Annotated in this window: 94 protein-coding genes and 2 pseudogenes (1 of these 96 only partly in view); 36 read left to right on the forward strand and 60 right to left on the reverse strand. The window is 43.4% G+C overall.

The window, feature by feature from the left end:
• From L3V23_RS06885 to L3V23_RS06900, 4 genes are all read right to left on the reverse strand, one after another.
• Positions 1 to 379, reverse strand: partial view of a nuclear transport factor 2 family protein gene (locus L3V23_RS06885; protein WP_102954178.1) — the 5' portion only. It extends 2 nt beyond the left edge of the window; the window shows 379 of its 381 coding nt (coding positions 1-379); its start codon is at positions 377 to 379; the stop codon is cut by the window's left edge — 1 of its three bases falls inside, at position 1.
• A 366-nt stretch (positions 380 to 745) separates the two neighbouring features.
• Positions 746 to 1,411, reverse strand: a complete 666-nt coding sequence (locus tag L3V23_RS06890) for a hypothetical protein (protein WP_219725626.1) — start codon at positions 1,409 to 1,411, stop codon at positions 746 to 748.
• A gap of 465 nt (positions 1,412 to 1,876) precedes the next feature.
• Positions 1,877 to 3,070 carry an acetate/propionate family kinase gene (locus L3V23_RS06895; RefSeq protein WP_102962173.1) on the reverse strand — a complete coding sequence of 398 codons (1,194 nt, stop codon included), beginning with the start codon at positions 3,068 to 3,070 and terminating at the stop codon, positions 1,877 to 1,879.
• Positions 3,071 to 3,396: 326 nt separating this feature from the next.
• Positions 3,397 to 5,388, reverse strand: coding sequence for a TonB-dependent siderophore receptor (locus tag L3V23_RS06900; protein ID WP_237292118.1), 1,992 nt, complete (start codon positions 5,386 to 5,388; stop codon positions 3,397 to 3,399).
• Positions 5,389 to 5,515: 127 nt separating this feature from the next.
• Here L3V23_RS06900 and L3V23_RS06905 point away from each other — a divergent pair, with 127 nt between their 5' ends.
• Entirely contained in the window at positions 5,516 to 6,499 is a 984-nt protein-coding gene (locus L3V23_RS06905) for an AraC family transcriptional regulator (RefSeq protein WP_237292119.1), read from the forward strand.
• A 13-nt stretch (positions 6,500 to 6,512) separates the two neighbouring features.
• Here L3V23_RS06905 and vctC read toward each other — a convergent pair whose 3' ends face one another.
• From vctC to L3V23_RS06950, 9 genes are all read right to left on the reverse strand, one after another.
• Positions 6,513 to 7,271 carry an iron chelate ABC transporter ATP-binding protein VctC gene (vctC, locus tag L3V23_RS06910; RefSeq protein ID WP_042479834.1) on the reverse strand — a complete coding sequence of 253 codons (759 nt, stop codon included), beginning with the start codon at positions 7,269 to 7,271 and terminating at the stop codon, positions 6,513 to 6,515.
• Between the two features lie 2 nt (positions 7,272 to 7,273).
• Positions 7,274 to 8,224 carry an iron chelate uptake ABC transporter permease subunit VctG gene (gene vctG / locus L3V23_RS06915; RefSeq protein WP_237292120.1) on the reverse strand — a complete coding sequence of 317 codons (951 nt, stop codon included), beginning with the start codon at positions 8,222 to 8,224 and terminating at the stop codon, positions 7,274 to 7,276.
• Positions 8,214 to 9,152, reverse strand: coding sequence for an iron chelate uptake ABC transporter permease subunit VctD (vctD, locus tag L3V23_RS06920; protein WP_237292121.1), 939 nt, complete (start codon positions 9,150 to 9,152; stop codon positions 8,214 to 8,216). The genes vctG and vctD overlap by 11 nt, the downstream gene beginning before the upstream one ends.
• A 90-nt stretch (positions 9,153 to 9,242) precedes the next feature.
• Positions 9,243 to 10,151, reverse strand: coding sequence for a siderophore ABC transporter substrate-binding protein (locus L3V23_RS06925; protein ID WP_102965702.1), 909 nt, complete (start codon positions 10,149 to 10,151; stop codon positions 9,243 to 9,245).
• 199 nt (positions 10,152 to 10,350) lie between these two features.
• A complete protein-coding gene (locus tag L3V23_RS06930; protein ID WP_237292122.1) occupies positions 10,351 to 11,109 on the reverse strand; it encodes a class II glutamine amidotransferase in 759 nt (252 codons plus the stop codon).
• Between the two features lie 170 nt (positions 11,110 to 11,279).
• The gene (locus L3V23_RS06935; protein ID WP_237292123.1) at positions 11,280 to 13,280 is read right to left on the reverse strand and encodes a methyl-accepting chemotaxis protein; all 2,001 of its coding nucleotides are present in this window, start codon (positions 13,278 to 13,280) and stop codon (positions 11,280 to 11,282) included.
• A 151-nt stretch (positions 13,281 to 13,431) separates the two neighbouring features.
• On the reverse strand, positions 13,432 to 13,695 hold the full coding sequence (locus L3V23_RS06940) for a hypothetical protein (protein WP_237292124.1): 264 nt from the start codon (positions 13,693 to 13,695) through the stop codon (positions 13,432 to 13,434).
• 246 nt (positions 13,696 to 13,941) lie between these two features.
• Entirely contained in the window at positions 13,942 to 14,286 is a 345-nt protein-coding gene (locus L3V23_RS06945) for a HopJ type III effector protein (protein ID WP_042479821.1), read from the reverse strand.
• A 110-nt stretch (positions 14,287 to 14,396) separates the two neighbouring features.
• Positions 14,397 to 15,377, reverse strand: a complete 981-nt coding sequence (locus L3V23_RS06950; RefSeq protein WP_042479819.1) for a sugar ABC transporter ATPase — start codon at positions 15,375 to 15,377, stop codon at positions 14,397 to 14,399.
• A gap of 160 nt (positions 15,378 to 15,537) precedes the next feature.
• Between L3V23_RS06950 and L3V23_RS06955 the strand changes: the two genes are divergently transcribed.
• Entirely contained in the window at positions 15,538 to 17,472 is a 1,935-nt protein-coding gene (locus L3V23_RS06955) for an ATP-binding protein (RefSeq protein WP_102965698.1), read from the forward strand.
• On the opposite strand, the gene L3V23_RS06960 is transcribed toward L3V23_RS06955, so the two are convergent.
• A complete protein-coding gene (locus L3V23_RS06960) occupies positions 17,469 to 19,007 on the reverse strand; it encodes a DUF3369 domain-containing protein (protein ID WP_102965697.1) in 1,539 nt (512 codons plus the stop codon). The genes L3V23_RS06955 and L3V23_RS06960 overlap by 4 nt on opposite strands.
• A 212-nt stretch (positions 19,008 to 19,219) precedes the next feature.
• On the opposite strand from L3V23_RS06960, the gene L3V23_RS06965 reads away from it, so the two are divergent.
• Positions 19,220 to 21,217, forward strand: a complete 1,998-nt coding sequence (locus L3V23_RS06965; RefSeq protein WP_102965696.1) for a methyl-accepting chemotaxis protein — start codon at positions 19,220 to 19,222, stop codon at positions 21,215 to 21,217.
• A gap of 97 nt (positions 21,218 to 21,314) precedes the next feature.
• On the opposite strand, the gene L3V23_RS06970 is transcribed toward L3V23_RS06965, so the two are convergent.
• Positions 21,315 to 21,737 (reverse strand): hypothetical protein, encoded by a 423-nt coding sequence (locus tag L3V23_RS06970; RefSeq protein ID WP_146029327.1) that lies wholly within the window; start codon positions 21,735 to 21,737, stop codon positions 21,315 to 21,317.
• 105 nt (positions 21,738 to 21,842) lie between these two features.
• The gene (locus L3V23_RS06975) at positions 21,843 to 22,355 is read right to left on the reverse strand and encodes a nicotinate-nicotinamide nucleotide adenylyltransferase (RefSeq protein ID WP_102953453.1); all 513 of its coding nucleotides are present in this window, start codon (positions 22,353 to 22,355) and stop codon (positions 21,843 to 21,845) included.
• Between the two features lie 105 nt (positions 22,356 to 22,460).
• Between L3V23_RS06975 and nadE the strand changes: the two genes are divergently transcribed.
• From nadE to L3V23_RS07010, 7 genes are all read left to right on the forward strand, one after another.
• On the forward strand, positions 22,461 to 23,291 hold the full coding sequence (nadE, locus tag L3V23_RS06980; protein ID WP_102965695.1) for an ammonia-dependent NAD(+) synthetase: 831 nt from the start codon (positions 22,461 to 22,463) through the stop codon (positions 23,289 to 23,291).
• A gap of 251 nt (positions 23,292 to 23,542) precedes the next feature.
• Entirely contained in the window at positions 23,543 to 24,871 is a 1,329-nt protein-coding gene (locus tag L3V23_RS06985; protein ID WP_042479802.1) for an anaerobic C4-dicarboxylate transporter, read from the forward strand.
• 226 nt (positions 24,872 to 25,097) lie between these two features.
• Positions 25,098 to 26,675 carry an EAL domain-containing protein gene (locus tag L3V23_RS06990; RefSeq protein ID WP_237292125.1) on the forward strand — a complete coding sequence of 526 codons (1,578 nt, stop codon included), beginning with the start codon at positions 25,098 to 25,100 and terminating at the stop codon, positions 26,673 to 26,675.
• A gap of 279 nt (positions 26,676 to 26,954) precedes the next feature.
• Positions 26,955 to 28,100, forward strand: a complete 1,146-nt coding sequence (locus L3V23_RS06995; RefSeq protein ID WP_237292126.1) for an ABC transporter substrate-binding protein — start codon at positions 26,955 to 26,957, stop codon at positions 28,098 to 28,100.
• Positions 28,101 to 28,109: 9 nt separating this feature from the next.
• On the forward strand, positions 28,110 to 29,819 hold the full coding sequence (locus L3V23_RS07000; protein ID WP_237292127.1) for an ABC transporter permease: 1,710 nt from the start codon (positions 28,110 to 28,112) through the stop codon (positions 29,817 to 29,819).
• Positions 29,785 to 30,435: an ATP-binding cassette domain-containing protein gene (locus tag L3V23_RS07005; protein WP_237292128.1), complete on the forward strand. Its 651-nt coding sequence runs from the start codon at positions 29,785 to 29,787 to the stop codon at positions 30,433 to 30,435. The genes L3V23_RS07000 and L3V23_RS07005 overlap by 35 nt, the downstream gene beginning before the upstream one ends.
• Entirely contained in the window at positions 30,425 to 31,039 is a 615-nt protein-coding gene (locus L3V23_RS07010; protein WP_102953447.1) for a CDP-alcohol phosphatidyltransferase family protein, read from the forward strand. Before L3V23_RS07005 ends, L3V23_RS07010 begins: the two co-directional genes overlap by 11 nt.
• Positions 31,040 to 31,136: 97 nt before the next feature.
• Here the strand turns inward: L3V23_RS07010 and L3V23_RS07015 are convergent, their stop codons facing one another.
• Genes L3V23_RS07015 through L3V23_RS07025 form a run of 3 tightly spaced genes read right to left on the reverse strand, consistent with a single transcriptional unit; the run spans position 31,137 to position 33,689 of the window.
• A complete protein-coding gene (locus L3V23_RS07015; RefSeq protein ID WP_102953446.1) occupies positions 31,137 to 31,265 on the reverse strand; it encodes a DUF2474 domain-containing protein in 129 nt (42 codons plus the stop codon).
• A 21-nt stretch (positions 31,266 to 31,286) separates the two neighbouring features.
• The gene (gene cydB / locus L3V23_RS07020) at positions 31,287 to 32,294 is read right to left on the reverse strand and encodes a cytochrome d ubiquinol oxidase subunit II (RefSeq protein WP_237292129.1); all 1,008 of its coding nucleotides are present in this window, start codon (positions 32,292 to 32,294) and stop codon (positions 31,287 to 31,289) included.
• A 30-nt stretch (positions 32,295 to 32,324) separates the two neighbouring features.
• Positions 32,325 to 33,689 (reverse strand): cytochrome ubiquinol oxidase subunit I, encoded by a 1,365-nt coding sequence (locus tag L3V23_RS07025; RefSeq protein ID WP_102965689.1) that lies wholly within the window; start codon positions 33,687 to 33,689, stop codon positions 32,325 to 32,327.
• 154 nt (positions 33,690 to 33,843) lie between these two features.
• Here L3V23_RS07025 and L3V23_RS07030 point away from each other — a divergent pair, with 154 nt between their 5' ends.
• From L3V23_RS07030 to L3V23_RS07040, 3 genes are all read left to right on the forward strand, one after another.
• Positions 33,844 to 35,253 carry a PLP-dependent aminotransferase family protein gene (locus L3V23_RS07030; protein WP_102965688.1) on the forward strand — a complete coding sequence of 470 codons (1,410 nt, stop codon included), beginning with the start codon at positions 33,844 to 33,846 and terminating at the stop codon, positions 35,251 to 35,253.
• A 349-nt stretch (positions 35,254 to 35,602) separates the two neighbouring features.
• A complete protein-coding gene (locus L3V23_RS07035; protein WP_237292130.1) occupies positions 35,603 to 37,513 on the forward strand; it encodes a glycoside hydrolase family 3 N-terminal domain-containing protein in 1,911 nt (636 codons plus the stop codon).
• A 532-nt stretch (positions 37,514 to 38,045) separates the two neighbouring features.
• Positions 38,046 to 39,935, forward strand: a complete 1,890-nt coding sequence (locus L3V23_RS07040; RefSeq protein ID WP_102965687.1) for a methyl-accepting chemotaxis protein — start codon at positions 38,046 to 38,048, stop codon at positions 39,933 to 39,935.
• 118 nt (positions 39,936 to 40,053) lie between these two features.
• On the opposite strand, the gene L3V23_RS07045 is transcribed toward L3V23_RS07040, so the two are convergent.
• Both L3V23_RS07045 and L3V23_RS07050 read right to left on the reverse strand, forming a co-directional pair.
• On the reverse strand, positions 40,054 to 40,869 hold the full coding sequence (locus tag L3V23_RS07045) for a family 16 glycosylhydrolase (protein WP_102965686.1): 816 nt from the start codon (positions 40,867 to 40,869) through the stop codon (positions 40,054 to 40,056).
• A 96-nt stretch (positions 40,870 to 40,965) separates the two neighbouring features.
• Positions 40,966 to 42,216 (reverse strand): putative glycoside hydrolase, encoded by a 1,251-nt coding sequence (locus L3V23_RS07050; RefSeq protein WP_102965685.1) that lies wholly within the window; start codon positions 42,214 to 42,216, stop codon positions 40,966 to 40,968.
• A 790-nt stretch (positions 42,217 to 43,006) separates the two neighbouring features.
• On the opposite strand from L3V23_RS07050, the gene L3V23_RS07055 reads away from it, so the two are divergent.
• On the forward strand, positions 43,007 to 44,008 hold the full coding sequence (locus L3V23_RS07055) for a substrate-binding domain-containing protein (RefSeq protein ID WP_102965684.1): 1,002 nt from the start codon (positions 43,007 to 43,009) through the stop codon (positions 44,006 to 44,008).
• Between the two features lie 99 nt (positions 44,009 to 44,107).
• On the opposite strand, the gene L3V23_RS07060 is transcribed toward L3V23_RS07055, so the two are convergent.
• Positions 44,108 to 45,118, reverse strand: a complete 1,011-nt coding sequence (locus tag L3V23_RS07060; RefSeq protein ID WP_102965683.1) for a substrate-binding domain-containing protein — start codon at positions 45,116 to 45,118, stop codon at positions 44,108 to 44,110.
• 530 nt (positions 45,119 to 45,648) lie between these two features.
• Here L3V23_RS07060 and L3V23_RS07065 point away from each other — a divergent pair.
• Positions 45,649 to 46,416 (forward strand): prolyl oligopeptidase family serine peptidase, encoded by a 768-nt coding sequence (locus L3V23_RS07065; RefSeq protein ID WP_102965682.1) that lies wholly within the window; start codon positions 45,649 to 45,651, stop codon positions 46,414 to 46,416.
• A 166-nt stretch (positions 46,417 to 46,582) separates the two neighbouring features.
• Here L3V23_RS07065 and L3V23_RS07070 read toward each other — a convergent pair whose 3' ends face one another.
• Entirely contained in the window at positions 46,583 to 47,974 is a 1,392-nt protein-coding gene (locus L3V23_RS07070; RefSeq protein WP_237292131.1) for an MATE family efflux transporter, read from the reverse strand.
• A 134-nt stretch (positions 47,975 to 48,108) separates the two neighbouring features.
• On the opposite strand from L3V23_RS07070, the gene L3V23_RS07075 reads away from it, so the two are divergent.
• Positions 48,109 to 48,993 (forward strand): LysR family transcriptional regulator, encoded by an 885-nt coding sequence (locus L3V23_RS07075; RefSeq protein ID WP_102953435.1) that lies wholly within the window; start codon positions 48,109 to 48,111, stop codon positions 48,991 to 48,993.
• A 136-nt stretch (positions 48,994 to 49,129) separates the two neighbouring features.
• Here L3V23_RS07075 and L3V23_RS07080 read toward each other — a convergent pair.
• The 4 genes and pseudogenes from L3V23_RS07080 to L3V23_RS07090 form a co-directional block, all read right to left on the reverse strand.
• Positions 49,130 to 50,149 (reverse strand): annotated as a pseudogene (locus L3V23_RS07080) (carbohydrate porin); the annotation flags it as partial.
• 29 nt (positions 50,150 to 50,178) lie between these two features.
• Positions 50,179 to 50,679, reverse strand: coding sequence for a carbohydrate porin (locus L3V23_RS21320; RefSeq protein WP_102965679.1), 501 nt, complete (start codon positions 50,677 to 50,679; stop codon positions 50,179 to 50,181).
• A 79-nt stretch (positions 50,680 to 50,758) separates the two neighbouring features.
• Positions 50,759 to 52,165, reverse strand: coding sequence for a 6-phospho-beta-glucosidase (gene ascB, locus L3V23_RS07085; RefSeq protein WP_102953433.1), 1,407 nt, complete (start codon positions 52,163 to 52,165; stop codon positions 50,759 to 50,761).
• A gap of 36 nt (positions 52,166 to 52,201) precedes the next feature.
• Entirely contained in the window at positions 52,202 to 53,620 is a 1,419-nt protein-coding gene (locus L3V23_RS07090; protein WP_237292132.1) for a PTS transporter subunit EIIC, read from the reverse strand.
• Positions 53,621 to 54,289: 669 nt separating this feature from the next.
• Here L3V23_RS07090 and L3V23_RS07095 point away from each other — a divergent pair.
• Positions 54,290 to 55,144 carry a PRD domain-containing protein gene (locus tag L3V23_RS07095; protein ID WP_102953431.1) on the forward strand — a complete coding sequence of 285 codons (855 nt, stop codon included), beginning with the start codon at positions 54,290 to 54,292 and terminating at the stop codon, positions 55,142 to 55,144.
• Between the two features lie 5 nt (positions 55,145 to 55,149).
• Complete coding sequence (locus tag L3V23_RS07100; RefSeq protein ID WP_237292133.1) at positions 55,150 to 57,075, forward strand: beta-glucoside-specific PTS transporter subunit IIABC; 1,926 nt, start codon at positions 55,150 to 55,152, stop codon at positions 57,073 to 57,075.
• 52 nt (positions 57,076 to 57,127) lie between these two features.
• Here L3V23_RS07100 and L3V23_RS07105 read toward each other — a convergent pair whose 3' ends face one another.
• The 4 genes from L3V23_RS07105 to L3V23_RS07120 all read right to left on the reverse strand — a co-directional run bounded on the left by L3V23_RS07105 (position 57,128) and on the right by L3V23_RS07120 (position 60,765).
• Positions 57,128 to 57,646, reverse strand: a complete 519-nt coding sequence (locus L3V23_RS07105; RefSeq protein WP_052404531.1) for a c-type cytochrome — start codon at positions 57,644 to 57,646, stop codon at positions 57,128 to 57,130.
• Between the two features lie 203 nt (positions 57,647 to 57,849).
• Positions 57,850 to 58,542 (reverse strand): hypothetical protein, encoded by a 693-nt coding sequence (locus tag L3V23_RS07110; RefSeq protein ID WP_237292134.1) that lies wholly within the window; start codon positions 58,540 to 58,542, stop codon positions 57,850 to 57,852.
• Positions 58,543 to 58,669: 127 nt separating this feature from the next.
• Complete coding sequence (locus tag L3V23_RS07115; RefSeq protein ID WP_102965673.1) at positions 58,670 to 58,954, reverse strand: hypothetical protein; 285 nt, start codon at positions 58,952 to 58,954, stop codon at positions 58,670 to 58,672.
• Between the two features lie 257 nt (positions 58,955 to 59,211).
• Positions 59,212 to 60,765 (reverse strand): diguanylate cyclase, encoded by a 1,554-nt coding sequence (locus L3V23_RS07120; protein WP_237292135.1) that lies wholly within the window; start codon positions 60,763 to 60,765, stop codon positions 59,212 to 59,214.
• Positions 60,766 to 61,245: 480 nt separating this feature from the next.
• Here L3V23_RS07120 and L3V23_RS07125 point away from each other — a divergent pair, with 480 nt between their 5' ends.
• The 4 genes from L3V23_RS07125 to L3V23_RS07140 all read left to right on the forward strand — a co-directional run bounded on the left by L3V23_RS07125 (position 61,246) and on the right by L3V23_RS07140 (position 66,317).
• Positions 61,246 to 62,304 carry an HlyD family secretion protein gene (locus tag L3V23_RS07125; RefSeq protein ID WP_102965671.1) on the forward strand — a complete coding sequence of 353 codons (1,059 nt, stop codon included), beginning with the start codon at positions 61,246 to 61,248 and terminating at the stop codon, positions 62,302 to 62,304.
• On the forward strand, positions 62,294 to 63,295 hold the full coding sequence (locus tag L3V23_RS07130; protein WP_102965670.1) for a DUF2955 domain-containing protein: 1,002 nt from the start codon (positions 62,294 to 62,296) through the stop codon (positions 63,293 to 63,295). Before L3V23_RS07125 ends, L3V23_RS07130 begins: the two co-directional genes overlap by 11 nt.
• Positions 63,296 to 63,374: 79 nt before the next feature.
• Positions 63,375 to 65,144, forward strand: a complete 1,770-nt coding sequence (locus L3V23_RS07135) for a phospholipase D-like domain-containing protein (protein WP_102953424.1) — start codon at positions 63,375 to 63,377, stop codon at positions 65,142 to 65,144.
• 60 nt (positions 65,145 to 65,204) lie between these two features.
• Positions 65,205 to 66,317 carry an AI-2E family transporter gene (locus L3V23_RS07140; RefSeq protein WP_102965669.1) on the forward strand — a complete coding sequence of 371 codons (1,113 nt, stop codon included), beginning with the start codon at positions 65,205 to 65,207 and terminating at the stop codon, positions 66,315 to 66,317.
• A 246-nt stretch (positions 66,318 to 66,563) separates the two neighbouring features.
• Here L3V23_RS07140 and L3V23_RS07145 read toward each other — a convergent pair whose 3' ends face one another.
• Positions 66,564 to 67,109, reverse strand: coding sequence for a peroxidase-related enzyme (locus L3V23_RS07145; protein ID WP_042479742.1), 546 nt, complete (start codon positions 67,107 to 67,109; stop codon positions 66,564 to 66,566).
• Between the two features lie 124 nt (positions 67,110 to 67,233).
• On the opposite strand from L3V23_RS07145, the gene L3V23_RS07150 reads away from it, so the two are divergent.
• Positions 67,234 to 68,133, forward strand: a complete 900-nt coding sequence (locus L3V23_RS07150; protein ID WP_102965668.1) for a LysR family transcriptional regulator — start codon at positions 67,234 to 67,236, stop codon at positions 68,131 to 68,133.
• Between the two features lie 25 nt (positions 68,134 to 68,158).
• On the opposite strand, the gene L3V23_RS07155 is transcribed toward L3V23_RS07150, so the two are convergent.
• From L3V23_RS07155 to L3V23_RS07170, 4 genes are all read right to left on the reverse strand, one after another.
• Positions 68,159 to 68,701, reverse strand: coding sequence for a histidine phosphatase family protein (locus L3V23_RS07155; RefSeq protein WP_042479738.1), 543 nt, complete (start codon positions 68,699 to 68,701; stop codon positions 68,159 to 68,161).
• A 431-nt stretch (positions 68,702 to 69,132) separates the two neighbouring features.
• Entirely contained in the window at positions 69,133 to 70,164 is a 1,032-nt protein-coding gene (gene tdh / locus L3V23_RS07160) for an L-threonine 3-dehydrogenase (RefSeq protein WP_102953367.1), read from the reverse strand.
• A 45-nt stretch (positions 70,165 to 70,209) separates the two neighbouring features.
• Positions 70,210 to 71,403 (reverse strand): glycine C-acetyltransferase, encoded by a 1,194-nt coding sequence (locus L3V23_RS07165; RefSeq protein ID WP_102965667.1) that lies wholly within the window; start codon positions 71,401 to 71,403, stop codon positions 70,210 to 70,212.
• Between the two features lie 277 nt (positions 71,404 to 71,680).
• On the reverse strand, positions 71,681 to 73,201 hold the full coding sequence (locus tag L3V23_RS07170; RefSeq protein WP_102965666.1) for an aldehyde dehydrogenase family protein: 1,521 nt from the start codon (positions 73,199 to 73,201) through the stop codon (positions 71,681 to 71,683).
• 249 nt (positions 73,202 to 73,450) lie between these two features.
• On the opposite strand from L3V23_RS07170, the gene L3V23_RS07175 reads away from it, so the two are divergent.
• A complete protein-coding gene (locus L3V23_RS07175) occupies positions 73,451 to 75,202 on the forward strand; it encodes a sigma-54-dependent Fis family transcriptional regulator (protein ID WP_102965665.1) in 1,752 nt (583 codons plus the stop codon).
• A 32-nt stretch (positions 75,203 to 75,234) separates the two neighbouring features.
• Here the strand turns inward: L3V23_RS07175 and L3V23_RS07180 are convergent, their stop codons facing one another.
• Positions 75,235 to 78,114 carry an HD domain-containing phosphohydrolase gene (locus tag L3V23_RS07180; protein WP_180980292.1) on the reverse strand — a complete coding sequence of 960 codons (2,880 nt, stop codon included), beginning with the start codon at positions 78,112 to 78,114 and terminating at the stop codon, positions 75,235 to 75,237.
• A 144-nt stretch (positions 78,115 to 78,258) separates the two neighbouring features.
• Between L3V23_RS07180 and L3V23_RS07185 the strand changes: the two genes are divergently transcribed.
• Both L3V23_RS07185 and L3V23_RS07190 read left to right on the forward strand, forming a co-directional pair.
• Positions 78,259 to 79,182 (forward strand): LysR family transcriptional regulator, encoded by a 924-nt coding sequence (locus L3V23_RS07185; protein WP_102965663.1) that lies wholly within the window; start codon positions 78,259 to 78,261, stop codon positions 79,180 to 79,182.
• A gap of 17 nt (positions 79,183 to 79,199) precedes the next feature.
• A complete protein-coding gene (locus L3V23_RS07190) occupies positions 79,200 to 79,586 on the forward strand; it encodes a VOC family protein (protein ID WP_102962218.1) in 387 nt (128 codons plus the stop codon).
• A 103-nt stretch (positions 79,587 to 79,689) separates the two neighbouring features.
• On the opposite strand, the gene L3V23_RS07195 is transcribed toward L3V23_RS07190, so the two are convergent.
• From L3V23_RS07195 to ectA, 4 genes are all read right to left on the reverse strand, one after another.
• Positions 79,690 to 81,126 carry an aspartate kinase gene (locus L3V23_RS07195; RefSeq protein WP_102965662.1) on the reverse strand — a complete coding sequence of 479 codons (1,437 nt, stop codon included), beginning with the start codon at positions 81,124 to 81,126 and terminating at the stop codon, positions 79,690 to 79,692.
• A gap of 98 nt (positions 81,127 to 81,224) precedes the next feature.
• Positions 81,225 to 81,611 (reverse strand): ectoine synthase, encoded by a 387-nt coding sequence (locus L3V23_RS07200; protein ID WP_042479723.1) that lies wholly within the window; start codon positions 81,609 to 81,611, stop codon positions 81,225 to 81,227.
• Between the two features lie 9 nt (positions 81,612 to 81,620).
• Positions 81,621 to 82,886 carry a diaminobutyrate--2-oxoglutarate transaminase gene (gene ectB / locus L3V23_RS07205; protein ID WP_102965661.1) on the reverse strand — a complete coding sequence of 422 codons (1,266 nt, stop codon included), beginning with the start codon at positions 82,884 to 82,886 and terminating at the stop codon, positions 81,621 to 81,623.
• A gap of 59 nt (positions 82,887 to 82,945) precedes the next feature.
• Entirely contained in the window at positions 82,946 to 83,497 is a 552-nt protein-coding gene (ectA, locus tag L3V23_RS07210; protein WP_042479932.1) for a diaminobutyrate acetyltransferase, read from the reverse strand.
• 647 nt (positions 83,498 to 84,144) lie between these two features.
• Between ectA and L3V23_RS07215 the strand changes: the two are divergent.
• Positions 84,145 to 85,728, forward strand: a pseudogene (locus tag L3V23_RS07215) (AMP-binding protein); the annotation flags it as partial.
• 43 nt (positions 85,729 to 85,771) lie between these two features.
• On the opposite strand, the gene L3V23_RS07220 reads toward L3V23_RS07215, so the two are convergent.
• The 8 genes from L3V23_RS07220 to L3V23_RS07255 form a co-directional block, all read right to left on the reverse strand.
• A complete protein-coding gene (locus L3V23_RS07220; RefSeq protein WP_102965868.1) occupies positions 85,772 to 87,187 on the reverse strand; it encodes an ATP-binding protein in 1,416 nt (471 codons plus the stop codon).
• Positions 87,177 to 87,833 carry a response regulator gene (locus L3V23_RS07225; protein ID WP_042479721.1) on the reverse strand — a complete coding sequence of 219 codons (657 nt, stop codon included), beginning with the start codon at positions 87,831 to 87,833 and terminating at the stop codon, positions 87,177 to 87,179. Before L3V23_RS07225 ends, L3V23_RS07220 begins: the two co-directional genes overlap by 11 nt.
• Before the next feature lie 2 nt (positions 87,834 to 87,835).
• Positions 87,836 to 88,471, reverse strand: coding sequence for a hypothetical protein (locus L3V23_RS07230; protein ID WP_102953358.1), 636 nt, complete (start codon positions 88,469 to 88,471; stop codon positions 87,836 to 87,838).
• A 14-nt stretch (positions 88,472 to 88,485) separates the two neighbouring features.
• Positions 88,486 to 89,295: an SDR family oxidoreductase gene (locus L3V23_RS07235; RefSeq protein ID WP_102953357.1), complete on the reverse strand. Its 810-nt coding sequence runs from the start codon at positions 89,293 to 89,295 to the stop codon at positions 88,486 to 88,488.
• A gap of 9 nt (positions 89,296 to 89,304) precedes the next feature.
• Positions 89,305 to 89,988, reverse strand: a complete 684-nt coding sequence (locus tag L3V23_RS07240) for an iron-containing redox enzyme family protein (RefSeq protein ID WP_042479718.1) — start codon at positions 89,986 to 89,988, stop codon at positions 89,305 to 89,307.
• Between the two features lie 49 nt (positions 89,989 to 90,037).
• Positions 90,038 to 91,525 carry an AMP-binding protein gene (locus L3V23_RS07245; RefSeq protein WP_237292150.1) on the reverse strand — a complete coding sequence of 496 codons (1,488 nt, stop codon included), beginning with the start codon at positions 91,523 to 91,525 and terminating at the stop codon, positions 90,038 to 90,040.
• Positions 91,526 to 91,527: 2 nt separating this feature from the next.
• Positions 91,528 to 92,199, reverse strand: a complete 672-nt coding sequence (locus tag L3V23_RS07250) for a thermostable hemolysin (protein ID WP_102965659.1) — start codon at positions 92,197 to 92,199, stop codon at positions 91,528 to 91,530.
• 244 nt (positions 92,200 to 92,443) lie between these two features.
• On the reverse strand, positions 92,444 to 93,775 hold the full coding sequence (locus L3V23_RS07255; protein ID WP_102965658.1) for a DEAD/DEAH box helicase: 1,332 nt from the start codon (positions 93,773 to 93,775) through the stop codon (positions 92,444 to 92,446).
• A gap of 340 nt (positions 93,776 to 94,115) precedes the next feature.
• On the opposite strand from L3V23_RS07255, the gene L3V23_RS07260 reads away from it, so the two are divergent.
• Positions 94,116 to 94,385, forward strand: a complete 270-nt coding sequence (locus L3V23_RS07260) for an Lpp/OprI family alanine-zipper lipoprotein (protein ID WP_042479712.1) — start codon at positions 94,116 to 94,118, stop codon at positions 94,383 to 94,385.
• A 154-nt stretch (positions 94,386 to 94,539) separates the two neighbouring features.
• Here L3V23_RS07260 and L3V23_RS07265 read toward each other — a convergent pair whose 3' ends face one another.
• The 6 genes from L3V23_RS07265 to L3V23_RS07290 all read right to left on the reverse strand — a co-directional run bounded on the left by L3V23_RS07265 (position 94,540) and on the right by L3V23_RS07290 (position 101,598).
• Positions 94,540 to 95,625 (reverse strand): AarF/UbiB family protein, encoded by a 1,086-nt coding sequence (locus L3V23_RS07265; RefSeq protein ID WP_102965657.1) that lies wholly within the window; start codon positions 95,623 to 95,625, stop codon positions 94,540 to 94,542.
• Between the two features lie 195 nt (positions 95,626 to 95,820).
• A complete protein-coding gene (gene fecE, locus L3V23_RS07270) occupies positions 95,821 to 96,588 on the reverse strand; it encodes a Fe(3+) dicitrate ABC transporter ATP-binding protein FecE (protein ID WP_237292137.1) in 768 nt (255 codons plus the stop codon).
• Between the two features lie 3 nt (positions 96,589 to 96,591).
• Positions 96,592 to 97,554 carry a Fe(3+) dicitrate ABC transporter permease subunit FecD gene (gene fecD, locus L3V23_RS07275; protein WP_102967453.1) on the reverse strand — a complete coding sequence of 321 codons (963 nt, stop codon included), beginning with the start codon at positions 97,552 to 97,554 and terminating at the stop codon, positions 96,592 to 96,594.
• A complete protein-coding gene (locus tag L3V23_RS07280; protein WP_237292138.1) occupies positions 97,551 to 98,522 on the reverse strand; it encodes an iron chelate uptake ABC transporter family permease subunit in 972 nt (323 codons plus the stop codon). Before L3V23_RS07280 ends, fecD begins: the two co-directional genes overlap by 4 nt.
• A 20-nt stretch (positions 98,523 to 98,542) precedes the next feature.
• Positions 98,543 to 99,442 (reverse strand): Fe(3+) dicitrate ABC transporter substrate-binding protein, encoded by a 900-nt coding sequence (locus tag L3V23_RS07285; protein WP_237292139.1) that lies wholly within the window; start codon positions 99,440 to 99,442, stop codon positions 98,543 to 98,545.
• Positions 99,443 to 99,498: 56 nt separating this feature from the next.
• Positions 99,499 to 101,598 (reverse strand): TonB-dependent receptor, encoded by a 2,100-nt coding sequence (locus L3V23_RS07290; protein ID WP_237292140.1) that lies wholly within the window; start codon positions 101,596 to 101,598, stop codon positions 99,499 to 99,501.
• 230 nt (positions 101,599 to 101,828) lie between these two features.
• On the opposite strand from L3V23_RS07290, the gene L3V23_RS07295 reads away from it, so the two are divergent.
• Entirely contained in the window at positions 101,829 to 102,467 is a 639-nt protein-coding gene (locus tag L3V23_RS07295; RefSeq protein WP_237292141.1) for a triacylglycerol lipase, read from the forward strand.
• 53 nt (positions 102,468 to 102,520) lie between these two features.
• Here the strand turns inward: L3V23_RS07295 and L3V23_RS07300 are convergent, their stop codons facing one another.
• Complete coding sequence (locus L3V23_RS07300) at positions 102,521 to 104,146, reverse strand: methyl-accepting chemotaxis protein (RefSeq protein WP_180980291.1); 1,626 nt, start codon at positions 104,144 to 104,146, stop codon at positions 102,521 to 102,523.
• Between the two features lie 163 nt (positions 104,147 to 104,309).
• Positions 104,310 to 105,113, reverse strand: coding sequence for a class III extradiol ring-cleavage dioxygenase (locus tag L3V23_RS07305; RefSeq protein ID WP_102962232.1), 804 nt, complete (start codon positions 105,111 to 105,113; stop codon positions 104,310 to 104,312).
• A gap of 189 nt (positions 105,114 to 105,302) precedes the next feature.
• On the opposite strand from L3V23_RS07305, the gene L3V23_RS07310 reads away from it, so the two are divergent.
• Positions 105,303 to 106,202, forward strand: coding sequence for a LysR family transcriptional regulator (locus L3V23_RS07310; RefSeq protein ID WP_102965649.1), 900 nt, complete (start codon positions 105,303 to 105,305; stop codon positions 106,200 to 106,202).
• Between the two features lie 29 nt (positions 106,203 to 106,231).
• Here L3V23_RS07310 and L3V23_RS07315 read toward each other — a convergent pair whose 3' ends face one another.
• Both L3V23_RS07315 and L3V23_RS07320 read right to left on the reverse strand, forming a co-directional pair.
• Positions 106,232 to 106,513, reverse strand: a complete 282-nt coding sequence (locus L3V23_RS07315; protein WP_042479696.1) for a DUF134 domain-containing protein — start codon at positions 106,511 to 106,513, stop codon at positions 106,232 to 106,234.
• A 55-nt stretch (positions 106,514 to 106,568) separates the two neighbouring features.
• Entirely contained in the window at positions 106,569 to 107,480 is a 912-nt protein-coding gene (locus L3V23_RS07320) for a LysR substrate-binding domain-containing protein (protein ID WP_102965648.1), read from the reverse strand.
• A gap of 183 nt (positions 107,481 to 107,663) precedes the next feature.
• On the opposite strand from L3V23_RS07320, the gene hisC reads away from it, so the two are divergent.
• Both hisC and L3V23_RS07330 read left to right on the forward strand, forming a co-directional pair.
• Complete coding sequence (hisC, locus tag L3V23_RS07325; protein WP_102965647.1) at positions 107,664 to 108,737, forward strand: histidinol-phosphate transaminase; 1,074 nt, start codon at positions 107,664 to 107,666, stop codon at positions 108,735 to 108,737.
• 24 nt (positions 108,738 to 108,761) lie between these two features.
• Positions 108,762 to 109,535, forward strand: a complete 774-nt coding sequence (locus L3V23_RS07330) for an ABC transporter substrate-binding protein (RefSeq protein ID WP_102965646.1) — start codon at positions 108,762 to 108,764, stop codon at positions 109,533 to 109,535.
• Positions 109,536 to 109,626: 91 nt separating this feature from the next.
• On the opposite strand, the gene L3V23_RS07335 is transcribed toward L3V23_RS07330, so the two are convergent.
• Entirely contained in the window at positions 109,627 to 110,835 is a 1,209-nt protein-coding gene (locus L3V23_RS07335; RefSeq protein ID WP_102965645.1) for a cation:proton antiporter, read from the reverse strand.
• A gap of 238 nt (positions 110,836 to 111,073) precedes the next feature.
• On the opposite strand from L3V23_RS07335, the gene slyA reads away from it, so the two are divergent.
• The 4 genes from slyA (at position 111,074) to L3V23_RS07355 (ending at position 115,229) form a co-directional block, all read left to right on the forward strand.
• Positions 111,074 to 111,547: a transcriptional regulator SlyA gene (gene slyA, locus L3V23_RS07340; protein WP_042479689.1), complete on the forward strand. Its 474-nt coding sequence runs from the start codon at positions 111,074 to 111,076 to the stop codon at positions 111,545 to 111,547.
• A 17-nt stretch (positions 111,548 to 111,564) separates the two neighbouring features.
• The gene (locus L3V23_RS07345) at positions 111,565 to 112,623 is read left to right on the forward strand and encodes an HlyD family secretion protein (RefSeq protein WP_102965644.1); all 1,059 of its coding nucleotides are present in this window, start codon (positions 111,565 to 111,567) and stop codon (positions 112,621 to 112,623) included.
• Positions 112,624 to 112,635: 12 nt separating this feature from the next.
• Positions 112,636 to 113,679 (forward strand): DUF2955 domain-containing protein, encoded by a 1,044-nt coding sequence (locus L3V23_RS07350; protein ID WP_102965643.1) that lies wholly within the window; start codon positions 112,636 to 112,638, stop codon positions 113,677 to 113,679.
• A gap of 1,382 nt (positions 113,680 to 115,061) precedes the next feature.
• Entirely contained in the window at positions 115,062 to 115,229 is a 168-nt protein-coding gene (locus tag L3V23_RS07355) for a hypothetical protein (RefSeq protein ID WP_180980290.1), read from the forward strand.
• Positions 115,230 to 115,343 lie beyond the last annotated feature (114 nt).

Here is a 115,343-nt window from a genome sequence, read left to right on the forward strand (position 1 = left end):
AAACAGTAATTACACTCGAATGGGCCGCTATTACTTCCCAGTGATTACCTTCAATATTTTGCCAAACTCGAGTGAACCGAAATGTCCCGTTTGCAGGATTACCATCATAATTGCCGCAGATTGTTACCTTAGCAAACACAACTGCCGTATCCGTTTGTAATTTGATCTGCTGCTCATCGACCGAAATATCAGATATGTGCAGTAAACCTGATTTATGCGCATCTAAATCGTCTTTTTTGCCGAGAACCTGACCTAAATGATTAGTAAAAATTAAATTAGATGACAACAACTTGTCCAAGGCAACTGTGTCGGATTCAAGCATTGCTTTACACAATAATTCTTCAGCTTCGAGAATTTGGATTTCCCTGCTATTTTCCACCGTAGCTCCTTTTTACTGTTTAACAGTGTCTATTCTGCAGACGTTGTCTTTATAATATTTTCTGAAAATACAGACGCCTGCCATGTAACACACTGCCCTCACAGATTTCTTTCATTCTGAATCCGAAAAATTGCAGTTCATGTCTGTATAACTCCAAATGTACAACTAGATTCATAATCTGCTATTAAAAAAAGTAGGTCAAGAACTAGCGATAGAAAGTCGTCAATGCTCTCTGTCTAGCTTGGGATGGAGAAAACGTGTGTTTGCCATGATCGGTCTGATACATCTGGACAGAAGCGCCTTAGACCTCAGGCTCTAAGGCGCTTCTGTCGGACTAGGAAAGTATGTTGAAGGCTTAGACTTTTGTTAGGCTATTACTATTTCTAAATTTGGGATTAAGTCAGAGATAATGGTACGTTCGCTAGTTGTTGATTCAAAGAATATTTGGTTCTTATTGCCTACAGCTATACCAAACATGTCTTTCAAGTTAGCGCCTATACTGTTGGCAATTGATATAGATTTGAACTTTCCGATATTGAACTTGCCGCCCAAGCACTTTGCAAACTCTTCGCTTAAACGCTGTTCCCAACCGCAGGTGTCAAAGTGATACTTGACTATAAATACAGTGGGGAAAACCTGCTTTTCTTCAACAGTAATAGTAGTATGCGCACCGCATTGTTCCCCTATCCTGTAGCAGAGCTTTCCAGAAGTTAGTATATCTATGGATTCATCTAAAGACTTGGTAGTTTTAAACGCGATACCGCTAAAACCTTTGAAGGTCGTATCATCAATACCAAATCTAACTCTAAAATTGATAAACTCAATATTTATGGAGCCAAAGTTTACGCCAACACTTGTGTATTCTTCTTTCTCAGTCAAAGGCCACGCAAATGGCAAGCCTAATTTCTCAGATACGTCATTAGCAACCTCAAACGGGTCATCCACTTCAACCATAAGATGATCTATTCTGAACATCATCTGCTCTGAATGGAATAAGTCTCGTTGCTCTGCGATTTTGCGATGTGTTTTCATATTTTACTCCAGTTTATTCTGAGTGAAATACAAAGCCTAGATACAAAAAAACCTCTGGCGATGACTCACTCAGAGGTTTTTTATCGACGCAAATAACTACCCCCTGAGAAACCTCATGGTCGTAGTGGTGGTTTTTGAGTTTAGGTAAAATCTGTTCATAGAGAAAATTTCTAACACTCTCTAGGCCTCCTTGCAAGATAAATTAAGATTAGGAAAAATTTGATGGTCTATGGATTTGAGCAATTTAAAAATCTATCGATAAATTCTAGTAGGAGGAAGCTCGCTCTTTTAGCGTCAATAAGTTTAACTCTAAAACATTTAACATTGCTAACTTAGGGGCATTGCAGAAGTCAGTGAAGTTGGTAATTGGTGTGTCGCCATACGCGGCTTAGCGAGGGTCTATCCAACATAAAGAACAAAAAAGCGAGCACTGAGCTCGCTTTTAACAATATGGTTTGATTGTTACTACAGCAATTCAACCGACTGTTGAGCAATAACAAATTCTTCGTTGGTCGGAACCACCATCGCTACTGCATTTAGCAGTTCAGACTTACCGATGACACCTGCGTTACCAAAACGAGCCGCTTCATTGCCCTTCGCGTCTTCAACAAAGCCTAGTAGTTTAAGATTGCTTAAGATCTCGCGACGAATATCCAGTGAGTTCTCACCGATACCACCTGTGAAGATGATTGCATCTAAGCTGTCTAATGGGATCAGGTATGAACCGATGTACTTAGCTACGCGGTAAGTGAACACTTCAAATGCGAGTTTCGCACCTTCATGGCCCTTCGCCATTGCTTCTAAAATGCCACGAGCGTCAGAAGTTAAACCAGACACACCTAAGAAACCTGATTTCTTGTTCAGCGTGTTGAAGACTTCTTCTTGAGTCCAGCCTTTCTTCAACAGGAACTCGATAATGCCTGGGTCAAGGTCGCCTGAGCGCGTACCCATCATTAGGCCAGCTAGTGGGGTGAAGCCCATTGATGTATCGACTGATTTACCATTACGAATCGCACACACAGATGCACCGTTACCAAGGTGAACCGTGATGAAGTTTGATTCATCAATCGATTTATCCAGCATTTTTGCTGCTTCACGGCTTACAAAGTAATGGCTAGTGCCGTGGAAGCCGTATCGACGAATACCGTATTTCTCATACAGTTCATGAGAAATTGCACCAGTGAATGCTTTTTGCGGCATTGTTTGGTGGAAAGCGGTGTCGAATACAGCAAATTGAGGAAGGCTTGGGAAAGCTTGAATTGCAGCACGAATGCCTTTTGCGCCTGCCGGGTTGTGGAGCGGTGCTAGATCCGACAAGTTTTCAATTTCAGTCAGTACTTCATCATCGATGCGAACCGTTGAAGTGAATTTCTCACCTCCATGAACGATACGATGACCTACTGCAACCAAGTCTTTCGTAAATCCCAAGCTTTCCATCAAACCTACAATACGATTAATGGCGTGTTGGTGATGATTGTCCGGAGCAGTAATCGCCTCTTCAGTTTTCTCTCCCTGATATTTCCAACCAAGAACTGCTTCAGGAAGGCCAAAGCATTCCCCTAAACCTGTAACTAACGCTTCACCGCTACTTGAATCAATGACTGCAAATTTTAGTGAGGAGCTACCAGAGTTGATAACCAACACATACGAGTTCGACATGGGGCTCTTTCCTGTATCCGACAATGAGTATGAAGCTAATGCTTCGTGTGTTTGCTTACACCCATTATTCAATAATTTTTGAATCTTTCAACTTTGTTTTAATTTTTTAATGCAACTCTCGCGTTTTTTATTGATCTCTAGCAAAAATTCATTTCTTTCGAGTTATGAAATATTTATTCTGCGCTTTACACCAGCTATCAACTACAAAACGGAAAAACCGCCTACAATTACTTGTAAGCGGTTGAATTACCTAGCCTATTGTTTTGTTAGTGCACTTAAGTCGATATGCTATTAGTTACATTTAGTACTTAAGTGGTAGGACGTCGTTAGAACTGATAAGCCGCCGAAATCTTATAGCTTCTTCCAGGTTCATAATCATCCGTGGTCGCGCCACGCGCTGTTCCCAGACGTGATGCGTGAGAGACGTAAAGCTCATCAAAGATGTTTTCGATACCCACAGTTACGATTAAATCGGGGATTTGATGAGGGATCCACTGTGCGTGCATGTTGTGTACGTCGTAGCCTTGTTTGATGTCCGCGCCAGCCATCACGTTATCTTCATCAAGAACAACAATCGACGTCCAACCGAACATAGTGTCAATCGAATCTGCTTGATAACCTAAAGTAAGAGCAAAGCTATCGCCCATGTCAGCGCTTGAACCATATGAATCAGGCATTGGGCCACCATTCGTGACATCATTCGCTTCAGAGCGCGCATAAGATAGCTTGGAGCTAAACATGTCGTAAGCGTATGTCGCGCTTACCTCCAGACCTTTGATTTCCATATCACCTGCATTGCGGATGCTATAAGTACTGGTAGCGTTGTCCCAATCTGTTGAGATGTAGTCATCAATTTGCGTCTTAAATAACGTAATGTTCATGCCCAAGAAGTGATCGTTCAATTTCTTGTCGAACCTTACACCTGCTTGAGTATTCAAGCCCGTTTCCGCTTTAATATCATCCGCTAAGTACGCCACATCCTGATATCTCACAAAGGTTTCCAATAACTCAGGTCCTTTGAACAAAGAACGAGCATTGACAAATAAAGTCCAGTCTTTGGTTACATCCCACTCGGTTCCTAAAGACCAAGTCACATCATCAAAGCTGTTGTCAGAAGTTACTGCTTTGCGCTCAAAATCGTCAAAACGCAACCCTGCAGTAACAGACCAAGCATCTGTCACATAGAGTTTATTTTCCGCAAACAAGGCTGTTGATATTGCCGACTCTTCCATAAATTTGGAGCCACCGTAGGCACTCTCACTCGTTTGGTCAATATAGTCTGCGCCATAGGTCACTTGGTTATTTAGGCTTGCGACTTGGTAATCAGATTGGAACTTTATGTTTGCACCAATATTTCTGTTGGTTGCGGTGTTTCTTGAATGACGTACCGTAGCCCAGCGGCTGGTAATCACAGATTCATCACGATCAATTTCTGTTTCACTGCTATACAGCGTGATTTTTCCTTTGTGATGTTCGGTGTCCAGTTCATAAGAGCCAGTGATAGTGTCGCGATCGTACTTCGTCGGTACGAGCTCATCACCCGTTAATGTAAGGTTGGCGCTACCAGCCATATCTGGACGAGGGCTGTAATCACCTTTGTCGCGGTACACATCATAGGAAAGCTGGAATCGATGCCCCAACGCAGGTTCAAAACCTATTTTACCCAGCACGTTGTAAATATCTCCATCCGCTCCGATGGTTTCATCACCTTTGCCATCTTCAAAGTTGTCACGCGATATTTGCTGCCCATAGATCATGGCATCAACCTTATCGCTTAATTGACCATAAACGGTCACAGACCCCTGCTGGTTTGCGTTGGACGCATAACCTGCAAATACTCGTGCACCAAATGACTCGTCATAGCGAAGCAGATCTTTGGCGTTTTTGGTTTCGAAATAAACAGCACCACCTAGACCGCCAGAGACCACTGAGTTGTTACCCACATGGATATCTGCTGATTTGAGAATATCAGGGTTTAAAGTCAGGCTGCCAATATGGTGGAACATGTTCGCATGTTGAGAAGCGCCGTCTAAACGGATATCTAGGTCACTTTCACCCAAACCACGAATATTGATACGTTGGTTTACCGAATGAGTTCCGCCAACATCGACACCGGGAATATCGCGCAACAAGTCGGACATATGATCCGCTTGTTTAACCGACAGATCATCGGTCGTTAGAGATTCCGAATTACTCGAGACTTTTGTGCCCCAGACAACAACCTGTTCTTGCTGAGTCTCTTCCTGCTGGGCGAATACTCCTCCGCTCAACACAGAAGTAATCGCCAAACATACCACTGACTTCTTATTCGGATACATATCCTTTAGTTCCTTTCACTTATGCATAAAATACAAATGATAATCGTTATCAATAATGTTAATATGTATACCGTAAAGTAGGAACCTGAATAGCTTATGCAAAATCGCATAACAGTTATGAGATTTGATGATGGAAACGAATGTAACCGCAAAAAGCCAGCCCGGAACAAAAGTCGTTCTGACTCAGAAGATTAGAGATAGCGAACAACAAACCATAGTGACACAACGTAAGAATTCTCCGCTCTCGCTAGCGCGAGGAGAATTTATCAGCCATACCTGTGAAGGCATATTTTCCCTTCACGGCGGAGCCAGCTATGAGTTACAAGACTCGCAGGTTGTTTGTACCAGTGAAGCTTCGACTATCATGACCTTGCTCATAGAAGGAAACCTGCAATTTGGTTACGACGATTTAGAGTTCACCTTAGATGCCAGTGCTGAGCCTCAAGCTCTTATCGTCAATTTGGCGCAACCTTGTAACTTCCATCGACGCTTAGTCAAAGGAAGCCACATCGTAAAACTCAACTTAGTCATATCACCGCAATGGATAGCAAACCGAATCAAAGAGGCATGCCCTGCAAGCCAGTTTGTCTCCACCCATAAAGCAGCAGCAATGGTGAACTTTACCGGAGAGATGCTTGAGGCAACAAAGAAGGTGCTTTCCCTGTCTGCACCCAAAACACTCAACGACTATATTCAGCTTGAAGCCAGAAGTTTTTCATTGATTCAGATGTGTATTGAACAGCTCGCTGATAAACCCACTGCGGAATCCCCTGCTTGCTGTTCCACCTATAATGATTCTATCGGCAAAGCGATACATTACATTGAACAACACCTATCAGAAGATATCCGGCTAGAAAAGCTGGCTCAACACATGGCGATGAGTGTTTCGAGCTTACAAAGCAAGTTTAAACAGCAACTTGGTATGACAGTAGCAAACTATACTCGTGACCGCCGTTTGCATATCGCTCGAAAGCACTTGGGAAAAGGGTATTGCAGCATTACCGAGGCCGCGTATGAGGCGGGTTATCATCATCCGTCAAACTTTTCAGCGGCATTTAAGAAAGCCTTTGGTGAATCACCGCAGGCTTTTATGCAAAATAAGACAGAATAGAAGAGTGACGTTGTTAAGTGTGATACAGGCACATCAGTTTGCCTTCCATTTCTACCACCCTAAATGGTGTTTCGTAGATATTACTCAACACCTGCGCTTGGATGACTTCTTCAACACTGCCTGATGCCACCATCTCACCTTTTTTCATCGCGATAATCCGGTCGGAATAGCAGGAAGCAAAGTTGATGTCATGTATAACCACAACAACCGCTTTGTCCAACTCATGCGCGAGACGCTGAATAGTCGACATGATTTGCAGTGAGTGTTTGATATCGAGGTTGTTGAGCGGCTCATCCAAGAAGACATAGTCTGTATCCTGAGCAATTACCATGGCAATAAACGCAAGTTGACGCTGACCACCACTGAGTTCATCAAGATATTTGTGTTCAATATCAGACAAGTCCAGATACTCAATAGACTGATCAATCACTTGCTGGTCGTCTTGGGTCAGTTTGCCTTTTGAATAAGGAAAACGCCCAAACGAAACCAATTCCCGAACAGTGAAACGCATGGTTAAGCTGTTCGCTTGACGCAATACAGAAAGCTTTTTAGCCAATGCTTTGGTATCCCAATCCACCAGCTCTCGATTATCTATCCAGACTTCACCAGCATCACGATTGATTAACCGGCTTGCCATCGATAGCAGCGTACTTTTTCCTGCGCCATTAGGGCCAATGATTGAGGTAACTTTCCCTTTCTCAAATTGAGTACTCGCAGCGTTGACTACCGTTTGTTGACCAAACATTTTGGTCAGATTTTTCAATTTGATCATTGCTAAACCACTTTGTTACGAATTAAGAGTGAAAGGAAATAGATACCGCCAATAAAGTTAATGATGACACTTAAGGTGGTACTGAAATGGAACACTTTCTCGACCATCCATTGCCCCACTAACAGCGCAGCAACCGACATTGCAGAACAGGCCAGAAGCAGCACTCGGTGCTGATAAGCTTTGAACCACTCACGAGTCAGGTTGGTTACCAGTAAACCAAAAAACATGATGGGGCCAACCAGAGCTGTCGAGATCGAAATCAAGAAAGCACTTAACAAGAGAACATTGCGCGTCATTTTACGCACATCTACACCAAGGCTGATGGCGTTGTCCTTATCGAGCCAGAACACATCCAAAATCCGGTTCATACTAAACAGCGCAACCGAAGCCAGAATGAGCAAAGGTGTGGCAAAATACACCAGATCAACATTCACATTGTTGAAACTGGCGAACATAGTGACTTGCAAAGAGGCAAAATCGTTCGGGTCCATCAACATAATGAAAAATGAAGCGATATTGGAAAAAAGCTGTCCAAAAATGACGCCCAATAGCAGCAACATCATCAGGCTCTGATTCTCTTTACGGAAATAGAAAGCAAACAGCAAACTGGAAAAAAGCAGCATCACTGACACAGACAATGAAAAATTCAAATACGCATTCAAGATAAAGCTACTTAAGCCGCCAAATGCAACCACAATGCAGGTTTGAGTCAGCAAATAGAGGGAATCAAAACCCATAATGCTTGGCGTTAATATCCGGTTGTGGGTAATGGTCTGGAAAGCCAGTGAGGACTGGGCAATTGCAATACCAGCTATCACTATCGCCAACACTTTGGGTACTCGGCGCGAAAGAAAATACTGGTAATTGTCAGCGGTTAAACCCAAACCAATAAACAATCCAATAAATACCATCGACACTAAAATCAATAAGGCTAATTTAATTCTATCCTGCATGACGCATACCTTTTGTAATCAGCAGAATAAACGCGATGCCACCTAACATACTGATGATCATAGAAATCGGAACTTCATAGGGGAAAATAATCACTCGGCCAGCTAAATCGCACAGCAACACCAGAAGCGCGCCGAAAGCGGCGGTACGCGGAATGTTTGCCCGAAGATTATCGCCATAGAAATGGCTCACCACGTTCGGCACAATTAGCCCAAGAAACGGAAGCTCTCCCACAATCATGACAACACTGGCAGACAACACAGACACCAGACAAACCCCGATCACCAGCACTTGGTTGTAATTCAAACCAAGGTTTACAGCGAAGTCTTTGCCCATACCGACCGCCGAAATACGCGCCGCATATAAATAGCTAAACACCGCAATCGGAATAGCAATGTAAAGCAGTTCAAAGTCTCCTTGCAGAATGTTGGCAAAGTTCGCCACTTTCCATGCAGAGAGGTTTTGGATTGCATCGTATTTGTAAGCGACAAAGGTGGCAGTTGAATCCACGACATTGCCAAATACGATACCGATTAAGGGAACAAAAATGGCGTTCTTGAACTGAATGCTCTGGATAAACCAGACGAAAACTAACGTACCGAACATAGCCACAGAGAAAATGAGCCACAGTTGTGAACCATCGCCAAAAAAGACCAAGCTCAACACATACCCCAGCATGGCGCACTCGATAGTTCCCGAAGTGGAAGGCGCAGCAAAACGGTTTTGACTCACCTGTTGCATGATCAAACCAGCGATACTCAGACCCGCGCCCGCCAATAGAATAGCGAGTAAACGAGGTAAGCGGCTCGTCCATAGTAACTGCCATGACATAGGATCATGATTGAGAAGAGAAGTGAGAGAGAGGTTACCGACGCCCACAAACAGTGATGCAACGCTAACCAACATTAAAGCAAGCAATAACCTTTTCAAAGTTAACCTCAGCTATGAGGCATGCTCCCATAACCATATTAAGGTAAAGAAGCCGCCTCTCTTATAGTTTAAAAATGACGCTGAGTCAGACTAAAGACCAACAGATTTTTCCATATCAGAGATCATCTGCTCCGTGGCTTTCACACCAGCAATAGACAGATACCATGCATTCAAATCAAGAAATGCAATGCTGTTGTTTTTGTACGCTTGAGTCGTTTTGATTAGGTCGTTGTAAAACTCTTTACTGCCCGTATCATCATTTGGATTGGTCAGCTTGTTACGGTCGATAACCAGCAACACTTTCGGGTCATTTTCACGGATAAACTCGAATGAAACCAAGTCGCCGTGGCTGCTATTCTTTTTGGTCGGTACCGTCTCAGCAAAGCCAAAATCCTGATAAATAGAAGAAAAACGCGAATCAACGCCAAACGCCGTAATGTTGCCACCGTTAGTCATTACCGTCATCGCATCCAAATTGTGGTTTTGGTTGTAGGCACGTACCGCTTGGAACTTCTTATCAAGTTGGTCAATTTTTTCATCGACTTTGTTTTCGATGTTGAACACTTTACCTAGGTTTTTCCATTGCTCCTGAGTGCTTTGCCAGTAACCTTTGTTAGCATCCACGGCAAACACAATCGTTGGTGCAATTTTAGTTAGCTCGCCATAACTCTTTGCTGCGCGAGGACCAATCAGAATCAGATCTGGTTTAAGTGTGTAGATTTTTTCAAAATCCGGTTCGAATAGTGAACCTGCTGCGCCATATTTTTCAGCTTTGTATTTTTCCAAGTAGTTGGGAATTTGCGGCACTTTAGAGATCGCAATCGGCTCAATACCAAACGTGTCTACGGCATCCAATACGCCTAGTCCAATGACGACCACACGTTGAGGGTTCTGCTCTAGCGTGGTTTTACCCATGCTGTGTTCAACAGTTACGGATTCGGCGTGTGCCGTCATAGATAGGAGAATGCCAACAGTAGCCAAACTGATACGCTTTTTCATTCGAATTCCTTTTTAATTGCGAAGATTATTGATAATCATTTTTGTTTGCATTGAACTATAACGTCCAAAAGATTGATTGGCAACTGTAATCACAAGGGCAAAAAGGGCGTGAATTGAGCTTTAGAAAAGCTTCAAGTAAGTAGCTATGGATAGGGTTCCGTGAAGGCTTGCCTTATCAGAACCCTTTGAAAATTAGGAATTAAATTTGGTAGGTTTGACAATGATTACCCAAAACATGGGTAATGGTTTGAGGTGCTACGCTCTCCCAACCAGGTTCATTTGCCAGAGGCTCTGACGCTAGAATGATGTCTTCACCTTGTTTCTTTACAAATACCGTTGGTGATTGCTGATCCGAGCTATAGCGAACCAACCAGAATTGCTCGCCATCTGAAACACAAATAGAAGCTTTAAAAGGTTCAGTTACCCCTTTTTTGGCCATCGTTTGCTCAATGTCGTAGATCGTTTTACGAATGGCTGCCACAGGCTGTTCAAACAAGCCATTCATAATCATCAGCAAAAAGATTAACTCACTGTCGGTGCTGCCGTGCTGCTTGATATAGATTTCTTCCGGCAACATGTGCTCTAACGAGTATTTCACTTTGGCAAATTCGCCAATCTGTCCGTTATGCAAAAACATCCAATTATCGATAATAAATGGGTGACAGTTGCTACGTGAAACGCGACTCCCTGTAGACGAACGCACATGTGCCATAAATCGGTGTGAACGAATATGATGCGCTAAAGAGCGCAAGTTCTCATCGCCCCATGCAGGCAACACTTCATGAAACTGCCCCGGTGTAGAACGCTCGGTATACCAGCCTAATCCAAACCCGTCAGCATTGACTCGGGTAACCGTTTTTCGAGCTTCGATACTTTGATGAACAAGAGAGTGTTCAGGGTGGAAAATAAGCTCATCTAAATAGATAGGGCTTCCCTGATACGCGAGCCAACGGCACATAAAACACGCAATCCTATAACGACAAAAACGCTAATTAACCACGAATTTTGTAAGGCTGCAATGATCACATATAGGACAAAAGTGCTTGCTGTATATAGCTTGTGAGAGGATTTGAGTTTGCATTCTGCGCTCTACAGAAGTTTTGAGCGCAGAAAATAAAAACCACAATATTAGTGCAGTTTAAATTGAGCCATTTCGCTATTTAATTCGGTTACACGGTCCCGAATTTGCAGCGATGTTTTATTCGCATTCTGGCTGATGGAATCCACATCTTTCATCGAAGTCGACACGTTCTGCATATGTTCGGTAATCAAACGCGTTGCTTCAGATTGCTGATTAGCCGCAGCCGCTAGCTGTAACATCTGTTCGTTCAGAGCAGAAATTTGATCGGTAGAGTTAACCAACTTGATCACCGCTTCTTCAATGTGTTCTGAGCCTTGTTCTGCCATCTCCTGACTGCGTTGAATTTCTTTCACCACAGACCCAGTCGCACTCTGAATTGCATTAACAATGCTATTGATTTCGGTGGTTGACTTAGTCGTGCGAGATGCCAGCATGCGAACCTCATCAGCAACCACAGCAAAACCTCTGCCCGCATCACCAGCTCTCGCCGCTTCAATCGCTGCATTGAGCGCCAGTAAGTTGGTCTGCTCTGCTAATCCTTCAATCACTTCGGTGACTTTACCAATCGCTTGGCTTTCCAGATTCAACTTCGCGACTAGCTCGCTGGTGACTTCAATCGTTTTGTGCAAAGAAGCCATGGTTGCTTTGTTTTGCTCAAGGGACTCACGACCTAAAGTTAACTCGTGTTGACTGTCCGACAGGGTTTCTACTGAACGCTGCGCCTGATCAAGCGTATGTTGCGTTGACTGAGCGACATCTTCCAGCTCCGTCTCCATTTGCTCGATACTCTGTTCCTGATTTTTCACTTGGCTAAGCGTTTGCTGGCTGGATGTAAGTAACGCCTGCATACTGTCATTCACCTGCCCCGCTTTATCTGTCACACCTTTAACGATATCCGATAAAGCGCTATTCATGCTGTTGATTGAAACGGTTAATGCTGACAACTCATCGCTTCCTTTCACTTCCAATGGTTGTTGAGAAACGTCGCCAGAAGCAATCAACTGTGCTCGTTTTGAAATTTGCGCCACACGGCGGCCAATGCTGCGTCCCATATAGGTTGAAACCACCAGCGAAGCAATCACCACTAAGATCAGCGCCACCACCAGAATCGTCAGAACTTGGTGAACCGATTGATTAATACCTTCACCGCTTTTATCTGCTTTGCTTTGTTGAGCCGCGACCACCGCTTCCAAACTGATATCCAACTGTTCAGCGGCAGGCACCAGAACATTCGCCATCTCTTGATTAACTAGGTTCCAATCTGGCGACTGACGAAGCGCAATGGTTTGGTCGGCAAGCGGAAAATACAACTGCTGCATCTCTTTGAACAGTTCCCAAAGTGACTTGTCATCTTCGTTCAACAAATCGATCTTGCTTTCTATCTCACTCACAGACTGCTTATGGGCTTTGATAAAATCTTGATACTTTGTCAGATAGTCAGGGTCGCCGTACAAAAGAAAATCACGCATGGCAGAGAGCGCATTTGCCAGCGAGTTATAGCTGTCGGCATAGACTTTAAACAGACGCTTGCGCTCTTCACCCTCTTTGTTTGAAGATTCCGCATTCAGCAGCCCTTGAATCTGATCCAATGCCACTTCAGCAATTGGCGCCGCTTCACTGATGAACAGATTATGCGCAGGCAAATTCTCAGGTGTATGAGTCATCTCGACGATTTTGTTTACCGAAGCTTTCACTTCATTCCAATGCGCAACTACATTCTGGTAGTCCTGCTGTTGAATGAGCGTTTCTAAAACTGGCAGGGATTCATCTGTCTGAGTGATTATCGTATTGATTTTAGTCTTGAGGTTTTCACCCGTCAGCTCGTCACTGCCTAATAACATATAGGCGCGAACAGTAGAAAGTGTTGCCTGAATAGATTGCTGAATCGCTCGCGAGGTATCGACGGTTGGCAAATCAGACTGAAGAAGTGAATTGGTATGAGTCTCTAATACTGAGACATTTCGGTAAGTAACGACCGCAGAAACCGTAAATAATACGGCTAAAAGTAAAAAACTTAACTGCAACTTCCCTGAAATCGTCAGCTTCATCCTTGAGCTCCTGTACAACTTTTTTGAGACTATAACGTTAATTAAAGGTTAACGGTATTCACAAATAAAACTTGAGGAGCGTTTGGTTAGTGTTTGTACAATTTACGTATGATATCCGGTATTTTGACTGAAAATGGCCTCATCGCTGAGTTTATGCCCCCAACGAATACGTCAAAAGTGACGGCGCAAGCACGCAAACCACAAAAGCGGGATGGGTTAAAGCAGAATAACGAAAACGAATCAGCAATGGGGCTGCAACAAACAGAGTGATCAACACTGGAATGGTATCAACATCAATTGCAAAGTGGATTACCACCAAAAGCAGCGCAAGACTCAGTATGGATAGGTAAGGCACAAGTACTTTTTTACCTAAAAGAAGCATAAAGAAAAACGTCGCCAAAAAAGAGAACATCATGAAAACCTCAATTAATAATAATTATCATTTAGATTTAAATAATATGTTGAGTCTTGAGGTAAATCAAGCAGCAAAATGGGTTTTACTTGTTTGGTTTGAGTGACTGAAAAGAGCGGTAAAAAAATCGATAGCAAGTTCATTCAAAAAGAAAGCACGATCAAAAAGAGCAGCGGTTTGTCGCTGCTCTAAGTATTTAAACTCATATTGAAAACTTTGCTTTTGCTAAAGCTTCAATGGACGTATCGATTATTTCGCTGACAATGCCTGACCAGAAAATTTCACACCTGCCCAGCCAAAACGAATGAAATTACGGATATTTTGATGGTCATCGTTATCTGGATTTTCTAGTACATCTTTACGATAGAAATCACCAAAGCACGCCAGTGTCTGTTCCACTGACAGCTGTTGCAACTGCGCAAAAGCAAAAATTTTGCACGAACCGTTATTTTGATTCTCAGCATTGACTGTTTCGCCATTAACGAATGCGGTTGGCGTGAATTCAAAATTCTCATCGATGGTCGCGATGACTTCCTGAAACTCGACTTGCTCTGGCTGTAGGGTTAACTTTTCAATTAGGGCTGCAATTTCCATATGTATCGTTCTATCCAGTTAAAAGTGGTATCTAGTAAAAAACAAAAAGGCAGTCTAATGAAAAACTGCCTTGATGCAAACCCGCTTAATCCATAACGGCTGTTTAAACACTACCAGTCTACCGCTTCCCACCCATTAGGAGGCGCAAGCCCCCAGCGCTTAAATTCTTCTGCGCTGTAAATTTCCATCCCTTGATGACCAGCTTGAATTGGGAAAGTGCTGGCGTCTAAACCTTTCTCTAAGATCTCACGCGCTATATTGCCCGCTTGTATGCCTTGAGATCGACCATCCAATATCACACCACCCGCTGCTTTGCCTTTACCTATCGAGAAATCCCAGAAACCGAATAAAGGCACTTCGCTGTTTTTGGATGTCCAATCTAGCAGTGCTTCGGACGGGACACTCTCGCCATTACTATCAACAAGAGTTTGAAATAGCCCAACCACAATCGCGCTTACTTCATTGCGTTTAGCGTTCAATACTGCATCACGCCACTCGCTTTCTGTCGAAAAGGTTTGTACCTGTGTATCAATGCTCAAATTCTGCTTAATTAGCGCCGTTTGATTCTCTATGGTTCGTACAGCAATTTTTGAAGTATTCCCTGAATCAAACATCACCAGCACCTTAGGATTCGTCTTAGGGCTGTCTAATACTTCGCCGACACCGGCCATGGTTTTCGTATAAAAAGGACGCTCCAGAATACCCGTAACGCCAGCTTTCCCCGAATACTTGGTCAGTAGTTCTCTGGGATTGGAGTTAATGCCTAAAAACACAATAGGAATGGGTTCCTGATACAACTTCGGCAACATATAACTCAATGCATTATCATCACCTATAACCACCAAGTCCGGTTTCAATTCTAGATAAGCTTGATGAGCCAACTCCGCTCTCTGTTCATATTCCCGACTTGGAATACGTTTGGTATCCATTTCAAAAAAAGTCAGTTGATGATCGGAAGCTAAGCTTTCATTCAGCCCTTGCCTGTATCCAGCATCCCAGCCAAATCCCGCATGATAGCTTTCTATCACCAAAATGTTGGCAGCCATTACTGGTGACGATAACAAGCAGATAAACAGTGCAATTCGAAACATAGTTAACGCCTTCATATCTTATTATTTTTTAAGTTTAGACGAACTTCGCCAATTACCAGAGTCAGACCTTCTATACTGGGATCATCCTTTAGTTAAAAACTCAAAATAAAACTACTGCAACTTTAGGTAGATCGGACTTCAAGTAGAAAGGGAATGCTTAATGAATAAGAGTCGGCAGTTCATCGAAAGTGACAACAACCCGTTTTATAGCCGTATTGGCCGAAGAATTATCATTATTTTAGTTTTGCTCAGCGGCGCCGTAACACTGGTTGCGACTTTGGCGCAAACCTACTTTGACTACAAAAGCGAATTTAATGATGTCGACCAACGCCATCATGAGATTGAAGTTATCCACTCCGAACTGCTTTCCGCTTCCTTATGGGATTACGATTTGGTGCTGCTGCAACATCGACTGGATAGCCTAGTTGAGCTGCCTAAATTGAATTACCTGAGAATAGAATCAGGCAAATACAAATTTGAAGCGGGAACACCCGTTGTCGATAGTGTGGTAACCAGCACCTACCCTTTGAAGCACATCAATCCTGATAGTGGTCAAATGCAGCAACTGGGCACAGTTTACATCGAGTCTAGTGCGCAAGAAATTTATAACGACCTCATCAAGCAGTTCATCATCACGCTGCTAGTGAATGCGGCTAAAACCTTGTTTGTCTGTGCTGTGATACTTATGGTCTTCCATGAAAGCATCAACCGCCGAATTTTTGCTGTTGCCCATTATTTGCGTAAATATAACCCTCGTCATCCAGCAGAAAAGCTCTCACTGGAACACAAAAAATGGATCATGGAAAAAGACGATGAGCTGGATTGGCTGGCCGAAGAGACCAACGCCATCACCAGTAATGTCACAACCCTTTATCGCAATATTAAGTTCGAGCAAGAACGCTTTGCTGATTTTACCCAGGTGTCTTCAGACTGGTTGTGGGAAACCAATATGGAAGGGTATCTGACTTATATCTCTGAACCTATGCGTGAGATGCTCGAAATTGATGAGTTTACTCGCCCAACCTTCGCTCAAATTCCTTGGTTTGTTGATGTCACAGAGCTGCTTCGCGCTTTAGAAACCAAACAAGATTTTTCCAAGTGTGAACAACACCTTAAGATTGATGGCTATGACATCTACATGATGTTTCAGGGAATTGCCCGTTACGAGAATGACAAGTTTATCGGTTATCGTGGTACCACCATCAACATTACTCAGCTCAAATCAACTCAGTTAGAGTTACAGACGCTGAACTTTAACTTGGAGAAAACCGTAGACGAACGAACTAGCGACTTGAAACAAAGCATGGAACACCTTCAACGCACACAAGATCAATTGATCGAGTCTGAAAAACTGGCGGCTTTGGGTGGTCTTGTCGCAGGCGTAGCACATGAGGTTAATACTCCGCTAGGGATTGCAGTGACTGCCACCTCTGTGATTCAGGAAGTGAAAAATGAATTAAACTCGGCATTCGCCTCGCAAACCCTTACCAGCACTCAATTTAGTGAATTGATGCAGCGCCTCGCAGACAGCAGTACCCTGTTAGAGAGTAACCTGAATCGAGCAGCCAAATTGGTCAGAGACTTCAAACAAACCGCCGTGGATCAAGTATCTGAGCAACGCAGCCAGTTCCGAATCCATCAGGTTATTGAAGCTTTGATAGCTAGCCTGCATTCCGAAACGAGGAAAATACCTGTTGAGCCTCAAATTCAAGGCGATGAACAATTGATGATGACCAGCCTACCCGGCGTGATGACGCAGATTCTGACTAATTTGATTATGAATAGCCTGAACCACGCTTTTAAAGACGTTTCGCAACCAAGCATTGTTATTCATTTCTACGAACAAGATGACAATATCGTTTTGGAGTATCGGGACAACGGTTGTGGCGTTGCTCCTGCACTGCATCAGAAGATTTTCGAACCTTTCTTCACAACTAAACGGGGTGTGGGCGGCTCGGGACTGGGGTTAAACTTGGTCTTTAACCTGTTGAAGAAGAAACTTAAGGGCGATCTTCAGTTTGAATCTGACATTGGGCAAGGTGTGCACTATACCTTTACCATGCCCAAAGTCCTGATTCAGGAAGCGAAAGATTAATCTGGCCAGGTCGATCTTATTTCTACGAATGCATCCCAGTTATCAAGGAGAAGATCGACCAACTTAGGTTCAAAATGCTGGCCTCTTTGCGCCAGCAATTCACGCTTAATCTCTTCATCTGACCACGCTTCTTTGTAAACACGCTTAGCACCTAGCGCGTCAAACACATCCGCCAACGCGGTAATGCGGCCACAAATCGGAATGTTTTCGCCTTTAAGCTTGTTAGGGTACCCTTCACCATTCCATTTCTCATGGTGAGTTGCGGCAATTTCCTTCGCCACAACCATCAATGGCCGTTTCGATTTACTCAGAATATCAACACCGTATTCGACATGCTTTTGCATTTCAGCCCATTCTTCAGCATTCAGTTTTCCGGGCTTATGCAAGATGCTATCAGGAATAGCCACTTTGCCGACATCATGTAAAGGAGAAGCACTGCGAATAAGCGTAGATTCTGACTCGGATAAACCATACAAAAGCGCGAGTTTTTCACAGAACAGAGAGACCCTTTGTACATGTGCTCCTGTTTCTTTGCTGCGTGCTTCTACTGCGTTTGCCAAGTTGTATACCAACTCTTTAGATGTCTCTTTGAGATCTTCCATAAGGTTAATTTTTTCGAAGGTTAACCCTATGTTGTACATATAAATTTGCAGCAGCTGTTTATCCAGTTCTGACAGTTCTTCATTCAGGTTCACATAGAGGAGGTTATCGGCGCCCCGCTCATCGTGAAGATAACAAATATAAGCTTTACCGAAATCTTCAGACTGCTTGGTTTCAAGCACTTTTCGACAACGTTTAACGACATCTTCAGGTAACACTTCAAACGCACAATCCTGATAGCAGTCAACATACTCACCTGTCGCCGCTAGCGTAAACGGACGGGCTTCTTCCCCTTCGCTACGAGGTTTGACAATGCAGTAGAAAGCCGAGGCATTAAGTTTCAGCAAAGAGGTCATTTGACTCAAAACAGAGGATGCGTAGGTTTTAAGGGTTGTGGTGTTTTGTACCTTGGCCGATGCTTCAATCACGCGGCTAAGCCCTTGCTTTTGTTCTTCAATCAGACACAAGTCTCGATAAGATCTGAGCATAGAGTAAAGCAGCGTACGTAGCTTCTGCGTAGTCAGTTCGGTTTTCTCTTTGTAGTCATCAATCTCATATTCTTGAATGACTTTATCTTCCGGTGCCTGACCAGCCTGCCCCGTCCTTAATACCAGACGAGTCATTTTATTGTTGAGATGTTCGCGGATGTAACGAACTAATTCGAGGCCTGCGTGTTCACTTTCCATGACCACGTCAATCAAAGCTAAAGCCACATCGTCACGGTCTTCCATGACTTTACGTGCTTCGTCGCCAGATAAGGCTGAAATCAATTCAAGTGGGCGATCCTGAAATAAGAAACCGCTAAGTGCCAACTTGGTGACTTGATGCATTTCTTGGTCATCATCCACCAATAAAACTTTCCACGTTTTAACAACCAGTTGGGGTTCTTTTATCTCAGACACCGAGCTGCCACGCATGTCAGCAAATAAATCCATTTACAGCCTCATTATAGTTATCTCTAAGTGCAACTTTAGCGTAGCACATTCCATATAGTCGCAATGTTACCTATGGCACTTTTTTTGCTGATTCAGCCTCTACTTTTTACCGTACAACTGTAGAAATGCATGTGAATGCACAGCAAATATTTTACTCTCATCTAAAATAATAAATTCAGTCAGTTGAACCACTCCATTTGTAAGGGAATACAATGAAGAAACTGTTAAAACTCTTTCCTTTGTACTTAGTTGTAACCGTCATAGCCGGTGTCCCAATACTCATAGCGTTGACATTAGCCGTGTCAAATATTCTCGATTTAAATAAACGCGTAAATATTGCTGAGCATGATCAAGAGACTGTCCAACTCATACTCTTATACGATAATCTCGCTCACAATTTGGCAGTCGAACGTGGATTAACCGCGGGAGTTTTAGGCTCAAAAGGCCAAGGAGCTCAAGTTGAAGCGTTGAACAAACAGCGCATTCAGTCTGATACTCACGTTAAAGCCCTGCAAAGCTTCACCCCGACTTACATTGCAAAAGCCTTCGCTGACAAAATTAAATCCGACATAAACACCCAGCTTCAATCTTTGGCCGAAGTTCGAAAGCAGGTGGATGCGCTTCAGCCTAAAATCTCTCCTTTTGCTTATTATTCGAATCTTAACCAGCTCGCAATTGATAATGCACGAGTGCTACTGGGAACGATTGATGATGCCAACGTATCAGAGCTCGGTAGCTCACTGATTTCGGTAGTCATAATGAAAGAGCGTGCAGGACAAGTGCGCGGAGCGCTGAATGGAGCGTTTGCCAGCCAAAAATCAAATGCGGCTCAATACACTGCAATTAGTGACTACATCTCTTCGGGTAAATACGCTGAACGCTCAGCTTTACTGACAATGCCTGCTGAGTTTATTCAACAACTCAGCGATGCCAAGAACTCGCCCATTTGGAAAAATGTAGAGCAAATTCAAAAAAGCTATCTGAATCAGGCTAGTCAACTGGATAGCTTACAAGGACCTAAACCAACGGAGTGGTTTGGTGCTGCGACAGAGCGAATTGGTTTGATAAACCAATTAAGAAACACCATCCAAGGTCAGATGATGACAATATCAAGTCAGCAATCAACACAGGCCAAAACCAACGAAACCATTATTATTGCCTTGAGTATTATCATTGGGTTTATTTTAGTATTCGGACTCTATACTTCGGTACACACTCTAAGAAGTCGTGTGGGAAGCTTGACTAAGAAACTGGCGCTTATGTCTAGCAACAGAGACTTGAGTGTATCGCTGGCATCAGACGGACAAGATGAAATTTCGCATATATCTCAAAGTGTGAATGGCTTAACCACCAGCATTCGTAATCTATTAAGCGACGTTACCGATGCCAACGATCATAGTGCTGAACGCCTGAAACTTATCATTCAGAGCTCTCAAGATCTTTCTCAAAGCAGTCAGGCAACCACAGCCAAATGTGACAACATTGCAGCGGCTATGACTGAGTTGTCTCAATCGAGCGTTGAAATTGCACAATCGTCAGAGCGTGCACTTGATGAAACCAATACGATGACTCAGAAAGTCATCACTTGCCAAAACCAAAGCCAATCTTCGTTTAAGGCGGTAGAAGCTTTGGTTGAGCAAATTGAACAAACTCAGATCTGTATGCAAAGCCTAGAAAAAGACGCGATGAGCGTGAGTAAGATCGTCGACACCATCAGCAGTATTTCTGAGCAAACAAACCTGCTCGCGCTTAACGCCGCTATCGAAGCAGCAAGAGCTGGAGAACATGGCCGAGGTTTTGCAGTTGTTTCTTCAGAAGTTCGAGATTTGGCGCAACGCAGCAAAGAAGCCACCGAACACATTAGTCAATTGTTGAGTAACATGTCGAGCAACACCAACACAGCAGTGAGCTTTATGGAGAAGAGCCGTCAGGCGACTCATTCGACTTTCGAATCAGTGTCGACAGTGAACACCAGTGTTGCTGAATTAGAAAGCGTAATTGAGGAAGTGAACACTCACATCACGAGTATTGCCAATTCGACAGTTGAGCAGTCGAAGGCAAGTGAAGATGTTGACCGAGATGTCGATGTGTTGGCAGAAATTGCGCAAAACACGGGTGCACTTGCGACGCAGTTAAACGACATAGTAAGCAGCTACAACAAAGAAGCAGACTCCGTGAAACAGCAACTCGCCGAGTTCAAACTCACATAGCAACATTTGGTTTAAACGGATTTTGTTTAAACTGATTTAGCTTAACCGGATATAAAAAAGAGTCATCCTAGGATGACTCTTTTTCGTAAACTTCAAATTAAAATGGCACTTCTATATGCATCATTAGGTCGACTTCGTAGTCTTCATGCCAACGATAATCCATTCGCATACGCGGTTCGCCTTTTTTCTTACTGCCGAAACCTAAGCTCAACAATAAACCATGGCTTTTTAACCACTCTTCCGTAGACATCTCGGCCTGCTCTTCTAAGAGCTTTGGAGGCATCCATACACCGACACCGATGTAACTGTGGGCAATCTTATGGGTAAACAACGGTTCATCTTCTCGCTCGAATCCCCACTGTCCCCAGTAGTCACTAATGATTTCTTTATCGTTAAAGAAATCTAATTCAAAGAGTTTGTCAGAAGCATACTCCAACCCGTTCATAAACGAGATACAAAGTACACGACTGTCTGATAGCTCTATCGTTTCAAAAGGCTCGTGCGATGGATCTTTATACACAAAGGATTCGCATGCACTTGCCAAATTTGAAACCAATAGCAACAAAATACATGTAGCAAAGGATTTCATTAAACAGCTGCTCCGACCTCTTGGAGCGCTGATTTTCTAATAGACTTTTAAGCGCTTCAATAACCCTTCAACACTTGGGGTCGTTAAACCGCTAATTTCAGCGTTATCTGACAGCCGACGTCTTATCTCAGTACTACGAACAGGTATTCTTTCCGGACAAACCATGATCGACCAACGCTGCAAAATCTCGGAGGATTTATAGAATTTGTCGAAGTTGAGCAAATTATCAGGACCAATCACAAACGTGATGTCAGCTTGCGGAAAAATTTCTTCAACTTTTGTTAAAACTGCATAAGTTGTTACGCTGTTACCCGGCGTAAGCAACTCCTGTTCAATGTTACACAGCGTCACTTTGCTTGAACCAATATCCTTGATGAAGGCTTCTATCAGTTGACAACGGATATCGTAATCCAACATTTCCTTGCCCCAGGCATGGGAAATACTTGGTACCAGTAAAATGCGGTCAAAGTGATCCAAAGAATCAATGACACTCTTGTGTCCCAAACTCGGTGGATTAAATGCACTGCCAAACACAGCAATTTTTTCCATCTTCACCTCTACTAAGAATGAAATCTCTATTCTCGGTTTTCTAATTGCATGATTGAGGTATGATACTACTAAAGTTTGTTAATGCTTGCAGGAAAAGGAAACCCAATGGAACAAATGATTCGAGATGAGATGCGAGTACTTCCTAGCATCGATCCAGAGTTCGAAATCGAACGTCGTGTCGCTTTTCTAAAACGTAAACTACTAGAGTCTGGCTGCAAATCTCTGGTACTTGGTATCAGTGGTGGTATCGACTCTACAACATGCGGACGTTTGGCTCAGCTTGCTGTTGAAGCGCTGAATAAAGAAAGCAACTCGAATGATTACCAGTTTATCGCTGTGCGTTTGCCATACGGCGTACAAAAAGACGAAGACGAAGCACAATTGGCTTTATCTTTTATCAAACCAACGCACTCTGTTTCAGTAAACATTAAAGCTGGCGTAGACGGCTTGCATGCGGCTTCTCATGAAGCTTTAGCACATACTGGTCTTCTTCCGGCTAACGCAGAGAAGCTTGATTTTGTAAAAGGTAACGTAAAAGCACGTGCTCGCATGGTAGCTCAATACGAAATCGCAGGCTATGTCGGCGCTTTAGTTTTGGGGACGGATCATTCCGCAGAAAACATCACTGGTTTCTACACCAAGTTTGGTGACGGTGCATGCGACCTAGCACCTCTGTTTGGTTTGAGTAAACGCCAAGTTCGTCAAGTGGCAGCGGCTCTTGGTGCACCTGATTTACTGGTTCACAAAACACCTACCGCGGATCTGGAAGAGCTTGCGCCACAAAAAGCGGATGAAGATGCACTGAATCTGACTTACGACCAAATCGATGATTTCTTGGAAGGCAAACCCGTTTCTAAAGAAGCTTCTGACCGTTTGGTGGCCATTTATAAAGCGACTCAACATAAGCGTCAGCCTATTCCAACGATTTACGACTAACAGCTTGCTCAATAATTGTGCAAAAAGCCAAGCAGACCGCTTGGCTTTTTTACATCCGCAGAGAGATTACAATACATTCCAATAACACTTCATTTATCTATTCATCACTTCTATGGCTAATAATGTGCTCCAAATCAGATTCATATAATTCAAATACTTGAGCACACTTTTCTGTGAACGGCACTCCATACTTTAATTACATTTAGTTACACAATGTAGGCATTCATAAGTCAAATTTAGAGAGCGCCGATATGTTATATGTCGAATTTATGTTCCTGTTGCTGATGTTATACATCGGTTCACGTTATGGCGGTATAGGATTAGGGGTTGTATCCGGTATCGGTCTGGTTATTGAAGTCTTCGTCTTCAAAATGCCACCGACTTCACCACCCATCACCGTTATGCTTATCATTTTGGCTGTGGTTACCTGTGCTTCGATTCTTGAAGCAGCAGGCGGTCTCAAATACATGCTCCAAGTGGCCGAACGTCTACTGCGTAAAAACCCTAAACGTGTCACCTTGATTGCACCGTTTGTGACTTACACAATGACCTTCATGTTAGGTACGGGTCATGCGGTGTATTCCATCATGCCAATCATCGGCGATGTGGCACTAAAAAATGGTATCCGTCCTGAACGCCCTATGGCAGCCGCATCTGTTGCTTCTCAAATTGCGATTACGGCATCGCCAATTTCAGCGGCAGTGGTGTATTACCTTGCACAACTTTCGGACATTAACCACAGCATCACTCTCGTTTCGGTTCTGATGGTCACTGTGCCAGCTACATTATTCGGCACGCTTCTGATGTCTCTGTACAGCCTAAAACGTGGTAAAGAGCTTGAGAACGACCCTGATTATCAAGAACGCTTAGCAGATCCGGTATGGCGCGACAAGATTCTCAACACAACCGCAACCTCTCTAGATGAAACGCTACCAACCGCTGCTCGTAATTCTGTATTGCTGTTTATCCTTTCACTGTTGGTGATTGTGTTGATTGCGATGGTTCCAGAAATCAGAACCATTACCGAAGGTGCAAAACCGATCAGCATGGCGGTTGTGATTCAAATGATGATGCTCTGCTTCGGCGGTATCATTTTACTGGCAACCAAAACGGACCCTCGTGGCGTGCCTAATGGCGTGGTGTTTAAATCCGGTATGGTTGCGGCAATCGCAATCTTTGGTATTGCATGGATGTCTGACACTTATTTCCAATACGCAATGCCTCAATTTAAGTCCGGTATTGTGGAGATGGTAACCAACTATCCATGGACATTTGCGCTAGCGCTATTCATCGTGTCCGTAGTGGTGAACTCTCAGGCAGCGGTTGCACGTATGATGCTACCTGTAGGTTTAGGTCTGGGATTAGAGCCAGCATTACTGATTGGTTTGATGCCAGCATTGTACGGTTACTTCTTTATTCCAAACTATCCATCAGACATCGCAACAGTGAACTTCGATAGTACTGGTACAACGAAAATCGGTAAGTGGTATTTCAACCACTCATTCATGTCAGTTGGTTTAATAGGTGTTATCAGTGCAAGCTGTTTGGGCTATGTACTGGGCAAAATGATTATCGGTTAAACGATATAAAATGCGTAATCAAAGGCATGGGGTCAAACTCATGCCTTTTTATTTACACGCTTCAAGCCCTTATTGATTAAGCCTTTGCCGCTTTTAGCTACAGCTTTTCATTTGTCTCATCTTTGAAACAACTTTATTCCAAAAGACCGTTAACTCCTCGCCTTTATTCACATATAGTGATAACTCAATCAATATCGAATCTAGCTAGCAGTTACCTAATTTCGTCATGGACAATACCGCTCTGAGTGAAACGTCACCAATACCTTCTCGGCAAAATCTATTAGACCGGTTAAGTGTCTTTACACCTGTACTTATTATTTTCGCGATCGTTTTTACTTTGTCTGCGATCAAAAACATCTATGACACCAGCGCGCATGCGATGTCGTTAGGCTCTAACGCGATTGCTACTTTGGAAAACTATATAGATAACACCACCAGCGAACTGGCTGAATTGAATCGCCATGTCAGTAACACTTGCAGCGTCGAGGATACGCAGCGATTACGTCAGTATGTTTTTCAGTCTCCCAAGGCAAAAGAAGTGTCTTTATTTGATGCAGAAGGTCAGGTGTATTGTTCAAGTAATGAGGGAAAAACTCACTTTGACGTTGGCGAAGCCGCAATAAAACAGATCAACCAAACGCCAACCCTTACGACTATCGTACTGTCTGAATCTCGCAGTCATGATAAAGCGATTTTCATTTATTCAGCGAATGAAGATCTAAGCGGGATCAACGCGTTATTGCCGCCGAACCTTTTTTTAGAACTCATTACACCGAAATTTGAACAGCAATATTACGACTATCAGGTCAACATCCTGCAACATTCGCTTGAGCACAAAACCGGCTCAGAGAATCAAGCATACCGCTCTTACAACTTTAAATCTGAACGCTACCCTATTTCACTGACTCTCCATCTCACGCCACACTCTTACTTCACGAATTTCGGGCAACACATATGGCGAGTCATATTGCTTGCGAGCGCCATTGCGGTTCTGTATCAGGCTATTCGTAACTATAAACTGACGCGAAACAGCCTCGCCTTCTCGCTTAAAGAGGCGATTAACAACCACGAGTTAGAGCTGAATTTTCAGCCCATCTTCGATATCCACGAACCGAAAATTGTCGGTAGTGAAGCGCTGATCCGTTGGAACAATCCCGATCATGGCGCTATTTCACCAACCATTTTCATACCGCTGGCAGAACGGATTCAGGTCATCGAGCAGATCACCCATCAGGTGTTCAAACTTGTCACGGAATTCGTCAACTTGAACCCTCATCTGGTTCAGAACCAATACATCAGTATCAATGTCAGTCGCACACTGATCATCAAAGCCAAATTTGTTGATTACCTCGAAAGATACGCCAAGAGAAATCCAGATATTCTTCCTTTGTTGCTACTCGAAATCACCGAGGATAACGATTTTTCACCTGAAGAATTAGAAGTCGTGAGAAAGAATCTTGGTCGTCTCAAACAGCTTGGATTCAAGATCGCCATGGACGATTTTGGCACAGGTTACTCAGGCTTAAACTTCATTCATCAACACGCCTTCGATATCATCAAAATTGATCAGGTGTTCATTAAGGGTCTTTCTCAAAACTCTGCCATCGATTCAGTCATCACTTCGATGATCAAGCTGGCAAAGCAGCTCAAAATGAGAGTTATCGCGGAAGGCGTAGAGACTCATGAACAAGTCGAACACTTACGAGGGCTTGGGGTACGCTATATCCAAGGCTTCTATTATTCAAAGCCACTCCCTGCAGAAGATTATTTGCTGAAGCTGACAGCACAAATGGACAGCTACTGACATTATTCTCCCTCGCTTCCTCCTTATTTGGCAGTCTACTGATATTTTTTAACGACTTGTCGTGGAAGAAAATGCCAACTCGTTCGGTCTATATCAACTCACCACACATTTAGGTGCGACAAATTTCTGTTGGCACCTATAATTGTTTACACGGATAACATTTAATACTCTGAAATTATTATAGATTTCAAAGTAAATGAGCTTTTGGGATAAACACTCTAAAGGAAAGACGTCGCAGTGAAGGTTGCGCCGACTCGTTTCAATAAACACGGATCATTTATGAAAAAGCTACTCACTACTTTAGGTATTTTCGCATCTCTCTTTACCGCATCTGCACTCGCAGAAGACTGGAAAGCAGTAGAGCAAGAAGCGAATGGCGAAACGGTTTACTTCCATGCTTGGGGCGGAAGCCAAGAGATCAACCGTTACATTCAATGGGCAGCCAATGAACTCAAAACCCGCTACAACGTCACGCTTAAACACGTAAAAGTGACCGACATTTCAGAAACAACGACTCGCCTGCTGGCGGAAAAAGCCGCCAACAAAAACACGGGTGGCAGTGTCGATATGGTTTGGATCAACGGCGAAAACTTCAAATCGATGAAAGATGGCGGATTGCTGTATGGTCCATTTGTGCAAGATTTACCGAGCTGGCAGTATGTCGATAAGTCACTCCCTGTCGATAAAGATTTTTCGGTACCGACTGACGGATTGGAAGCGCCTTGGGGTGTGGGTCAACTGGTCTATATTTACGATAAAGCTAAGCTCAACAATCCTCCAAAATCTTTTCAGGAGATGCTGAGCTATGCGAAAGCGTTCCCAAATCGTTTAAGCTACCCTCGCCCACCAGAGTTTCACGGTACCAGCTTTTTAAAAGCACTCTTGATTGAACTGACCAATAACGATCCTTCTTTGATGAAACCCGTTGATGAAGCCAGCTTTGCTATGGTGACTCAGCCTTTATGGAACTATTTGGATGAATTTCATCCGGTGGCGTGGCGTGGGGGTCAACAGTTCCCTTCTGGCAGCAGCGAAATGCTTCAATTGCTGGATGACGGACAGATTGACCTAGCGATCACTTTCAACCCAAATGCCGTCTATTCCGCTCAAGCCAGCGGAAAATTAGCTGAAAGCACCAATGTGTATGCCTTAGATTCAGGTGCACTGTCTAATATTCACTTCCTAGCCATCCCTTGGAATGCGAATGCAAATGCTGGCGCAAAAGTGGCAATTAACTTTCTGTTAAGTCCTGAAGCACAGTCTCGTAAAGGAGAATTAACCATATGGGGCGATCCATCTGTATTAAGTAGCCAATACTTAACAGGTAGTGCAAAAAATACTAAGCAGTTCAAATCGATCGCCGAGCCTCACCCAAGCTGGCAAGTGGCACTTGAGAAAGAGTGGCTTAAACGTTACGGAAACTAAAACTCACCCATGTTACGCGTTTTATATTTAGTCATTATCGCTGTCTGTGTCTTACCGACCATTCCGGGGTTACTCGGCGTGGTCGTGTCGGCGTTTGGCTATATTCCAGCGATTGGTTTGTCTGCCTTTTCTTTCGCTGGCTTTGCTGAGGTGTTTGACTGGCACGGCGTCTGGCTATCGCTAGGTTTAACTCTTGGTTCGGCCGTGGTGAGTAGTTACTTAGCCTGCCTGATAACCTTTGCCATTCTTCAATCGTGCTGGAATACGAAACTTTGGCGCAAAATTGAAGTTTCGCTCTCACCTCTATTGGCAATGCCCCATGTGGCATTTGCCATTGGTTTTGCTTTCCTTTTTGCTCCCACAGGCATGGGAGCTCGCGTTGTGTATGAGATGTTCGGTTACGACCTCAATAATACGGATGTCGATAGCTTAGCTCTGCTAGTCAAAGACCCGTATGCGTTAGGTTTAACCTTAATGCTGACATTGAAAGAAGTGCCTTTTTTGCTGCTGATGAGCATTCCTATTCTTCAACAGTTAAAAGTCGATCAAATCGAAAAAATCAGCCATTCGCTCGGTTACAGTTCAACTCAATGTTGGTGGAAAGCAATACTTCCTCAATGGCTAGCAAAGCTTCGCTTCCCAATGTTTGCGGTTATCGCCTACAGCGTATCCGTTGTGGATGTCGCGTTGATTATTGGCCCAACCAACCCACCAACCTTCTCCGTATTAGTATGGCAATGGTTTAGCGACCCTGATCTGACCTTACTTCCCCGAGCAGCCGCTGGCGCGGTGATTTTGTTCCTTGTTGCCAGTTTGCTGCTTGGATTTACACGCTTAGTGGAATGGGTAGCAACCAAAGGATATAAACATTGGCAATTTTCGGGAAGAACAGGATTACCCTTACCCGGCAAAGCGCTGTTTTATGTCACCACAACACTGGCGATTGTGATGATTCCTTTGATGATCATCTGGAGCTTCGCGCAACGCTGGCGTTTTCCTGATCTCCTGCCAAGCCAGTACACGGCTCGTTTCTGGCAATATGAATCACAAGGTATTGCGGATACATTGACTCAAAGCATCTTCATCGCAATCGTAAGCGCCACCATTGCGCTTATTCTTGCGCTCATCGCCCATGAGTACCGTTTGCGTTATCGAATTCAGCTACCCAGCTACATCATCGCCATTCCGATGTTGATTCCTCAGTTATCTATTCTGTTTGGCATTCAAATCGCCACGTTGTACATCAATAGCGAGCTATATCTGTTTTGGGTTTGCTGGGCGCATATTTTCTTTGCTTTTCCCTATGTTTATTTATCGCTTGATGGGCCATGGCGCAGCTTTGATAATGGCTTAACGAGAATTGCACTGAGCCTAGGGAAAACACCCGTTCAGGCTTGGCTTGGCGTTAAACTGCCACTTCTGCTACCTGCAGTAACCTTCGCTTGGGCTGTTGGTGTAAGTGTCAGCTTGGCTCAGTATCTACCGACTTTAATCCTCGGAGCTGGGCGAATCAGTACGGTAACCACAGAAGCGGTTGCGCTTTCTAGTGGGTTGGACCGCCGCGTTTCAGCCATCTATGCCATTTGCCAAGCATTGCTGCCGTTATTGTTTTTCTCATTTTCCATTTTACTTAGCCGCACGCACGGCAAGTATCGTAGGTTGTCTATTAAAGGTTTACTGACCAATGAGTCTTTGTCTCGAAAACCTCGCCATCCGTAAAAAAGATGGTGACGCTTTGTTTACTGCATTTAACCTGACCGTTGAGAAAGGTGAAATCGTTACCCTTATGGGTCCAAGCGGATGCGGTAAATCCACTCTGCTTGATGCTATTGCCGGTCATTTATCACAAGAGTTCCAGTACACAGGCAGCATAAAGCTTGATGGTACACTGTTGGATGGACAACCTGCACATAAGCGTCAGGTTGGCATCTTGTTTCAAGACGACCTGCTTTTTCCTCATTTAACCGTTTGGGAGAATTTAGCCTTTGCTCTACCGGATTCCATCAAAGGAACACAACGAAAAGAGCAAGCGATAACAGCATTAAAAGAGATATCTCTGATGTCACTGGCAGACTCTTTTCCAGACCAAATATCCGGAGGTCAGCGTGCACGGATAGCACTCACACGCATGTTGCTTGCCAAACCAAAAGTTGCTCTGCTTGATGAACCCTACAGCAAGCTGGATAAAGACCTGCGCCAGCAATTTAGAACGCAGGTAGAAGACCAACTCAAGGAAGCGAATATTCCGGCACTCATGGTGACTCATGATGAAGAAGATGTTCCGCAGGGTAGTCGCTGCATCACATGGCCTTGGGAGGACAGTTATGCTCGATAGATTCAGTATCAAAGCCATTCGCTGGCCATTAGCGCAAAGCGCAAAACTGTTAGACAGCATAGGGATTACGGCGAACCAAACGACTCTGTTTGGTTTTGCTCTTGGCTTTCTTGCTCTGCCTGCACTGGCGTTAGAGCAGTATTACTTAGCACTGGTGCTTATCTGTTTAAATCGCCTATGCGACGGACTAGACGGCGCGTTAGCGCGTATTCAAGGCATTAGCGATGCTGGCGGTTTTCTCGACATCTGCTTAGACTTTCTGTTCTACTCTCTGATTCCGTTTGGTTTCGTACTTGCTAACCCAGAACAAAATGCCATTGCTGGTGCATTTTTGATCTTCTCTTTTGTCGGAACTGGCTCTAGCTTTCTAGCGTTTGCCATCATGGCAAGCAAACAGGGAATCGACAATCCGGTATATAAGAATAAGTCACTTTACTACATGAGCGGGCTAACTGAAGGCACAGAAACCATCTTCTGCTTTATCGCTTTTTGCCTTTTCCCTCAACACTTCTCCATCATCGCCTACGCGTTTGGTGCGGCATGCTGGTTTACTACGTTCACCCGCATTTATTCAGGGTTTCATACGCTGTTAAATAAGTCGTGAACTGAGTAGCATTCTAGAAAGTGGAAGCCAAAAAAAAACCCTAGCGTCCAAATTGGCCTAGGGTTAGATAAAGACATCTAAACTCAACACAAACTGTTTAAGATTTAAATCCCGCCATTGTCATCAGGAAGCGGAACCCCATAGAAACAATTCCAAGTGCAATAACACTCGCTGTCCAGATACCGATCATCCAGACCCATTGTTCTATTCCTCGTTTAATATTCATAAGTTGCCCTCAAATATTCACTTAGTGGTAGAATTCACCTTCTTTTACCTTTCCAGAAAATACGTAGTAGCTCCAGAATGTGTAGGCAAGAATCACAGGCAAAATCAGCACGGCACCAAACAACATAAAGCTCTGGCTAATTTCAGGAGATGCCGCATCCCAAATAGAAATGCTAGGAGGAACAATATTTGGCCAGATACTGATCCCCAGCCCTGCAAACCCAAGAATCACGATGATTAACGCCATAATAAACGGGCTGCGCTCTCTGCGTTTTTTCAACGAATTAGTAATTTTCAAACACGCCAGAGTGGTAATCACAGGCACAGGAAGTAAGTAGTACAAGTTAGGAATCGAAAACCAACGTTCAGCTACAAATGGGAATGCAAGTGGCGTCCATGCGCTAATAATGATCAGCGCAGCGACCATGATAAGCAGTGTCTTATTGGCAAAGCGAAACATGCTTTGTTGCAGCTCACCCTCGGTTTTCATAATCAACCAAGTGCTACCCAACAAGGCGTATGTCGCGATGAGTGCGAAGCCACAAAACAGTGGGAACGGTGCTATCCAATCTAATTGCCCGCCAACAAACGTTCGGTTTTCGACGTTAAAACCTTGAATGACAGCTCCCACAACAATCCCTTGGAAAAACGTTGTAAAGATAGAGCCGAGCATAAATGAACGGTCCCAAAACTTAAGATGGTTCTCCAAAGCTTTAAAACGAAACTCAAATGCAACGCCACGGAAGATCAAAGCAACGAGCATGAGTGTCAGTGGAACGGTTAACGCTTCGATGATCACCGAGTAAGCCAATGGAAATGCGCCAAAAAGCGCAGCGCCACCAAGAACAATCCACGTTTCGTTACCATCCCACACAGGCGCGACGGTATTGACCATTACATCTTTATGTTTTTCATTTTTGATGAACGGCATCAGGATACCAATGCCTAAATCAAAGCCATCCATCACAATGTACATCAGCGTGGCAAACACGATGATCGCAAACCAAATCACGGATAAGTCAAAATGCATATCTATTACCTTCGTTGTAATCTTGTGACGTTAAATACGGCCAGAAATAGTGTTCATTTCGTGTGCTTCATGATCGACGGCATCAGGGCCTTGCTTGATTTGTCTGATCATGTAGTAGTAACCGAAACCAAACACCGAGCTGTAAACCACAAAGAAACAAATTAAGCTGATGCTCATTTGCAGATCTCCATGTGCAGAGACGGCATCGCGAGTTCTCTGTAATCCGTATACCACCCAAGGCTGACGCCCCACTTCTGTGGTGAACCATCCGGCAAGAATGGCAATAAGTCCGGTAGGTCCCATTAATATTGAAAATTTAAGGTACCAACTTTGGGTATACAGTGAATTTTTACGCCGTAGCCATAGCCCATAGAAACCCTGAAGAATCATAAGTATGCCAAGGGCTACCATAATTCTGAACGACCAGAAAACCACCAAAGAATTTGGGCGTTCATCTTTTGGGAAATCTTTAAGTGCAGGAATCGGCTCTGTCAGACTATGACGAAGAATCAAGCTGCCCAATACTGGGATCTCTAACGCGTAATTGGTTCTCTCTTCTTCCATATTTGGCATGCCAAACAGAATTAGTGGTGTCGGTTCACCATCTTCGTTTGACCAATGCCCTTCAATCGCTGCGATTTTAGCGGGTTGATACTCTAAGGTATTTAAACCGTGCGCATCGCCGACAGCCGCTTGAATAGGCGCAACAATCAACAGCATCCACAGCGCCATGGAGAACATTTTTTTCACTGCAGAACTGCGATTACCTTTCAGTAAGTGCCAAGCTGCTGATGAACCAACGAACAAAGCCGTGCTCAGAAATGCCGCGATTCCCATATGCACAAGTCGGTAAGGGAATGAAGGGTTGAATATGACCGCAAACCAATCGACAGGGACAATGCGTCCGTCCACGATTTCATAGCCTTGAGGTGTTTGCATCCAACTGTTTGAAGCAAGGATCCAGAACGTAGAGATGATTGTCCCCAACGCCACCATGGATGTGGCAAAGAAGTGCAGTTTTTCTCCAACACGATTCCAACCAAAAAGCATCACGCCAAGAAAGCCCGCTTCAAGGAAGAAAGCGGTTAAGACTTCATAAGTCAACAACGGCCCAGTGATGCTTCCAGCGAAGTCAGAGAAGCCACTCCAGTTAGTCCCAAACTGGTATGCCATTACCAAGCCAGACACAACACCCATACCAAAGTTGACTGCAAAAATTTTGGACCAAAAATGATAAAGCGTTTTGTAATCAGGATTGCGAGTTTTGAGCCATAATCCTTCAAGTACAGCCAGATAGGTTGCTAAACCTATAGTGATGGCAGGGAAAATAATGTGGAAGGATACAGTAAAGGCAAACTGTATCCTTGCCAGCATAAAGGCGTCGAGACCAAACATAAACTTCCTTTGAGCTTAATAAGTATTTATGGAAGTGATAATAAAGGCTCAAGCCAAGAGGCAGTAGATACAAAAAAGAACGACTATTGTATAACAGATTTATTTAATAAGTGTTATTGTTTAGCCGTTGTTAATCGTTAAATCGGGGGCTAATTTGGCTAAGTATCAGAATTTAGTAGATCAACTCAAACGACAGATTCAGTCTGGGATCTGGAACCCCGGCGATAAACTGCCTTCACTAAGAAAACAGTCTGAACACTCAGGAATGAGTTTAATGACCGTTTTACACGCATACCAACTGTTGGAGTCACAAGGCTGGATTACGTCTCAAGCTCGCTCTGGGTATAAAGTCGCGCCTCGTTTTAAAAAGCAACAACAGGTTCAGGTGGCAGTCTCCAGAACTGAGAATGTCGATGTGAACGAGTTTATATTCGAGATTCTTCAGGCCGGAAAAAACCCATTGATGGTTAATTTCGGTTTTGCTTACCCTAGTCCAGATTTATATCCACGCTATCACATCAATCGGGCGCTAGCTGCGGCCGCTCGCAACATGCCTATTTCGAGTGCATTTAACAACCTCCCGCCCGGTAATGAGCAATTGCGCTCAATCATTGCCAAGCGTTACACCACTAGGGGAATTGAAATATCACCGGATGAAATCGTCATTACGGCTGGTGCATTGGAAGCCTTAAACTTGAGTTTACAGGCTTGTACCAAACCGGGCGATTGCGTAGTGGTAGAGTCGCCGACATTTTATGGCGCCTTACAATCATTACAACGTCTTGGCCTAAAAGCACTTTCCGTGCGCACAGACCCCACAACTGGTATTGATATCGATTCGTTGGAACGAGCCTTACAAACTCATGATGTTAAAGCGTGCTGGCTGATGTCCAATCATCAGAATCCACTCGGCTTTACATTGTCAGATGAAAAGAAAAAGCAAATTGTAGAGCTGTTGCAACGCTACAACGTCGCGTTAATTGAAGATGATGTGTATAGCGAATTATATGAAGGAAATGAGCCTGTTAGCTCAATGAAAATGTATGACCAATCTGGAAACATTATGTTGTGTTCTTCGTTCTCCAAATCTCTGGTAGCTGGTCTGCGTATTGGCTGGGTGGTTGCAGGAAAGAGATCTTTCGACATTCAGAAATTACAACTCATGAGTACCTTAGCAACCAGTGCCCCAATACAAATGGCTCTGGTTCACTATTTAACCAGCCGTAATTATGAATCGCATCTCAAGCAATTACGTAAAAAACTCCATGAACGTAAAAGCAAAATGGCGGATTTTCTTAGCACACTGCTACCCAAGAGTGTGACAGTATTAAACCAAAAAGGCGGATATTTTCTCTGGTTAGAACTGCCTAAAAATATTGATGCCATGCTGATATATCAAGACATGTTAAAAGCAAATGTCAGCATAGCTCCTGGTAAAATGTTTGATGTAACAGAGCAGTACAATCATTGTATTCGACTAAATGCATCGTTTGAGCTTGACCAGCAAAGAGCAGAGGCATTGACAACGTTATCTAACAGTATCATTCATCATATGAACGAATAATTTAACGAAATAAGAAAAATATTTTCAATTATGCATATACTCCATTTGGTGTATATGCTTTTTATTTTTTATTATTAAAAATTTTAAAAAAATCATTTATTTTCAAAAATAAAAACACTAATAAATAATATATAAAATCTGTTATATATAAAAATTCAAATCTGTATATTGATTTTTAATATAATCATTAGAATTAAACACCCTTCACAATTTTAATAATGCAAATTAATTATTTCTATTCTCCAATTAATTTCATATATACATTTATTAGCGAGTTAATAACCCCGAGATATGCAGCATGGATATTATTAAGCATAAGATTCTACTTAGAACTTCTATAGCGTTAGCTATGTTTCCAATGATTTCATTCGCTAATATGGATGTAGATTTGGCAAGCGACACTGTAAAAATTCTAAACGTCGATGGTAAGTCTTTTAAAGATTTAAATAAAAATGGAAAACTGGATTTATATGAAGACTGGCGTCTCACTCCAGAAGAGCGAGCTAGAAATCTAGTATCTTTAATGACTGTAGAGGAAAAAGCTGGGCTGATGATGCACGGTTCTGCTCCAAGCTCAGGAATTTTAGGACGCGGTTCGAGCTACGATCAAGAGAAGGCCAAGGCACTGATTGAAAACAATCATGTTTCCTATTTCATCACTCGACTTAAAGGGGATGTCCCTAGCCATTTGGCGGAACAAAACAACATACTACAGAAGATCGCAGAAGCGACTCGCTTAGGGATTCCAATTACGATTAGTTCAGACCCGCGAAACTCATTCCAGTATCTTGAGGGAGCCTCTATCGCTTCTGGGAAATTCAGTAAGTGGCCTGAAACGCTTGGTATCGCAGCAATTAACGATGAAGCGCTAACAGAAAAATACGCGAATGTAGTACGTCAAGAATACCGTGCAGTAGGTATAACAGAAGCTTTATCTCCTCAAGCAGATCTCGCTAGTGAACCTCGCTGGCCTCGTATTAGCGGTACTTTTGGCGAAGACCCTAAAGTGGTTGGCAACATGACGCGAAGCTATATCGCAGGCATGCAGTCTGGCTCGGAAGGTATCAATAAAGACAGTGTTATCACGATACTGAAACATTGGGTTGGATATGGCGCAGCAAAGGACGGATGGGATAGCCACAACTCATACGGAAAATTTGCAGATTTTACTTCAACGTCATTAGATACCCATATCGCGCCATTTGTAGAAGCATTTAAAGCTAGCCCGGGGGGCATCATGCCAACATATTCAATATTGCAGGGAGCCACACACAATGGCAAAGAAATCCCGCAAGTTGGCGGAGGCTATAGTCGCTACCTACTGCAAGACCTATTGCGAGATACCTATGGTTTCAAAGGCGTTATCTTGAGCGATTGGCTAATCACTAGAGACTGTGAAGAAGACTGTATCAACGGTTTTAAAGAAGGAGAGAAAGTACTTCCTAGGGGTATGCCTTGGGGTGTGGAAGATCTCTCAGTTGAAGATCGTTTTGTGAAAGCAATAGAAGCCGGCGTAGACCAGTTTGGCGGTGTTGTTGACTCAGACATAATCGTAAATGCTTTCAACAATAAAAAAATAACCGAAAGTCGTTTGGATGATTCAGTTCAACGTTTGTTGGAACAAAAATTCAAAGTCGGCTTGTTCGAAAACCCTTACGTCAATGCGAAAAAGGCAGATGATATCGTTGGTAACGAAGAGTTTTCTGCTTTAGCCAATGTTGCTCAATTTAAGTCACTGGTACTACTGAAAAACGACAAGATTCTACCAATCAAAACTGGCCTGAAAGTTTGGTTGCATGGTGTGAACAAAGAAGTTGCAGAGAAATCTGGTTTTAACGTTGTTGAGCAATTAGCAGAAGCAGATATTGCCCTTATAAGAGCAACGACACCTTTTGAAAGGCCTCACAATAATTATTACTTTGGTAAAAAACATAATGAAGGTGCACTAGATTTCAAACCTGATAACAAGGATTACTTAGCGATTAAAGAAGCGACGAAACATGTGCCAACTATTGTCACTATTTACCTCGATCGCCCTGCCATTATGACCAATGTGCTAGAAGATGCAGATGCGTTAATTGCCAACTTTGGTGTTAGTGACGAAGTATTATTTGAACGATTAACCTCGAATGAAAATTATACTGCCAAGACACCATTCGAACTTCCAAGAACTATGCAGTCTGTTTTATCACAAGACCCTGCTAAACCGCATGATTCTAATAACCCATTATTTAAAATAAATTATGGGCTGAGTCATTAACCCTTATATTTATTGAATATGTACACCTGAACATTTAAAAAAATGTTCTCTAAAAATAATAATCTCTAAACTAAATCCATCATTGTTCCCCCCGACAATGGTGGATTTACCTTTTTACAAAAAATAGCATCTAATTCCCTCTATTGTTTCACCGAACAATATAATACTTTCTATTTAATAACCCCGTTCTCCAGCGCTTTAAGCTAAGTCTCAGACCTCACTAGATTTCATTGTCTTCATAATAACTTCGTTGAATGGATGACGATTCGCACTTATCTGTATTCCGCATTTCTTCTTTAGCTTGCCACCTCTCTATGTTCAACCCCTTTCGAGAAACCATAAAATCATATGCTATTCGTCACATTGTTAGTCGAACGGTACCGAGTCAGGGCGCACAAAAACGCATAAAAACCACAACAAGAACAACTAATAGTTAGACACACTCAACATATATCTTTCACGCAGTTGTTATAGTGTAAACAATCATTAGAACAAATGATTATTAGACAAAGCATTGGAAGGGATGAAACCTATGAGTCTGACGTTAAAAACAAAGGTTTTGGTATCAACACTGATTGCTATAGCCATTACTGCTATCGCTTTGGTTATCGTGAGTTATCAATCCAGCAAAGAAGAAAGTTGGAAAAACATTTACAGTGAAAGTCACAACACACTAAAGGCATACAGCAGTGGCATTGGTGTTTGGTTTCATGACAAACAACTCGCTGTTGAAGGCATGAAAAAAGAAATTGAAGCTAACCCAGACGTAGATTTGGTTCCTCATCTGCGACAATTGATGACTTCCGGTGGATTTGGCCTCAGCTATTACGGCAACGAGCAAGGCGAAATGTTCAGGCAAGATCCTTCGCTCAATAAAGCGGGTTACGATCCTCGAGTTAGAGGTTGGTACAAATTGGCCATGCAGGAGAAAAAACCTGTTACCACAGACCCATACGTCAGCGTCACAATGAAAGCTTTAGTGGTAACACTCGCCTCCCCTGTTACTGTGAATGGCAAAATTATTGGTGTAGTGGGTTCTAACTTAGCGTTAGACAAGCTAGCGGAAGATGTTTTATCTATTTCGGTTCCAGGAAATGGCTATGCTTTCTTAGTGAACTCGAAAGGAAACATTGTTGCACACAACAACGCTGATCTGGTTTTAAAACCGATTGCAGATATTCACCCTGAACTGACATGGCAACAACTAAAGAGCTCTTCAGATAACCGCTCGCAATTCGAAATTCAATTAGACGACCGCGCAAAAGTCATTGCCAGCAAGGCAATAGAGAATACCGATTGGATGTTGGTTATGGTTTTAGACAAGAAAACCCTAGAAGAACCCATTCTTGCTACCTTGCTCAATCAGCTAATGATTGCCGCAGGTATTCTTATTGTTCTAGGTATAGTGGCTTCTACGGTTGTGTCCAAACAGCTTCAAGGACTCTCTCATATCACTTTAGCGCTAACTGACATCGCAGAAGGTAATGGCGACCTCACTCAAAGACTTGAAGTGAAGAGCAATGATGAAGTCGGAACCTTAGCAGAGAAATTTAACCAGTTTGTCGGCAGCTTACATACCATCATGGTAAATGTTCGCGATATCACCTTATCCATCAACCAAAATGCTGATCTATCTGCGAAATCTGCATCAACTCGTAGTTCACGAGTCAGTATGCAGCAAGACGAAATCACTATGGTTGCAACGGCAGTAACAGAGATGGCTGCGGCAACCGCTGAAATTGCCAATAACGCAGAGAATACCGCGAAAAGCGCCAATGAGTCGGTAACACTTGGGCAAGCGGGTTATGAACAGATGCAAAAAAGCATTGATTCAATTAACCAGTTGGCGTCAGAGCTCAACAGTTCCACCAAAATCATTGGTGAACTAGAGAATCACACTCAAGAAATCTCAACGATTCTCTCCACCATCCGCTCGATCGCAGAACAAACTAACCTGCTTGCTCTTAATGCGGCGATAGAAGCGGCACGAGCAGGAGAACATGGACGAGGCTTTGCTGTGGTTGCTGATGAAGTACGCGTGTTGTCGCAAAGAACGCATCAGTCAACAGAAGAAATCCAATCAAAAATTGAAGGATTACAGAAAGTGACAGGAGAAGCGGTATCAGCAATGACTCATAGCCACTCGTTAGTGACAACCAGCGTTGATGATGTTCAGCATATGGGTGATCAGCTCCAACAAATTAGCCAAGCAATAAGCATAATCAGCGATATGGCGACACAAATAGCTTCTGCCGCAGAAGAGCAATCGCTCGTTACCTCTGAAATCAACACAAATACAGAGTCTGTTCGTGAGCTCAGTAACGGACTAGCACAAGACGCAGCAGAAGGTGAAAACGAAGCCCATACGCTTCGTGACTTGGTTGTTCAGCTAGAAAAACAAATAGGACGCTTTAAGATCTAACCCCGAAAGCCAAAGCGCACAATAGGATATTGGTTTCTTTTGTGCGCTTTATTCATGACTAGAATCGTTCCAACAGCGAATGAAGTTGAGTGCCTCTTTACTCACAGGAGGATGTATTTTACTCAGTCAAACGTAATATCAGTTTTCCATCTTCAACAGAAACGTTAGATGTTCTAAAAGTCGAAGCATTTTGTTCAAAAGTCCAGTTCGCCGTTCCCCAGCGGTTTGTATCTAGAAAATTACTATCAAAATCATCACGCCACGACAACGCGAAGTTCTGAGTCGATTGGTCATATTGATGATATTCAATCCAGTCGACCTCTTGCTGTAGTGGTAGGCTGTTTAAGTTAAATTCTCCAGCCCAAGCGACCGACTTAGAAACCCAAATATTCATTCTATAAGTCTGAGGGGTATTGATGAGGTCCCTAACTTGCTGAGAATTAGCGGCGAGTTCCTGATGAATTTGAACGCCATCCACTAGCCAGGTCACCTCATTTGGCGTCCAAATTAAGGTGTATTCATGAAAGCTTTCTATATCATTAATTTTAAAGGTATTTTCAGATTGAATTTGCGAATCAGAAGTACCTGTAATAATGTTGGTTTGTAAAAAGTCTTTCGACTTTCCGATAGATTCAATATCGATTTCGCGCCAAGGTATACCACCAGCCCAAGAATCATTATCGTATAGAAAAAAAGAAGAAATCACCCCAGGTTTCGAGACCATTTTCATCCGAATAATAAACTTTCCGTATAGTACTTTATCACTGTCGAACCCATAGACCTCAGCACCGAATACAGAGCGCGCGGGTGTATTTACTGAGGTTTTAGCATCACTAGTATAAGTATTTTCGGTATTTCCACTATCGCCGCCATTACATGCGGTTACAACAACAGAGATACCAACAGCTATTATGAGTCTTAATATAAAAATCATATATATCCCAAGATTGCGAATAAAAGGGTAAAAAATAAAAATCAATAACTAACATTTAAATGAAAAGAGCCAATTCAATATTGGCTCTATTATGATTTAAAGCTTAATGCAGTCTGAAGCACCCGATATATTCTTCGTGTTAATGAAGGCTATATTAGTAAATGAAAACTCTAGCCCTACCATCGAATCCCACTGTCCAGATAAATAAACAGCTTTTTTAGTTGAATTTAAATAAGTATCACTTGGCGCTAGGCTGCTTACAGGCAGATTACAGCGATACCAACTACTATCTGCTGGAACAAGAGAATTATCTACAGCGTAGAAATTGGCATCGTTAGAAGTAGCTCCTTCCATTTTTACCTGTAGATTTGGCGAACTCCCATAATTATCGACTTTAAGATCAATGGTCATATAACTAGCCGCATAGAAACTAGAAAAATCCCTTTCATTTCCAGTACCCGCTTCGAAGAATATGCCTCCATTAACCGGTAAGGATAAATGGACGACTTGCCCACTTTCGGTTTTCGTACTTGAACCTGATACTACAAAATCTCCCAATGTGTATTTATCACTAATATCAGTTGCTAAAGATTTATCACCCGTGTAGTAAACACTAAGATCCCCAGCAGCTAACGCAGCAGGGTTATTGACACTAGCGCTACTGGTACACGAAGTTGCATCAACAACTGGCGTGAATTCTGATTTTTCTTTGTAAGCAATATCGGTAATTTCATAACTGTAAGCTTTGCTTGATTCCATAAAGAACGGTGTAGCGACACTATCTAATGAAAAGTCATTCATACCGGAGCCAGGCTTCATACATTTGATAGGTATCGAGATACCTTCCCAATCATTGGTAAAGTTGACATATCCATTCAGTGAGAACACCTTACGATTAGGCCAACCATTATCAATAGCAACGGTTAGATCATCCGGAACCGCACTTTTAGAACGAATGTTAAATTCCAAGTAACCAGACTCAAAACTAGAAAAGTCTTCTTTTTGCTCTCCTGCTTGCAACATCAAAGAACCCGATGCAACGCCTTTAATCTCTACATCTATCGTATCGTTGGTGCCATTATTATTAATCAGACCTGCATTGATATCCGATGAACTCACGTATGCATCGGTAACAACCGTACTGGCATAACCGTCGGTTGCAGATAAAATCAATGCCTTATAGACACTATCAACAGCCTTAACACCAAATAAGTTAAACACTCTTCCGGTCGAATCGGAAGAACCGACACCAGAATCAGAAGAGGAAGGCTTTTGCTCTTCACCACATCCGGCGAGTAAAAATGGAAGCATTGCGATAGCAATCAGTTTTTTATTTAGGTTACTCATCTTCACGCTCATATTGTTATCAAATGAAACAGTGAGTAATCAATACTTTCATAAGCATTGTCATTACTCGTTAATTTTTTATAAAAATTTACTAACTAAAAACACGGTCGATGATTATTTATGGATTAATAAAAAACACTTCCACAATAAAACACGCTTTAACCATTAATAGGTAAAAGAACTTCCTTTTGTGAAATTTTATAGCGATATACTTGCATTAGTAATAAAAACTAAAAATGCAATTATTTAAACTAGCCAATCCATGCCTAATCATTAAATCCTAATATCAAAACATCAGTATTACTTCTAATGCTGGACTCATTAGTCTTTTATATAAACTGAAAAATACAGAAGTGGAATTAATACTCCCTGCCCGATAGAAATCTCGTTGTCTCTATTCTTGATCTTTGGCTGATTTGTTGATAGAGACAAAACTCACACAGGCCATCTAACACGTGCAACAAATCTGAATCTTAAGCAGAATTAAACAAATAACTCATTGTTATAAAAATACATTAAATCTTCTTACTCAAGAAAAACCTCGTCTTGAACGTAAGAGAACTTCAGTATTAAACATCGAATTAGTGATCAACCTCTATTTTAAAACTGATGTTTTTTTGTAAAGATCAGTTTTAAAACCATCCAATATTTAAATTTTCTCTGGCGTAAGTGAACTATGCAATTCGTTAAATTTGAGTTTTTATTTTTTGAAATCATAATTACCCTTCCTCATTTAGGGAAAACAAAAAACGACATACTCATCATGGCTATTTTGACTAAGTGAACATTAATGAAGAAACCAACAATATATGACATTGCTCAACTAGCAGGGGTTTCAGTGAGTACTGTTTCTCGCTATAGCAATCGCAAAACATATATTTGTAAAGACAAGGTACGAGCCATCGAACAAGCTATGTTCGAGCTCAACTTTAAACCTAAAAACACAAAAATCAGCACAGAAAAAATTAGGAGCATGAAAATAGGCGTAGTTATTCCAACATTCGATAACTCGTATTTTTCGTGCATCTTAAACGGCATGAATCACTGGGCACAAAATAGCGCTTATAGTTTGAGAGTTGAAAGCTCCAACTTTTCTAAAGTCCGCGAGCAAAAAATAATTAAACAGATGATGGACATAGGCGTTGATGCTTTGGTTCTCATCGTCAACTTATCTTCAGAAGAGGAAATCAAACAGCAAGTTAGAGACGTGCCAGTCCTCGTTGTTGCCGGTAATAACTTAGGTTCTCTTCCAAGCCTAAAATTCGATAATGTTATTGCGGGTAGTATTGCCACCAACCATTTGATTCAACTTGGGCATACAAAAATTGTTCATGCTCATGGTCGTTTGGATGAAGGGCCTGATGCCGGTGACCGCTTAAAAGGTTACAAGAGAAGCTTACTTGAGGCAGGATTAAACATTAACGAGAATCTCATCATTGACGGTGGGTATTACTTCGAATACTCCTATAAAGCGATAGATGATCTAATAAGCAAAGGGATCGAGTTCACTGCGGTTTTTGCTGCAAATGACCTAAGTGCATATGGTGTTATTCAGGCTTTGAAAGAACATAAATTGGATGTACCAAACGATGTGTCTGTGATTGGGTTCGATGACTTATATACCTCCGCGATATCTATCCCATCACTTACAACCATTAAACAGCCTTTATATGAGATGGGAGAACTAGCGATGCAATATATTGTTGATTTGACCAGTATGAATGCTTCTATTCCTCACGTTCCTCCTGTTGAACTCATAAAAAGGGAGAGTACAGGACCAGTTAAGAGCTAAGATTCACCACAACAATCCCACATGTCTTCCATCGAGTGAAACGAAATAACGGCACCATCAAAAGTAAGACCTCACTTACCCGTGAGTTAACAACAAACTTCACACCCAAGGGTGAGGCGGAGCTTTAGATGTGCTGTCTCTGGTGACGAGTTTTAATTCCAACTCCCCAAAGTCAATGTCACGGCCAGCAATCAGGTCTAACATCGAAGTAATGGCCGATTTTCCCATATCGTGTAAAGGCTGACTTACCGTTGTGAGCTTGGGATAGAATGTTGAGGAGATTGGACAATCATCAAACCCTATTACTGATACTTGTTCCGGAACTTTTATTCCGTTTCTGAGCAGTGTTTGAATTGCACCTAAGGCGCTAAGGTCATTAGCAGCAAATACCGCCGTAAACGGCACCTTTCGATTAATTAAGCTTTGTATGGCTTGAGAAGAGAGAGACGCTCTATACCCTCCATTCAAAATCAGATTGTCATCAACATCGATATCCGCTGACTTCAAACTCGCTTTATAACCTTCCATCCGTCCTAGCGAGTCTCTGTTACCAATCTCGTTGCTATAAAGGTGTACTATTTTATGATGTCCAAGATGAATAAGGTAATCAGTCGCCATTCTTCCGCCCGAGACGTTATCCACCTTCAGACAAGGATAACTGCTATCCTCTGCACCAGCTAAAATCAAAACAGGTAGATCGCCGACTAAGCTACGAACCTCTTCTTCCATTAAGCTGCTCACCATCATGATAAGGCCATCTACACCTTGGCTAAGTACTTTTTGGATGACTCGCTTTTCCTGTTCCTTTTGCCAATGAGTCGTCTCTATCAAAAGCCGATATGCGCTGTTCTGTATTGCTGAATCCATACCCGCTAGAACCATACTGATGAAAGAACTATCGAAAGTGGGAATCACTAATCCAATCAATTTTTCTTTATGCTTTTGAACGTTCTTAGAAGCTTTTGAGATAAAGCCTAAGCTATCAATTGCTTCTTCAATAGCAATAATTTTATCTTCAGCAAGATAAGCACTTCTGTTGAAATATCTCGACACTGTACTTACTGAGACGTTAGCTAGTTTCGCAACATCGGTTGCTGTTGGCTTTTTCATAGCAGAGATTTACACCGTAAATTTTTAGATGGCCGGATTCACTATAGGCTACTTAGATTAGTGAAATGTAAAACAAAACAATAGTAACTTTGTTCAAGTTTTATACTTTTGGCGTCGGCGTATCACGTATATCAGAAAAGAAGCAACGACTTAAACCTGCAGAATTGTTGAAGACCCACAAACATATCTCGACGACATCACTCGTCTCGGTCTGATGCCCCAAATGACAGTGATACCAGTAAACAGCTGCAATCATTACCACTAATCTGACGACTCAAGGGAACGTCGTTTGTAAGAAGCAATGTCTCATATTTGAATCATCACTATAAGTTATGCACAAAAAATTCAGCAAGAGCTCAAATTTCGACCAAGTAGGTATGTCAATTTCTATCCAGATAAGGGGCGAATCTCGAAAAATGTCTATTGCATCAGTGAAATAGTATCAGCTTGAGTTGACTGCAAGATCACACAATCATGCCAAACCGATTGCTATGATACCGGTTACATTCATCAACTAAAATGGATATATCATGCTAAAGCCTATACTCACTCTAACCATTTCCTTCCTAGCAGTAACTCCGGCACTGGCTGACTGGAATTCGGCTGTCTATAACGACGGAACATTTGACCTTCCGTACCAAATTTATTCTCCAAAACAAACAGGAACAAAGCTACCTTTAATCATCCACTTACACGGTAGTGGGGAAGCAGGAACAGATAACCAAGCACAGATGTATCAAAGCACAAACTTTGGACCTCAATATTTCGCGAGCGAGACCAATCAGGCAATTCAAGCCGCTTTCGTTCTTGCTCCACAGACACCGAAACCTATGCGCTGGGCTAGCACAACGTTAGATCATTATGACTATACGCAGACGCCATCAACTCCATCTATGACTGCGCTACTGCATCTTATTGATGAGATGATAAAGAACAATCCAGATATTGATGCAAACCGAATTTACATGACAGGGTTATCTCGTGGCGGGCAAGGTGTATGGAATGCAATGATTCAAAGACCAGAACTGTTTGCGGCAGCTCTACCTATCGCAGGGAGCGCAGATCCAAAACAAGCTGATAAAATCAAACATATACCAACATGGGTATTCCACGGCAGTAATGATGAAGTGACTAGTGTTGAATACTCACGAGAGATGGTTGATGCCATCATCAGAGCAGGAGGTTCGACCGCCAAAATTCGTTATACAGAAATTGAAAACGGTGGTCATGATTCATCGTGGCAGACTGCGTTTAGCAACTCTGACGTGTATAAGTGGATGGTTAAAAATCACAAATAACAACAGGTTTGGTTTGTCTCTTCCTAATTAATCAAGATCTTAACTAATTAGCCACCTTCTCCGGTGGCAAATTAGTTACACAACGAACAACACCTCATGAACTGCTCGCAGCCATAAAGTAAATCGTAGCGTTAGTACAAATGCAGCCTCGGCTTTCTCAAGTATCTCAAGCTCCTATACGGCAATGCGCATAATTCCTATCTCCCGTCTCTAGCTGCTGTTTATGAATTTTCATCAAGCCTTTGAGGTTAATTAATAGCATCGGCAACACAATCAAAGCGAATATGACATTTGACAACGGAACAGCTAACCATATGCCGTTGATGCCTAAATACTTAGGCAAGATATATAGGAATGGAAGCTGAACCAACATATTGCCTACAGAAACAAAAAGCGCTTGCCCACTCTTACCAACAGCAATGAAGTAAATAGAAGCCATGAATAGGAAACCATCTATAAATAGTGCCATTAAATGAAGACGGATTCCGTTTTTACTTGCTTCCAGCAAGGTTTCATTACCTGAGATAAAAATGCCAATAAATACTTCTGGTACAAGATTCAGTAATAGCACTAAAGCTATACCCGCTCCCACCGTAACAGAAAATGCCAGTTTTACGGTGTCGATAATACGTTTATATTGCTTGGCTCCTAAGTAGTAACTCACTGGTGGCTGTAAGCCACTCACCAGCCCTTCAGCAACAAAGTAATAACAGCTCGCTATATAGCCGACAATCGCAAATGCGGCTAACTGCGTGGTATCCCCATAAGCTAAAAACTGCATATTATGGAACGCCATAATGAAGCCGAAATAGATAAACATCACCAAGTTTGATGTACCTAACTGCAAGATCCGAATAGCGATATCTTTATCAAACTGTTTCACCGTCAGCTTGGTTTTAGCTTTTGACGACATAAAATAACGTAAGCACAAAACACACGTGGTTAGTTGAGCTATCAAGGTTGCAATCGCTGCTCCTTTTAATCCCATTTCCAGAGGTCCTAAGAACACGTAGTCCAAGACTATATTCGTCAAAGCACCAACGATAATGAACAACGTAGCAAAGTTTGGGCTGTCGTCATTTCTCACCAGCATTGGCATAGCACTAGCACCAATCGAAATTAGCGCACCAAATGACATTGTCTGCACATAGCTCCAGCTCATTTCCATGGTGACACCACTAGCGCCTTGCATACGCAGTAAGCTCTGACCAAAAGTAATAAACGCTGCTGTGGCAAATAGGCCGATTAAGATGATCAGAAAAAGTGCCGTTATAAGCGTTGATTGAGTCGCAGGTAGATCATTCTCACCACGATATCTAGACAATTCGCTTCCACCACCCATCCCCACCAGCAGACCAAATCCCATAATCAAACCTAACAATGGGATTGCCATATTTATGCTTGCAAGTCCGTTTGAACCGACATAGTGACCAACAAAGAAGCCATCAATAATCTGATATAACCCACTGACGAGCATCGCTAGTATCGAAGGTATGGCAAAGCGCCAAAATACTCTTGCTACAGACTGTGAATAGGACGTTGGTGTTGTTGCTTGCATGATCTAATACCCTTAGCGTATGAACACAGGCATAATATACAAATTAAAGATACTAAAAAGTTAATTACCATCCGGTAAACGGATGGGTTGATATGATTAACTTGCGACTAGAACTACCGTGTCAGGAGATTGAAATGAACTGGACACTAGACCAACTACTGGCTTTTGTTACAGCTGCCGAACTCGGTTCTTTTTCTGCGGCCGCGAGACAGCTGCACAAAGCACAATCTCGTATCAGTAGTGCTGTTGCAAACTTAGAGCTCGACTTAGGTTTTGAATTATTCGATCGCAGCTCAAAATATCCTGTGCTGACACCTTTGGGTAAAGAAATGCTTCCTGAAGCACGAGCCGTACTTAACCAATGTCTTCGTTTAAATTCTAGAGCACTGGCGGCTGCAAATAGCGACCCCATATCACTACGCATCGCAATCGACGAAGCATTGCCATTGGAAACTATTCACTCAATTTTTTCTCAAGTTGGTGACTTATTTCCTAGTACGCATTTGGTTATTACCAATGGCTCGCAAGATGACATTGCCATGGCTATTGCAAATCAAAAAGCTGACATAGGTTTTATGATTAGCAATAACATGTTGCCACCCAAGTTAACCTTACAGTCTTTAGGACATTTTAAAAAAATATTGATTGTCGGTAATCAGCATCCACTTGCCCAAAAAGAGGTATTGAGCCTCGCACAACTCCAGCAATACCGGCAATTGGTGCTTTGTAACCGTTCCGGCGAAAGTCGAGAAAATGCACTTAGCCCCAATCATTGGGTTATCGATAGTTATTACTTAATTTGCGAGCTGGTAACACAAAATCAGGGGTGGGCAATCGTGCCGGAACATATAGCTAGCGCACAGTGGTTCACTGAACAATTAAAAGCTGTAAAAACGGACTTTTTAAGCGACATCTTAGTTGAAATAGGCATAGTCAAACGGCTAGACAGCCCAAGCAGTGAAATCACTGAATGGATAACAGAACAAATGCGCCACTTAATCAACAGTCATTCGGTTTAATACTGTTACAAATGTGAGAGTTGCGGTAACTCCAGGTGATTCACTACCGAGTACAATCACTCACTATCGAATGGTGAAAAACCACCTTACAAAAAGGTGGTTTTAGATGAGAATTTAAAACGCGTTTATAAGAGTTTTAGAACCACCAGATTTCAGCTTGTACGCCAAAGCTAAGCTGGTCATCCTTCTTGCCGTCGAACGAAAATTTGGTGATTTCGTTATCCATAGCCTTCAAATAAGTCGTGTAGAAACGAATTTCCGGACGTGACCCCAACATGCTAGTTGCTACTTTGAAGGTGTGATAAGCCGTCAGTTTGTAACCGCTCTCATCATAGCTTTTACCATCAACACGGTTTGTCTGACTAAAGTAACCCAATTCAACACCTGTCTGGTTAAACTGATCCCAGATGTACCCAGGTCTTACAACAGCGCGTACGCTGTCAAAATCCGTGTGATCTGTCGATAAATCATAGCTATAAATGTCTTCACCATGAGAAGCAACAAACGCGTGAGCGACAATCACATTATTGTCAAATAGGTACTTTTCACCTTGAGAAACAAAACGTACCGCATAACCATCAGTGTGGTGTCCCTGATAATTATTCAGACCATTCGAAAAATCCGGGTTTGCCCAACTCGTAGAAGCAAAGCTACTTGCAATAGAGTTCGTAGAATACTGAAGGGTATATTCGTTGGACCCGTTATTGCTTAGTTTTTGATTAAGGATTGTTGCAATACTCAACCCATCCTTAACTTCTGAGTAGCTACCTGAACGTTCAGCGTCTTTTGCGCTCGAACCTAAATTAGCCATCTGATATTTTGCCGCCAAACCAAGTTGTAAGGAATCACTCAGTTGGTAACCGTTGTAACGCACGTCCAGTACATTACTATTAATTTCAACACCGTTATCCTTACCATTGTTGTCAAGATAGTTAAAATCTTCGCGCATTAAAACTACGTTGAGGCTTCCTTCGGTAAGAGCAATATTTTCGAAGCCAATGCCTGCACCGGAGTTAGTTCGCGAGCTTTTCCAGTCAAGCAGTTGAATTTCTGAGCCAGTAATCGCATGGCGACCAACCCATAGCTCAGATTCAGGCAATGCAGGAATAAAACCTTTAGTGCGGATATAAAGATCAAGGAAATGGGAGAGGTTCTGATCATTACCTTCCTTCTCAAAACCTTTGTTTAAGCAGTATTACCATCCAGTGTTATCACCGCTTCAACTTTTTTGTTCATCTGTTCATAAACACGTTGTTTGAATGTTAAGTCATACCAACCTGTCATTTCGTTACCAAAGCGGCCTAAAGAACCCACCGCATACTCTTTAGGCGCACCTTCGTCGGAGGTGTACCAGCCAGCTCGGAAATAGCCGTTGAAGTTAAAGCCACTTGTAACCGGCACTTGGTCTGTGAAAGTAGGTAGAGAAGAATCAGATTTCACTGTCGGTTCACTTGTTGAAGAAGTTGAGATGACTTCATCTTCTTTCCCTGTGGACTGTTGCGAAGTCTGAAGCTCTTGCAAAGTTTTCTGTGCAACTTCAATTTGAGCCTGCAACGTGTCTATTTGGCTCTGCACTGTTTCTGTAGCCAAACCTACAGAGGCATAACCACAACTCATTAATGCAAGACATACTGGAGTCAGTTTTTGTTTCCAATCTTTATTTAAAGAGGCCTTTTTGCTATTCATCTTAATACCTACAGCTGCTAGATGAGGCTCACCAGAGCAGGAGCTTTTGGTGAGCCAATGGGGGGAATGACTATATTTGTTATTGTTTTGGACCTTGCAGAGCTTGTCCTCGAGAGGAAATCACCGACTTGTACCAGTGGAAACTTTTCTTGCGTTTACGTTCTAGTGAACCATTGCCTTTGTCGTCTCGATCTACATAGATAAAGCCGTAACGTTTGGACATTTGTGCTGTTGAAGCACTAACAAGATCAATCGGTCCCCATGAGGTGTAACCCATGACAGGAACACCATCCTGAATCGCTTCACCAACTTGATAAAGATGATCATTCAAATACTGAATACGGTAGTCATCGATCACTTCACCGTTCTCATCCAACTGATCTTTGGCACCTAAGCCGTTCTCCACGATGAACAGAGGTAGTTGGTAACGGTCATAGAGGAAGTTGAGTAAGTAACGCAGACCTACTGGGTCGATCTGCCAGCCCCACTCCGAAGCCTCTAGGTACGGGTTAGCAATAATATTCAGCATGTTGCCACTTGCTTTCTCGGCTTCACCTGGATCGGTACTCGCGCATCCAGACATGTAGTAACTGAAAGAGATAAAATCGATGGTTTCTTTTAGAGATTCAGTGTCGTCTTCAGTAATGTTAAGTTCGACACCCAACTCTTTAAATTTACGTGTCATGTAACTTGGGTAGTAACCGCGCGCCTGAATGTCACCAAACATCAGCCATTCACGGTTTTGAGTCAGCGTATGCATCACATCTTCGGGCTTACAGGTCAGCGGATACTGAATCGCGCCCAAAATCATGTTACCGATCTTGGCATCTGGAATAATGTCGTGACATGCTTTCACCGCTTTTGCACTACCCACCAACTGGTGATGAATCGCTTGGAATCGAGTTTGTTCACTACAATCACGAGGAAGACCAGAACCCGTAAACGGTTCATGCAGCGTAACGTTGATTTCATTAAAGGTTAGCCACAGTTTGACTTTATCTTTGTAGCGTTTGAACAACACCTTGGCATAGTTTTCAAAGAAGCCAATCACTTCTCTGCTAGCCCAACCTTGATATTTATCCGCTAGGTTCAGTGGCATTTCGTAATGAGAAATGGTGACCACCGGAGTAATGTTGTGCTTAGCCATCTCATCGAATACGCGATCATAGTAAGCCAAGCCCATTTCATTCGGCTCAGAATCGTTACCATTTGGGAAGATTCGGCTCCAAGCAATCGACACGCGCAAACAGGTAAAACCCATTTCAGCAAACAGAGCGATGTCTTCTTCGTAGCGATTATAGAAATCGATCGCTACGTCCTTGATATTAAAATCGCCTTCTTCGCGGTATACGAGCTCACCAAAGGCACCGAATGGCTGAACATCTGATGTTGACAGACCTTTGCCATCTTTCTTATGTGAACCTTCAATTTGGTTTGCGGCAGTTGCACCACCCCATAAGAATGATTCTGGAAAACTAAAACTCATGAATATATCTCCTTTAAAATTTGGCTTGGGTTGTAATTAGGCTCTGGTCGCAACAACCGCTTGTGCGATCTCTTTATTGGCATCGTTGACTTTGCCAAACAGGACAGTCAAAACAGTGGCTAGAACAATTGAGAGCATGGAAGCGAATACCGTTACCCAAAGCGTCAAATCGACACCAGTTGGCGGAATGATTTGTGGGAAAACTAAGATACTTGGTAGCGCGAATGAATAGATGCGTACACTGAAGTAGGCGATGATTGCGGCACCGATGGCTCCCGAAATACAACCAATAACAAACGGGCGCTTTTTCGGCAGGTTAACGCCATAGATAGCAGGTTCAGTGATACCGAACAGGCCAGCAGTGGTTGCAGAACCCGCAATGGCTTTCAGCTTCACATCTTTAGTCATCAAGAAAACACCAAATGCAGCACCAGCTTGTGCAAGTACAGCAGGAACCAGCAATGGCATCATGCTGTCAGAACCCAAAACAGCAAGGTTGTTAAGCAGAACAGGAACAAAGCCCCAATGAAGACCGAAGATAACGAAAACCTGCCAGAACGCGCCCATTACTAAGCCCGCAACAACTGGACTTGCAGCGTAGACAAGCTCATAACCATGCGCTAAAAGTTGGCTCGCATGTGTTGCCGCAGGTCCAATTACTAGGAAAGTCAGAGGAACGGTAACGACAATACATAAAAGAGGCGTGAAGAAGTTCTTTATTGCACCCGGCAGCAATTTATTGAAAACCGTTTCTAACTTGCACGATACCCAAGCGGCAAAAATGATAGGCATAACCGAAGAGGCATAGTTCATAAAGGTGATCGGCATACCTAAAAACGTCAATGCTTCATAGCTAGGAGACTGGGATGCATTAAACGCTGCGATCATACTTGGGTGTACTAGAGCACCGCCAATCGCCATAGTGACAAAAGGACTGCCGCCAAATTTTGCACCAGCGGTATAACCCAGCACGACAGGGAAAAAGAAAAACAAAGCATCACTGCCAGCAAACAAAAGCTGATAAATGCCGCTGTCTGTTGTCGTCCAGCCCGCCGCAATCGCCAAAGCTAATCCCCCTTTGAGGATACCTGACGCAGCCATAATGCCCAGCAACGGGGTAAATATTCCGGAAATCAAATCGATAAAGGTACTCAATAGTCCCTCTTTACCTTTGTTCTCCGTCTTATCTTCTTGTTCATTACCTGTGTCGCCACCCATCTCGGCCTGTATCGCTTTAAAGACCTCATTGACGTGATTACCTATCACAACCTGATACTGTCCACCGCTTTCAACTGCTGTGATAACACCATCAAGTAGTTTTGTTTGTTCCTTGTCCGCTTTCGCGCTGTCATTGAGCTTGAAACGTAACCGAGTCGCACAATGCATTACACTCGCTACATTACTGGTGCCGCCGACAGTTTTAATGATGTCGGTCGCAAGTTGTTGATATGCCATAACTATGCCCTTTTGTTAGATGGGTGATTGCTCACTGACAGGCATAAAAAAACCCGAGGAACCCAAATGCATTACATCTGGGTATCCTCGGGTTTTGCCCTATAGTGGTAACAATCCCGAAAAAACGATAATTAGCCTGAATTTTATGTATAAAAAAACCTGACCACTTACCAAGTAAACTTTGGATAAGCTAAGTCAGGTTTTGCTCGCATTTGCGATAACAATCCGTTTTGGAGTAACAAGGAGCCGATTTAACAACCTTGCCTGCTCTGTTCCGATGGACATTAAATCTACTGTTCATTCAGATCAACTCACTCAACAACCAAATGTGAATCAGATCTGATTCATACCATGAATAAGCACCAAAAGAGCGATAGATATCACAATTGTAACCGGTACCAATAAGGAGTTTGTACCCATTTCAATTCTCTAAGCTTATGATGTACCCATAACAAATGACCATACTTCGAACTATTTTGGTGGCAGTATGTAGCCATTCACGCATTCACCTGTATCAATAGAGACGCAAAGATGATGACCATATGCTTTGCCCAAATGACAGCATTATTAGAACCGATAAAAGGCAGAACCTAAGCTTGGAACAAAACGTAGATCGTCTGACCAACTTAGGTTTTTTTATATACAAAATAGTCCAGTAACCTAAATATTATGCGTGTATCAAAAGTATTAAATAATAATGTTCTTATCTCTACTGACTCTAACCAGAGAGAGGTTGTAGTCATGGGTCGCGGTATTGGATTTCAGATGAAGCCCAATGACGAGATCCCTGAGGACAAAATTGAAAAAATCTTCATCCTAGCCAAAAGTGACGACGATAACATCGACAATCGCTATCGGGAGCTATTAGAAAATATACCTCTTGAACTGCTCGCAGCCACAGAGCAAATTGTAGAACTAGCACAAAATACGCTAACGGGTGAACTGCACCCCAGCATTCGAATTTCTTTAGCCGATCACATTCATTTTGCTATCGAACGATTGCGCGCTGGCAAGGTGGTTAAAAATGGGATGTTGTGGGAAATTAAACAGCTCTACCCAATGGAGTTCAAGGTTGGCTTAGAAGCATTAACACTCCTTAAAGCAGCGTCGGGCGTGAATTTTTCTGAAGATGAAGCGGGTTATATTGCATTGCATCTAGTTAACGCCCAACTCAATGAAGACATGAACAACACTATCAGTGTCACTAACTTGATTCGCGATATTGTGCAAATGATTAAGTACAATTTAGGCTTGGATCTGAATGAAGACAGCGACGAATTTCGACGACTCGTTACCCATCTCAAGTTTTTCGTTCATAGGCTTATTCATCAAACCACCATTTCTGAAGATGACGACTCGCTTTTCAACACGGTGCGTAACAAATACCCCGCCGCTTTCACCTGTGTTGAGAAAATTAGCCGCTATGTGGATAAAAAATTCAGCCATGCCATGACTTCCGAAGAAATGATGTTTCTGACAATCCATGTTGAACGGGTACGCCGTGCAGCATCTTTAAACGAATAACACATATGGCCCCACAAAATAACTATCACAACCGTCTGGCCGAGCAAATTATTGAACGGGTCGGAGGGGCGTCAAATGTTCAGCAAGTTACTCATTGTACGACGCGTTTACGTTTCCAACTTAGGCATATTCCGGCAGATGCAGTAAAGGAGATTAATAAGCTTCCAGAGGTTATCTCTGTGACACATTCTGGAGGAATGTTTCAGGTTATCGTAGGTTCCCACGTCGAAAAACTGTATCAGTCTCTACTGCCTTTGCTCGAAACATCAGAAAGTACTGGCATTCCCAACCATATGACCAACGTTATTAATACCATTACCAATATTTTCTTCCCTATATTATGGTTGCTCAGTATGGCTGGTATTCTCAAGGGGAGCATTTTTCTAATGGTAAACCTTGGTTGGATGAACGTTGATAGCGGTACTTATCGCATTCTATTTTCTTCTTCAGACGCCGTATTTTTCTTTCTGCCTATACTGTTGAGCTATTCCGCCTCAAAGCATTTCGGTACAAACCCACTGTTTGGTATCGCTATCGCCAGTGCGCTGGTGCACCCGGAGATCAACAACCATGTCAGTTGGCTGTTTTCACAGAAGGTCACTGGTATAGACATCACACCTGAATATTTCCTAGGGTTGCCAGTAGAGTTCATCAACTATTCCAATTCGGTTATCCCTATCTTATTTGCCATCTGGTTTAATGTTTGGCTGGAACGTTCAATTGCTAACAGATTTCCAGACTCTTTCTACAAGTGGCTAACGCCTTTATTGTGCTTGATTATCACGATACCACTTACATTCCTCGTAATTGGTCCACTCAGCACAGCGGTTGCGAAAGCTCTTTCTTCAGGCGTGTTTTTCCTCTATCAGTTCAGCCCTGAAGTAGCAGGTTTCATCATAGGCGCTTTATGGCAGGTTCTGGTTGTTTTTGGCATTCATTGGAGTTTTGTACCGATCATTTTGAACAATATAGCGGTTAGTGGCTACGATGTTCTTCCTCCTTTAATGCTTCCAGCCGCGTTCGGGCAAGCTGGCGCGTGCCTTGGCGTTCTGCTAATAAACCGAAGAAAGAAAAAGACGAGTTATGCAGGAACAGCAGCGCTAACCGCTGTGTTTGGTGTGACAGAACCAGCCATTTACGGCATTAACCTCCCTCTCAAATGGCCATTTATTTTTGGCTGTTTATCCGCGGCAATTGGCTCCAGCATCGTGGCTTATTTTCAGGCCAAAGCGTATTCCCTAGGAATGCCCGGATTATTTCTCATCGTTCAGATTGTTCCACCAACGGGTATCGATGACTCAGTTATCGTCAGCATTCTGGCCGCCATCTTTACCTTGGTTTGTGCAGCCGTTCTTACCTATATTTTTACCCCAATGCTTATAGCCAGCGAGGAGCCAGAAACCGCAGAAAATAAAGACAAGCAATCATCTGCATCTGAGCCTAAAAAAAGTCATTCGAGCAACGATAAAATCAGCCAAGAGCACTTACAAATATTCAGCCCTCTAACAGGAAAAGTGCTTCCTCTTAATGAAGTTGAAGACCCAACCTTTGCCAGCGAAATCATGGGACAAGGAATAGCGATCAAACCTGAAGAGGGTGAGCTGCGTGCCCCCTTTAACGGCAAAGTCGTGTCTGTATTTAAAGCCCTTCATTCTATTGGGTTGCAAAGTGATGATGGGATCAAAATGCTAATACACATAGGTCTGGATACTGTTAAGTTAGAAGGGCAAGGATTTGAATTACTGGTCGCTGTTGGTGAAGAAATCAAACAAGGACAACCGCTTATTCTGTTCGATCTACAGCTACTCCACTCTCTGGGCTACGATAGCACCACGCCAATTTTGATCACCAATAGTGATGAATACTTAGATGTCATCGCCACCAGTTCGCCCAATATCAAAAGTGGTGAAACACTGCTCACGATTATCTAAAGATTGTCACAGCAAGAACACTTAAAGCGGCACTAGTAATAAGCCATATTCTTTAGTGGTCTTGCTCCGTCTCGGATTCATGATGAGACTCATCGTTAGCTAAATAATCGACCAAGTCGTTCAAGTCGACTTCACTCATAACCCAACGAGGCATCCTTGGATCCAATTCTTCGCCAGACGGCTCAATCCCGCTAGTTATGGCTTTTTTCAGACTCTCTCGCGTATAAGCCTGATGGTCATCATGATCGTCATGGTGGTCACCAAACAAGCTTTCACTCGTCAGAGACGGAGCAACAACCCAAAATGTTGGGTACATTCTTAGACCACCTTCGCGCTGCAAACCATGACAATCAGCACAGGCGACTATGTGCATCCGCGCGTGCATATTGCCACCAAGATTGGTTAGTAAGCGGCCATCTTTGTTTCTTCCGGTGAAATAGATTTGTTCACCGTTGGTAGGATAAGTAATAGATTTATCACTCTCAGAATACATATGACTAAATGCCATGTCACAACCAGTAATCATCAGCGTAGCGAGTAACAATCCAAAACGAGTTTGTCTTGGTAGCATGAGTACACTCCTTTTAGCTCCCTATTAAGCTAAACAATGTTTAGTTCAACAAAGGCACTACAAAGTAAACTGTTACTAAAATAATAGGTTCTATTTGGGGCATTCAGTGTGTTGTGTGTCAAAAACTCACCTTCTATTGAGCTTTTATTATATGTAGTTAACTCACTGAAAATTGGTAAAAACACCCCTGTTCGATAGAAGAGTTAAAACAGTCGCCGCTTTAACTTTTGAAACACGGAGCGACCCAACGCATTTTTTAACTCATTAATTAGCTTTTGATTTACTTGATTGGTGTAGCATTCAAATGTTCCGTACTCATATCCATTAGCCACATCAAAGCCAGCGGATTGTGCTTGCTTCAAAAATAGCGATTTACCAAACCATTCATGCTTAATCTCTGAATCATCCACGCCAATATAAGGTCCCCAAGTAACCGTTATATATGGGTCATTTTTGAGCAATAAATAAAGAAATGAGTTAAGCACATAGGAAATGGTGATGCTCTTCAGAAAAAAATTTCCTCTGGGGGCGATTTGTTCATGAAGCTCAGCTTCAGACGGAAGAATGACTTTTACTACTTTATGGCACTGCTCCAGAGTCATTTCTGAGCGTTGTAGTGACAGCGTTATTTGCGCATATCGGTCTGATATAGAGGTGGTAGAGATCAAGTCTTTATACGCTTTTGAACAACATATTTTTTGGCAGGCGCTGGCTTGTGCTTCCACCAGCATTGTAGTTACAAATTTATCAGATTCACGAAGAAGCTTCTTGGACAGCATAGGAAACAATCGTTTCAATCGCTCATGGTTAAAACTTTTACCATCAAACAAACCGGAAAGATCAATACTACTTGAAGTCAGTCTCTCCTCTATCAACTTTCGAATATCATTTTCCATACAACAACCAACATAAAAACAGCGAGATAGTGCATTAAGTCACCCTGTTGTTCAGCGGCTTAACGTTTGAGAAAGAGTGACGGTTTCATGCTCCCTGAAAAGTTAAAAACAAGCTGGTCATATACGTTCACCACCAACTTCTTACAGGATGAGTCAGCCATGTAATCACTTCGGTTGTGTAGGCTTTTTGCAACCAATCACCGAAACATAACCGAGTAACGGTACAAAAAGGTTCATCAAGTTCGGCGATATAGCTTAAAGTATCTATCACTTCATTTTTGGAAAGCGCGGTGTCTAAAAACCAACACTCTTCGTTGAGTTGAACCGCCTTAGAGCCATTTAATACTTCTTCTATCACAGCTTTAGCCTGCTCCGTCGACTTTGTTCCATAACCAATTGAATACACAGACATAGTTAAACCTATTAGTGTTATCGCCCCAATCATTGAACAATAAATCACCAGACGTTCAGACAAAACCACTTCGTGCTTATTTAAGCGGCATCTGACAAGGATGTAGGGCTTTAAGAAAAATAGATGGCGAGAAGCGCTAGCGCTGGAAGGAAGGTTATCTCATCGGTCACTTACACCAGTTCGATGCTCCAAGATAAACCAAGATGAAATGGCCCAACATGCGGGCCATTCGGAAGTAAAGGTGCAGATGTGTGAAGTTACAACATGGAGAAGTACTTTCTATCCTCAATCAGGATGTGCTGAGTCACCATTTCATACATGATGAAGTGAAGAAGTTCACTGTCTCTGACTTGGCCATTAAGAAAATGGTTTGATAGTCTTCTTGCTCTGTCTATCAGCTTTTCATGAAGCTCAATGTGATGCTTGCAGTCTGAATATCCGGCCTTTTGGAAAATCGCTTCTTCGTCCTTGAAATGCTGTTCGATATCAGAAATCAGACAATCCACTAATTGGGATATCTCTGATTTTTCTCTATTGTCCAAAATCGCCTGCAATAGAATATTCGAATGTTCAAGTAACGCTCTGTGCTGAGTATCGATCACTGCATTACCTGATTCGTAAGCGGGTCGCCATACTAACTGCACAATATTGGTTTTGGATGTATCGAACTCAGTTGGAGCATTCTCTACTTCAACACGATTTCGACCGGTCGATTTTGCGCGATATAACGCTTGATCAGCGCGATCTAACCATGAACTCCAAGAATCCGAAGGCTGGCAAATCGCCAGCCCAATACTCGCTGTAACACGCAGACCATAGGGAAACTCATGCTTTTCAACAGCCGCTCTAATTCGTTCTGCCAATGGCGCTGCATTAACAAACCCGCTATTAGGTAACAGGACAACAAACTCTTCCCCACCCCAGCGAGCCAGAATATCCGTTGTTCGAATACAAGACTGAACGACAGCGCAAAACTCTTTCAACACCAAGTCTCCCGTGGCATGCCCATACTGGTCATTGACTTGTTTAAAATGGTCTAAATCTACCATAAGAAGCGACGTAGGATGCCCATAGCGTTCTAGCCTTGCTATCTCCTGTGGAGCCTCTTCTTCTAGCCGAACTCGATTCCATACCCCTGTCAGCCGGTCTTTCATTGCCATCTGCAGGATGTGTTCATCTGCACGTTCCTTAATCATCAAAACAAAGCCGTTAGACATAAGGATTAATGACATGAATGCCCCAAAGAATGTAGCAACCTGAATAGGTGTTTGATGCAACATACTAGAGATATCATTTGGCTTGATCATAACGCTGAGAATACGCGCCGATAACACAACAATGATTACAGTAAGGCCAGCCACCACGAGATATTTGCCTCGTCCGCTGACAATCCTTTTACGGTTCATTAAGAAAGACAAAACCCAAGCACACTGACTACTGAAAACTAGGCCACTAACGATGATCCGAGCGCTAATGTCATCCATGAGAAAGGAAAAAATAATCGCTAAAACTAAAGGGGGGCCAACCAACACAACTTTGAAGATTTGGCGATGCAAAAACTCCCCAATCGCGGCAGTAAAAAAAGAATAGCTGGCTGAGAGAGCAGTGTTAGCAACAAGAACAGAGATAAACTCAGGAGCTTGTCCTCGTAAGAAGAACAGAACATAAACCAGAGTGTGAAGTGCTAAACCTATCGTCCACAATAATAGTTCTTTATGTTCTTTTGCCCGTGTGACTGAGCCTACAGATAACGTCAACGTACCCGCAGTTGCAATGATTATTAGAAAAATAGTAGGTATGTGAATAGTCATCCGTTCGCCATGAGTATCATCTATGTTGCATTCCGTTTTGCAATAGGTAGAAATTAATCAAAATGCTATCTACCAAGATTGATTTAACACCAAAAGCAGACCTGAACCCAGTTAGCCTCAAGTACAACATGACGAAATAATTAAAGTAGATATATCTGGCCGCTAGCTTACTAAAATAGTAAATGCCAATAAACCGAATAGTTCTCAAGCATGAGTTTTTAATATCAATACTGAATCAAAAAGTGTTTGAAAAGATAAACAAAGAGCAATTACAAACGTTAAAGCTAAGCCAGTCATATCTCATATAACAGAGTTATCCGGTTGAATAATATGAGGTAGTAAGCAAATACTCATCAAATAAACCTCTATACTCTTCTTATTCAATGCGCTTTCCTATTTTTTAACCATTTTTAGTCACCACTTCCAAGCGTTGGTCATTCTTTTAAGTGATGAAATTGAAGAATTGAAAGAAGGTATATCATGTCAAAAACGGAACAGTCATCAAGAAAGTTGAGCTTCTATGTAATAGCGATAGTACTTCTAGCTTGGATGTATAGTTTGTGGTCCGACAGGGTCACTCCTATGACCAGTATCGCTCGGGTTCATTCCTATTTGGTTCGCATTGCTCCGGAGGTATCCGGAAATGTCATTGAAGTGAAAATTAAAGATAACCAAGTAGTGAGAGCTGGCGATGTACTGTTTAGAATTGACCCAAGAAACTATGAGTTAGCCGTTCGTTCTGCTCAGGCAAATTTGGAGCTAGCTGGTCAGAATATAGGAGCCAGCACTGCTGCGGTTGAAGTTGCACAAGCAAAAGTAACGGATGCGATTGCCGCGCGAAATAATGCCAGAGAACAAACCGCTCGGATTTCTGAACTTGCATCAAAAGGTGTTCTAAGTAAGTCCGAACTTGATAATGCTATCGAAGCACGTTCACGGGCACAGGCAGCGCTCAATGCTGCTGAAGCTTCCTTAGAACAAGCCAAGCAAAGTCTAGGGCCTAAGGGTAATAACAACCCTCAACTCCTAGCGGCTATGGTTGGGCTAGAGAAGGCACAACTCGACTTACAGAAAACAGCGGTTATCGCTCCTTCAGATGGCATCGTCACTAATGTTCAACTCACGGTTGGTCAGCAAGCCAATATTGGCTCACCGATGTTAACGTTTATCGACCCAAGAGAAATCTGGATCTCAGCTCAGGTAAGAGAGAACTCATTGGAGTTCATAAAACCCGGTCAGCAAGTCAAAATAGTGCTTGATTCAATGCCCGGTCGAGTGCTGGACGGCAAGGTTTATAGCTTAGGATGGGGAACTGGCGACAGTAATAATGTTGATAGTACAACGGGTTTTATTAAAGCAGATGCCAAATCACTCAACGCACAGCGTTACCCAGTTAATATTGTGTTTGACGAAATCCCCGAAAACATTCGCTATGGCTCGCAAGCAACCGTAGCCTTCTATACAGAGCAAAGTGGACTCGGTGAGTTTCTTGCAGGTTTGTGGATGAGAATGGTCAGTGTGTGGACTTATGTTTCATAGCAGCGTTAATCCAGTCGTTAAGATAATCTTTACACCGCTTCTGTTACTTTTCTATTTGAAATACACAGGGCACCCGATGCCGGTTCTAGCCCCTGTTTTCGTGGTCATACTTTTAACGACAATACCTTCAAAGCCCCCTATGAGTCTGGTGTTTCAACTCGTTACGGTTTTAATACTTATTAGTGTCATGGTGGTGTTTTTTGCCCAAATGTTTGCCGGGACACCAACTGGGTACGCGCTTTTCCTTTGGGGAATTCTCACTTGGAGCTATCACCGTAGTCACAATAATCCGCAGGATATTGTCTCCAATCTGGCGCTGATTGTGCTCATCATTGCAACCGTAGTAAGCAAGCAGATGCATTTTCCTATCGATGCTGTACCTGCGGTGTTAATCCAAGCATTTGTTGTCGCGCTCATCGTCACATTCCTTGCCCACTTTCTTTTTCCGGGGGACGCACAAGATATCAAGCCTGATGAGCCAGCGAAGGGAACTGAAAGTCCTCTAAGTGTAGCCATGTTTAAAGCTACCGCCATGTGTTTGATTCTTGCCGCTCTTATTGGTATTGGTGGCTCACAAACCATGCTGATCGCAATAACGATAAGCAGCATGCTTAAACTACCGTTAATCAATCATCACAAAGATTTCGTTTATCAGAGACTGATAACGACAGCTACAGGGATCTTATTTACCTTACCAACAATGTTCTTATGCAGCTTTGGTGCGCCGGAGTGGGTCGTATTGGGAGTATCGTTATTTTTGGGTATTCAACTGGCTTGTTACGCATATCGCCGTGATGCGCATTCAACCATTTATCAGCTATTGGTGATGAACTTTATCGTCATCACTTATCAGGTTGTACAAAATGTTGGCATCGATTCCTTTACATCGGGATTTATGCGACTGGTATCCATCAGTATCGCCATTTTCATTGGAGCGCTGATACTGAGACTCATCAATCCAGCTCGACAAATTGTAGAGTTTAAAAATTAAGCAAACCTATAACTAAGCCAATCGCCTTGATAAGTATGACCTAAGAAAACGAGGATTAATCAGAGTAAGGGAACTCGGAATGAACAGAACTAAAGTCGTTAGCTTTGGATTACTCATGACCTTATTGTTTGGTTGTAGTTCTACGCCAGACTTCCCTGAAGGTGCCATCACTGATCCACGAACACAGCAACATATGGAGGAGCGTCGTTGGCGTCCAGAAGATGAGCTTAAACGTGACTATATCAAACTGGCTTCTGAATCTTCTCTCCCCATTCAGGATGCACTGGTCAAAGTGATAGGAACCGATAGCACAAGCGCAGTACAAAGTATTGCTGACAAAATTTATCTTATCGAAAACGCCAAATATACAGTTGACCTTACCTACTACATTTTTTCTCCCGATATTGTCGGAGAAGCCGTTTTAGGCGCCTTGTGTAATGCGGTTAAAAGAGGTGTAGATATACGGATTATGGTTGATAGCTTAGGCTCCTTTAGCTTTGTCCATAGTGATTTAAAAGGTCTAAAAGAATGCGAACACAAAGCGGGCTACGTAAGAAATGCTAAAGGTGAAATGACAAACAACCGAGCTCGAGTACAAGCGGTTGTTTTCAATGCGCTGACAGAGTTTGCTTCAGACGGTAATCGACGTTCACACGACAAGCTTTTAGTTGTTGATGGTGCGTATCCGGAAGATGCGTTTGTTATCACTGGCGGGCGTAATATCTCAACCCACTATTATGGCTTGGATGAAAGCGGAAGTTTTGACCCTACGACATTTAAAGATATTGAAATTGTTATCCGCCCTTTAGCGGACTCATCATCCGCGACTTCACCCTCACAGCTGGCTGAATATTACTTTTCAGTTCTGTTTTCTAAGCCCGGAAACAAATTTCTAACGGCGGTTTTTGACTACGAAACCGTCGCGGAAAGACATCAAAAGATGTTGTCGAAATTAAAGCAAAGCCCCACTTTCCAAACTGCTTATCAGAGAGCGGAAGACCACACTAAAAAAGGCTTTTCTCAGACACGAACTCGTTTGGCTCATGAACTTGATAACCTAGTTAACAGCGATTTGGTGTCTCAATACAGTACAAATAAATTGAGAAACGCAAACTCTATTAGCGGCATTCTAGGGCGTGTCGGCTATGAGAATTACGATCTGAAAAGGGTTCGTATTGTCTCACCCTATTTATTCCTTCAGTCTGATCTTTTAAAAGATCAAGAGGTTATCGATGAGAACGTCAATGTCACGATGGAGTGGTTAAATAAAGATCCCGAAAGAACCATAGAAATTATCACTAACTCGGTTCTTACAAGCGATAATTTCTTTACTCAGGCCGTGATCGATATGCATACCGCCCCTCTTTTGCTGATGGATCCTGAACAACGAGAACAATGGCTGGATAGTGAGTTAACGAACAACGAAGAAAACATGGAATTTGTAAATTCAGAAGCATGGGAAAAATTGGTCAGCCATCCGCGCATTATGTTTTATCAATTGGGCAAGGATGATGCGGTTTCTTTAGGTGGCAATAAACACTACGGAAAACTGCATGCGAAATTTGTGATTGCTGACGATAACGCTTTCGTCGGCACAACAAATTTGGATTTCCGCTCGCTCATTTATAACAACGAAATGGGATTTTTCCTGTTTAAGGGTGACGTAATTGACGATATGAACAGAGAGTTTGAATTGTTGAAATCTCAGTCTACTCGTTGGGGAAGCCAAGAGTGGTTAACTTTGAGACATAAAGTGCGTGAGATGGGTGGTTTAAAGGGAAGCACTACTGGTCGACAACGTTTTATCTACAAAGCTTTAGAAAATACTGGCCTTATCTATCAGTTTTAGTGCAGTTAACAAAAGTTAAAGAGCCATTATCTACGGCTCAATGAACAAGGGATAAAAAACGTGAACAACTCAAATGAGAACCTAGAAAAGATATTAGTGAAGGCATTCAGTACTTCGTTAATACGATTCGCTGCAATTACGCTTATTGTTATTGTTTGCTGGTGGGCGTTTTTACCATTCTTACCTATTTTGCTTTGGGCTTTGGTATTAGCAATTGCACTTTACCCTCTTAAATTAATTATTGAACGTAAACTGGGTTTAAGATCCAATCGAGCAGCGACTATAGTCGCAATAATAGGAGTGCTCGTGCTTGGCACCCCTACTGCTATGGTTGGTAACTCATTTGCAACTAAAACATTAGCGGCGATCGATTCCTATCAAAACGGTACGCTAGTCATCACTAAGCCAACGGACAGCGTGAAAGAATGGCCTTTAGTCGGGGAGAAATTGTACGCAGCATGGGATGAGGCTGCAGATAATTTTCCTGATTTTATAGAGAAGCGTCAGCCTCAAATAAAAAGCCTCTTTGGTTGGGTTGTTGATAGTGCGGCTAGCGCCGCTAAGAACGTATTTCTATTGATAGGTGCAGTGATCATTGCCGGGATAATGTTAGCTTGGGCAGAACCTGCATCGGCATCAATATCCAAAATTTTTATCAGTTTTACTGATCCAGTCAAAGGCCCGAAACTGCATAAACTGACCACAGCAACACTCAGGCAGGTTGCGATTGGAATTATCGGTATCGCATTTTTAACCGCAATGATATTTGGAGCTGTTGTTGCTTTGGCCGGTGTGCCTGCGGCCTCTTTGTTTACTCTCATAGCCTTAGTATTCGCTATCGTTCAGCTTCCGGTTACGGTCGTTGCATTGGTCGCAGTTGCTGTCTTGTGGTCAGGAGATGGTGGCACAGCACACAATGTTCTCTTCACGATATTACTGATAGCTGCAAGCTTAATAGATAACTTCTTAAAACCAATCATTCTTGGCCGAGGATTGGATGTCCCTATGCCAATCATACTCATTGGCGCTGTGGGTGGGGTTATGTCTGGCGGCATACTGGGTATGTTCGTCGGCGCTGCCTTTTTAGCTGCGGGGTATCAAGTATTCATGCAGTGGGTTGAAGAAGAGAACAAGCAATTATCAGAGAGCGCTGATCATTCGAAGCCTAAATAGGGACTTTGATAAATTCCCCTTTTAACTAGACCAATAATGACAAAAAACCTATCAACAAGGGTCAATAGAACAGACGCTTAAGTAGAATAATCTCAGGTAAATATGCGCCCCTGCTACCAATTACTGAGGCAAAAATAGCGCCTATGCTGACATCTTCAGCCGAGCAATAGAGGTAAAAGCGGTCATTCAAAAATGACCGCTAAACTGAAAACTGTAGACACACAGATTCCTATCAGAAGTGTACTTTTAGCTCAAAGTACCAACCGCTGGGAAATCGATTTCCGTACCAAGGACTTCATTGATGTAGTTGGTTAGAGTATTCAAAGCAACATGACCAACAATTTCGACGATTTCAGCATCGCTGTAACCAGCAGCTCGAACAGCCTCAAAGTCACTATCTGTAACCTTGCCTCGATTGATAGTCACTTTTGTCGCAAACTGAACTACGACAGCTGCTTTTTCGTCTTCGGACGTGCCTCTGCGGTTTGCTTCAATTTCATTTGCACTTAGATTCGCGAAGTTAGAACCAAGGTATTGATGTGCGGCGAGACAATAGCCACAGCCATTAACTTCAGCCACAGCTAGCGCAATACGTTCGCGAGTTTGTGCTGTTAGCGCACCTTTAGCAAGCGAACCATTTAATCCTAAATAACCCTCCAGTGTCGCTGGACTAGTCGCTACGATACGGAAAAGGTTTGGAACACTGCCCAACAAGGTGTTTACTGCATCCAATAATGCGTGTGATTCCTCAGGTGCAGCAGTAATTGATGCAGGGGTAGTAATACGTGACATGTTCAGCTCCTATTTGCTTCCAAATTGTCGAAATAATCTTACTACTTGGGTGCAGGGAAATAATTAGACCAAGAATTAATTGTCTATTACATTATCTGCAACAATAGAGAAAAGGTCTGACCAAATGGATAAACTAGAAGCAATGCGAATATTCGTGGAAGTTGCTAAAGAAAGTAGTTTTGTTGCAGCTAGTCGTACTCTTAACATTTCTCCTCCGGCGGTAACTCGTTCTATTAACCACCTTGAAACTACGTTAGGCGTGCGTTTACTAAACCGTACGACTCGAAATGTTCGCCTTACGGATTCTGGCGTGCGTTTCTTTGAAGATGCTAAACGAATCTTAGAAGATGTAGACTCAGCAATATCATCTGTTGCAGGTAAATATCGTGAACCAAGCGGCGTATTATCTATTACTGCGCCAGTGTTATTCGGACAAATACATATCACTCCAATACTGACTGAGTATTTACAGAAGAACGGGCTAGTGACAGTGCGTGCAGAGTTTTTTGATCGCAATAGTAATCTGCTTGAAGAGGGATTAGACGTTGCCATTAGAATCGGAAAACTCAGCGATTCTAGCTCATATGCAACCCAAGTTGGACTCGTGCAAAAAGTTGTCTGCGCTTCACCCTCATACCTTGAAAAACATGGTGAACCCAAACACCCTTCAGATTTAAAAAACCATGAAATAGTTCAAGCATCAATGGTGGAAGCATCTACAACTTGGATTTTTAACTCAGCGGGAAGGGAAGAAAATACAAAGGTAATGCCACGTTTATACTGTTCGCAAAATGGAACTGCCCTAGCAACAGTAGAAAATGGACTAGGAATTACACGTTTAATGTCCTATCAAGTTGGAGAGCAACTGAAGAAAGGTTCGTTAATTCGAGTACTTCAGGAGTATGAGCCATCCCCTCTCCCAGTCAACATTTTGTATTTAGAAAAGCGTCAATCGAACGCAAAAGTGAGTTCATTTGTTGAACTTGCAAAAATACGATTAAGCGAGTCTTTAAATAACGGTTAGCCTAGAAAAAACATACTTGTAGTGGTCAACTAATAATATCACTCCGTTTAAACGTGCGAAGGTCACCACACCCAATGCCTTCTTCCTGATAGCCAAGTAAACTCTCAAGTACGTTGAAATGAGCAACTATTATTACTTTTTTGAAATCTTGATATCTATCGAGCACACTGATCACGCGAGATTTAAGGTTATGTGCTGTTTCATATTCAGCATTATGGTTCTCTCTCCCACTTTTTAACGAAGAACGGTATTCCTGCCAACGCCGATCCCTTTCTTCTAATTCTATGTAACCACCTGACATGTCTGCGACCCACTCCCGTAAGTCGTGTTCGACAAACAACTCCAGTCTATGCTGTCTGTTGATAATTTCTGCTGTTTGAAGTGCTCGAGTGTAGGGAGATGAAATTATGATATCGGCACCTAAAAATATGGGTAATTCAGATTGAGACTTAATGAATGGGATACACTCGCGTGTAATAGGTGCATAGTCTTTTTCTAGTTGTGTCATTTTACGTTCATCAGATAGTCTATAGTCTGGCACTCCATGACGAACAAATACTATTTCCATTTAATTTCAATCCATTACATTGCTTTCATATCAAACAAAAAACTACTGATGTATTTAGGATAAGTCAAATCTACTCAACCAATAAAACTGAAAATTATACTTGCGTCAGATCAGGCTAACGTATGATCAAATTGAACAGATATGTAACCGTGAAACTAGACAGGAATTGTTACAAGCTGACCGCTTTTGGGAGTTTTCTGTCACGGCCTCTATGCTGGTAGCCATGAACAAAATTACGATGATTTCAGTAGCACGATTTGCTAATGAGTAATTACGTTAACACCGAATGGGGCAGTGAAAGAGTTTTTTGGGGATTTCACTGAAAGTGATATTTTCGGTTTGGGGCTAAATTGGGCTATTTCTTCCATTTCATGTTGTCTAGCCTCAAACAAAAAGCGCCCCAATCGGAGCGCTTCAGAATCAATATTCGATTATTCCCAATCAAGGATAACTTTGCCGGAAGCCCCGCTACGCATAGCGTCGAAGCCTTTTTGGAAATCATCAACCTTGTAGTGATGAGTGATGATTGGCGACAAATCTAAACCAGATTGGATCAGGCTTGCCATCTTGTACCAAGTTTCGAACATTTCACGGCCGTAGATACCTTTGATAACCAGACCTTTGAAAATTACTTTGGTCCAGTCAATTGCCATATCTGATGGTGGAATACCTAACAGGGCAATGCGACCACCGTGGTTCATCGTGTCTAACATTGAGCTGAATGCACTTGGTACACCAGACATTTCAAGACCTACGTCGAAACCTTCAGTCATGCCCAGTTCAGCCATTACATCTTCTAGCTTTTGCTCAGCAACGTTGACTGCGCGAGTCACACCCATCTTACGTGCGAGATCTAAGCGGTATTCGTTTACGTCAGTAATGACTACGTGGCGTGCGCCTACGTGTTTTGCTACCGCCGCCGCCATAATACCGATTGGGCCAGCACCTGTGATCAGAACATCTTCACCGACTAGGTCGAAAGACAATGCTGTGTGTACTGCATTACCAAACGGGTCGAAGATTGATGCTAAGTCATCAGAAATACCATCAGGGATCTTAAATGCGTTAAACGCAGGGAGCGCAAGGTATTCAGAGAAAGAACCCGTACGGTTTACACCCACACCAATGGTGTTACGACATAAGTGAGTACGGCCGCCACGACAGTTACGACAGTGACCACAAGTAATGTGGCCTTCGCCTGAGACACGGTCTCCAATTTCAAAGCCACGAACTTCCTGACCAATGGCAACGACTTCACCCACGTATTCGTGGCCGACAACCATTGGTACTGGAATGGTTTTTTGTGACCATTCATCCCAATTGTAGATATGGACATCCGTACCACAAATTGCAGTTTTCTTAATTTTGATCAGAATGTCGTTGTGGCCAACCTCAGGTTTTTCCACCTCAGTCATCCAAATGCCTTCTTCAGGCTTAAGCTTAGCTAGTGCTTTAATTTTCATAATGCTCACCAAATGAATCCTCCGGATTGGAGGAAACAATAATCCTTAGATGATATTCATCTCTTTACCGACTTCGATAAACGCGTCGATAGCTTTGTCTAATTGCTCACGAGTATGCGCTGCTGACATCTGTGTACGAATACGCGCTTGGCCTTTTGGTACAACAGGGAATGAGAAGCCAACAACGTAAATGCCTTTTGCCAGAGAACGCTCAGCAAACTCAGCCGCAACTTTCGCATCACCCAACATAATTGGGATGATTGCGTGGTCTGCGCCAGCCATAGTAAAGCCAGCTTCCGTCATACGTGCGCGGAAGTGCGCTGCGTTGTCCCATAGGCGGTCACGCAATTCACCGCTTTCTGCAAGTAGATCAAGAACACGTAGAGACGCAGAAACGATTGCAGGAGCAACAGAGTTCGAGAATAGGTACGGACGAGAACGCTGACGTAACCAGTCAATCACTTCTTTCTTACCAGAGGTGTAACCACCTGAAGCGCCGCCCATTGCTTTGCCCAGCGTACCTGTGATGATGTCGATACGGTCGATAACGTTGTGGTATTCATGTGTACCACGGCCGTTTTTACCCATAAAGCCGACTGCGTGAGAGTCATCAACCATTACAAGTGCATTGTATTTATCTGCAAGGTCACAAATCGCTGGCAAGTTAGCGACTACGCCATCCATTGAGAACACGCCGTCAGTAACGATAAGCTTATGACGAGCGCCCGCTTTATCTGCTTCTATAAGCTGCTCTTCAAGCTCTTGCATGTTGTTGTTCGAGTAACGGAATCGCATTGCTTTACATAGACGAACACCGTCAATGATAGAAGCGTGGTTAAGTGCGTCAGAAATGATCGCATCTTCTTTATCAAGCAGAGTTTCAAACAGACCTGCGTTTGCGTCGAAACATGAGGTGTAAAGAATCGTGTCTTCTTTGCCTAGGAATGTAGATAGTTTCTCTTCCAAAGCTTTGTGTGAATCTTGAGTACCACAGATAAAGCGTACTGAAGCCATACCGAAACCATGAGAATCCATACCCTCTTTCGCCGCTTCAATTAGCGCAGGGTGGTTAGCAAGACCAAGGTAGTTGTTCGCGCAGAAGTTTAAAACATCTTCGCCAGTAGAAATGTGTACAAAAGCGCTTTGCTGAGAGGTAATAATACGTTCTGATTTATAGAGACCTTCAGCTTTTACTTCATCAAGCTGGTCACGAATTTGCTGGTAAAAAGCAGTCGACATTGCATTTTCCTTCTTCGTTTTTCGGAGCATAAATAAGGGGTTATTTACACTGTAAAAATCACTGCCAGTAGCGACAAAAAATGTGCACGTTTTCCCAAACGTTACTCGCTACAATTTATCTCCTAAGTGTAATCCACTCGTTGAAAAGCGATTATCCTACTTTGCGGAAAAGCATTCATGAAAATGAGGCACAAATAGAAACTATTAAACCCACGTTGCCTGATTGCCATAAAAAAAGCGCCCCGAAGGGCGCTTCAACTGACGTTGTTTTATTTTTTTAGAAGAAGCCTAATGGATTGATGTCGTAACTCACCAATAGGTTCTTGGTGTTTTGATAATGGTTAAGCATCATTTTATGTGTCTCACGACCAATGCCTGATTTCTTGTAACCACCGAACGCTGCGTGCGCAGGATAAGCGTGGTAACAGTTAATCCATACGCGACCCGCTTCAATGTTACGTCCCATACGGTACGCAAGGTTAGCATCACGAGTCCACACACCTGCGCCTAGGCCGTATTCGGTGTCGTTTGCGATAGTTAACGCTTCAGCTTCATCTTTGAAGGTTGTGATTGCGATAACTGGCCCGAAGATTTCTTCCTGGAAGACACGCATTTTGTTATTGCCCGCCAGCATGGTTGGCTGAATGTAGTAACCGTTACTGATGTCGCCATTCTGGCTTGCCACATCGCCACCGAAAACCACTTGCGCCCCTTCCTGACGACCGATCTCCAAATAGCTCAAGATCTTGTCGAACTGCTCTTGCGAAGCTTGCGCGCCCACTTGCGTGTCTGTATCTAACGGGTTGCCTTGTTTAATGGTTTTTGCACGCTCACTCAGTTTCGCCACAAAGCGATCATAGATAGATTCATGGACTAGAACACGAGAAGGACAAGTACACACTTCGCCTTGGTTGAAAAAGCCCAATAGCGTCCCTTCAACGCATTTTTCTAAATACGCATCTTCATGATCGAAAATATCAGCAAAGTAGATGTTTGGTGACTTACCGCCAAGCTCAACGGTAGAAGGAATCAAGTTATCTGCGGCACATTTCAGAATATGGTTACCCACTTCGGTTGAACCTGTAAATGCCAGTTTCGCGATACGGTTGCTGGTCGCTAATGCTTGACCCGCTTCATTACCAAAGCCGTTCACCACGTTGACAACGCCCGCTGGAATCAAGTCACCAATGGTTTCCATTAACACGAGAATCGACGTTGGGGTCTGCTCTGCCGGTTTTAGAACCACACAACACCCAGCCGCCATTGCTGGCGCAATTTTCCAAGCAGCCATCAGCATTGGGAAGTTCCAAGGAATAATCTGCCCTACTACACCAATTGGCTCAGGAAAATGGTACGCCGCTGTATTAGCATCAAGTTCAGCAGCACTGCCCTCTTGAGCACGAATACAGCCTGCAAAGTAACGGAAATGATCAACCATCAAAGGAATATCTGCCGCCAAGGTTTCACGAATCGGTTTTCCGTTTTCCCAAGACTCAACGTAAGCCAGTTTTTCGATGTTCTCTTCGATACGATCTGCAATTTTCAGCAAGATGTTGGAACGCTCGGTCACACTGGTTTTTGCCCACGTTGCGCGGACGTTGTGTGCAGCATCCAGTGCGAGGTTGATATCCTCTACGCTAGAACGCGGGACTTGGCAGAACTCTTTACCGTTAACCGGTGATGTGTTTGCAAAATATGCTTCTCGAACCGGTTTTACCCATTCGCCGCCAATAAAGTTATCGTATTGATTTTTAAAATTAAAAATCGCATTTTCAGTTCCTGGTTGCGCATAAATCATAGTTCAGTCCTTGTTACTTTACTTTCACGTTATTGTTAGGGTTTGCAGTGTTGCTATGCACACTTGCTGATAGTGTTAACGCAAATCACAAGCCAAACTTGTCCGGCTTGTTGTTAATAAGTTGTAAAGCTATGATTAACAAAATGATCACAACCATTAAGTGGCGATGGAATCGCGGTTTGGGTACTGTCACCCATTGTTCCAGTGTCCCAAAATGACACACTGCTACTGTCACAACATGGAACAGTTATGCAAATTCAAACAGTTAAAGATTGGCTATCAACATCTTGGCATCGAAGTGAAGAAGCAGGACTCACTCAAAGAAGTCGTCCTGAACACATTCGCTTGCCAAATTACGAGCTCAAAGAGCGTAAATGGTTAGCCACGTCATTAATTTCTGCGGTAGAAAGGCATGCTGTACCACTTTTCAATCAAATGTGTGGGCACAGTGACAGTCACTTAGTGTTAACCGACAAAGAAGGGGTGATTCTTTCCACCTGGGGACATCCCAGATTTAAGGAGCGTTTAACGGAAATTGCGCTGGAATCAGGTGCGTGCTGGCAGGAAAAACTCAAAGGGACAAATGCGATAGGCACTGCAATTGTGGAAGCCCGCCCAGTCACGGTTGTTGGTAATCAACACTACATTCGGCAGCACCATTTTATCAGCTGTTCTTCATGTCCTATTTTCACTCATCAGGGAGAGTTGCTCGGTATTCTTGATATCACCAGTGAACAGCAAAAACACGATTTATCGATGCAGGTTCTGGTGCAGAACATGGTTCAGCTGATTGAAAATCATCTGCTGTGTGAAATCCCTCAAGGCTCAACCCGAATTGATCTCGCCTGTGAACGCTCGCTGCTTAACAGTGGCTGGCAAGGCATTGTTATTGCCGATGAAGGAGGAAAAATTCTGGCACACAACCACATTGCGGCTCAACTGTTGGCGCAAAGCTCTGTGGTTGGACACTTGGTTGATGAAGTGTTTAACCAGCGACCAAAACCGTTTGTGTTTGAAAAACACCCCTTAACCGACAAACCTCGCCAGTCCCACTACTCTTATACGGCTTCTTGTGAACTGCATTTTGGTGACACCACCATAGAGCAAGCATGGCAGCAGGCCAACAAGCTGATTGATAAAGACATTACATTAATGATCCTCGGTGAAACGGGCGTAGGAAAAGGCGAATTTGTAAAAGCACTCCACCAGCGAAATTCACGAAAAAACAAAGCGCTGGTCAGCGTAAACTGCGGGGCTTTACCGAAAGATCTGATTGAATCTGAACTGTTCGGCTATGTGGCCGGCGCTTTTACGGGTGCTAACAGCAAGGGGTACCAAGGAAAGATTCGACAAGCCGATAAAGGCATTCTGTTTTTGGATGAGATTGCAGATATGCCGTTAGAAGCGCAGTCTCGTTTGCTACACGTAATTCAGGATAAGGTAGTGATTCCTGTCGGTTCAAACCAAAGTTATCCGGTCGATATTCAGATCATTGCTGCCACTCATAAAGACTTAGAGAAAGCGGTTGCGGAAGGCTCTTTCCGCCAAGATCTCTATTACCGCCTCAATGGGTTGATTTTGCATTTACCCGCTCTACGCGAGCGACTAGACAAAGCGGCGCTAATTGAGAGCATCCACAAAACCTATCGTATTGGTGCTCAGTCGTTGTCGCCCAACCTGATGGAGCTCCTCACCAGTTACCATTGGCCGGGCAATATTCGTGAGTTAGACAACATGATGAAGGTGGCTTGTCTACTGGCCAGTGATGAGCCTGAACTGGGGCTGGAACATGTTCCGGGTCATATCAGCAAATCTTTGATCAATCGCGTTGTTGATATTGAATCTGAAGGTGACGCCGTGGATTTAAAAACCACTGTCGAAGACAAATTGCTAAAAGCGTATCAGGCGAATCAGGGTAACATCAGCCAAACATCAAAGATGCTTGGCATCAGTCGTAACACCCTTTATCGCAAACTTAAATCCATCGGTATTTTGAAATAAGTTCGAAAGGACTTTATCGATGGCTGATTAGACTATGCCAGATAATCCGCCACGTCGACTTGGTCTATTTGCTCTGGCAGTAAAAACTGTTTGGCGTATTCCATGTAAATACCCGAGTTAAGGAACAAGGCAAACAGATCAGCATCAATGTGATTGTCTTTAACCATAAAACTCATAATTTTGAGCGACTCTGACAAGGTCTTGGCTTTTTTGTATGGTCGATCTGAGCTGGTCAGTGCTTCAAAGATATCGGCAATCGCCATCGCCTTCCCAGCAAGCGGGATTTCACTTTCATCAATACCTTGAGGATAACCTTTACCGTCCAGTTTTTCATGGTGGCTACCAGCAATCAGCGGGATGTTTTTCATGGAACTTGGAAACGGCAATGATTCCAGCATCATCATGGTTTCGATGATATGGTCATTGATGATAAAGCGCTCTTCATCGTTTAATGTGCCACGTTGAATGCAAAGGTTATAAAGCTCACCCTGATCGTTCTTGTATTGCTTGGGCTGCAACTGGAAGCGCGCATCTCGAATTTTGCTCGATTCCCAAGGAATACGATGTGACGGCTTATCCGCCAAAAGTGATTCGGTAACGGGCAGATCATTGTCTTCATCACGATAACGTTTCGCTTCTTCCAGCCCTAATCCCAATCTTGAATCCAAGGTTCGTTGCCAAGTTTTACCCGCGATTGTATGAATGCGTTGTTGGTGCTCTTCGCTGAGAAACTCATTACCCTCATTCATTTGTGCAATAAACGCGAAATCTTCATCCAACTGACGCCATTTCTCATCCAGCTGTGCTTGTTGATCGTTCGGTAAGGTACCAAATGCAGAATGATAAGCGTCAATTTGTTCGTCTCTTTTCAGCACTTCAAAACGGGTTCTGATTTCATGGATGCGGTTGTAGATGGTTTCCAATTTGGTCGATTTATCCACCACATACTCAGGTGTTGTCACTTTGCCGCAGTCATGCAGCCATGAGGCGATGTGCAACGCTTCCTGATCATCCGCTGTGAGCGAAAAATCTTTAAAGGGCTGTAAATCCGATTCAGCCGCAGCCGTGACTAAACGTTCTGTCAGTACCGGCACCCGCTGACAATGGTTTCCTGTATAGGGCGATTTGGTATCAATAGCACCCGCAATGACACGAATGAACGCTTCCAAAAGTTCCTTTTGCTCTCTCAAGTGTTTTTTCGTTTCTATAGCAAGCGAGGTATAGCCAGTTAGCACCAAAGTGAGTGGAAGTGTTTCATCTAATATTGCTTGCTTGTGCTCGTTCAGATAAGCAAGGTTCAAACATCCAATGCATTCCTGCTCACGGTTATAAAGCGGCACCATGAGCCACCAGATCTCTTCTGGCAGACGAAGCTTTCTCGCAAACTCAGGCGAGTTTTCATAGATCAAATACTCTTCACCGTTTACATGTGAGTAAATGCTGAGAACCTTTTCGTTGCTATCCAAATAAGCAAGGGAGACATCATTCTTATCTTTGGTTTTACTGTCCCAATAAATATGAGCCTCTAAGCACCCCTCCTTATCATTCCATATCGATAAAAAAGCACCTTGAGCTTTGGTTACTTTGACCAAACCTTCACTAATCACCGACTGAATTCTCACAGAGTCTTTCTGTTTCGATATGGTTCTGGTCAGTTCAAAGAAGTTGTGAATGGTGATGTTCATCCCTTTTAACGCTTTACTAAGATCAACAATCTCTCGGATTCGGCTGGGTTTATAGTTTGGCGCATCAAACTTGAAGTGACTGATGTCTTGAGCATTTTGAGTGGCTAAACGAATGGGACGGCTAATAAATTGCGCCATGATATAAACAATTGGCAATACGAGCAGAGCAAGAATAAACGCGGTTGCTATCGCATGATGTCTTATGGCGGCGGCTTTATCTAACAGTTCTGTTTCTTTTATGGCAAACAGTAAGTAGAAATCTTTATCGCCAATTTTCGCAACAGGAAACACTTCGCCAAACCACTTCTCATCATCAATCATTTCTGTTTTTAAGCCTTTCGCGACATTGCTTTCATCGAGAATAAACGATCTGATATTTGGAAAAGGTAACTGGTCAATGGTCTCTAACTCACTTAATGACAGACGATGACTGCTGCCTTCACTGAAGGCGTAGATATAGCGTTGATTTTTTTCAAACAACAGTCTGGTCGAAGGGTGATCTTGTGCGCTGCCTGCCAGCACATTTGAAACGCTGGATAGCAATATCTCAGCCGCAATAACCGTTCCTGTTTCAGAGCGCTTTTGCACCGTCACGCCAATTTGCTGTTGAACTTTAAAGAATCTCGGCCTCGCCAGACTCATCTCATTGTTTTGCGCCGCTTGGTACCAAGTTTCCTTACGAGCATCTAAGCTGCTATTGGAGATAATCTGTGAACCAATGACATTACCGTCGGCACTAAAAAAGAACAGTGTCGCATAACCTTTTTCATGAGAAGACATCACACCAAACAACTCTGCATTTTTAGGTACTGGAATGTCTGTCATCCAACTCGACTGAGTGTTTTTGAACGCAGCCAATACATCCCCATTGTTATAGCCTACGAAATAAGCATTGACGCCAGGCTGGGTATGTAACAATTTTTGCAAAATGGCGAGATAGGGAATTCGGTCATCTTCACGAGCTGGATCATTAAGAGGCGTGAGCTCTAAGGTACTGATAGCATCCATCGCTGGCTGGAAAACCTTTTCAAAATCGCCTTTCGTGGTGGTGGCTATTTGTTCAAACAGGGTTTGATTGGCTTCAAAAATAATGTTGTCGATACTTTTGGAAGAAGCCCAGATTTGCAGTAGGCATGAGCCCGCTACCACAGTGACAAACATCACAGATAAATGGATGTGTAGTGGCATTACAAATCTCGAATACCACCGCTTTTCAGTTTTCTTCATTCCAGCTTTCCCTAGCACAACATTTTGTAAAGATAGACGATTTCTACTTCTCATAAGTTAGAATTAGCCGAACAGATCTTGTAATTCTTATGTTACAGTTCGCATCATCACTGCACTTGTACGATCATTGAACGCCTAAACACCATGCTAAACCCAAAGCTTATTACCTTACTTCCTGATTTAGCGACATTTATCTTAATTGTAAATGAAGGCAGTTTTACCGCTGCGGCTCACAAGTTAGGCGTTACTCCGTCCGCGTTAAGTAAACTTATTACTCGTTTAGAACAAGCTTTGTCGGTAAAGCTGTTTGAACGCACCACACGAAAACTGATCATCACTCAGGCAGGGCAGAAAATTTATGACCAATGTTTGGTGATGATGAATGCTGCGCAGCAAGCGGTAGAGCTTTCAAGCTCGGATCATACCGAGGCAGCCGGTACTCTTACCATTGCCGCACCCGAGGCGTTCCTTAACTCCGTGTTGCAACCACTGGTTGTGCCGTTTCTGAAACAGTATCCAGAGATCAAACTCAGACTTCGCGCCGCAGATGGTGAAATCGATCTGTTCAAACACAATGTCGATGTGGCATTCAAACTGACCGATAAGCCGGATGAAAACTTGGTACTCAAAGAATTGGCGAAAACCAATCTGGTGTTGTGTGCCAGCCCTGAATACCTGAAACAAAGAGGTACACCAAAACATCCAACGGATCTTTCAAACCACGATTGTCTCTATCTTGCAGAAACCGAGCATGACCATATCTGGAGCTTTCTTAAAGAGGATGAGTTCCACACTGTAGCGGTAACCGGTCGTTTCGCGGTTAACCAATCACAGATCCGTTTAAACGGGGCAAAAAATGGTTTGGGTATCGGGATTTTCCATGACTTTGTGGTTCAAGATGCGATTGCCAACGGAGAAGTGGTGCAACTGTTACAAGAGTGGACGATTAAGAGTAACTACCATGGCGCGATTGCGATGCAGTATGCGCAAACCAAATACATGCCCGCGCGATTGAGAGTCTTTATTGATTATGCGCTAGAACATTTGCGTCCAAAGCTCAACCGCTAAAACGTTACGAGGACATCATGTTAAAACGAATTCATCACGCTGCGATTATTTGCTCTGACTATCCCCGCTCAAAAGCCTTCTATGTGGATGTTCTCGGACTAGAAGTCATTGCTGAAAATTACCGGGAAGCGCGCGACTCTTACAAGCTAGATTTAGCTCTGCCAGATGGTTCGCAAATTGAGTTGTTCTCATTTCCTGAAGCGCCAAAAAGGCCAAGCTATCCGGAAGCGCAAGGCTTACGCCATCTTGCCTTCTGTGTTGATGATGTATCTGCCGCCAAGAACAAGCTTGAACAGCAAGGCGTTGAAGTTGAACCGATAAGAGTGGATGAGTTTACGGGCAAACAGTATACCTTCTTCGCTGACCCTGACGGCCTGCCACTGGAACTGTACCAGAGCGAATAACGGCCTCAATAACAAGTGTTTAAAAAGGCGTTAAGTGTGACCACTCAACGCCTTTTTTAATTGGCACGTCTTTTTACCTAAACAAGTTAGTTATATAAACACGTTAGGCCGCTTTTACCGAAGGTTTCGACTTTTCTTTTGACTCTTCTTTCTGAGCGATTAACTTCTGGTGCAAGGCACAAATGGCACTGTTGTAGTCGCTATCTTCAACCACGAATTGCACGTTAACGTTACGCATAGATGAATACGCTGCCATAGGTGTCACGTCGGCTTTATCTAATGCCTGCATACCTAAACTCAATGCTGCATTGGTATTGATTGATGCGCCAATTGCAGAGATCAGTGCCACCATTTTTCCAGAAATCGATGCGTTCGGATAACGTTTTTCAGCCTTATAAAGCACCTCATTGAGGTTCTCAGAACTGCCGCTGAGGAAATAAGTCATTGAGTTGGCGTTCATCTCTTTTCCAACCAAATGCACTTTGGCTTCAGCGATGATTTCCATTAGCTCATAACTTACGTTATCCACTTTTCCGACCATGCTTTGATCAAACATGTGCAGGGCAAACACTTTATTTCGACCCGCAATGATCTCAACCTTGTTATCTTCAGGCTGATGAACATTAGATATCAGTGTGCCGCCGTGTTCCGGTTCGAAAGTATTTTTAACTCGCAGCTCAATACCTTGCTTACGAAGACCCGCTGCGGCGTTAGGGTGAATGGCTTCCATTCCCAAGTTAGCCAACTGGTCAGCAACATCGTAGTTGGTCAGCCCCATAGGGCGCACTTTATCCGGACCTACCACACGAGGGTCTGCTGAACTTAAGTGATACTCTTTATGAATGATCGCTTGGTCTGCATTTGTTAATGCAGCAATACGGCTGAAGGTCATTTCGCTGTAACCGCGATCATAAGTTTTCATCAGACCTTCGTCACAGTAGGCATAACCAGTCACAATCGGTAGCTCCGTTTCCACATCGATATCTTCAAACGCTTTCTGAATAACCTCATCAAGCGAACCCTGAGCACCGTTGCTCCAACCCGACAAATCCACAAAACGTGCATTCACACCTAATGTTTTGAGCTTCAACGCCGTGTTATAAGCACTGTGCGCCTCACCAATCGAGGAAAGAAACTCTCTTACCTGTGGCAAATAATGACGCAACGAAAACTGACCATACTGGCAGGTTTCTAAAATATTATTGATGCAGTTTACTGCTTCAGAAATTCGAGAGCGGATAAACTTATCTGCGCGCAATCGACTCATAGGATCGGCGAACAAGTTCTCATTGATCATCAACATACGTTGCTCAAGTTCGTATATTGCCTCGCGCCAAGCGTCGTCTCGTTTGGCGATCATTTTGTAGATACCTGACTTACCTGTGCGTTTGCACTCCAGTAAAGCGTCAGTCATCCCTGAATAAGCCGATACAACAAATACTCGACCGTATGGATTGCTCGGTTTTAGCAGAATATTATCAAGAACTGCGTCAAACGCAGACATAGAAGTACCACCGATTTTCTCTACGGTGTAATACATGATGTCTCCTCTTCTCGTTGGGTTAAAAGTCACTTCTTATTTTGCGAGTTCTCTCCTTCCTGCATTGAGGAAGGAGAATAGGTGCATTGAATTTTGAATTATTCAACAATCGGGTAAACACCGTCTTTGTCATGGGTTTCCGCACCAGTTAACGGCGGATTAAACACACATGCCATCACCATATCTGCGCCTTCATAAGCACGTAAGAAGTGTTCATCATGCTTATCGAGAATGTATAAGGTACCTGGCTTGATCGGATAAGTTTCACCACCAACAACTTCAATTTCACCTTCACCCGACATGCAGTAAACAGACTCAAGGTGATTCTTGTAGTGAATATGGGTTTCTGTGCCCTTGTAAATGTTAGTGATGTGGAACGAAAAGCCCATCTGATCATCTTTCAGCAGCATGCGTACACTTTCCCAAGTTTCCGCAACGACTCGACGTTCACTCTGACGACATTCATCTAGTGTTCTTACAATCATGACTTTTCCTTATGACGCTTTTTTAATGTATTGAGATGCGATGTTTTCAACCGCTTGAGCAAAAATAGTTAAACCTTGCTCAAGCTCAGACTCACTGATGGTCAGAGGACAGAAGAATTTCACCACTTCATCATCAGGACCTGCGGTTTCAATCACCATACCCAAGCGGAAACATTCGCGGGCAATCTTGTCTGAAATCTCACCGCTCTGACACTCAATACCTTGCATCAGACCGCGACCTTTCAAGCGGGTAAACATTGTCGGATACATACGAAGTGCTTTTTGAATAGCTTGCGTTACCTGCTCAGCACGTTGCTGAATGTGCTGTGAAAATTCTTCATCTGCCCAGTAGGTTTCTAACGCTTTTGCAGCGGTGACAAACGCATGGTTATTACCACGGAATGTGCCGTTGTGTTCGCCCGGTTTCCATTGGTCGAGTTCTGGTTTAAACAGCACAACCGCCATAGGTAAACCGTAACCACCGATGGATTTCGATAAAGTAACAATATCTGGCTGGATACCCGCAGGCTCAAAACTAAAGAACGTACCTGTACGACCACAACCCGCCTGAATATCATCGACGATCAACAGTACGTCGTGTGATTTACAAATCTTCGCCAAACGTTGTAACCACTCATTTGACGCAGCGTTCAAGCCACCTTCACCCTGAACCGTTTCAACCAGAACAGCCGCAGGTTTATCTAAGCCAGATGAGTTGTCACACAACATGGTTTCGAACAAGGCCAAGCCATCGATATCCGCGTAACCTTCATAAGGTAAACGAGTCACACCTGACAACCCCATGCCAGCGCCACCACGATGGTGTTGGTTACCTGTTGCGGCAAGTGCGCCATACGAACAACCGTGGAAGCCATTGGTGAACGCAATAATATTGCTACGACCCGTCACTTTACGCGCAAGCTTCATGGCTGCTTCTACGGCATTGGTACCTGTAGGGCCAGTAAACTGTACTTTGTAGTTCAAAGAGCGAGGCTCAAAAATATAAGTTTGCAATGCACTTAAGAATTCAGCTTTCGCTTCTGAGTGCATGTCTAAACCATGGGTAATGCCATCTTTATCGATGTACTCAAGCAGTGCCATCTTAAAAATGGCATTGTTGTGCCCATAGTTCAGTGAACCGGCACCCGCTAAGAAATCTAGGTAAGCGTCACCATCTTTGGTGTAGAGCCAACTACCTTTAGCAGTGGAGAAAACAACGGGGAAATTTTTTGCGTAAGATTGAACGTTTGATTCTTTTTTCTTAAAGATATCCATAACGTAGCGTTTTAACCTTCTTTATTGATTCTTGAATGAATAACAGTGATAGCCTTTGGCTACTGCTGCTTTAGAGGAATTCGATACAAATATTCCGTATCGTGTTTACCTTCAAAATGACGGGTTTCATCGAGAAAAGTGGATACTTCACCACGCTCTCCATGCACTCTGTCTAATTTCTTAAACAGGCTCCATGACCCGAGGTTGTCTTTAGTAATCGTGGTTTCCAACACTTGGATGTCTTGCAGATCATCTCTGGTCAGAATCTCTTTCAGCATATGGAAAGCAAGACCTTTACCGCGCGCACTTTCATGCACAGCGACTTGCCAAATGAATAACTCACTAGGGTTATCCGGCTTGCGATAGGCTGAAACGAAACCAACGATCTCACCGTCACACTCAGCGACAACACAAGTACTTTGAAAGTGCGTTGATTGCAGAAAGTTGCAATAAGCTGAGTTTTCATCAAGCGGCGCACACTGAGAGATAAGCTCATGTATTTTTGCGCCATCACTTGCGGTAGGTACTCTAAAAACCCAATCTTCCTGAAGGTTTTGCATAATTTCTGGGTATGCGACCCAAGGTGCTGCTGTAATCATTGTTCGCCACATAATCATTTAGAACTCTAAACAAATTCCTTATATAAACTAACAAGACTAAAGATTATTTCAACCCTAAATATTGAAAGGAGATGGAAAAACAAGCATATAATATTGTTTTTAAAGGATTTATTGAGATTAATTAAATTTATAAGACATATAAATATTAATTAGTATTCTAACTATAATTAAATTAACAAGGATTTAATGAAATGGCGTTTTAATATTAAGATTATCACTAGCAAATTGACCAAACTTTTGCATTATGCATTTGCATTATGCAAAGTTTTCCCACGAAACGTTCACAAACCGCCAATATAGATTAATTAATAACCAAAAATCACACTAAAAAAGTTGGCATGCAATATGCTTTATATTAGTTGACCCTTATTAAGCCGAGGGTCACCTAGCCAACTGACGTTGTTAGTGAATACATTTTGTTCACATGTTATATCAGCCAATTGTATTACTTACAGTTGGCTATTTTTTTACCTGTCTCCTACTAAAATCCGCCAACAGCTTTATTCCTTAGCCAACTCAATCCAAATCATCACGGTAGTCATTCTCTTTTTTTCTTAAATATCAGTGAGCTGTTGTTTGACTTTGTCTAGATCTGCGTCAAAACTCTATTCAGAGTAAATTGAATGGCTGAGCGAGTTATGTCTAACGAAAACCCATTGTGGATACCCAGCGAAGAGCGAGTTCAAGCATCGAATCTTCAGCAGTTTATTCAACACATTAATATGCAGGGTGAAGCGGTTGAAACCTATCAGCAGCTCCACCAATGGTCAGTAGCGGATAAGAAAAAGTTCTGGCTGGAAATTTGGCAATTCTGTGATGTGATTGGATTCTGCGGTAACTGTATCTACGGTGAAGGCATCGCTCGTTGGCAAAAATTCCTTCCTGCTCGTGATACGATTTGGTTTCCTCAGGCGCAACTCAATTACGCAGAGAACCTACTTTCCTACGCTTTCCAAAAACCTGAAGGCGTTGCTATCTGGTTTAAAAACGAGAGCGGACAAAGCAAAAAACTGACATGGCAGCAGCTCTGTGATCAGGTATCGATTGTTCAGCAATGGCTGATACAGAATGGGGTGATAAAAGGTGATGTGGTTGCGGCTTGCTTGCCCCATATGCCTGAAACCGTTGTAGCGATGCTGGCGACCACAAGCTTGGGAGCTATCTGGGCATCAACTTCCCCTTCAGATGATATTGATGACACCATAGCTCGCTTTGAGCAAATTCAACCCAAAATTTTATTCTGCTGTAATGGTTATAGCTTTAACGGCAGCAATCATCTGATGGAAGAAAGTAATTCTAAAATTGTTCAAGCGATTGAAAGTATAGAAAATACCTGCCAGATAGAATATTTACAGCAACGCGAATACAGCGTGAATTTCAATGATACGTTTTCCGACTGGCAATCACTGCTTTCCAGCTATCTTCCTCGCGGTTTAACTTACGAGCGTATTGGTTTTAACGACCCTCTGTTTGTGCTGTTTTCAGAAATAGATAATGCTCCACCGAGATGCACCGCTCACAGTGTTGGGGGAACCGTACTTAATCACTTAAAAGAGCATCAGCTTCAGTGCGATATACAGCCCGATGATCGCGTCCTGATCAATACAGAATGTGACTCGATGATGTGGAACTGGCATGTTTCTGCAATGGCAAGCGGGGCAACCTTAGTCATTTATGATGGCTATCCGCTCTATCCTCAACCAAGTGCATTATGGGAGTTCATTCAGGAAGCGGAAGTGACTCTGTTTGCGACTCCGGCAGATTATTTACAGGCTCTTGAGCAAAAAGAGTTTTCACCCGGCAATTTTTACGCTTTAACTTCTCTCAAGACACTCTGTTCAACGGGGCAAATGCTCAAAGCCATACAATTTGATTATATATACGACCAAGTCAAACCCGATTTGCACCTGTCAGTCATGTCTGGAGATGCCAACATTCTCGGCAACTTTGTGATTGGCAACCCTATCTCACCTGTCTACAACGGAGAATGCCAAGGTGCGGCTTTGGGCTTAGATATCGATGTCATTGACCAAAGCGGAAAGTCTGTCTCTCTTGCTGAAGGTGAATTGATTTGCAGAAATAGTTTTCCCAATCAACCTATCGGGTTCTGGCATGATGATGGCGAACAGTATCATCTTGCATTTTGGAACAGTGAAGATGGAGCATGGCATCAAGGTAGCCGCGCAGAAGTGACCAGCAATGGCGGTATGCGATGTTACGGCCTTAAATCTTAACGGCCGCAACATCAAAGACAAAGAAACCTATTTATTTAGGTAGCACAACCAAAAACGTGTTACGGCTGTCCGCGCGAGGAAGCAGCTCAACGCTTCCTCGATGCAATCTGGCAATATCGCGGGTAATCGACATACCAAGCCCTGCACCGTCGCCTTTTTCTGTGTTGGCTCGATAGAAGTTATCGAACATTTTCTCTCGAGTTTCAGTAGTGATGTTTTTCCCAGTGTCACTGACATAGATGTTCACAGACTCTTCTTTGTCTTCCAGTCTGATGTTGATCTGAGAACCATCCCCCGAATAGCGCATCGCGTTATCGAGCAGGTTTGTTAGCAGCATTCTCAGTAATGCTTCGTCGCCTAACACTTGAATACCATCACCTTCAAACGAGACTTCTTGCTGACGCTTAAGAGCAAGCGGTACGCGTTCTGCGATAACTGACTGACAAAGCTTAGAAAGATCCGTAACCAAGAACTTCATTTCATGGATGCTTTCCACTTTAGCCAGTGTCAAAAGTTGCTGAATCATTCGGTCTGTTCTGTCGATGCCTTGCAGAATATTGCTTAAATCTGATTTCAGTTGTTGCTCATTTTGGCTCATCAAAGCGTTTTCTGCATTCAGGCGCAGTATGGTCAGCGGTGTTTTCAACTCATGTGCTGCCATACGGGTAAAACGTTTTTCCCTTTGCCAAGCTTGATCCAACTCATTCAACAAAGTATTGAGGGCTGCAACTAGGGGAGATAATTCCTGCGTGGGGTTTGCGACATAAATGCTGTCTAGCTTATTCGCACTGCGCTGAGCAATCGCCCGCTTAAGTTCAGAGATAGGCTTAAAATGTTTATCAATCAAAAGCACCATCAGCAGTGCCAGACTCGGAATTAAAACAAATTGTGGTAAAGCAGCAGACAACGCCAATTCATACATCATTTCATCACGAATCGACTCTTTCTCAGCGACAAAGATGTACTCATGCTTAGTATTCATCGCTTTAGGCAATGGAAGTTGGAAATATCGCCAAGGTTCATTCTCAATATCCATATAACCAAACCCTGCGTACTTAGGGTCATGGTTGAGGTTGTCTATTTCAGGAATAGAGCTCCAAATGAGTTCATTTGCGATATAAAACTGAACTAAAATATGTTGCTCATAAGGGTGGCCAAACGGTGTCGGGTTGTCATCCCCTTTTGCTTGCAGAGCAATGCGTTTCATCCAGTTATCAAATAAATCACGCGTTTGACCTGACTGCATAGGTTGTTCTGAAATCGGCATACTCAATAGCAGCATCTTGGCTGACTGACCAAGGCGAGCGTCGTACACCTCTTCAATTTCATGTTTTGAATAAGAGAAGCTGAAATACAAACAAATCAGAATTAAAACTGATGAAAGCGCGATCACTGATATCGTCAATCGCTTTTTAATAGAAAAAGTTGCTTCTACGTTATTTTTCAATGATGTACCCCACGCCACGGATATTCTTAATCAGGTTATTCGGAACTTTTTTACGCAAATTGTGAATATGCACTTCGATGGCATTGTCACTCGCCCCTTCATCCCAACCGTGCAACGACTGTTGTAGCTGGTCTTTACTGAGCACTCTCCCCGCATGGGTCATTAATGCGGTGAGCAATTTAAATTCGTTATTGGTTAACTTTAGCCTATTTCCATCATAATCAACGGCTTGTTCAGCTAAAGAGAGAGAAAGTTGTCCAACAACGATGCGTTCATCACAGTATCCTGATTGACGACGAATGAGCACCCGAAGCCGCGCCATCAACTCCTCAAGGGCAAATGGCTTCACTAAGTAATCATCGGCTCCGCCATCTAAGCCTTTTACTCTGTCTTCAATATCATCACGTGCGGTAAGGATTAACACAGGTAAGGTATAGCCAGCTCGGCGCAGGTTTCGCAAAACGACCAGCCCGTCGATATCTGGCAAGGTAAGATCCAAAATAACGGCAGCGAATTGCTCAGTTCTCATCGCAACTTCAACACCACCGCCTCTGTCTACCCAATCCACGGTATAACCATGGCGACTGAGTGAAGTCACCATGGATTGTCCGAGTAATGCGTCATCTTCAACTAAAAGTAACCGCATGGTTATTGAAGCTCTCCTAATAATTTTGCTATTTCTTGCTTACGCCCCTGATCGGCTAAAGGTCGATCAGCACGTGGCGGCGCTTTCTGTGCTTTAGTTAAGTACTGGATGGCTTCTTTTTTTCGTCCATCCTGTGCTAAAAAGTCCGCGTAAAAATAGTTTGGATCGATGCCATCAGGGTTTATTTCCAAAGCTTTGCGGAGCATTTTCTCAGCCATATCATCATCACCGAATCCAATTGGCCACCCCGGCACCTTGTAGTATAACGAGCCTAAACTGGTAAACGCTGAACCATTTAACGTTTCTGGCGCTTTATCAATCACTTGTTCTAAAAGTGCTTTTGCTTCTTTCACCAACGAAAGAGCACCTAAACCTCCATCAGCCCCCGCAAGCGACGACTTGTTGATTGCCAACCATACTTTCAACTCTTGGCGGTTTGGTTCTTGTTTCAAAGCTTCTTCGTTGCGCTTGATTAAGTTTTCTAAGCAGTAAACCTGATTATCCGTATCTTTCGAATCATACTGACAGACCGCCCACTTTTTTTGAATCGTGACTAACGGATCCGCTCCCGAAGCAAAAGCTGATGTGGCAGTAGCAAAACAAATAGTAGCAGCTAAAGTTGATAGTAAAAATTTCATATTTCGTCCCTCAGTTACTTGCCATGGACTTGGTTAATAAAGTGATGAATGATGTCTTGTTGTTTGCGAATGGATTTAGAAACAACGCCCGGAAGGATCTGATTAATACGAGCAAACAGTTTTTCCGGCCAGCCAATCCAACGAGCCGCTTGCTCTTTTTCCAAGATGTCGACCACATGCCCTGCGACCACTTCTGGCGAATCACTCTTATTGCCTAGCTGTTGGTTCATTTGATTAACAAAGCGGTCGTTTAACGTCGTATCCGTTGCTCGTGGCGCAAGATAAAGCGCCCGAATGCCTGAACCATCCAACTCTCTGTCCAACGCCTCACTAAAGCGCTGCAACCCTGACTTCGCCGCACAATAAGTGGTATAGCCTGGAAAACCGATGGAACCAAAGGTTGAACCGACATTCAGAATAATGCCCGGACGACTAATCCAAGAGAGCGCAGATTGGCTCAACAACATTGGCACTAATAGGTTCAGACGCATCTCAAGTTCAATCGATGGGCTGCTTCTCTGCGCAAGAAAGCTGAACTGATTGCTGCCAGCATTATTAATCAATACGTCGATACGTTGTCCTTTCTGCGACAGGTTCAAACAGGTTTGTTTCACCTTTTCGAAACCTGCATCTGTGGACAAGTCCGCCGCCACAACTTCATGATGATGGGGAAACTCTAAGCTGTTTTTCAGCGCTTCAAGCTTATTGCCATTACGCGCAACCAAAAGCAGTTTTGCTCCTTTTGCTTCCAGCGCTTTCGCGACCTCTTTGCCAATGCCGCCAGAAGCACCTGTTAGTAATACACGTTTGTCTTGCAATTCCATAACTGTTCCTTAAGCCGCATTTTGCATTGCAGCTGGAGTCAGCTCTTGCAGCATTTGACCGTATAGCTGGAACACCATATTGGATGAATCAATAATCGCTTGTTGATCTTTCTCATCAGTGATTTGGTTCATCAAGTTCTCAAACAATTGGATATGCTCTTGGTCCAGTACGCTGTGTGACGTTAAGTAGCTCATTGCGTTGTCTGGCAGGTTTAGGGTCTGTTTGACTAAAGCTGCGACTTGACCACCGACACCCACACTGGTGCCTTCTAATACCCACACCATGCCGAAGAAAGCGATAGGGTTGCCACGGTCGATTTGGTGATACAGATACGCCACCATCAGCTCAATCGCAGAACCCACTCGACCATTACCCGAGTTCGCTCGCACTGCTTCGGCATCCGCACCACAAGCCTTGATGTCATTTAAGATCCATTCGTGATGGCCTTTTTCTTCCTCGATATATTCACCAATAGCCTGACGTAGCCACTCGTACTTTTCAGGTAAGCGGCCACCACATGCCATCAATAGAGGTACGGTGTGTTTTACATGGTGGAACGCCTGAGTAAGAAAGTTCACGTAAGTATCCAGTTCAATTTCACCACGGGCGCAAGCCGCGAAAATCGGCGCTTGTAACATCTGTTGTTGAGCCACTTGGGTTTCTTTTTTCAGGGTTTCAAAAAATGCAGTCATGGTAGTTACTCCGTAATTCTTCTCTTCAAAAATATTTGGCGACTTTCGTTCATTCGTTAATTGGCGTAATGATTCGCCCATCATCTTCATCGGTTTTACTCAGCATCCACTGTTCAAACTTGGAGCGAATCGGGCGACCATTGCTGGTATAAAATCCCGCCATCGAATTCAGTCCTTGAGCTGTGATTAACGTCCGGATACGAGCGTAATCTGGCAGACGTTGATTGAGCTGTTTTAGCGCCGCTGTCACTTGTTCAACATTTGGATTTTCTAGGATGGCACTCAGTGATTTTTCGCCGTCACCAACCAGAACCATTCCGTACAGCGCCCTAAATGCCTGAGCCTCAGATTCCACCCACTCGGGTGAAATATTGCGACCGAATGCAGTAATGATTTGGTTCTTTTTACGGCCATCGATTACAAGGAAACCGTCTTCATCGAGATGTCCTAAGTCGCCCGTGGCATACCAACCCTGTTCAAAAGGTTGGCCGATATACCCCAACGCAACGCAACCAGAAACGTAAATTTCACCGTCATTGGAAACTTTTACATCGATATGTGGCAGTGGTTTTCCACTGGTGCCAGCTTTATACGCGGATGGAGTATTAAGACTGACGACCGATGCATTTTCAGAAAGACCGTATCCTTCAAAGGCAGGAATACCTAAGCTGTGCGCCATTTCTAAAAGCTGTGGTGAAACGCGAGCACCACCCACTGCAACGAACTCTAGATTTTTCGCTAACACCGGCATTGCTTTTACGACTTCTATCAAAGCCATTAACAGAGCTGGAGTGAGCACTAAGCTGTTAGGCAGATACTTCGCCAGCGCCAAAGCAAACTGAGAAGGATTGAAGTTGCTGGAACCACTCAACCCCACTTCCTCACCGTTCAACACGACAGACGTCGCCCCAATAATGATTGGGACATAGATACCAGTGATATTTTCCAGCAGCGTAGATAGCGGTAAAAGCACCAAGTGTTTTTCACATTTCACTTCGGTAGCAATGGTATCAGCCAGTGCACGACTGACCTTTGACAGTTGATTCTGGCTCAAACAGACACCTTTCGGGTGACCAGTAGAACCAGAGGTAAAAGTGATTTTTCCGGTATGTGATAGCAGCGGTTTTACGTCCTTAACTGAACGTTTCCAGACACTCAGATTTCCAGCGTGACCCACCATTATTGCATCAAGCGAATGTGCATTATCGGCAGTGTTCTCCACCCAGGCATCCCAATCGCCAACCAATAAATCCGCGCCAGACTCAGCCAAGATATGGTCGACTTGTTCAGGCGTAAAAAATAGCGGGACAGGAACATTAGGAATTTCGGCATACAGCGCAGCAAGATCGGCGATAACCCAGTCGAGGCTATTTTCGGCACGCAAAGCGATACACTTGGGTGAATACTCAACCAAATACTCGGCGACATCACGCACTCTGATAAGTAAGTTTTGATAAGAAATCTCTTCATCAGCGCCAATAAATGCGATTTTGCTTGGCGTATCAATCGAGTGTCGGATGAGAGATTCAATAATCATATTCACAGTGCACCTCCACGCGCACGACACACCTTTTCAGCAAACAAAGCCTCAAGATGCGCGAGCCCCTGTTTCAGGTTACCCGCAACAATACGCGGTTGATGTTGGTAGTAGTTGCCCCATGTGTAGGTCGCATCGGGAATTCTTGAAGGGTCAGCCTCAGCTAGCACTGTGGTATCCAAACCGAGTCGCGACATCATGGCGTAAAGAGGATCAGTGGCAGTAAAAATGCACCATTCATAACCACTCTCCACCAGCTTTTGAGTCATCAGAAGAAAATGAAGCGTAGAAAAGCCTTTCGAAAATGAAGCAAGCTGTCCGAATTCGATAAGCTTGCTGCGCTCGATACGCGGTTGAGTACCGTGTTCTTCTGGATGATTTGTGGATTGATCAGATAGAGAGCGATAGAACACTTTGTTCAAAAGCTGATCTGCCGGTTCATCTAGATACTGTTCCAAAAATAGTGATTCGTTGCTGGCGACACGGAAACCGCATAGTGAACGAACCTCCTCGCCTTCCATCAAAGCCATAAATGTGGGCATAAAGGAATTTAAATGAGCATCAAATGCTAAGGAATAACGCTGGGCAATGTAGTTTTCAATCTCACTACGTTGCGGATGAATGCGGTCGATAATCTCAAGCTTAAATGGGTGAGATGGAATGAAATCTGCCATACAAGAAGCCCTCTCTGCTAGCTATAGAGAGAGCTTAAATAAGTAAACTTAAGGAAAGCTTAAGGAAAGCTTAAGGAAAGCTTAAGGAAAATTAAGAATAGGACTTTTTTATCTCACCAGATTTAAACGCAATCTATTAAGTGCAGATTTCGTAGGTATAGAGAGTAGTAACAGCACCATATGACACAGACAAAAATGCCGCTGTTTAAGCGGCATTGTTTTATCTAGCAGATAATCTTTCGGATTATTCTTCGTCTACTTTAGGGGCAACTTTCTTCTTCGGAATGAAGACATTGTCACCCACAGCGACGTTTTTATAGAAGCTCTTATCGCGTTTGACAGGTTTCTTCGCTACCTTCTTCGCTTGCGACTTCACATTCTTGTTTGCTTGGTCGTTTGCTTTACGCACTGGCTGTCTAGGTTTAAGACCCTTAAACTTGCCAGTTAACCCTTCCAACTCTTCAAATTGAATATCTTGCTGCAAAAACGCTTCTACGCGTTTGAAGCTATCCCAGTCTTTAGGACCAACGAAAGAGACCGCATCCCCTTTGTTACCAGCACGACCTGTACGACCCACACGGTGAACGTATTCTTCGGTGTGTTTTGGCATATCAAAGTTGATAACGTGAGTCACATTGGCAATATCCAGACCGCGAGATGCAACATCAGTGGTCACCAGAATCTTAAACACTGCACGCTCAAACTGACTCATAATGGTATTACGTTGCGCTTGGTTCAAACTTCCACTTAGCGCCACCGCTTTCAGCTTCATCTCATTAAGCTTATCGGTTAAACGTTCGGTATCTGCGCGCGTTGCCGTGAAGATAATAACCTGACGATATTCTGCGTCGTGCAGAACTCGGTCTAGTAACGCTTCTTTGTGGTCTAGGTGATCACACAGGTAGAAGCGTTGACGAATGTCTTTGTGCTGCTCGTTTGAGACACCCACTGAAATACGACGCGGGTCATTTAACATCTCAGCTGCGATATCGTTGACTTCAGCGTGATCCAATGTTGCAGAGAACATCAGCGTCTGACGACGACGATGTTTCGCCGCTTTATGAATGTGACGTAGTTGAGGGGCGAAACCCAGATCCAACATGCGGTCTGCTTCATCAAGAATCAGAGTATCCACACCATCTAAAAACAACGAACGGTGTTCAAGGTGATCCGCAAGACGGCCGGGAGTCGCAACGATAAAACGAGGGTAACGGCTCAGCGCTTTCACTTGGTCGTTAAAGTTCTCACCACCAGTGATAAGCGTACCTGTGTAGCTCAAACCACCCAACATAACGCGTAATTCACCATACACTTGCTTCGCCAATTCGCGCGTTGGCAATAAAATCACTGCGCGCGGATCTTTTGCTGAAAAAGCCTTTGTTTTTAAAGCTTTATGCAGAGTAGGAAGTAAGAAGGCTAATGTTTTACCGGAACCAGTTTTCGAAGACGCCAATACATCTTTTCCTGCAATAGCAACAGGAATAGCGATCTTCTGGATTTCGGTCGCTTGTTTGAAATCGTAGTGTGCTAAGTTTTTCAATAAGCGATTGTCTAAGCCTAAATCTTTAAACTGCAAAGGATTCTCCAAATCAGTGGGGTAGCCGAACACGTGTGGCTAAATGGTCAAAATCAAAGCGCAGTATGATACCGCGAATAGTGCGCTAATAGATAGAGATCACAGAAAATATTCTCTTCATAACACTTAAATAGTATATGCACTACAGTCAAATTTGGTGCTAAAGTAATTCTTATCAGTAAGAATTCACACAATCATTTGATTCATTGACATTATTTTGGGTTATTTTGACTTTTACTGATTAGGCGAAGCGTAAAATAGTGTCTACACTATAACTCGTCACTATATGGAAAAGAATGTATAGGACGTTTTGATATTTACATAAAATCAAGGAGTTCATATGAACAAGATGTTAATCGCGGCAGCAGCGTCATCTGTACTATTACTAGCAGGTTGTGCATCAGGTCCTGACGAAGCAACAACAGCAAAATTGGACGAGCTAAACAGCCAAGTTAGCCAGCTTAACGACGAAGTTGCAGCACTTAAGAGCGAGCACTCTGCTCTAGCTTCAAAAGTGAATGCAGCATCTGATTCTGCAATGGCAGCACAAGAAGAAGCTGCACGCGCAAATGAGCGTATCGACAACATCGCTCAGTCTTATACTAAATAAGATTTCAACCCAACTGCACGCAGATTGAGTTTCTTAAGCCTCCAGTTCCTCCTATGGAATTTGGAGGCTTAATTTTTTCGTCATTGCTCGCCGCAAGTGTTAGCGATTGACTAGCAACTCTCGGCAAAAATTCAATGCTCTTTCTATCCTTCCGCTATCGCAACTGATATTCCTCTGCCAACTCTCGTTTCTGCTCATATTGCTCAATGATCGCTTGTTGTGATTTGCCTTTGTTGCCATAAAACAAACCACCGCTTTTATTCAAATAATCAAAGTCGCTCGCCAGAACATCAAGCACCAGAGATATGCGTTTTAAAGTTAATTCGGTACAGGATTGGCCGTCGATGTCATCATCAATATCAAGCACATGGGAACGGAAAGACTCTAGTTGAAACAGATGTAAAAGTTCATCATCACTGGCTAACGCTCTCTGCCAAGATTCAATAAGACTTTCAAAGTGATTGATCACCATAACTTTTGCTTGTTGCGCTTTAAGCCACGTAATTTTTTGCTGATAAACCTCCACAGCAATTTGTTTCAGTGTCCGGTACAGCTCCAGTTGCTCAGCCAAAGAACAAGCATTTTTCAGCAGCCAGCCAAAAAAGAAGCGCGTTTCGAAGCGTTCCACCATATGAAATAAAGGATCGGCGGTTCCGTTGCTGTTGAAGTCTGTTTTGGGATCAAACGAGTACATATAGCCGAAGTCGAACAGCCAAAGCTGTTGATGTTGATCCACCAGCAAGTTACCACTGCATAGATCCCATTCCATCAAACCGTGTTCTTCACATGCCTGCAGTGTGGTGAATAACTGTTGAATCAAATCAGGCGTGAGTTGCTGAATATGGTACCCTTCAATCCACGGCGACAAAATAATTCCTAGACGGTAGTTAGCGTAGATCGTTGGCACTATATGGCTAAATCTTTGAACAGTATCTGATTGCTGCTTGAGTTTTTGTAGGTCATTACGTCGCTGAACTTCGTTGAGAAAAGAGTATTGACCGTCTAAGTTAGCTACTTTTGCCACTGTGCGGCGCTTTTTCAGGTTGTAGTCTTTACCATTGATTCTTAGGTGAAAGACTTCAGCGGTTAGCCCCGATCGAATCACTCTGACAACCAGAGGCGAATCTTCGGTGATCTCAGCAAGGACGGAAGGCTCAATAGGGCAAAGTTGTTCACTACCTACCACTAAGTTTTCTCCACTCTCATCAAACGCTTTTTGCAGTTGTTGTCTCAGGTTCATTGCCTTCTCTTCCCGTTATTGGCTCTGTTATTACTTTGTTGTTATCTGCTCATAACACACGTAACTGATGAAAAAATCATCATACTTTGGCAAATAACAAGGGGAGGATAACCAAAGAAGGAAGTGAAAACGAAGAGGCTGAGAAGCTTCGCTTTCCTTGCAAGGAAAGCGAATAAGGAGTACTAAAACAAAGAGTTAACGGACGATACACATTGGAGTTTGAGTAATCGGACATGGATGAATTTGCGCATCCAGTTCAAATACTTTTGCAAGCAACTCAGACGTAAGTACAACATCCGGAGCCCCTTCGCTCATCACCTGCCCCTCCTGCATAACAATTAAATGATCGCAATAGCGACAAGCCTGATTGATATCATGCAAAACCGTCACGATAGTTTTACCTTGCTGATTCAACTTACGCAGCAGCTTCATCAACTCGACCTGATGGTTCATATCAAGATAGGTGGTTGGCTCATCGAGCAAGATATAGTCTGTATCCTGCGCTAAAGTCATTGCCAACCAAACTCTCTGCCTTTGCCCTCCGGAAAGATCCGTAACAGGTCTGTCCGCAAAACATGCTATGCCCGTCGCCTCCATAGACTGCTCAACAATCGATTTATCCTGAGCAGATAGCTGCCCCCAGAAACCAGTATACGGACTGCGACCATAAGAAACCGCGTCTCGGACAGTGACACCTTCGGGTGGTTCTTGAGATTGAGGTAACAAAGCCAATTGTTGTGCTAGTTGACGAGAAGATATCTGCTCAATCCTTTCTCCCTGCCACAAAACTGCGCCGCTTTGTACTTTCAAAATTCGAGATATCGCCTTCAATAAGGTCGATTTTCCGCAACCATTTGGCCCTAAAAGAGCGGTAATTTTTCCTTCAGGTACAGTTATATTGACACCTTTAACAATGGGTGTGCCGCCATAACCGACAATTAAATTTTCAGTAGTTAAACCCATGAGCTATCTCATTTTGAACAATAGATACAAGAAATAGGGTGCGCCAATAATCGCAGTCATAATACCCGCTGGAAGTTCAATTGGCGGGTCAATGACACGGGCAACCAAGTCAGCAACCAGCAGTAGAAAAGCCCCAACCAACATTGATGTGGGCAATAGTGCCTGATGACGCCCACCCACCAACTGACGTGCTAAATGAGGAGCCACTAAACCGAGGAAACTAATTGGCCCACAAACAGCGACTGAAGCTGAAGTCCAAATGACAGCCACAAACAAAGCGAGCCCCCTCACCCAAGGCACCGAGATACCCAAGTTACAGGCCCTTTCATCGCCCAATGTAAGCAAGTTTAACGCCTGACTAAGCCAAAAAACCGCAGGTATCAAAACTAACCACGGTAATAGCATGGCTAACTGAGTCCAGCTTCTTCCCCATAAACTGCCTGTCAGCCAGAGCAGCGCATTGTTGATTTCTAATGGCTGAGTGAGGATAAGAAAATCGATACCACTGCTGTATAAAGCCGCCAGTGCTACGCCAGTAATGGCTAAACGAACCGGAGCCGTATTTCCGCCGCACACTAAGGCAAGTAAGAGCGCCGAAGTTATTCCGCCAATTAGCGCAGCTAAAGGAAGCCAGTAAACAGAAATAGCTGGAAACAGTGTCATAACTACCACTGCGCCCAATCCTGCCCCATGGCTTACCCCCAAGATGTCCGGTGAAGCAAGTGGGTTACGAATCACCCCTTGAATGAGCACCCCTGAACTTGCCAACATTGCGCCGACCAATACAGCAATTAAAACTCGCGGAAAACGATACTCATGAATGGTGAAGTAGTGTTCACTGCCAGAAAACAAACCTTGCCATACCTGTTGGGAAGTTAAATTTACCGCCCCAAAACTTAAGTTCGACACAATGGCGATGACAACAAACACGAGCAGAATGATTTGTGTACGTAAAACTGAAGTCATCGTTTTTGCCTAACTAAATACAAGAAACACGGCGCACCGATGATTGCTAATACGGCTCCAGCTGGCGTTTCGGTTGGAAATACCACAGCGCGGCTAAGAATGTCTGCGCCAATGGTTAACACGGCACCAAATAACATGGATACAGGTAGCAATATACGGTAATCATATCCCACTAACAGACGGCCAATATGCGGCACAATAAGACCAACAAAAGCTATGGCTCCAACACTGCTCACGCTTACGCCCACTAGTACCAAAACCGCCAACGCAATAGCAGCTCTGAGCAAGTTCAGGTTTACGCCAAGGCTTTTTACCCGTTCATCACCCATTGCCAGCAAATTCACTTTCGGGGCTAGCAGTAAACTCAATATCAGTGCGGCGAATAAGCTAGGCCAGCTCCATGCCCAAGTATCCCAACTAACATGTGCGAATGATCCTGCAAGCCACACCATCACACTAGCTGCTTGTTCCTCAACTAGAATCACACTGGCTTTGGTTAAAGCACCACATAACGCAGAGATCGCGATACCAGCGAGAACAAGTTGCCCTCGCTCCGCACCCATTTTCCAAGCGCCTCCCAAAACCATAACAAGAACCCAAGCGGCAAAGCCGCCAATCATCGCGGCGATCGGGCTTGAAATAATGTTAGAAGAGAAGACCGCCGTCGCTAATACGATTCCTAACGCGGCACCAGCATTGACACCAAATACGCTTGGCGATGCTAACGGATTACGGGTTAAACCTTGCATTAACGCACCAGCGCAGGAAAGACTCGCTCCAACTAGAGCAGCTTCAAGTACACGAGGGAGCCGAATGTCCTGCACGATGACATGAGCAATCACATCAGAACTTGGAGACCAAATACCAACAATCGCATCCAATGCTGACACAGGCACAGCAGAGTAACTAAACAGACCTAACCAAGTGACCAGTAACAGGCTAACAATGAGAGCTGTAACCACGTTCACCGTTTTGATATCCAAACACATTAAGACTTAGCCAGCTTTAACAAGTCTGCTGCCATGTATTCCGCAGCAAGAATGCCTCGACATCGAGCCCACATATTTCCATCAACATGGAAGACTTGTTTGGCTTTTACAGCATTAAGCAGATTCCAAAGCGGTTGCTGTTGCCACTGCTGAACAATGCTGTTTGGGGTGTAATCTCCAACAATCAAATAATTGGGATTGAGCGCCAATAGCTGTTCTAGGCTAATTTGACGTGAAGCATTTTCGTTCTTCAAATCTTTAGGAGAACTGAGACCCAACGCATCAATTACTCCGCCGGCATAGGATTCTGAAGCATGCGCGTAGAAACCATTTTCGCGGGCAACACCAAACTGTACCGTTTGATGCTCAAGTCCGTGTAACTGCTTTGCATAGCCCTGCATCAATTGAACGTGCTGTTGCAAACGTTGCTGCATTTCGACATTTTTGCCAATCACTTTACCGATAATCGCCGCAGATTTTAGGTTGTCTTGATAGGTCTCACGGCGCGAAGGAAGCAGAAGCGTTGGCGCAATTTTTGTCAGGTCGTTATACACCGCTGAGTGTCGGTCTACGTCGGCAATGATCAGATCGGGTTTGAGGGATGCAATCACTTCTAAACTTGGTTGAGAACGCGTGCCAACCGATTTCCATTCACCCAGCTTCTCGCTTACGGCAGGAAGTAATCGGCTTGGATCGTTATCATCAGCAATACCCACTGGGCTTACATCAACAGCCACCAGTGCATCAACAAATGAGAACTCAAGCGCCACAATTCTTTGTGGCGTTGACTGAATTGAAAATTCACCGTGGCTGTCCGTCACGGTGACAGCCGAAGCAAAGAAGCTCAAACAATAACTAACCACTACAGCACTGCGCGTAAGCCAAGAACACCATTTCATCATTAATACCTTTTCAGAAAACAACAAAGAGCCTCGCACTGCGAGACTCTCAAAGATTAAAACTCGTAATTAGCCGTCAGATAAATACGGCGCTGTTCACCCGGGAAATGCCCTGTACGGTCGATAAATCCACTAACTGCATACTCTTTATCAAACAGGTTTTTTACATTCACTTGGAACTGCCACTGCTGCCAGCGTGTTTGCCATGACGCATCAAACACTGTGTAGGCTTTTACAATCTGACCGCTCTGGTTGTACTGCTCACTCACATGATCAGCGCCAAACCCAATAGATGAATTCAGTACAGCAATGTCATAGCGAGTCCATAACCCCAACTGGTGATGCGGGGCATTGGCGAAGCGAGGACCAACACTGTTGGTAATGCCATCGTAAGCTTGTTTCACTCGTGTATCGTTGTAGGCATAGCTCAGGTTTGCCGTCCAGTTTTCGGTTAAATCTGCCAACATATCCACTTCCACACCCTGACTGCGCACTTTACCGTAGGAAACCAAGCGAGTGTCGTCATCGGGATCTGTTTGAAGAATGTTCTCTTTCACCATGTGATAAAGAGCCAGATTCACGTTGAGAGCATTGTCAAACCAGTAACTGCGTACACCTGTTTCGTACATCAAGCTCTCTTCAGGATCAAACGGACCGCCATTTGACTCAGCTTGATCAGAGGCATCCTGAGGAACAAAACCTGTCGCTACCACAGCATAAGGGTGCAAGTTCGAATTGATTTGATAAGTCGAGCCAAGACGATATGACAGCCCAGAACCCTGATATTCGCTGATAGTGTTTTTTACAAGGTCATTAACTTTGTCTTTGAACCCGTCGACACGAACTCCTGAAAGTACATTCCAACGGTCGGTTATGTTCCACTGATCCTGAATATATGCACCGTAGCGCTCGGAACTAGAGTCGGTCTGTTTAGATAACGTTAAGGTGTAAGCAGAAGAATCTGCGCCGTATTCCGGATCAACCAGGCTTAGACCTGCCACACTTTTGTCTACGTTATAGACATAGTCTTCATTGAGTCGGTAGTAGTCGCTACCAAACAGTAGCGTGTGCTCCCCTAACTCAGCGACTAAGTTTGCAGAGAGTGAGCCAGCTTTATTCTCACGAACTTGGTCACGGTACTGGCGCTTACTCCAATCATAAACACCATCACCATTGGTATCTTTCAAACCCATAGGCTCATGGTATTTCTGCGTTTCTTTATTCTCGTAATAACGTGCAGTAACATCGCCTCTTAACCACGCATTAAAGTCATGTTCCACTTTAATCTGGTAAACCTGAGCTTCGAGATCTTGGTAGTCAGAAGCCTCGTTAGCGTTCCAGTTAATATCTGCAAGAAAATTGCCTTCATCATCGGTTGGAATACCGCGTAAACGAGCACCACCATAATGCTGAATGATGTCAGTAAACTGCGTAGTCACAGTTGTGGTATCACCTAAATCCCAAGCATAACCAAGGTCGATGATTCGATTGCGAACATCGGTGTTGTTGCGAGATGGATTCTCGTGATCCTGATAAATCGCGACACGGTACCGTTGAGTCTCATCTTCATTTGCAGGACCTGAAAGCTCGACACTGCCACTGAAAAAGTCTTGGTTTCCCGCTGTCATAGAAATACGTCGATGAGGCTCATAGGTTGGCTTTTTGGTGACATAGTTAATCACGCCACCAGGCTCTCCACTTCCCATTACTGCTGACGAAGGGCCTTTCAACACTTCCACTTGCTCAATATTGAAAAGCTGCGGGATCGAGAATCCGTTGAACGGGTCACCTCGTACACCATCATAAAGAATTTGATCCTGACGAAAGCCTCGGAATGTCACTCCTGAATATGAGTATTGGCTTACACCGCTGATTGAGCGGTACAGATCAGTAATTTGGCGCGCGCCTTGGTCCTCGATTAATTGCTGGGGAAGTACTTGGATCGACTGAGGTGTGTCGTCAATCGCTGTCGGTGTTTTGGTGGCTAAACTCGTTTCTTGAGAACGGTATAAAGAAAGAGCTCGACCATAAACGGTGACCGTTTCAGCATCCTCAGGAACGATATTTTGTGAACTTTCACTGGCGGAAAATGCTGGTGAAGACGCACCTGCCAGAATCGCTAAAAAAAGAGAAGAATAGTTAAATTGAGCCTTCATAGAGTTGTGTTCAAAGTTGTTTTTATTATGGAAAGCTTGCGAATCTAACTGAGTTTTATTCTCATTACAATTATTATATTAATCACTAATCTTCATTAATTATATTTAGCAGCAATATAACAGGTGTATTTCCCGATAAGGTAAATCAAGGCTTTGACAGGAGTTCAAGCATCGTTATATTAACTCCATTGCATTATTACCTGTTCACCTAAAGAACCCAGAGATAGCGTATGAAAGTGATCATTCTTCACGGGCTGTACATGCACGGAATTGCGATGTTGCCGCTCAGCCAACGTCTTGAAAAACTGGGCTACGATACCGAAGTGGTGAGTTACAACTCGGTTGCTATTGATGAACGCAAGGTGTTTCCAGCGATTGATAAAGCGCTCGATCACAAACAAGTCAATGTTCTGGTTGGACACAGTTTGGGTGGAGTGGTGATTAAACGCTATCTCGCTTCACGTAAACCGGATGTGGATACCATTTCGCATGTTGTTGCGTTGGGTTCGCCGATTAACGGCGCTTCGATTGTTGGCAAAATTCAGCAAATGGGCTTGGGGGTGTTGCTGGGCAACTCCGCGAAATTCGGCCTGCAAAAGCACGAAGATAAGTGGGAATTTCCACAAAAACTGGGCAGCTTAGCGGGTACTGTTCCGCTGGGAGTACGCTCTATTTTGATGGGAAAAGACACACATTCGGATGGCACAGTTACGGTAGATGAAACCAAAATTGCAGGAATGACGGCGCACCATCTGATGCGGAATACTCATACCAGTATGATTTATAGCTCGAAAGTTGCAGAACAAATTGATCACTTTATTCGTCACAATACGTTCGCACGAAAAAAAGCCCGAATAAAAGCGGAATGATTAGGCAAGTTTACTTTTATTCGGGAAAAGTGCAGGTTTGGAACGAAACTGATTTAGACGCTAAAAGCTCCTATGTACTGTTTTAAATGTTCTGTTTGAGCTTGTACCGCATGGTAAGTCTTAGTGGTGTCGCTTGCGATATTCTCAATATCCAAAGAAGACTGGCTGATCGCTTGAACACTGTTGTTCACATTCACCGATAGCAACTGCTGATCTTGTGAAAGCCTTGCGATCTGGCTGTCCATATTAGCAATCTCCTCTGCAGCACTGACGATGGCATGGTAGGACTCACCGGCCTCCGTCACTTGCTGTAAGCTCACGCCTATTTGTTCTTGGCATTGACTCATTAACTGTTGTGCACTGGTAGCTTGAGACTGCAAATTGCCAATAATGCCGCCAATTTCATCAATAGAACTTTGCGTTTGCTGTGCGAGTTCTCGAACTTGATCAGCCACGACCGCAAAACCACGACCACTCTCGCCTGCTCGAGCCGCTTCAATCGCCGCGTTAAGCGCAAGTAAGTTGGTTTGCTTAGTAATATTGCTAATCACATCGGAAATCACACTGATATCAAAACTGCCACGATAAAGCCCTTCAATGACTTCACCGGTTTGACCAATCAACTGCGACATATTCTCAGTGCGCGAGATGGAATTCACGATGCTCTTTTCACCAATTTGCGCCTGCTGTTTCGCCATTCCACTCTTTTCTGATGCTTGCTGTGTGACTTGGTCGATAAATTGTGTGTTCTCAGTGAGTTCTTGAGATGCAGCGACGATCTGATCAATCTCGATTTTCTGAGCATCGACACTTTGCTGAGTATGAGCCACTTTTGCCGCCAACTCTTCAGACACTAGATCCAGCGAGTGAACACTTTCTTTCACGGCAATGATGAGATTAAGCAGGTTCTGTTGCATGCTGTTAAATGCAGTTGCAGCTTGGCCAAACTCATCATTATGAAAATCGTTCTTTGCCAACGACGCATGCAGCTGGCCTTGACCCACAACAAACATGTGTGCTTTTAGACGATTGAGTGGGTTCAAAACTCGTTTGGCTGTGTAGTAGCTAAATGCCACTAGCAAAATAACCACAACACTCGCTGCTATCACCGACCACTGAAGTGCATGTTCGATGTCTGCTTGTTTGTTCTGTTTAATCAAGTTCGCTTCTTGTTCCAAATCGTTTTGGAGCTGGGTTAAGCGATCCACGATGGCATTAAACGGAGCAAGCATTGGACCCAACATTTCTTGTCTTGCTTCATCTATATGACCTTGATCTATCAAACGGATGTAATTCTGTTGCATTGCTCTGTATTCATCAATGCGGCGCTCAAAATCGTACACTGCAGCCTGAATATCGCTAGTATCGGCGAGAGCTTTCATGCGTTTAAAGGAATCATTGACCTTGTTGTCATTGAGCGAGATGGTTTGAACAATCTCCCTATGCTGCTGTTCATCGGATGTCAAACCGTAATCCAATGCGAAACGACGATATGTCACGGTGTAATAACGAAGATCAGAAACTGTCGTCATCAAACTGACATTCCGGTCAACGACGTTACCAAATTGAGACTGCACGCGAGTCAGAGTAAGTAACAGATATAGAGATAACGCCACAATAGCAGCAACCGCTATGAACGCATTTCCCCGAACTAAGTTTGTAATTGAAAAAGAACGCATAATCATGCCCTAACGACCTAACAACGGACAAAATTTAACAGATACAAAAACTAATGGATGCTCGATTAATCCTATTAGTTCGATAGAGAAAAACTATAAAAAAGCCCAAGAGATCGCTCTCTCGGGCTTTACAATTAAGTGATGGTTTAATGAAGGGAGTGTTTTAAGCTGCGATACCAAAACCGTAAGCATCAAGAGCCAGAATTTCCAGATCGATAGCGCGGTGAAGAACCTGACCAATTTCATCATCATAGCTAGTGCCCAAAATACAAGGCAGAGGCAGATAATGATCCGGCGTCGGGTGATTAAACCTTGCGTGTGGTGCTTGGTTTAAGTAGTCCAATAAGGCACTAATATTGCCTGACGCCAGTTGTTCACTCACCCATCCCGTGAACTGATTCACTTTCTCTACTCTATGTGGGTCTTGAACTGGTGCAAAAATTTCGCGCAAGTTATGGCTGATACCACCGGAACCAACGAACAACACACCCTCTTCACGAAGTGGACGCAACCAACGACCAATTTCATAGTGAGAAACCGCATCCATATAGCTATTGATCGACACCTGAATGATTGGCACATTTTTCTGTGGATACATATAAAGCATCGGTACCCAAGCTCCATGGTCCAACCCTTGGTTCGAATCCAGTTGAGCACTTATACCAGCATCTTGCAGCAATTTCGCTGCTTTTTGCGCCAATTCTGGTGCACCTTTCGCTGAGTAGTCGATGTCATAAAGCGGTTTAGGGAATCCATAGAAATCATGGATTGTTCCTAAGCTATGTCCGCTGGTAATCGTCACTGGGCCACGGCGATCGTAATGCGCTGAAAATATCACTATCGCTTTGGGCTCTGGAAATTTATCGCTGAGCTGTTTAAAAAATTCTGTGGTTTGCGAATGTTCTAGCGCCATCATTGGAGAACCATGTGATAAGAACAATGCAGGCATACGTTGAGTTGATTTCATTTTATTTCTCCTGATTCGGCGGCTTTCGTTTTTAGTCTCAATACTAAGTCTGTCTTAACACTATGTTTGGCTTGAATCTAAGCTCGCCTTGACTATGTCGGCTAATATACCTATCAACTCTGGCGTAATAAAATAGCGCCGTGTTGCTTAATTATAAACGTGGTATTTCTAATACAGGCAGAAGTTAATATGGACAAGATTGTTGCTATGAGAGCTTTCACGACCGTGGTGTCTGAAGGAAGCTTCGTTAAAGCCGCAGACAAGCTGGAACTGTCGCCACAATTGATCAGTAAATATGTCGCGCAACTGGAAGACGATTTAAAGATACGGCTGCTCAACCGAACCACGCGCCGCGTGAATCTAACCGAAGCCGGTCAGGCCTATTTCGATCGCTGCCATCAAGTATTGATGGATATTGATGATATGGAAAATGCGATTTCTAATTTGCATACCCAAGTCTCCGGCACACTACGAATCAGCGCGCCGATGTCGTTTGGGGTTTACCATTTGTCCGGCCCTATAGAACAGTTCCAGACTCAGTTCCCAGAGATCAAAGTTGAACTGTTTTTAACGGACAGGAAAGTCGACATTCTTGAAGAAGGGGTAGATATCGCCCTGCGTATCGGTCATCTCAAAGACTCAGCGCTTGTGGCGAAAAAAATCACGCCGATAAACCTCTTTGTTTGCGCCGCACCGAGCTATTGGGATAAACATGGCAGACCAACTAGCTTTGATGAATTATGTCAGCTCAACTACCTGCGTTTTTCGTACTCTGATCCGCGAAGTCTTTTTACTCACTGGCCGAAACACCTATCGGTGCATGATTTCCGCAGCGATTTCGCCAGCAATAACGGTGATGTCATTGTCAAAACAGCGGTATTGGGGCGTGGTTATGCCATTCAGCCTACTTTTCTAACCGGCTCTGCTATAGCTAACGGAGAGCTGGAAATTCTGGATAGTTTCCCTATCGAACCTCTCGGGCTCTATGCGCTGTACAGTCACAGAGAATTCCTTGCTTCCAAAGTTCGACACTTCATCGACTTTCTATCTGGCTTCTACGGTGACAAGCCCTATTGGGATAACTACTAGCGAGAGCAACACTCTAAACAGAGCCCAAATTACTCAGCTGGGCTCATCATCAACGCTTTACCGTTGAGCAAGCTATCCGCCACTTTTTTACGGGCAGATTTCACCAAGTTTGCCAACGTTTGTCGCGAGACTCCCATCTCAACGGCTGCCTGTTGCTGTTGCATTCCTTGATAGTCCACCAGCCGAATCGCTTCAAATTCATCAGCTTCAAGAAAAACCTTTTCTAAACTTCCCATTGGTACGCCATTAGGTTTAAAACAGCTTTGAGCTGGAGAACCACAAATCTGACGAGGAATTTTCGGACGCGCCATAACGGCTCCTTCTTTGTTTCTATTCTGAATCTGTCGATATTGGATGCAGAACAAATTAGTTTGCAGCCATCGCCTGCTTTTCGATTACTACTGATTGTTGAAAGCCAGAAACAAGCCAATCTTGAAGCGTATCTAGCATAGGATTATCACTCTGTTTTGGGTACAAAAAGTAATAGCTGTGACCAGAAAGTACTGTTTGTTCAAATGGCTTAATTAATCGATGCATAGCAAGATCTTGCTCGGCAAGCGTAATATCTCCGACAGCAATACCAAACCCTTGCTGAGCCGCATTCATGGTTTGGTCAAGGGTTGAAAAGTGCTGATTGCTTTTGCTAAACAGCTCTCTTCTATCCATATGGTTTAGCCATAACTTCCAGTCACTTTGTTCTGTATTCGCATGTAACCACGTCAGTCGCGGTAAATCATCAAACGACAACAGTTGCCCTAAATCATCCAGCAGTTCTGGGCGACAGATAGGCGTTAAGCACTCTTCAAACAATTGATGGCTAACCACGGAAGGAAGCTTGGGCGCTTTGCTGTACATAATCACTGCATCAAACAGATTAAAGTTCGGTTCAAGGTGATGCTTAATGGTTGAAGTCAGCTCCACATCAATATCAGGGTGTGCGTCCTGAAAAGCCATTAATCTCGGCAACAACCAAGATGTCACGCAGCTAGGCGCGTTGAGTTTTATAGTCGAAGGTGTCGACGACACCTCTTCAATCGCCGAGCGTAGACGGTTGAGTACATCTTCCGCATGCGAAACAAACTTCAACCCTTGTTGCGTGAGCGACAATCCCCTTGCATGACGGAAAAACAATTTCACACCCAACAATTCTTCCAATGAAAGAATTTGCCGACTGATCGCGCCCTGAGTCAGGTTCAAAGCATGCGCAGCCTTAGTAAAGTTCAAGTGTTCTGCTGTGGCGAGAAATGCCTGCAATGTTTTTGTCGATGGAAGATGCATCCCACACCTCAAGTTATGATTTTTTATCATGGCTAGTATGTGTTTATTTCGATTCTTTTTACAAATCCTTTTTGATTGAATAATCAAAACAAAAAGCGAATTGCAAATAAAAACAAATTAAATGCAATTTAACGAATAAAAAATCACTCAGTGCGACTAACTAGCACTAGCGAGAGGTCAACCATGTCTTCACTAGCCGCCTCATTGGTACCAGAGGTCATAAAAAAATTAATACCTTATCAGTCAGCAAGACGTATCGGTGGTTCAGGTCGAGTGTGGTTAAACGCCAACGAACTTGAGTTCCCAATCCATTTCGATAATCAGGAGCAAAGCTACAACCGCTACCCTGATTTTCTGCCCCATGATGTCGCATCGGCTTATCAAAAATACGCGGGGGTTGACGCTCCAGTGCTTGCGGTACGTGGTGCAGATGAAGCTATTGACCTATTGATTCGTACCTTCTGCCAACCGGGCAAAGATAAGATCGTGGTTTGTCCGCCAACTTACGCCATGTATGAGTTCTGTGCCGATGCGCTTGCGATGGAAACCATCAAAGTGCCACTCGTTGGTGATGCTTTCGAATTGGACTGCCAAGGTGTTATTCAGGCAGCAAAAGAGGCGAATTTGGTGTTTCTATGTTCACCGAATAACCCTACAGGCAATCTCATCTCTCAAGCAGAGATCGTCAAAGTGCTTGAAGGAACACAAGACGACGCCATCGTGGTGGTTGATGAAGCCTATATCGAATTTGAAATGGAACACAACGCCGCAAGTCTGATTGCTCAATATCCGAACTTAGTGGTCATTCGCACTTTATCGAAAGCCTTTGGCTTAGCGGCAGTACGTTGCGGTTTTATTATCGCCGATAAGAGTGTGATGGATTTCGTCTCTAAGCTTATCCCTCCTTATCCAATGCCGGATTCAAGTGCAACGGTGGTATTAGCGGCGCTGTCTGAAACGGGTCTAAAACAGGTCGAAGAGAACACTCAAACGCTCATTCGTACCCGTGAATGGTTCATCAGTGAGTTAAACAACTTGCCATGCATTGCTCACGTCTACCCGTCATCAACCAATTTCGTGTTAGTACGTACACATTCAGGTGAAGACTTGTTTGCGTATCTTCTAAAGCAAGGTATTGTGACTCGCAATCAAAGCCACGACCCTGCACTTAGAAACTGCGTACGAATCACTATCGGTAGCCAATCGAGCATGGAAGAAGTGATTAGTGTGCTCCGCAGTTACCCAACGCAATCGTAGATTATTGATAAAAGGAATTAACCAATGAAAAAAATAGCTTTAGGTTTAGCTTGTTGTGCTGCACTGTTCGGTTCAGCAGTTTTTGCAAAAGAAGTACGTCTTGCTTCTGACTTCACTTACCCACCGTTCAACTACAAGAATGCAGACGGCACGCCTGTTGGCTTCGATATTGAAATTGCAGACGCATTATGTGCTCAAGCAAAACTAGAGTGTACTTGGGTTTCACAAAGCTGGGATGCACTAATCCCTAGCCTGCTTGCTCGCAAATCAGACGTGATCATGGCGTCAATGCGTATCACAGACGACCGTAAGAAAAAGGTTCTGTTCACTAACAAGTACTACCAAACACCCGCTCGTTTCGTGGCAGCGAAAAATGCTGACTTCACCATTGATCAAGCTGGTATGAAAGACAAAGTGATTGGTGTTCAGCAAGGTACGATTCATGACCGCTACGTAACAGACAAGTTTGGCGCAGTTGCTGAGATCAAACGTTACACAGGTCAGGACGAAGTATACATCGACATGCAAAACGGCCGCTTAGATGCGACATTCGGCAACGCAGACCAACTGTCTCTCGCTTTCTTAGATAAAGCAGAGGGCAAGAGCTTTGAATTCAAAGGCCAAGCGGTAACGGATAAAGCCTACATCGGTGAAGGTACTGCACTTGCGCTTCGTAAACAGGACCAAGAGCTGGCAGAGAAGTTTAACCAAGCTATCGTCGAAATTCGCCAAAACGGTACTTACGATAAGATCGCAGCGAAATACTTCAGCTTCGATATCTATGGTGAAAACCTATAAATCAATCTCATCATCTTTAGACACGATTTATTGAGATGAAAGCCGGCTATCAAGCCGGCTTTTTTTGCATGCCGCTTTGTTTGACATGCGACTATGACTTTTGGATGTGTTTGCTATACAAATTCGCCAACGGCTGAGCAGAAAAACCGTGGGCAAAAATGCTCATCAATACCGTTAAAGTCACAACGGCGAACAACTGCTCATAACCTTGAATAGAACCGAATTCATGAGCGACCAACAGCGCATACAATATAGAAGCAATACCTCTTGGACCAAACCAAGCAATAAAGCTCATGGTTGAAAAATCAAGTTTACTTCCAAGCAAACAAAGAATCACAGGCAGCATTCGCAATACAGTCAAACTTAGTAAAGCGTAAACAATCACGGGTGCTGAAATGTAGTCCCAAGTGACAGGCACAAAGGCAAAGCCAAACACAAAGAAGCTGATCAACACCAAAAGCTCACCTTCACTCTCGGCAAAATCTTCAATGTGCTCACGAACACCTTGATTGGTATTTCCAGCATATAAGCCAGCGAAAAACGCAGCGATAAAGCCATTGCCAGAAACCACCTCAGCACTGTAGTAAGAGAGAATGGCTAAAGCGATAGGTACCAAATTGCGATAGGTTTCCACCATCCACCCTTTCTGCAAACACTTCATCTGCGCTTTTGCACCTAAGTAGCCAATCGCTGCGCCAGCCAGACAACCAAACACAATCTGCTCAGCAACGTAAATCATCCAGTTACCTTGAGGTTCATGGTGAATGCCAGCGCTTATCGCTGCCACAACCGTAATCAAGACAGGGAAAATAATGCCGTCATTTAAACCACTTTCAACATTGATGGTAGAGCGCACTGTTTTGGGAACGATAGGATCGGAAACAACCGCTTTTCCCAGTGCTGCATCGGTTGGCGTAAGAATCAAAGCCAGCAACAGTAAATCCAAAAATGGCATTTGCGGAAAAAGGATTTTTCCAGCGATGGTTCCTGCGACTACCGTGATGGGCAGACCGATAAAAAGCAATCTCGCCGGGATTTTCCATGATTGCTTTAAAAGGCCGAGATCCAATAATGCTGCATCGCTAAACAGCACCAAAACTAAAGCGATTTCGACCAGTACCGTGACCATATTGGCATCGATATTGAGCTGCGCAAAGTTCAGTCCGAGCGGAGAAAACAGTAGACCGAGTCCGGTAAATACCATTGGTCCGGAAATATCATAGCGAGCCAGAAAATTAGAAATGTAACCGTAACTGAGAATCACTAGAGCGATTACAAGGATAATGATGTGTTCTTCCACAAGCCTGCGCCTTTTGGGAGTTGAATCCGCTTGGATTAGTGCTGATTGAATTCAAGAATACCGTAACCATTTAACAATAGACGATAATTTCAATTCTCCCTGACCAATTTCTATCGATTTTTCTCACCAATCTTGTTCACGACCCTAATAAAAGTTTATGTGATTTAACTCACAACCATTTACTTAGCGTGCTAACTAAATTATATTACTTAGCACGCTAAGTAAATAAGAGTTAATCATGGTACACGACATTGCAAGCCTCAAAGAATTGTCTCTCGCTGAACAGTTAGCTCGCGTTTCACGCCTGTGGAAAATGGTGGCTGATCGCGAATTGGCGCCACTTGGTCTTACGCACCCGCGTTGGACGGCGCTATGGAAACTGAGACGTCTGGGCGACAACGTAAGTCAGAAATGTCTTGCTGAAGCGCTTGAGATTGAATTGCCATCGTTAATGCGCACCTTAAATCAACTAGAAGAGCAATCTCTCATCACTCGCTACAGCTGTAAAAGTGATAAACGCGCTCGAATCGTACGACTGACCGAAGATGGAATATCACTGCTCAAACAGATGGAAGAAAAAATCGTCGAAGTTCGTAGCCAACTGCTGAACAACATCAGTGATGAAGAGATAAAAATGCTTTCATCGATACTCGACAGAGTCTCACATAGCGCGCTTGACGCACTTAGTAAAAAGTCAGAAACCTTAGAATAAAAGAGAAGTTTTACATCATGACACCAGATCAAAAATTCGCTCGCTGGATAAAATATTCCTGCTTCGGGTTTGTCTTTGTATTCGCCTATTTCCTCGTTGCGGATTTAGCGATGCCTTTGACACCTCAAGCCATGGCGACCCGCGTCGTCACAAAAATTGCCCCTCAAGTCAGCGGTAAAATTGCCAATGTTTATGTGGAAAACAACCAAGCTGTAACCAAAGGCGATGTACTGTTTGATATCGATCCAACCCCTTACCAATTAGCGGTTGAACAGGCGGAACTGAACCTAAAACAAGTAATGCAAAATAACGAACAACTCGACGCTTCCATCGCCGCTGCACAAGCAGACGTGAAAGCCAGCGTTATCGTTGCTGAGCAAAAGCGCCGTGAAGCAAATCGCCTTAATACTCTTTTCCTTCGCAACGGTACTTCACAACAGTTAAAAGATGATGCGCAAAGTGCCGCAATAGCCGCTCAAGCTAACGTTGCAGCAGCGCAAGCTCGCCTAAAGCAGTTACAAGTTAATCGCGGAGAAACGGGTAATAACAACGTGAGTATTCGCGTTGCACAAAACCAGCTGGATAAAGCAAAACTGAACCTTTCTTATACTCGCGTTGTGGCAGAGCACGATGGTGTTGTTACCAACTTGCAATTAGAAAATGGTACTTACGCAAACGCGGGCAGCCCACTTGTAGCGCTAGTTGCAGATGAAGTGGATGTGATTGCCGATTTTCGTGAGAAAAGCTTGCGTCATTTTTCGTCTAACAGCCGAGCTTTAATTGCCTTTGATAGTAAGCCGGGACAAGTATTCGAAGCTCAGCTCAGTACGCTGGATGCAGGCGTGAGTGCGGGACAATTCGCTGCTGATGGTAGTCTGGCAACACCGACCACATCGAACCGATGGGTTCGTGATGCACAACGCATGCGTGTTCACCTCGCGATCGATAGCCAGTTGGTTGATCATCTGCCGTCCGGCGCTCGTGCAACGGTTCAGCTCATTCCTGAAAACTCACTATTCTCGTGGCTGGCTAAAGCGCAGATTCGCTTCCTTAGTGCTCTTCACTACATCTATTAATTAGGGGGTAGCATGAGATTATGGGATCACCCATTGTCTGCGAATGATCTCAGACAGTGTCTGCGTATTGCCACTGGTGCAACCCTTGGCTTCACCATCAGTAAACTGTTCGGTTGGGACAATGGCGTGTTCTTCACGGTTACGCCAATGCTCCTGCTTGGAATGGTACCAGTAATGAATGCTCACGCTGCCCGCCAGTTAATTGCAGCCGCCGTTGTATGTGGATTAGAAATCGGCATCCTTGGAGGGCTGTTTGGTGGTCATCCGGGCATGATGACATTGATTGTATTTGGTTTATTTCTGATGAAATTTGCCTGTATGTCAAATGGCAGCTTATTTTTGTTTGGTGCAAATAGCGCTATCAGTTTGAGTATCATGCTGCATTTTGCCAGTTACCCAACAACAGACATTAACAACCTCGTATTTACGAACTTACTGGCGAGTGTTATTTCCGTGGCTATCGCCTATTTAATGACATTCTTTATTCCAGATGTTGAGCCGAGAGAGCCACCACCAAGACCATTGGAAGCCAAGAAAAGTCACCGTATGCGCCATGAAGCCATCATGGGCGCAAGCATAGCAACGCTGTCATTTATTGTGTTTCAGGTATTTAACCTAAGTGACTCCTTGTCTGCTCAAGCCACGACGGTACTGCTTCTTTTCCCTATGAACTGGAACGGCGCAATGGGTTATGCGCGTAAACGTGCGATGGGGACATTAATGGGTGTGACATTTGGTTTGCTTGGGCAAATTCTGTTGTATGACTGGTCAGATTTACTACTGTTTGTTGTGCCGATTCTTTGGATTGGAGCAATGATCTTCAGCTATATGCACGTGAAAGAGTCGAGCGGTTCGGGGGCGGGATTTGGCGGCTTAACAACACTTGGAATCTTGTTCGGCCAATATCTGACTCCGGGTGGTGACTTGGTTTACAGCGCTCTCTACCGTGTTAGCAGCATTCTGTTTGCGATTGTCGTGACACTGCTAGTGACCTACTTTGTTCATCGCCTGCTCAACCGTTTTGAGTCGACCCGATTCAGCCACGAGATGGCGTAGTTCCACCCATAGCAACTGTTCAATCTTTCACAATAGCGCCGCCAATATAGGCAGCCGCCTGTTGGCGTTGAGCCAAATTGCTAATAGTAAAAAGCCACCTGCATAGCAGGTGGCTTTGAATGGCCCCAATAAGGAGGCTACAACACATCAAGTTATATAACTAGCGTCGGTGTGCGCTTTAGCATTCAACTTCTACGGCAGAGAACATCCATTACACTCCGTATTTTAGCCGAATCATAACTTTTAAGCGTTATTTGTATACTCTGTCCCTTAACCTAAATGCCTTTCGGGCAGAGCCCAAAAGGACAATCACCACCTTCGTAGAAGGTGGTTTAGGGGTAGAAAACAAAAAGCCCTCTCCGTAATAGATACGGGAGGGCTTTTTGTTCTATAGCACACCAACATTGTTATGGAGATAATTTAAACGAAAACATAAAACATTATCTCAGCTCTAAATCCATTTAAAGCATGTAAATATAATACATCAATATTGGAATACAGAATTAGCATTGTTTAGGTATGTTAACTATCAACGCTAAAATTCCAATTACTTTATTAGGAAAATAAAAAATAGATAGTCCCTTAGGGGAACTCCATATAAATTCTTGAATGGAACCATACTCTATCCCCCTACAGCTTTGTTGTTCATATAGATATACAATAGCAGCTATAATAAAGAAAGCTGACACTTGCTAATACTTAGTCAGTCAGGAAATATAAAATCAATTGGCTTTACAAAAATAATTAGGACATACCACATCTCTCTTACGCCACAATAAGTTAACTTAATGTGGCTTTTTTTCATTTTCTATACCAATACAGACCAAAAATACGATAGCCGTAACTCAATAAAATCATCAACACCATGAATATCGAAGTTCAACTTTCTCATTACGTATATCTATTACTATTAGCAACCAAACCCTAGATCTTTACTTTGAGCTAATACTGCCGCTCTGCATTGCGGCATAATAATCGGCGAAATATCAAGTTCGATTGAAGGTATGAAAAATGTATACATCTACTATCTTGATAAGAGCAATTTTACACAGAAAAGGCTTGAATGATGACATTGCAGATTGCTTCCTCAGAGCACGTTTATTCAATTTAACAAATGAGGACAAACTAGATATCCAATGTTATGTAGCAAATGGAATGAATAAAAATGAAGCGATAAAAAAACACATATCAATAAAAAAACAAATATTGTTCAACAAATTAACTTCGGGTCACTATGATAATTTACTTTCATATTATCGATGAATTAGTCAGAAGTTATAAATTAATAAACCGGAATAAAAACCATTCGTCAACCTATTATTTACATATGATAATAAGTATAAATTTATAATATGATAGGTATTAATAAATATGAGTAACCTATGCATTCATCTTATGAAAATAGTAACCAAACACACTTAAAAGATATAGCAAAAAAACTATCTAAAACTCGTCCCACTGAAAAGCAACGTAATGAGAAGCGAGTTAGAGATAGGATAGAAGAGATTAAACAAGATCGAGAGTTTGAAGCTCTTTGGGGCACCGGCTAAGCACCAAGATGTTCACTAAATCTACATTTCATACAGGCAATATTGATGAGTAAGATAAATTATTTTGTATATGCGCTAGAAGCTTGTGAAAAAGAAAGAATCCGACAATGGGCA

The sequence above is a fragment of the Vibrio sp. A1-b2 genome (assembly GCF_021726015.1).
Lineage (GTDB): Bacteria > Pseudomonadota > Gammaproteobacteria > Enterobacterales > Vibrionaceae > Vibrio > Vibrio diazotrophicus.

Bases quoted from the DNA above. Each gene is read 5' to 3' on its own strand.
- L3V23_RS06950 (WP_042479819.1), bottom strand. From the start codon at position 15,377: ATGTTTCGAATTGCACTGTTTATCTGCTTGTTATCGTCACCAGTAATG.
- tdh (WP_102953367.1), bottom strand. From the start codon at position 70,164: ATGAAAATTAAAGCACTAGCTAAGCTTAAGCCTGAAGAAGGCATTTGG.
- L3V23_RS07130 (WP_102965670.1), top strand. From the start codon at position 62,294: ATGTTTCATAGCAGCGTTAATCCAGTCGTTAAGATAATCTTTACACCG.
- L3V23_RS07110 (WP_237292134.1), bottom strand. From the start codon at position 58,542: ATGGAAAATGATATTCGAAAGTTGATAGAGGAGAGACTGACTTCAAGT.
- L3V23_RS07265 (WP_102965657.1), bottom strand. From the start codon at position 95,625: ATGAACCTGAGACAACAACTGCAAAAAGCGTTTGATGAGAGTGGAGAA.
- L3V23_RS07050 (WP_102965685.1), bottom strand. From the start codon at position 42,216: ATGAGTAACCTAAATAAAAAACTGATTGCTATCGCAATGCTTCCATTT.
- L3V23_RS06990 (WP_237292125.1), top strand. From the start codon at position 25,098: ATGGACAATACCGCTCTGAGTGAAACGTCACCAATACCTTCTCGGCAA.
- L3V23_RS07190 (WP_102962218.1), top strand. From the start codon at position 79,200: ATGTTAAAACGAATTCATCACGCTGCGATTATTTGCTCTGACTATCCC.
- L3V23_RS06960 (WP_102965697.1), bottom strand. From the start codon at position 19,007: ATGGATTTATTTGCTGACATGCGTGGCAGCTCGGTGTCTGAGATAAAA.
- vctG (WP_237292120.1), bottom strand. From the start codon at position 8,224: ATGCAGGATAGAATTAAATTAGCCTTATTGATTTTAGTGTCGATGGTA.
- L3V23_RS07125 (WP_102965671.1), top strand. From the start codon at position 61,246: ATGTCAAAAACGGAACAGTCATCAAGAAAGTTGAGCTTCTATGTAATA.
- L3V23_RS07355 (WP_180980290.1), top strand. From the start codon at position 115,062: ATGCATTCATCTTATGAAAATAGTAACCAAACACACTTAAAAGATATA.
- L3V23_RS06995 (WP_237292126.1), top strand. From the start codon at position 26,955: ATGAAAAAGCTACTCACTACTTTAGGTATTTTCGCATCTCTCTTTACC.
- L3V23_RS06975 (WP_102953453.1), bottom strand. From the start codon at position 22,355: ATGGAAAAAATTGCTGTGTTTGGCAGTGCATTTAATCCACCGAGTTTG.
- L3V23_RS06900 (WP_237292118.1), bottom strand. From the start codon at position 5,388: ATGTATCCGAATAAGAAGTCAGTGGTATGTTTGGCGATTACTTCTGTG.
- L3V23_RS07055 (WP_102965684.1), top strand. From the start codon at position 43,007: ATGAAGAAACCAACAATATATGACATTGCTCAACTAGCAGGGGTTTCA.
- L3V23_RS07250 (WP_102965659.1), bottom strand. From the start codon at position 92,199: ATGGCAGATTTCATTCCATCTCACCCATTTAAGCTTGAGATTATCGAC.
- L3V23_RS07115 (WP_102965673.1), bottom strand. From the start codon at position 58,954: ATGTCTGTGTATTCAATTGGTTATGGAACAAAGTCGACGGAGCAGGCT.
- L3V23_RS06890 (WP_219725626.1), bottom strand. From the start codon at position 1,411: ATGAAAACACATCGCAAAATCGCAGAGCAACGAGACTTATTCCATTCA.
- L3V23_RS07105 (WP_052404531.1), bottom strand. From the start codon at position 57,646: ATGCTACCAAGACAAACTCGTTTTGGATTGTTACTCGCTACGCTGATG.
- L3V23_RS07070 (WP_237292131.1), bottom strand. From the start codon at position 47,974: ATGCAAGCAACAACACCAACGTCCTATTCACAGTCTGTAGCAAGAGTA.
- L3V23_RS07175 (WP_102965665.1), top strand. From the start codon at position 73,451: ATGCAAATTCAAACAGTTAAAGATTGGCTATCAACATCTTGGCATCGA.
- slyA (WP_042479689.1), top strand. From the start codon at position 111,074: ATGGTACACGACATTGCAAGCCTCAAAGAATTGTCTCTCGCTGAACAG.
- L3V23_RS07225 (WP_042479721.1), bottom strand. From the start codon at position 87,833: ATGCGGTTACTTTTAGTTGAAGATGACGCATTACTCGGACAATCCATG.
- L3V23_RS07090 (WP_237292132.1), bottom strand. From the start codon at position 53,620: ATGGCATATCAACAACTTGCGACCGACATCATTAAAACTGTCGGCGGC.
- L3V23_RS07345 (WP_102965644.1), top strand. From the start codon at position 111,565: ATGACACCAGATCAAAAATTCGCTCGCTGGATAAAATATTCCTGCTTC.
- L3V23_RS07170 (WP_102965666.1), bottom strand. From the start codon at position 73,201: ATGATTTATGCGCAACCAGGAACTGAAAATGCGATTTTTAATTTTAAA.
- L3V23_RS06935 (WP_237292123.1), bottom strand. From the start codon at position 13,280: ATGAAGCTGACGATTTCAGGGAAGTTGCAGTTAAGTTTTTTACTTTTA.
- L3V23_RS06930 (WP_237292122.1), bottom strand. From the start codon at position 11,109: ATGTGCCGTTGGCTCGCGTATCAGGGAAGCCCTATCTATTTAGATGAG.
- L3V23_RS07000 (WP_237292127.1), top strand. From the start codon at position 28,110: ATGTTACGCGTTTTATATTTAGTCATTATCGCTGTCTGTGTCTTACCG.
- L3V23_RS07135 (WP_102953424.1), top strand. From the start codon at position 63,375: ATGAACAGAACTAAAGTCGTTAGCTTTGGATTACTCATGACCTTATTG.
- L3V23_RS07300 (WP_180980291.1), bottom strand. From the start codon at position 104,146: ATGCGTTCTTTTTCAATTACAAACTTAGTTCGGGGAAATGCGTTCATA.
- L3V23_RS06985 (WP_042479802.1), top strand. From the start codon at position 23,543: ATGTTATATGTCGAATTTATGTTCCTGTTGCTGATGTTATACATCGGT.
- L3V23_RS07150 (WP_102965668.1), top strand. From the start codon at position 67,234: ATGGATAAACTAGAAGCAATGCGAATATTCGTGGAAGTTGCTAAAGAA.
- L3V23_RS07260 (WP_042479712.1), top strand. From the start codon at position 94,116: ATGAACAAGATGTTAATCGCGGCAGCAGCGTCATCTGTACTATTACTA.
- L3V23_RS07005 (WP_237292128.1), top strand. From the start codon at position 29,785: ATGAGTCTTTGTCTCGAAAACCTCGCCATCCGTAAAAAAGATGGTGAC.
- ascB (WP_102953433.1), bottom strand. From the start codon at position 52,165: ATGAGTTTTAGTTTTCCAGAATCATTCTTATGGGGTGGTGCAACTGCC.
- ectB (WP_102965661.1), bottom strand. From the start codon at position 82,886: ATGGATATCTTTAAGAAAAAAGAATCAAACGTTCAATCTTACGCAAAA.
- L3V23_RS07075 (WP_102953435.1), top strand. From the start codon at position 48,109: ATGAACTGGACACTAGACCAACTACTGGCTTTTGTTACAGCTGCCGAA.
- L3V23_RS07180 (WP_180980292.1), bottom strand. From the start codon at position 78,114: ATGAAGAAAACTGAAAAGCGGTGGTATTCGAGATTTGTAATGCCACTA.
- L3V23_RS07290 (WP_237292140.1), bottom strand. From the start codon at position 101,598: ATGAAGGCTCAATTTAACTATTCTTCTCTTTTTTTAGCGATTCTGGCA.
- L3V23_RS07315 (WP_042479696.1), bottom strand. From the start codon at position 106,513: ATGGCGCGTCCGAAAATTCCTCGTCAGATTTGTGGTTCTCCAGCTCAA.
- L3V23_RS07285 (WP_237292139.1), bottom strand. From the start codon at position 99,442: ATGAAATGGTGTTCTTGGCTTACGCGCAGTGCTGTAGTGGTTAGTTAT.
- L3V23_RS07145 (WP_042479742.1), bottom strand. From the start codon at position 67,109: ATGTCACGTATTACTACCCCTGCATCAATTACTGCTGCACCTGAGGAA.
- L3V23_RS21320 (WP_102965679.1), bottom strand. From the start codon at position 50,679: ATGAATAGCAAAAAGGCCTCTTTAAATAAAGATTGGAAACAAAAACTG.
- L3V23_RS07195 (WP_102965662.1), bottom strand. From the start codon at position 81,126: ATGTATTACACCGTAGAGAAAATCGGTGGTACTTCTATGTCTGCGTTT.
- L3V23_RS07245 (WP_237292150.1), bottom strand. From the start codon at position 91,525: ATGATTATTGAATCTCTCATCCGACACTCGATTGATACGCCAAGCAAA.
- L3V23_RS07350 (WP_102965643.1), top strand. From the start codon at position 112,636: ATGAGATTATGGGATCACCCATTGTCTGCGAATGATCTCAGACAGTGT.
- L3V23_RS07040 (WP_102965687.1), top strand. From the start codon at position 38,046: ATGAGTCTGACGTTAAAAACAAAGGTTTTGGTATCAACACTGATTGCT.
- L3V23_RS07120 (WP_237292135.1), bottom strand. From the start codon at position 60,765: ATGACTATTCACATACCTACTATTTTTCTAATAATCATTGCAACTGCG.
- fecD (WP_102967453.1), bottom strand. From the start codon at position 97,554: ATGACTTCAGTTTTACGTACACAAATCATTCTGCTCGTGTTTGTTGTC.
- L3V23_RS06955 (WP_102965698.1), top strand. From the start codon at position 15,538: ATGAATAAGAGTCGGCAGTTCATCGAAAGTGACAACAACCCGTTTTAT.
- L3V23_RS07230 (WP_102953358.1), bottom strand. From the start codon at position 88,471: ATGAAATTTTTACTATCAACTTTAGCTGCTACTATTTGTTTTGCTACT.
- L3V23_RS07330 (WP_102965646.1), top strand. From the start codon at position 108,762: ATGAAAAAAATAGCTTTAGGTTTAGCTTGTTGTGCTGCACTGTTCGGT.
- L3V23_RS07015 (WP_102953446.1), bottom strand. From the start codon at position 31,265: ATGAATATTAAACGAGGAATAGAACAATGGGTCTGGATGATCGGTATC.
- L3V23_RS07065 (WP_102965682.1), top strand. From the start codon at position 45,649: ATGCTAAAGCCTATACTCACTCTAACCATTTCCTTCCTAGCAGTAACT.
- ectA (WP_042479932.1), bottom strand. From the start codon at position 83,497: ATGTGGCGAACAATGATTACAGCAGCACCTTGGGTCGCATACCCAGAA.
- L3V23_RS06895 (WP_102962173.1), bottom strand. From the start codon at position 3,070: ATGTCGAACTCGTATGTGTTGGTTATCAACTCTGGTAGCTCCTCACTA.
- L3V23_RS07320 (WP_102965648.1), bottom strand. From the start codon at position 107,480: ATGCATCTTCCATCGACAAAAACATTGCAGGCATTTCTCGCCACAGCA.
- L3V23_RS07060 (WP_102965683.1), bottom strand. From the start codon at position 45,118: ATGAAAAAGCCAACAGCAACCGATGTTGCGAAACTAGCTAACGTCTCA.
- L3V23_RS07240 (WP_042479718.1), bottom strand. From the start codon at position 89,988: ATGACTGCATTTTTTGAAACCCTGAAAAAAGAAACCCAAGTGGCTCAA.
- fecE (WP_237292137.1), bottom strand. From the start codon at position 96,588: ATGGGTTTAACTACTGAAAATTTAATTGTCGGTTATGGCGGCACACCC.
- L3V23_RS06945 (WP_042479821.1), bottom strand. From the start codon at position 14,286: ATGGAAATTGCAGCCCTAATTGAAAAGTTAACCCTACAGCCAGAGCAA.
- cydB (WP_237292129.1), bottom strand. From the start codon at position 32,294: ATGCATTTTGACTTATCCGTGATTTGGTTTGCGATCATCGTGTTTGCC.
- L3V23_RS07305 (WP_102962232.1), bottom strand. From the start codon at position 105,113: ATGAAATCAACTCAACGTATGCCTGCATTGTTCTTATCACATGGTTCT.
- nadE (WP_102965695.1), top strand. From the start codon at position 22,461: ATGGAACAAATGATTCGAGATGAGATGCGAGTACTTCCTAGCATCGAT.
- L3V23_RS06925 (WP_102965702.1), bottom strand. From the start codon at position 10,151: ATGAAAAAGCGTATCAGTTTGGCTACTGTTGGCATTCTCCTATCTATG.
- hisC (WP_102965647.1), top strand. From the start codon at position 107,664: ATGTCTTCACTAGCCGCCTCATTGGTACCAGAGGTCATAAAAAAATTA.
- L3V23_RS07185 (WP_102965663.1), top strand. From the start codon at position 78,259: ATGCTAAACCCAAAGCTTATTACCTTACTTCCTGATTTAGCGACATTT.
- L3V23_RS07165 (WP_102965667.1), bottom strand. From the start codon at position 71,403: ATGTCGACTGCTTTTTACCAGCAAATTCGTGACCAGCTTGATGAAGTA.
- L3V23_RS07295 (WP_237292141.1), top strand. From the start codon at position 101,829: ATGAAAGTGATCATTCTTCACGGGCTGTACATGCACGGAATTGCGATG.
- L3V23_RS07010 (WP_102953447.1), top strand. From the start codon at position 30,425: ATGCTCGATAGATTCAGTATCAAAGCCATTCGCTGGCCATTAGCGCAA.
- L3V23_RS07155 (WP_042479738.1), bottom strand. From the start codon at position 68,701: ATGGAAATAGTATTTGTTCGTCATGGAGTGCCAGACTATAGACTATCT.
- L3V23_RS07200 (WP_042479723.1), bottom strand. From the start codon at position 81,611: ATGATTGTAAGAACACTAGATGAATGTCGTCAGAGTGAACGTCGAGTC.
- vctC (WP_042479834.1), bottom strand. From the start codon at position 7,271: ATGATCAAATTGAAAAATCTGACCAAAATGTTTGGTCAACAAACGGTA.
- L3V23_RS07025 (WP_102965689.1), bottom strand. From the start codon at position 33,689: ATGTTTGGTCTCGACGCCTTTATGCTGGCAAGGATACAGTTTGCCTTT.
- L3V23_RS07235 (WP_102953357.1), bottom strand. From the start codon at position 89,295: ATGGAATTGCAAGACAAACGTGTATTACTAACAGGTGCTTCTGGCGGC.
- L3V23_RS07045 (WP_102965686.1), bottom strand. From the start codon at position 40,869: ATGATTTTTATATTAAGACTCATAATAGCTGTTGGTATCTCTGTTGTT.
- L3V23_RS07095 (WP_102953431.1), top strand. From the start codon at position 54,290: ATGCGTGTATCAAAAGTATTAAATAATAATGTTCTTATCTCTACTGAC.
- L3V23_RS07100 (WP_237292133.1), top strand. From the start codon at position 55,150: ATGGCCCCACAAAATAACTATCACAACCGTCTGGCCGAGCAAATTATT.
- L3V23_RS07035 (WP_237292130.1), top strand. From the start codon at position 35,603: ATGTTTCCAATGATTTCATTCGCTAATATGGATGTAGATTTGGCAAGC.
- L3V23_RS06965 (WP_102965696.1), top strand. From the start codon at position 19,220: ATGAAGAAACTGTTAAAACTCTTTCCTTTGTACTTAGTTGTAACCGTC.
- L3V23_RS06905 (WP_237292119.1), top strand. From the start codon at position 5,516: ATGATGGAAACGAATGTAACCGCAAAAAGCCAGCCCGGAACAAAAGTC.
- L3V23_RS06940 (WP_237292124.1), bottom strand. From the start codon at position 13,695: ATGATGTTCTCTTTTTTGGCGACGTTTTTCTTTATGCTTCTTTTAGGT.
- L3V23_RS07310 (WP_102965649.1), top strand. From the start codon at position 105,303: ATGGACAAGATTGTTGCTATGAGAGCTTTCACGACCGTGGTGTCTGAA.